Annotated in this window: 104 protein-coding genes, 5 tRNA genes and 8 pseudogenes (2 of these 117 only partly in view); 55 read left to right on the top strand and 62 right to left on the bottom strand. The window is 69.0% G+C overall.

What is annotated here, in order from left to right; genetic code table 11:
- A protein-coding gene (locus tag ABLG96_RS05010) for an enoyl-CoA hydratase/isomerase family protein (protein ID WP_353650297.1) crosses the window boundary here: on the bottom strand, positions 1-914 show its 5' portion. Its footprint begins 103 nt before the window's first position; only the first 914 of its 1,017 coding nucleotides appear in the window; the start codon lies at positions 912-914; the stop codon falls past the left edge of the window.
- 119 nt (positions 915-1,033) lie between these two features.
- Between ABLG96_RS05010 and ABLG96_RS05005 the strand changes: the two genes are divergently transcribed.
- Complete coding sequence (locus tag ABLG96_RS05005) at positions 1,034-1,492, top strand: SRPBCC family protein (protein ID WP_353650296.1); 459 nt, start codon at positions 1,034-1,036, stop codon at positions 1,490-1,492.
- Between the two features lie 83 nt (positions 1,493-1,575).
- On the opposite strand, the gene ABLG96_RS05000 is transcribed toward ABLG96_RS05005, so the two are convergent.
- The 3 genes from ABLG96_RS05000 to ABLG96_RS04990 all read right to left on the bottom strand — a co-directional run bounded on the left by ABLG96_RS05000 (position 1,576) and on the right by ABLG96_RS04990 (position 6,376).
- Positions 1,576-3,546 carry a hypothetical protein gene (locus ABLG96_RS05000; RefSeq protein ID WP_353650295.1) on the bottom strand — a complete coding sequence of 657 codons (1,971 nt, stop codon included), beginning with the start codon at positions 3,544-3,546 and terminating at the stop codon, positions 1,576-1,578.
- Positions 3,547-4,953: a sigma 54-interacting transcriptional regulator gene (locus tag ABLG96_RS04995; protein WP_353651384.1), complete on the bottom strand. Its 1,407-nt coding sequence runs from the start codon at positions 4,951-4,953 to the stop codon at positions 3,547-3,549.
- Positions 4,954-5,131: 178 nt separating this feature from the next.
- Positions 5,132-6,376, bottom strand: a complete 1,245-nt coding sequence (locus tag ABLG96_RS04990) for an ROK family protein (protein WP_353650294.1) — start codon at positions 6,374-6,376, stop codon at positions 5,132-5,134.
- A 206-nt stretch (positions 6,377-6,582) separates the two neighbouring features.
- Between ABLG96_RS04990 and ABLG96_RS04985 the strand changes: the two genes are divergently transcribed.
- The 5 genes from ABLG96_RS04985 to ABLG96_RS04965 all read left to right on the top strand — a co-directional run bounded on the left by ABLG96_RS04985 (position 6,583) and on the right by ABLG96_RS04965 (position 13,544).
- A complete protein-coding gene (locus ABLG96_RS04985; protein WP_353650293.1) occupies positions 6,583-7,878 on the top strand; it encodes a sugar ABC transporter substrate-binding protein in 1,296 nt (431 codons plus the stop codon).
- A gap of 2 nt (positions 7,879-7,880) precedes the next feature.
- A complete protein-coding gene (locus tag ABLG96_RS04980; RefSeq protein ID WP_353650292.1) occupies positions 7,881-8,831 on the top strand; it encodes a sugar ABC transporter permease in 951 nt (316 codons plus the stop codon).
- Between the two features lie 96 nt (positions 8,832-8,927).
- Complete coding sequence (locus tag ABLG96_RS04975) at positions 8,928-9,740, top strand: carbohydrate ABC transporter permease (protein WP_353651383.1); 813 nt, start codon at positions 8,928-8,930, stop codon at positions 9,738-9,740.
- Positions 9,737-12,010, top strand: coding sequence for a glycoside hydrolase family 3 N-terminal domain-containing protein (locus ABLG96_RS04970; RefSeq protein WP_353650291.1), 2,274 nt, complete (start codon positions 9,737-9,739; stop codon positions 12,008-12,010). The genes ABLG96_RS04975 and ABLG96_RS04970 overlap by 4 nt, the downstream gene beginning before the upstream one ends.
- Before the next feature lie 127 nt (positions 12,011-12,137).
- Entirely contained in the window at positions 12,138-13,544 is a 1,407-nt protein-coding gene (locus ABLG96_RS04965) for an aminotransferase class III-fold pyridoxal phosphate-dependent enzyme (protein ID WP_353650290.1), read from the top strand.
- A gap of 85 nt (positions 13,545-13,629) precedes the next feature.
- Here the strand turns inward: ABLG96_RS04965 and ABLG96_RS04960 are convergent, their stop codons facing one another.
- From ABLG96_RS04960 to ABLG96_RS04925, 8 genes are all read right to left on the bottom strand, one after another.
- Positions 13,630-13,836 carry a hypothetical protein gene (locus tag ABLG96_RS04960; protein WP_353650289.1) on the bottom strand — a complete coding sequence of 69 codons (207 nt, stop codon included), beginning with the start codon at positions 13,834-13,836 and terminating at the stop codon, positions 13,630-13,632.
- 249 nt (positions 13,837-14,085) lie between these two features.
- The gene (locus ABLG96_RS04955) at positions 14,086-15,933 is read right to left on the bottom strand and encodes a hypothetical protein (protein WP_353650288.1); all 1,848 of its coding nucleotides are present in this window, start codon (positions 15,931-15,933) and stop codon (positions 14,086-14,088) included.
- A gap of 430 nt (positions 15,934-16,363) precedes the next feature.
- Positions 16,364-17,701, bottom strand: coding sequence for a hypothetical protein (locus ABLG96_RS04950; protein WP_353650287.1), 1,338 nt, complete (start codon positions 17,699-17,701; stop codon positions 16,364-16,366).
- 438 nt (positions 17,702-18,139) lie between these two features.
- Positions 18,140-18,216, bottom strand: a tRNA-Phe gene (locus tag ABLG96_RS04945).
- Between the two features lie 48 nt (positions 18,217-18,264).
- Positions 18,265-18,338: transfer RNA gene (locus ABLG96_RS04940), tRNA-Asp, on the bottom strand.
- Between the two features lie 45 nt (positions 18,339-18,383).
- Positions 18,384-18,456: transfer RNA gene (locus ABLG96_RS04935), tRNA-Glu, on the bottom strand.
- A gap of 210 nt (positions 18,457-18,666) precedes the next feature.
- Positions 18,667-20,628, bottom strand: a complete 1,962-nt coding sequence (locus ABLG96_RS04930; RefSeq protein ID WP_353650286.1) for an MDR family MFS transporter — start codon at positions 20,626-20,628, stop codon at positions 18,667-18,669.
- 77 nt (positions 20,629-20,705) lie between these two features.
- Positions 20,706-21,311: a MarR family transcriptional regulator gene (locus tag ABLG96_RS04925; RefSeq protein ID WP_353650285.1), complete on the bottom strand. Its 606-nt coding sequence runs from the start codon at positions 21,309-21,311 to the stop codon at positions 20,706-20,708.
- An 85-nt stretch (positions 21,312-21,396) separates the two neighbouring features.
- Here ABLG96_RS04925 and ABLG96_RS04920 point away from each other — a divergent pair.
- A tRNA-Lys gene (locus tag ABLG96_RS04920) sits at positions 21,397-21,469 on the top strand.
- Positions 21,470-21,505: 36 nt separating this feature from the next.
- Here ABLG96_RS04920 and ribD read toward each other — a convergent pair.
- Entirely contained in the window at positions 21,506-22,591 is a 1,086-nt protein-coding gene (gene ribD, locus ABLG96_RS04915; protein WP_353650284.1) for a bifunctional diaminohydroxyphosphoribosylaminopyrimidine deaminase/5-amino-6-(5-phosphoribosylamino)uracil reductase RibD, read from the bottom strand.
- Between the two features lie 230 nt (positions 22,592-22,821).
- Here ribD and ABLG96_RS04910 point away from each other — a divergent pair, with 230 nt between their 5' ends.
- A complete protein-coding gene (locus tag ABLG96_RS04910; protein WP_353650283.1) occupies positions 22,822-23,382 on the top strand; it encodes a MarR family transcriptional regulator in 561 nt (186 codons plus the stop codon).
- Positions 23,383-23,408: 26 nt separating this feature from the next.
- Here ABLG96_RS04910 and ABLG96_RS04905 read toward each other — a convergent pair whose 3' ends face one another.
- The 4 genes from ABLG96_RS04905 to ABLG96_RS04890 form a co-directional block, all read right to left on the bottom strand.
- Positions 23,409-24,437: a glutathione S-transferase family protein gene (locus ABLG96_RS04905; protein WP_353650282.1), complete on the bottom strand. Its 1,029-nt coding sequence runs from the start codon at positions 24,435-24,437 to the stop codon at positions 23,409-23,411.
- Between the two features lie 160 nt (positions 24,438-24,597).
- A tRNA-Thr gene (locus ABLG96_RS04900) sits at positions 24,598-24,670 on the bottom strand.
- A 54-nt stretch (positions 24,671-24,724) separates the two neighbouring features.
- The gene (locus tag ABLG96_RS04895) at positions 24,725-25,297 is read right to left on the bottom strand and encodes a DinB family protein (protein WP_353650281.1); all 573 of its coding nucleotides are present in this window, start codon (positions 25,295-25,297) and stop codon (positions 24,725-24,727) included.
- A 62-nt stretch (positions 25,298-25,359) separates the two neighbouring features.
- Entirely contained in the window at positions 25,360-26,466 is a 1,107-nt protein-coding gene (locus ABLG96_RS04890) for an Ig-like domain-containing protein (protein WP_353650280.1), read from the bottom strand.
- Positions 26,467-26,488: 22 nt separating this feature from the next.
- Here ABLG96_RS04890 and ABLG96_RS04885 point away from each other — a divergent pair, with 22 nt between their 5' ends.
- The gene (locus tag ABLG96_RS04885) at positions 26,489-27,016 is read left to right on the top strand and encodes a hypothetical protein (protein ID WP_353650279.1); all 528 of its coding nucleotides are present in this window, start codon (positions 26,489-26,491) and stop codon (positions 27,014-27,016) included.
- 159 nt (positions 27,017-27,175) lie between these two features.
- Here ABLG96_RS04885 and ricT read toward each other — a convergent pair whose 3' ends face one another.
- The 5 genes from ricT to ABLG96_RS04860 all read right to left on the bottom strand — a co-directional run bounded on the left by ricT (position 27,176) and on the right by ABLG96_RS04860 (position 30,986).
- Entirely contained in the window at positions 27,176-27,991 is an 816-nt protein-coding gene (ricT, locus tag ABLG96_RS04880) for a regulatory iron-sulfur-containing complex subunit RicT (RefSeq protein WP_353650278.1), read from the bottom strand.
- A gap of 16 nt (positions 27,992-28,007) precedes the next feature.
- The gene (locus ABLG96_RS04875; RefSeq protein WP_353650277.1) at positions 28,008-29,219 is read right to left on the bottom strand and encodes a DNA polymerase III subunit delta'; all 1,212 of its coding nucleotides are present in this window, start codon (positions 29,217-29,219) and stop codon (positions 28,008-28,010) included.
- A 10-nt stretch (positions 29,220-29,229) separates the two neighbouring features.
- The gene (locus ABLG96_RS04870) at positions 29,230-29,466 is read right to left on the bottom strand and encodes a hypothetical protein (RefSeq protein ID WP_353650276.1); all 237 of its coding nucleotides are present in this window, start codon (positions 29,464-29,466) and stop codon (positions 29,230-29,232) included.
- A gap of 127 nt (positions 29,467-29,593) precedes the next feature.
- Entirely contained in the window at positions 29,594-30,313 is a 720-nt protein-coding gene (locus tag ABLG96_RS04865) for an HAD family hydrolase (RefSeq protein ID WP_353650275.1), read from the bottom strand.
- Positions 30,314-30,338: 25 nt separating this feature from the next.
- Positions 30,339-30,986 (bottom strand): class I SAM-dependent methyltransferase, encoded by a 648-nt coding sequence (locus ABLG96_RS04860; RefSeq protein WP_353650274.1) that lies wholly within the window; start codon positions 30,984-30,986, stop codon positions 30,339-30,341.
- Between the two features lie 166 nt (positions 30,987-31,152).
- Between ABLG96_RS04860 and ABLG96_RS04855 the strand changes: the two genes are divergently transcribed.
- The 7 genes and pseudogenes from ABLG96_RS04855 to ABLG96_RS04825 all read left to right on the top strand — a co-directional run.
- The gene (locus ABLG96_RS04855) at positions 31,153-34,977 is read left to right on the top strand and encodes an ABC transporter ATP-binding protein (RefSeq protein ID WP_353650273.1); all 3,825 of its coding nucleotides are present in this window, start codon (positions 31,153-31,155) and stop codon (positions 34,975-34,977) included.
- A gap of 169 nt (positions 34,978-35,146) precedes the next feature.
- A complete protein-coding gene (locus ABLG96_RS04850; RefSeq protein WP_353650272.1) occupies positions 35,147-36,724 on the top strand; it encodes an ABC transporter substrate-binding protein in 1,578 nt (525 codons plus the stop codon).
- Positions 36,725-36,803: 79 nt separating this feature from the next.
- Positions 36,804-37,874 carry an ABC transporter permease gene (locus ABLG96_RS04845; protein WP_353650271.1) on the top strand — a complete coding sequence of 357 codons (1,071 nt, stop codon included), beginning with the start codon at positions 36,804-36,806 and terminating at the stop codon, positions 37,872-37,874.
- On the top strand, positions 37,871-38,755 hold the full coding sequence (locus ABLG96_RS04840; RefSeq protein WP_353650270.1) for an ABC transporter permease: 885 nt from the start codon (positions 37,871-37,873) through the stop codon (positions 38,753-38,755). Before ABLG96_RS04845 ends, ABLG96_RS04840 begins: the two co-directional genes overlap by 4 nt.
- Positions 38,752-39,639: an ABC transporter ATP-binding protein gene (locus tag ABLG96_RS04835; protein ID WP_353650269.1), complete on the top strand. Its 888-nt coding sequence runs from the start codon at positions 38,752-38,754 to the stop codon at positions 39,637-39,639. Before ABLG96_RS04840 ends, ABLG96_RS04835 begins: the two co-directional genes overlap by 4 nt.
- Entirely contained in the window at positions 39,636-40,466 is an 831-nt protein-coding gene (locus ABLG96_RS04830) for an ATP-binding cassette domain-containing protein (protein WP_353650268.1), read from the top strand. The genes ABLG96_RS04835 and ABLG96_RS04830 overlap by 4 nt, the downstream gene beginning before the upstream one ends.
- 39 nt (positions 40,467-40,505) lie before the next feature.
- Positions 40,506-40,792: pseudogene (locus tag ABLG96_RS04825) on the top strand (LLM class flavin-dependent oxidoreductase); the annotation flags it as partial.
- Positions 40,793-40,831: 39 nt separating this feature from the next.
- On the opposite strand, the gene ABLG96_RS04820 reads toward ABLG96_RS04825, so the two are convergent.
- Positions 40,832-41,275, bottom strand: a complete 444-nt coding sequence (locus tag ABLG96_RS04820) for a TIGR03668 family PPOX class F420-dependent oxidoreductase (protein WP_353650267.1) — start codon at positions 41,273-41,275, stop codon at positions 40,832-40,834.
- A gap of 107 nt (positions 41,276-41,382) precedes the next feature.
- Between ABLG96_RS04820 and ABLG96_RS04815 the strand changes: the two genes are divergently transcribed.
- The gene (locus ABLG96_RS04815) at positions 41,383-42,414 is read left to right on the top strand and encodes a hypothetical protein (protein ID WP_353650266.1); all 1,032 of its coding nucleotides are present in this window, start codon (positions 41,383-41,385) and stop codon (positions 42,412-42,414) included.
- Between the two features lie 649 nt (positions 42,415-43,063).
- The gene (locus ABLG96_RS04810; protein WP_353650265.1) at positions 43,064-43,528 is read left to right on the top strand and encodes a GNAT family N-acetyltransferase; all 465 of its coding nucleotides are present in this window, start codon (positions 43,064-43,066) and stop codon (positions 43,526-43,528) included.
- A 23-nt stretch (positions 43,529-43,551) separates the two neighbouring features.
- Here the strand turns inward: ABLG96_RS04810 and ABLG96_RS04805 are convergent, their stop codons facing one another.
- The 7 genes from ABLG96_RS04805 to ABLG96_RS04775 form a co-directional block, all read right to left on the bottom strand.
- Complete coding sequence (locus ABLG96_RS04805; protein ID WP_353650264.1) at positions 43,552-44,076, bottom strand: GNAT family N-acetyltransferase; 525 nt, start codon at positions 44,074-44,076, stop codon at positions 43,552-43,554.
- Between the two features lie 10 nt (positions 44,077-44,086).
- On the bottom strand, positions 44,087-44,581 hold the full coding sequence (locus ABLG96_RS04800; protein WP_353650263.1) for a tRNA (cytidine(34)-2'-O)-methyltransferase: 495 nt from the start codon (positions 44,579-44,581) through the stop codon (positions 44,087-44,089).
- 202 nt (positions 44,582-44,783) lie between these two features.
- Positions 44,784-46,982 (bottom strand): MFS transporter, encoded by a 2,199-nt coding sequence (locus tag ABLG96_RS04795; RefSeq protein WP_353650262.1) that lies wholly within the window; start codon positions 46,980-46,982, stop codon positions 44,784-44,786.
- Positions 46,972-47,688 (bottom strand): hypothetical protein, encoded by a 717-nt coding sequence (locus ABLG96_RS04790; protein WP_353650261.1) that lies wholly within the window; start codon positions 47,686-47,688, stop codon positions 46,972-46,974. The genes ABLG96_RS04795 and ABLG96_RS04790 overlap by 11 nt, the downstream gene beginning before the upstream one ends.
- A 94-nt stretch (positions 47,689-47,782) precedes the next feature.
- Positions 47,783-50,605 carry a type I DNA topoisomerase gene (topA, locus tag ABLG96_RS04785; protein WP_353650260.1) on the bottom strand — a complete coding sequence of 941 codons (2,823 nt, stop codon included), beginning with the start codon at positions 50,603-50,605 and terminating at the stop codon, positions 47,783-47,785.
- A gap of 130 nt (positions 50,606-50,735) precedes the next feature.
- Positions 50,736-51,401 (bottom strand): hypothetical protein, encoded by a 666-nt coding sequence (locus ABLG96_RS04780; RefSeq protein ID WP_353650259.1) that lies wholly within the window; start codon positions 51,399-51,401, stop codon positions 50,736-50,738.
- A 27-nt stretch (positions 51,402-51,428) separates the two neighbouring features.
- Positions 51,429-51,881, bottom strand: a complete 453-nt coding sequence (locus tag ABLG96_RS04775) for a hypothetical protein (protein ID WP_353650258.1) — start codon at positions 51,879-51,881, stop codon at positions 51,429-51,431.
- Here ABLG96_RS04775 and ABLG96_RS04770 point away from each other — a divergent pair.
- Positions 51,859-52,281: a hypothetical protein gene (locus ABLG96_RS04770; RefSeq protein ID WP_353650257.1), complete on the top strand. Its 423-nt coding sequence runs from the start codon at positions 51,859-51,861 to the stop codon at positions 52,279-52,281. The two genes, ABLG96_RS04775 and ABLG96_RS04770, sit on opposite strands and share 23 nt — an antisense overlap.
- Before the next feature lie 196 nt (positions 52,282-52,477).
- Here the strand turns inward: ABLG96_RS04770 and ABLG96_RS04765 are convergent, their stop codons facing one another.
- The 4 genes from ABLG96_RS04765 to xylB form a co-directional block, all read right to left on the bottom strand.
- Positions 52,478-53,290 carry a hypothetical protein gene (locus ABLG96_RS04765; RefSeq protein ID WP_353650256.1) on the bottom strand — a complete coding sequence of 271 codons (813 nt, stop codon included), beginning with the start codon at positions 53,288-53,290 and terminating at the stop codon, positions 52,478-52,480.
- 211 nt (positions 53,291-53,501) lie between these two features.
- Positions 53,502-54,194: a hypothetical protein gene (locus tag ABLG96_RS04760; RefSeq protein ID WP_353650255.1), complete on the bottom strand. Its 693-nt coding sequence runs from the start codon at positions 54,192-54,194 to the stop codon at positions 53,502-53,504.
- Positions 54,195-54,319: 125 nt separating this feature from the next.
- Entirely contained in the window at positions 54,320-56,635 is a 2,316-nt protein-coding gene (locus tag ABLG96_RS04755; protein ID WP_353650254.1) for a sodium-translocating pyrophosphatase, read from the bottom strand.
- Between the two features lie 205 nt (positions 56,636-56,840).
- Positions 56,841-58,259: a xylulokinase gene (gene xylB, locus ABLG96_RS04750; RefSeq protein WP_353650253.1), complete on the bottom strand. Its 1,419-nt coding sequence runs from the start codon at positions 58,257-58,259 to the stop codon at positions 56,841-56,843.
- Positions 58,260-58,373: 114 nt separating this feature from the next.
- On the opposite strand from xylB, the gene ABLG96_RS04745 reads away from it, so the two are divergent.
- The 6 genes from ABLG96_RS04745 to ABLG96_RS04720 all read left to right on the top strand — a co-directional run bounded on the left by ABLG96_RS04745 (position 58,374) and on the right by ABLG96_RS04720 (position 64,705).
- A complete protein-coding gene (locus tag ABLG96_RS04745; RefSeq protein ID WP_353650252.1) occupies positions 58,374-60,746 on the top strand; it encodes a DEAD/DEAH box helicase in 2,373 nt (790 codons plus the stop codon).
- Positions 60,740-61,027 carry an antibiotic biosynthesis monooxygenase gene (locus ABLG96_RS04740; RefSeq protein WP_353650251.1) on the top strand — a complete coding sequence of 96 codons (288 nt, stop codon included), beginning with the start codon at positions 60,740-60,742 and terminating at the stop codon, positions 61,025-61,027. Before ABLG96_RS04745 ends, ABLG96_RS04740 begins: the two co-directional genes overlap by 7 nt.
- A gap of 351 nt (positions 61,028-61,378) precedes the next feature.
- The gene (locus ABLG96_RS04735; RefSeq protein WP_353650250.1) at positions 61,379-61,672 is read left to right on the top strand and encodes a metal-sensitive transcriptional regulator; all 294 of its coding nucleotides are present in this window, start codon (positions 61,379-61,381) and stop codon (positions 61,670-61,672) included.
- 107 nt (positions 61,673-61,779) lie between these two features.
- Entirely contained in the window at positions 61,780-61,983 is a 204-nt protein-coding gene (locus tag ABLG96_RS04730; RefSeq protein ID WP_353650249.1) for a heavy-metal-associated domain-containing protein, read from the top strand.
- 44 nt (positions 61,984-62,027) lie between these two features.
- Complete coding sequence (locus ABLG96_RS04725; protein WP_353650248.1) at positions 62,028-64,274, top strand: heavy metal translocating P-type ATPase; 2,247 nt, start codon at positions 62,028-62,030, stop codon at positions 64,272-64,274.
- Entirely contained in the window at positions 64,271-64,705 is a 435-nt protein-coding gene (locus ABLG96_RS04720) for a ribonuclease inhibitor (RefSeq protein WP_353650247.1), read from the top strand. The genes ABLG96_RS04725 and ABLG96_RS04720 overlap by 4 nt, the downstream gene beginning before the upstream one ends.
- Here ABLG96_RS04720 and ABLG96_RS04715 read toward each other — a convergent pair.
- Positions 64,702-65,304 carry a TetR/AcrR family transcriptional regulator gene (locus ABLG96_RS04715; protein WP_353650246.1) on the bottom strand — a complete coding sequence of 201 codons (603 nt, stop codon included), beginning with the start codon at positions 65,302-65,304 and terminating at the stop codon, positions 64,702-64,704. The two genes, ABLG96_RS04720 and ABLG96_RS04715, sit on opposite strands and share 4 nt — an antisense overlap.
- A gap of 96 nt (positions 65,305-65,400) precedes the next feature.
- Between ABLG96_RS04715 and ABLG96_RS04710 the strand changes: the two genes are divergently transcribed.
- Complete coding sequence (locus ABLG96_RS04710; RefSeq protein WP_353650245.1) at positions 65,401-65,847, top strand: DUF1772 domain-containing protein; 447 nt, start codon at positions 65,401-65,403, stop codon at positions 65,845-65,847.
- On the opposite strand, the gene ABLG96_RS04705 is transcribed toward ABLG96_RS04710, so the two are convergent.
- From ABLG96_RS04705 to ABLG96_RS04690, 4 genes are read right to left on the bottom strand one after another with little or no spacing between them, the layout of a single operon-like run.
- Positions 65,848-66,225: a pyridoxamine 5'-phosphate oxidase family protein gene (locus ABLG96_RS04705; protein WP_353650244.1), complete on the bottom strand. Its 378-nt coding sequence runs from the start codon at positions 66,223-66,225 to the stop codon at positions 65,848-65,850.
- Between the two features lie 25 nt (positions 66,226-66,250).
- Entirely contained in the window at positions 66,251-66,604 is a 354-nt protein-coding gene (locus ABLG96_RS04700) for an Rv3654c family TadE-like protein (protein WP_353650243.1), read from the bottom strand.
- Positions 66,601-66,924: a TadE family type IV pilus minor pilin gene (locus ABLG96_RS04695; protein WP_353650242.1), complete on the bottom strand. Its 324-nt coding sequence runs from the start codon at positions 66,922-66,924 to the stop codon at positions 66,601-66,603. The genes ABLG96_RS04700 and ABLG96_RS04695 overlap by 4 nt, the downstream gene beginning before the upstream one ends.
- A gap of 56 nt (positions 66,925-66,980) precedes the next feature.
- A complete protein-coding gene (locus ABLG96_RS04690) occupies positions 66,981-67,175 on the bottom strand; it encodes a DUF4244 domain-containing protein (RefSeq protein WP_353651382.1) in 195 nt (64 codons plus the stop codon).
- A gap of 685 nt (positions 67,176-67,860) precedes the next feature.
- Between ABLG96_RS04690 and ABLG96_RS04685 the strand changes: the two are divergent.
- Positions 67,861-68,067: pseudogene (locus ABLG96_RS04685) on the top strand (aldo/keto reductase); the annotation flags it as partial.
- Between the two features lie 7 nt (positions 68,068-68,074).
- Positions 68,075-68,299 (top strand): hypothetical protein, encoded by a 225-nt coding sequence (locus tag ABLG96_RS04680; protein ID WP_353651633.1) that lies wholly within the window; start codon positions 68,075-68,077, stop codon positions 68,297-68,299.
- A 79-nt stretch (positions 68,300-68,378) separates the two neighbouring features.
- Here ABLG96_RS04680 and ABLG96_RS04675 read toward each other — a convergent pair.
- The 4 genes and pseudogenes from ABLG96_RS04675 to ABLG96_RS04660 all read right to left on the bottom strand — a co-directional run.
- Positions 68,379-68,579 (bottom strand): annotated as a pseudogene (locus ABLG96_RS04675) (hypothetical protein); the annotation flags it as partial.
- 51 nt (positions 68,580-68,630) lie between these two features.
- Positions 68,631-69,882: pseudogene (locus ABLG96_RS04670) on the bottom strand (IS256 family transposase).
- 122 nt (positions 69,883-70,004) lie between these two features.
- A pseudogene (locus ABLG96_RS04665) lies at positions 70,005-70,589 on the bottom strand (hypothetical protein); the annotation flags it as partial.
- A gap of 2 nt (positions 70,590-70,591) precedes the next feature.
- Positions 70,592-71,074, bottom strand: coding sequence for a peroxiredoxin family protein (locus ABLG96_RS04660; protein ID WP_353651381.1), 483 nt, complete (start codon positions 71,072-71,074; stop codon positions 70,592-70,594).
- Between the two features lie 259 nt (positions 71,075-71,333).
- Between ABLG96_RS04660 and ABLG96_RS04655 the strand changes: the two genes are divergently transcribed.
- Positions 71,334-72,005 carry a TetR family transcriptional regulator gene (locus tag ABLG96_RS04655; protein ID WP_353650241.1) on the top strand — a complete coding sequence of 224 codons (672 nt, stop codon included), beginning with the start codon at positions 71,334-71,336 and terminating at the stop codon, positions 72,003-72,005.
- Positions 72,006-72,464: 459 nt separating this feature from the next.
- Here the strand turns inward: ABLG96_RS04655 and ABLG96_RS04650 are convergent, their stop codons facing one another.
- Complete coding sequence (locus tag ABLG96_RS04650; protein WP_353650240.1) at positions 72,465-73,493, bottom strand: alcohol dehydrogenase; 1,029 nt, start codon at positions 73,491-73,493, stop codon at positions 72,465-72,467.
- Between the two features lie 100 nt (positions 73,494-73,593).
- On the opposite strand from ABLG96_RS04650, the gene ABLG96_RS04645 reads away from it, so the two are divergent.
- The 5 genes and pseudogenes from ABLG96_RS04645 (at position 73,594) to ABLG96_RS04625 (ending at position 77,968) form a co-directional block, all read left to right on the top strand.
- Positions 73,594-74,439 carry a helix-turn-helix transcriptional regulator gene (locus tag ABLG96_RS04645; protein ID WP_353650239.1) on the top strand — a complete coding sequence of 282 codons (846 nt, stop codon included), beginning with the start codon at positions 73,594-73,596 and terminating at the stop codon, positions 74,437-74,439.
- A 205-nt stretch (positions 74,440-74,644) separates the two neighbouring features.
- Positions 74,645-75,837 (top strand): annotated as a pseudogene (locus ABLG96_RS04640) (IS3 family transposase).
- Between the two features lie 106 nt (positions 75,838-75,943).
- Positions 75,944-76,066: pseudogene (locus tag ABLG96_RS04635) on the top strand (MerR family transcriptional regulator); the annotation flags it as partial.
- Between the two features lie 154 nt (positions 76,067-76,220).
- Positions 76,221-76,715, top strand: a complete 495-nt coding sequence (locus tag ABLG96_RS04630; RefSeq protein WP_353650238.1) for a MarR family transcriptional regulator — start codon at positions 76,221-76,223, stop codon at positions 76,713-76,715.
- The gene (locus ABLG96_RS04625) at positions 76,712-77,968 is read left to right on the top strand and encodes an epoxide hydrolase family protein (RefSeq protein WP_353650237.1); all 1,257 of its coding nucleotides are present in this window, start codon (positions 76,712-76,714) and stop codon (positions 77,966-77,968) included. The genes ABLG96_RS04630 and ABLG96_RS04625 overlap by 4 nt, the downstream gene beginning before the upstream one ends.
- A gap of 124 nt (positions 77,969-78,092) precedes the next feature.
- Here ABLG96_RS04625 and ABLG96_RS04620 read toward each other — a convergent pair whose 3' ends face one another.
- Complete coding sequence (locus tag ABLG96_RS04620) at positions 78,093-78,926, bottom strand: LysR family transcriptional regulator (RefSeq protein WP_353650236.1); 834 nt, start codon at positions 78,924-78,926, stop codon at positions 78,093-78,095.
- A 70-nt stretch (positions 78,927-78,996) separates the two neighbouring features.
- On the opposite strand from ABLG96_RS04620, the gene ABLG96_RS04615 reads away from it, so the two are divergent.
- The gene (locus ABLG96_RS04615; RefSeq protein WP_353650235.1) at positions 78,997-80,304 is read left to right on the top strand and encodes an FAD-binding oxidoreductase; all 1,308 of its coding nucleotides are present in this window, start codon (positions 78,997-78,999) and stop codon (positions 80,302-80,304) included.
- 58 nt (positions 80,305-80,362) lie between these two features.
- Positions 80,363-81,216: pseudogene (locus ABLG96_RS04610) on the top strand (chromosome condensation regulator).
- A 132-nt stretch (positions 81,217-81,348) separates the two neighbouring features.
- On the opposite strand, the gene ABLG96_RS04605 reads toward ABLG96_RS04610, so the two are convergent.
- Both ABLG96_RS04605 and ABLG96_RS04600 read right to left on the bottom strand, forming a co-directional pair.
- Positions 81,349-81,681 carry a PaaI family thioesterase gene (locus ABLG96_RS04605; protein ID WP_353650234.1) on the bottom strand — a complete coding sequence of 111 codons (333 nt, stop codon included), beginning with the start codon at positions 81,679-81,681 and terminating at the stop codon, positions 81,349-81,351.
- Complete coding sequence (locus ABLG96_RS04600; protein ID WP_353650233.1) at positions 81,678-82,904, bottom strand: MFS transporter; 1,227 nt, start codon at positions 82,902-82,904, stop codon at positions 81,678-81,680. Before ABLG96_RS04600 ends, ABLG96_RS04605 begins: the two co-directional genes overlap by 4 nt.
- Positions 82,905-83,057: 153 nt before the next feature.
- Between ABLG96_RS04600 and ABLG96_RS04595 the strand changes: the two genes are divergently transcribed.
- The 6 genes from ABLG96_RS04595 to ABLG96_RS04570 all read left to right on the top strand — a co-directional run bounded on the left by ABLG96_RS04595 (position 83,058) and on the right by ABLG96_RS04570 (position 88,036).
- Positions 83,058-84,542, top strand: coding sequence for a CYTH and CHAD domain-containing protein (locus ABLG96_RS04595; RefSeq protein ID WP_353650232.1), 1,485 nt, complete (start codon positions 83,058-83,060; stop codon positions 84,540-84,542).
- Positions 84,543-84,700: 158 nt separating this feature from the next.
- Positions 84,701-85,264, top strand: a complete 564-nt coding sequence (locus ABLG96_RS04590) for a GNAT family N-acetyltransferase (RefSeq protein WP_353650231.1) — start codon at positions 84,701-84,703, stop codon at positions 85,262-85,264.
- A gap of 243 nt (positions 85,265-85,507) precedes the next feature.
- Complete coding sequence (locus ABLG96_RS04585) at positions 85,508-86,110, top strand: TetR/AcrR family transcriptional regulator (RefSeq protein ID WP_353650230.1); 603 nt, start codon at positions 85,508-85,510, stop codon at positions 86,108-86,110.
- A complete protein-coding gene (locus tag ABLG96_RS04580) occupies positions 86,110-86,523 on the top strand; it encodes a cupin domain-containing protein (protein WP_353650229.1) in 414 nt (137 codons plus the stop codon). Before ABLG96_RS04585 ends, ABLG96_RS04580 begins: the two co-directional genes overlap by 1 nt.
- Complete coding sequence (locus tag ABLG96_RS04575) at positions 86,520-87,104, top strand: DUF4865 family protein (protein WP_353650228.1); 585 nt, start codon at positions 86,520-86,522, stop codon at positions 87,102-87,104. Before ABLG96_RS04580 ends, ABLG96_RS04575 begins: the two co-directional genes overlap by 4 nt.
- 8 nt (positions 87,105-87,112) lie before the next feature.
- A complete protein-coding gene (locus ABLG96_RS04570) occupies positions 87,113-88,036 on the top strand; it encodes a phosphotriesterase (RefSeq protein ID WP_353650227.1) in 924 nt (307 codons plus the stop codon).
- 42 nt (positions 88,037-88,078) lie between these two features.
- Here the strand turns inward: ABLG96_RS04570 and ABLG96_RS04565 are convergent, their stop codons facing one another.
- From ABLG96_RS04565 to ABLG96_RS04545, 5 genes are all read right to left on the bottom strand, one after another.
- Positions 88,079-88,819 carry a type II secretion system F family protein gene (locus ABLG96_RS04565; RefSeq protein ID WP_353650226.1) on the bottom strand — a complete coding sequence of 247 codons (741 nt, stop codon included), beginning with the start codon at positions 88,817-88,819 and terminating at the stop codon, positions 88,079-88,081.
- Positions 88,816-89,622 (bottom strand): hypothetical protein, encoded by an 807-nt coding sequence (locus ABLG96_RS04560; RefSeq protein ID WP_353650225.1) that lies wholly within the window; start codon positions 89,620-89,622, stop codon positions 88,816-88,818. The genes ABLG96_RS04565 and ABLG96_RS04560 overlap by 4 nt, the downstream gene beginning before the upstream one ends.
- Positions 89,616-90,791 carry a TadA family conjugal transfer-associated ATPase gene (locus tag ABLG96_RS04555; protein WP_353650224.1) on the bottom strand — a complete coding sequence of 392 codons (1,176 nt, stop codon included), beginning with the start codon at positions 90,789-90,791 and terminating at the stop codon, positions 89,616-89,618. Before ABLG96_RS04555 ends, ABLG96_RS04560 begins: the two co-directional genes overlap by 7 nt.
- Positions 90,788-91,897: a septum site-determining protein Ssd gene (ssd, locus tag ABLG96_RS04550; protein ID WP_353650223.1), complete on the bottom strand. Its 1,110-nt coding sequence runs from the start codon at positions 91,895-91,897 to the stop codon at positions 90,788-90,790. Before ssd ends, ABLG96_RS04555 begins: the two co-directional genes overlap by 4 nt.
- 1,323 nt (positions 91,898-93,220) lie before the next feature.
- Positions 93,221-93,979, bottom strand: a complete 759-nt coding sequence (locus ABLG96_RS04545; protein ID WP_353650222.1) for an oxidoreductase — start codon at positions 93,977-93,979, stop codon at positions 93,221-93,223.
- A gap of 175 nt (positions 93,980-94,154) precedes the next feature.
- Between ABLG96_RS04545 and acs the strand changes: the two genes are divergently transcribed.
- Both acs and ABLG96_RS04535 read left to right on the top strand, forming a co-directional pair.
- Positions 94,155-96,134, top strand: a complete 1,980-nt coding sequence (acs, locus tag ABLG96_RS04540; RefSeq protein ID WP_353650221.1) for an acetate--CoA ligase — start codon at positions 94,155-94,157, stop codon at positions 96,132-96,134.
- A gap of 119 nt (positions 96,135-96,253) precedes the next feature.
- Positions 96,254-97,414 carry an LCP family protein gene (locus ABLG96_RS04535; protein ID WP_353650220.1) on the top strand — a complete coding sequence of 387 codons (1,161 nt, stop codon included), beginning with the start codon at positions 96,254-96,256 and terminating at the stop codon, positions 97,412-97,414.
- A 22-nt stretch (positions 97,415-97,436) separates the two neighbouring features.
- On the opposite strand, the gene ABLG96_RS04530 is transcribed toward ABLG96_RS04535, so the two are convergent.
- On the bottom strand, positions 97,437-98,510 hold the full coding sequence (locus ABLG96_RS04530) for a hypothetical protein (RefSeq protein WP_353650219.1): 1,074 nt from the start codon (positions 98,508-98,510) through the stop codon (positions 97,437-97,439).
- Positions 98,511-98,746: 236 nt separating this feature from the next.
- On the opposite strand from ABLG96_RS04530, the gene ABLG96_RS04525 reads away from it, so the two are divergent.
- Positions 98,747-99,199, top strand: coding sequence for a phage holin family protein (locus ABLG96_RS04525; RefSeq protein WP_353650218.1), 453 nt, complete (start codon positions 98,747-98,749; stop codon positions 99,197-99,199).
- Between the two features lie 2 nt (positions 99,200-99,201).
- Here the strand turns inward: ABLG96_RS04525 and ABLG96_RS04520 are convergent, their stop codons facing one another.
- Genes ABLG96_RS04520 through nth form a run of 4 tightly spaced genes read right to left on the bottom strand, consistent with a single transcriptional unit; the run spans position 99,202 to position 102,126 of the window.
- Positions 99,202-99,357 carry a hypothetical protein gene (locus ABLG96_RS04520; RefSeq protein ID WP_353650217.1) on the bottom strand — a complete coding sequence of 52 codons (156 nt, stop codon included), beginning with the start codon at positions 99,355-99,357 and terminating at the stop codon, positions 99,202-99,204.
- Between the two features lie 35 nt (positions 99,358-99,392).
- A complete protein-coding gene (locus ABLG96_RS04515; protein WP_353650216.1) occupies positions 99,393-100,580 on the bottom strand; it encodes a MarP family serine protease in 1,188 nt (395 codons plus the stop codon).
- Positions 100,577-101,338, bottom strand: coding sequence for a CoA pyrophosphatase (locus ABLG96_RS04510; RefSeq protein ID WP_353650215.1), 762 nt, complete (start codon positions 101,336-101,338; stop codon positions 100,577-100,579). Before ABLG96_RS04510 ends, ABLG96_RS04515 begins: the two co-directional genes overlap by 4 nt.
- Positions 101,335-102,126 carry an endonuclease III gene (gene nth / locus ABLG96_RS04505; RefSeq protein ID WP_353650214.1) on the bottom strand — a complete coding sequence of 264 codons (792 nt, stop codon included), beginning with the start codon at positions 102,124-102,126 and terminating at the stop codon, positions 101,335-101,337. Before nth ends, ABLG96_RS04510 begins: the two co-directional genes overlap by 4 nt.
- 45 nt (positions 102,127-102,171) lie before the next feature.
- Between nth and ABLG96_RS04500 the strand changes: the two genes are divergently transcribed.
- From ABLG96_RS04500 to ABLG96_RS04490, 3 genes are all read left to right on the top strand, one after another.
- Positions 102,172-102,414 carry a hypothetical protein gene (locus ABLG96_RS04500; protein ID WP_353650213.1) on the top strand — a complete coding sequence of 81 codons (243 nt, stop codon included), beginning with the start codon at positions 102,172-102,174 and terminating at the stop codon, positions 102,412-102,414.
- A gap of 145 nt (positions 102,415-102,559) precedes the next feature.
- Positions 102,560-103,234 carry a Crp/Fnr family transcriptional regulator gene (locus ABLG96_RS04495; RefSeq protein WP_353650212.1) on the top strand — a complete coding sequence of 225 codons (675 nt, stop codon included), beginning with the start codon at positions 102,560-102,562 and terminating at the stop codon, positions 103,232-103,234.
- 23 nt (positions 103,235-103,257) lie between these two features.
- Entirely contained in the window at positions 103,258-103,545 is a 288-nt protein-coding gene (locus ABLG96_RS04490) for a DUF1905 domain-containing protein (RefSeq protein ID WP_353650211.1), read from the top strand.
- Between the two features lie 8 nt (positions 103,546-103,553).
- Here ABLG96_RS04490 and ABLG96_RS04485 read toward each other — a convergent pair whose 3' ends face one another.
- From ABLG96_RS04485 to ABLG96_RS04475, 3 genes are read right to left on the bottom strand one after another with little or no spacing between them, the layout of a single operon-like run.
- Positions 103,554-104,975 (bottom strand): glucose-6-phosphate dehydrogenase, encoded by a 1,422-nt coding sequence (locus tag ABLG96_RS04485; RefSeq protein WP_353650210.1) that lies wholly within the window; start codon positions 104,973-104,975, stop codon positions 103,554-103,556.
- A gap of 18 nt (positions 104,976-104,993) precedes the next feature.
- The gene (locus ABLG96_RS04480) at positions 104,994-105,842 is read right to left on the bottom strand and encodes a putative RNA methyltransferase (protein WP_353650209.1); all 849 of its coding nucleotides are present in this window, start codon (positions 105,840-105,842) and stop codon (positions 104,994-104,996) included.
- Between the two features lie 23 nt (positions 105,843-105,865).
- Entirely contained in the window at positions 105,866-106,648 is a 783-nt protein-coding gene (locus ABLG96_RS04475) for an MBL fold metallo-hydrolase (protein ID WP_353650208.1), read from the bottom strand.
- A 142-nt stretch (positions 106,649-106,790) separates the two neighbouring features.
- On the opposite strand from ABLG96_RS04475, the gene ABLG96_RS04470 reads away from it, so the two are divergent.
- Positions 106,791-107,876 carry an aminotransferase class V-fold PLP-dependent enzyme gene (locus ABLG96_RS04470; RefSeq protein WP_353650207.1) on the top strand — a complete coding sequence of 362 codons (1,086 nt, stop codon included), beginning with the start codon at positions 106,791-106,793 and terminating at the stop codon, positions 107,874-107,876.
- A 4-nt stretch (positions 107,877-107,880) separates the two neighbouring features.
- On the opposite strand, the gene ABLG96_RS04465 is transcribed toward ABLG96_RS04470, so the two are convergent.
- A complete protein-coding gene (locus ABLG96_RS04465) occupies positions 107,881-108,639 on the bottom strand; it encodes an NUDIX domain-containing protein (RefSeq protein WP_353650206.1) in 759 nt (252 codons plus the stop codon).
- A 59-nt stretch (positions 108,640-108,698) separates the two neighbouring features.
- Between ABLG96_RS04465 and ABLG96_RS04460 the strand changes: the two genes are divergently transcribed.
- A complete protein-coding gene (locus ABLG96_RS04460) occupies positions 108,699-109,457 on the top strand; it encodes an MBL fold metallo-hydrolase (RefSeq protein ID WP_353650205.1) in 759 nt (252 codons plus the stop codon).
- Between the two features lie 9 nt (positions 109,458-109,466).
- On the opposite strand, the gene ABLG96_RS04455 is transcribed toward ABLG96_RS04460, so the two are convergent.
- Complete coding sequence (locus tag ABLG96_RS04455) at positions 109,467-110,636, bottom strand: erythromycin esterase family protein (protein WP_353650204.1); 1,170 nt, start codon at positions 110,634-110,636, stop codon at positions 109,467-109,469.
- Positions 110,637-110,774: 138 nt separating this feature from the next.
- On the opposite strand from ABLG96_RS04455, the gene ABLG96_RS04450 reads away from it, so the two are divergent.
- The 5 genes from ABLG96_RS04450 to ABLG96_RS04430 form a co-directional block, all read left to right on the top strand.
- The gene (locus ABLG96_RS04450) at positions 110,775-111,434 is read left to right on the top strand and encodes a MerR family transcriptional regulator (RefSeq protein ID WP_353650203.1); all 660 of its coding nucleotides are present in this window, start codon (positions 110,775-110,777) and stop codon (positions 111,432-111,434) included.
- A 74-nt stretch (positions 111,435-111,508) separates the two neighbouring features.
- Positions 111,509-111,676 carry a hypothetical protein gene (locus ABLG96_RS04445; RefSeq protein WP_353650202.1) on the top strand — a complete coding sequence of 56 codons (168 nt, stop codon included), beginning with the start codon at positions 111,509-111,511 and terminating at the stop codon, positions 111,674-111,676.
- On the top strand, positions 111,673-112,167 hold the full coding sequence (locus ABLG96_RS04440; RefSeq protein ID WP_353650201.1) for a RidA family protein: 495 nt from the start codon (positions 111,673-111,675) through the stop codon (positions 112,165-112,167). Before ABLG96_RS04445 ends, ABLG96_RS04440 begins: the two co-directional genes overlap by 4 nt.
- Before the next feature lie 14 nt (positions 112,168-112,181).
- Complete coding sequence (locus ABLG96_RS04435) at positions 112,182-112,430, top strand: hypothetical protein (RefSeq protein WP_353650200.1); 249 nt, start codon at positions 112,182-112,184, stop codon at positions 112,428-112,430.
- Between the two features lie 31 nt (positions 112,431-112,461).
- On the top strand, positions 112,462-112,586 hold the start of the coding sequence (locus tag ABLG96_RS04430; protein ID WP_353651380.1) for an ArsA-related P-loop ATPase. It continues 913 nt past the right edge of the window; the window shows 125 of its 1,038 coding nt (coding positions 1-125); it begins with the start codon at positions 112,462-112,464; its stop codon lies beyond the right edge, outside the window.

The raw sequence follows: 112,586 nt of genomic DNA, 5'->3' as shown, positions 1-112,586 counted from the left end.
TCGACGAGGTCGGGGACATTGACGAAATGTCCGGTGAGCACGAGGTCCTGGGCGAGCACCGCGGCGATGTCCATCGTCGCAGCGCGGCGCAGCGCAGCGAGGGTCACAGTGAGGCTGGTCGGCGACAGGGTCCCGATCAGCCTCGCGGCGGCGACGGCATCCGGGTGCGGGTGCGACGCCAGCCGGGCGACGATCTCCGTGACGTCATTCCCGGAGTAGCACTCGTCGATCCAGGCCGGCGTCGGTTGTGCCACAGGCGTTTCCGGCCATCCGAACGACTGCAGGGCAGCCGCTCCGCCGGCGGTCAGCGCTGCCACCAATTCAGGCGCTCGATCGCTGGGCAGGAAATGATCAGCGAAGCCTGCTGCGATCGCCGTCGGGCCGTCAATCCGCGCACCGGAGAGCGCCAGGTGGGTGCCGAACTCCCCCGGGCAGCGGGCCAGCCAGTACAGCGCCCCCACGTCCGGGAATAGCCCGATGCCGGCCTCGGGCATGGCGACCAGCGTGCGCTCGGTGACCACCCGGACGGAACCGTGCACGGAGATGCCGACCCCGCCGCCCATGGTGATGCCGTCCATCACGACGACGTAGGGCTTCGGGTACTGCGCGATCAGCAGGTTCATCGCGTACTCGTGCTCGAAGAAGTCACCCGGCCCGTCGCCGCTCTTCACCCCTGCATAGAGCTGCTTGATGTCGCCGCCTGCGCACAGGCCCCGATCTCCCGCGCCGGTGACCAGCACGGCCGTGATCGTGTCGTCCGCGGCCCAGGCGCGGAGCCGAGCGGCGAGCTGGTCGATCAGTTCGACGGACAGCGCGTTCAGCTGACGGGGGCGATTCAGGGTGGCGTGGCCGAGTCCGCCCTCGACGGAGACGAGCAGGATCTCGTCCGGCGCTCCGGTCTGCGGTGACGTCATGGTTCTCACCGTAGGTGACCGTCCGGCTGCGGTCCGCGCGGGTCCGTGGCACGCAACGGGCGGCCGATCCGCAGGGTGCTGGTGTGTCATCGTGGTCGGGATCGGGTACTGCAGGAGCTATGACAGATTCGATCACGGTGACCCGCACAGTGCCGGCTTCGGCAAGCACGATCTTCGACGTGCTCTCCAACCCTGACAAGCATCCGCAATTGGACGGATCCGGTTTCATCCGTTCGGCCGAAAAGCCCCAGCGCATCCAGCAGGTGGGTGACGTGTTCACGATGAACATGTCCGGCGACCACATGGGTGGCGACTACCAGACGGAGAACCACGTCTCCGGGTTCTCGCACAATCAGCTCATCGCGTGGAAGACAGCGCCGGCCGGCGTCGAGCCCCCCGGCTGGGAGTGGCTGTACGAGCTCACCCCGAACGGCCCCGACTCCACCGACGTGAGCCTGACGTACGACTGGGCCAAGGTGACCGACAAGGACCTGCTCGCGAAGCTGAAGTTCCCGTTGGTGCCCGAGAGCGCTCTCGAGGACTCGCTGGCCAACCTGTCGTCGGTCGCGACCAGCTGACCTGATCCGCAGTCGAAGCCCCGCCGGCGCATTTCGGTGCCGACGGGGCTTCGGCGTTCCCCCGGATGTCCGTGCCGAGGAGCTCAGCCCGTCGCTCGACGCCCCCGCCGGGCCCGCAGGTAGTCGCTGATCACGTACTCTCCGAGCCGCTCGGCGTCCGGGGCGAACACCCGACCCCCGCTACGCCTGGCCATCGCATCGACGAACCGTTCCAGACCGGGATCGTCGCCGAGCCGGAAGATGTTGAGCGAGGCGCCCTGCCGGGAGATCGCATCGACCTGGGCGACGCTCGCCCTGATGGTCGCCGCGCTGGGCGGCCAGGAGAACACCGGGAACCCGTCCTCCAGATGCGAGGTCGGTTCGCCGTCAGTGATGACGAGCACGACCGGTTCCGCTTCGGGATGCCGGCGCAGGTGACGTCCGGCCAACATCAACGCGTGCTGCAGGTTGGTGCCCTTCACCCATTCCGGCTCGACGGTCGCCAGCTCCATCGGGGTCATCGTGCGCGCCATCCGGTCGAAGCCGATGATCTCGAGCGCGTCCTGGCGGAACCGGGTTTGGATCAGGTGGGTGAGCGCCATGGCCGTCTGTTTCATCGGCAGCCAGCGGTCCTCCATCACCATCGAGAACGACAGGTCGACGCACAGCGCCACCGCAGCGCGGGTACGGCGCTCCGTCTCGGCGATGACGAAGTCCTCCGGCTCGAGCCCACCGGTCAGCTCGGAGGCACCGGAAGTCGCCAACCGCAGCGTCCGGTTGGTGACGGTCCGCACCGCATCGAACGGTTGCTCGTCACCGAAGGACCACGGCAGGAAGGCCCCTGTCCGTTCGTCGGCGGCCCCGCTGCGGCGGTCGTCGTGGCCGCCGAGTCCACCGGCCCGGAGGTCGGCGAAGATCCGCTTCAACGCACTCTGACCCAAGCGGCGCAACGCTTTCGGCGACATCTGCGGCCCTTCCGGACCGCGTTGCAGGTAGCCCTGCTGCTCCAGCTCACGCTCCAGATCGCGCAGCGCCCGCACGTCCTGCGCTGCCTCGGCGCCCAGGTGCCGCTCCAGCAGCTCGATGTCGACGTCATCCAGCGTCGCCCCCGGATGCTGTCCGGCGAGCTGCGCTTCCAGCTCCTCGAGGTCGGCCAGCTCACCGACGATCCCGGCGGCCTCGCCCATCCCGAGCGGCTCCTCCCCGCGCATCCGCACCCCGGGTCCGTTCATCATCCCGGGTCGCAGCGCGCGCAGGTTGTCCGAGAGCTGCGCCATCTCGGACGCGAGGTCGACGTCCTGGCCCATGGCCGCGTCGATCAGCTCCTCCAGTTCCCGGCGCTGCTGGGCGGACAGCGACCGCATCAACCGGTCCATCTCGGCCTGACGCCTGGCCAGCTGGTCGATCAGCTCGTCGACGTCGGCCGGGTTCTCCGGGAAGAAGTCGCCGTGCTTGCCCATGAACCGCTCGAACTGCTCAGCTGTGTCGGTCCCCCGCGCATGGTCGGCGAGCAGCGCATTGAGGTCGGCCATCATGTCGCGGACCGTGCGCATCGCCGCCGGGTCGTTTCCGCCGAGCGCCTGCTTGAGACCCTGGAACTGTTGCTCCAGCACCTGATCGCGCAGGTTCGCACTGATCTGCTCGTACAGCGCACGCGCCTGCGGGTCGCGCCACTGGTAGTCCTGCAGTTCGCGCAACGCCGCTGCGGTGGTGTCCGGCAAGGCATCCAAGGTCATCTCGGCGAGCCGGGCGCCGTCGTCGTCCGCCGCAGCCAACGTGTCCTTCTCCTGGGCGAGCGCCTGGTCGAGGGCGGCCCTCGCCTTGGTCAGCTCGCCCGATGGATCACCGCGTCGGCTCAACTCACGGCGGCGTTCGCGGATCTGCCGGTGCAGCTCGTCGATACCGGGTGTCTCACCGGAGCCCTTGCGCCGCAACTCCTCCAATGCATCCCGCAGGCTCTTGCCGGCCATCACCTGGTCGCCGAGCTCGTCCATCGCCTGGCGTACGTCGAACGGCGGCGCCAGCGGGTCGGGGCCCTCATGCCAGGCGCCGTAGTAGTAGTTGTCCCTGGCCATCTACGAGCCGTAGATCGTCATGCCGGCTGGACCGCCGGTGGTGTCCTTGGAGAGCCGCTTCCCGAGGTACAGGCCCTCGAGAACGAACTCGATCGCCGCCGCCACCTGTCCGGCGGTGACCGAGTCCTCGTCGATGCCCACCGCGGTGAGCACGGCCGCGAGACCGCGGATCGTGCCGACCTGGTCGAGCAGGCGCTGCGCGGGGACCAGCGCACCGGTCTCGACCACCGCATCGACGGTGGGCGCGTCGGGGCGCTCGTCCCGGCCCGGATCCGCCACCACCACAGCGAATCGATCGGTGAATCCGGACAGGTCGAGTCCGCGGACGAGCTGCCGGAACACCGCGACAGTGGCCCGCCGCAACAGGTGTTGGACGATCTCGGCCTCCCGCCCCTCTTCGCCCATTTCGAACTCCAGCTTGCCCAGCAGGGAGGAGAGCACCGGTTCGAGATCACCGATCCTGGCGACCGGCGCGTTCTCCCCGGTCAGCGCCCCGCGGCGCAGGGCCGCGGCGCTCACGGCTTCCGCGGCCGAGACGGAGAATCGCGCCGAGACGCCGGACCGCTGGTCGATGCTGGTGGAATCGCGCAGCTCGTGGGTGAGTGCGGCGATCACCCGGAGCACGTGCATGGGCACCTCGGCGACCAGCTCGGCTTCCTGCGCGACCAGAGCGACGTCGGCGTCGGCCGTCAACGGGTAGTGGGTACGGATCTCGGCGCCGAATCGATCCTTGAGCGGGGTGATGATCCGGCCGCGGTTCGTGTAGTCCTCCGGGTTCGCCGAGGCGATCACCAGCAGGTCGAGCGGCAGCCGCAGGTGGTAGCCGCGGATCTGGATGTCCCGCTCCTCCAACACGTTGAACAACCCCACCTGGATGCGCTCCGCCAGATCGGGCAGCTCGTTGATGCCGAACAGACCGCGGTTCGCCCTGGGCAGCAGCCCGTAGTGCACCGTGTCGGGATCCCCCAGGGTCCGTCCGGCCGCAAGCTTCGTGGGGTCGACGTCGCCGATGAGGTCGCCGATGCTGGTGTCGGGGGTGGCCAATTTCTCCGCGTAGCGCGCCGAGCGGTGCAGCCATTCGATGGGCAGCGCATCTCCGAGTTCGGCCGTCAGCCGCTGCGACGCCCTGGTGATCGGGTGCATGGGGTGTTCGTTCAACTCCGACCCGGTGATCACCGGTGTCCACTCGTCCAGCAGCCCGACGAGGGTCCGCATCAGCCGGGTCTTGCCCTGGCCTCGTTCACCGAGCAGGACGAAGTCGTGACCGGCCAACACCGCACGCTCGACCTCGGGGACGACGGTGTCGTCGAGGCCGACGATCCCTGGCAGGCTCGGCCGGCCCGATCGCAAGCGCTCCACCAGATTCGCCCTGAGCTCCTGTTTGACGGTGCGGTACTCCGCACCCATCTCTCGGAGCTCACCGAGTGTCGACACGGTGGGCGCCGCAGTGGCATCGGCGGAGGTAGCGGAAGTTTCGCGCGCGGATCCAGTCACCTTCTCCACAGTAGGCAGCACCGCGCCGAGGACAAGGGGCGGCGGCGAAGCGACCGGGAGTTTCAGCTTTGGGCGTGACCTGGAATACGGCTCAGCCGACCAGACCGTCCAGCAGATGGTTCTCCAGGTGATCCAGTCCCAGCCGCACCCCGCCGGTCACCACGGCATCGGCCCCCAACGAGGAGGCGACCACCAGCGGCGGGTTGTCGATCATCGCGGCCGGCAGCAGTTGCTGGATCGTGTCCACCAGAAGCCGGCCGGCATCGGCAACCCCGCCGGAGATGACGACCATCGCCGGATCCAGCAGCGTGGCGAGCACCCCGACCAGATGCGCAAGCCGCTCGCACACGGTGCGCACGATGCGCAGTGCGCTCTCGTCCCCGTCGGCCGCAGCTCGGAACACCGCGCGCGCGCTCATGTCGGGAGTGTCGACTGCTGCCGTGCCGTCGACAGCGGCTCGTTGGGCCGCCGCACCGAAGGTCGCTGTGCCGTCTGCGATCGCGGCCGCAGCGAGTTCCCTCGCATGGCGGGCGATCCCGAGCACCTCCGGCCCTATCGCCGGCATCAACGACACGAACCTGAGCTCCCCGGCGCTGCCGTGCTCGCCCCGGACCAACCGGCCGCCCATCAGGATCCCGGCGCCGAGCCGTTCGCCGGCGAGCACCACCACGACGTTGTCGAGAGACCTGGCCACACCCGACCATCGCTCACCGAGGGCGGCCAGGTTGGCGTCGTTCTCGATCAGCACCGGCCAGCCACGACCCGTCGCCCAGGCGGTGGCCAGCGCAACCCCTCGTTGTTCGGCGGGGTACTCGATCTGTTGGACCGCGGACAACGATGACGGCACCCCGACCACAGCCACCAGCACCTCCGCGGTCCGCATCCCGGCGCCGGTCAGCGCGCGGCCGACCAGTTCGTCCAGCAGCGCCGTGCGGTCCGCCGTCACCGGGTCAGGCAGGGTCCGCTCAGACACCCCCCGCAGAACCCCGCGGAGGTCCGTGACCCAGACGGTGATCGTGTGCACCCCCAGGTCGACTGCGACCACCGCACCGCTGTCCGCAGCGAAGGCATAGCGTCGCGGTGGCCGCCCACGCCCGCCCGACATACCGCGTGCTGCAACGGGTGTGCCGCCATCCACCTCGATGATCCGTCCGAGCCGCAACAGGTCCGCGCACACCTCGTGCACCGAGGTGCGGCTGAACCCGGTGGCCTCCATCAGTTGCGAGGCGGTCATCACCTCGCCCACCCGGAGCACCGCGAGCAACGCGTCGGCGCTCACCCGGCGCAGCTGGTGCGAGGTGACAGGGCGCGGCGGCGGCGATCCAACGCTGGACATGGTTGACAGTTTCCCCCACTCCTCGGGCCACGACGTCACGACGGAGGTCTCCGCCACGGCCGAGGGTTGACGTTCGGCGTGCCACGCGGGATGCTGATGCCGCACGGATTGATCCACGCCTCTTATTTATTGCTGATCGCACGCTACGGCACGGTCGGCATCGGCAGGGAACACCCGGGCACTCAACGTCGAGCCATGGAGGAACAATGTACCGAGTCATCCGAATGCGGAAGGTCGGCCGCGTCACCGCGGCCCTCACCGCCACTGCGGTGCTGCTGGCCGGGTGCGGCCGCACCGAGTCCTCCGTGGGCGGGAGTGCCGCCGCGCCGTCGACGATCGGCAGCGCACCGGCCACCGGCACGCTCACCATCTGGGCCCAGGCCGACGAGGCCGCCGGCCTGCCTGCGTTCGCCGAGGAGTTCATGAAGGCGAACCCGGGTCTGACCATCACCGTCAACCCACTCCCCTGGGACGCGGCGCACAGCAAGTACCAGACTGCCATCGCCGGCGGTTCGACGCCGGACATCGCCCAGATGGGGACCACCTGGATGAGCGATTTCCAGGACGCGTTCGCCCCGGTCCCGACCTCGATCGACACCTCTGCGTTCTTCGAGGGATCGGCGAAGACCAATGAGGTCGGTGGCACCATGCTCGGCGTCCCCTGGTACGTCGACACCCGGGTCTTCTACTACCGCAAGGATCTGGCGGAGAAGGCCGGCTGGAAGGAGTTCCCGAAGACCTGGGACGAGTTCAAGAAGTTCGGCAAGGACCTGCAGACCAAGGCCGGAGCGAAGTGGGGGATCGGTCTTCCCGCCACCGGGACCGATTCCTTCCAGAGCATGCTGATGTTCCCGTGGTCGGCCGGAGCGAAGCTCACGAACGACGACAACTCGAAGTGGACCCTCGACTCACAGCAGTGGATCGATGCGCTCACCTACTACCAGTCCTTCTTCAAGGACGGGATCTCGAACCCGAACCCGGACACCGGCGCCGGCGCCGCCGAGGCGGCGTTCGTCGACGGCAGCACGCCGGTGCTGGTCGCTGGACCCAGCGGCATCGGCTCGATCAGCAAGGCAGGTGGGGGCGCCGACTACCAGAGCAAGTTCGCCGTCGGTCGGGTGCCGTCGAACTCCTCGTCCACCAGCTTCGTCGGTGGTTCGAACCTGGTGGTGTTCAAGAACAGCAAGAACGCCGACGCCGCGTGGAAGTTCATCCAGTGGATGTCCACCCCGGAGGTCCAGGTCCGGTGGCAGAAGGCGGTCGGTGACCTGCCCGCGGTGAAGAGCGCCTGGCAGGACAAGGCTTTCGCCGACGATGAGTTCCTGAAGGTCTTCGGCGCCCAGCTGGAGGACACTGCCGCTCCGCCGACCGTCACCACCTGGACCCAGGTCAGCGCGGCTGCCGACAAGGTGCTGGAGCGGATCGTCCGCTCCGACGCCGATCCTGCAACGTCGCTGAAATCGCTGCAGTCCCAGGCGGATTCGATCGGCACCGGTTCCTGATCATGGCCACCGAGGTGAATCTCTCCGCGGCTCGGCCGGCTTCCACCGGTCGGCCGGGCCGCGGATCACCCCAGGCGACGCGGGCCCGCCGTCAGGGGCTGACGGCCTGGCTGTTCGCGCTGCCCTTCGTGGTGATCTTCGGCGTCTTCATGCTGGTGCCCATCATCTCCTCGTTGGGCATGTCGTTCACCGATTTCACCTCGCGCGACATCCAGTCACCGTTCGCCGTCGGATTCGTCGGGTTCGACCAGTACGCCGACCTGTTCAGTAATGACCAGTTCCTCAAGTCGCTGTCGGTCACCGGCTACTTCGTCGTCGTCGGCATTCCGCTGACGATGGTCGTGGCGATGACGTTGGCGGTCGCCCTCGACAGCGGGATCGATCGATTCCGGTCCTTCTTCCGGGTCGGCTTCTACCTGCCGGTGGTCACCGGCATCGTCGCGATCGCAGTCGTCTGGCGATTCATTCTGCAGGACAACGGGATTCTCAATGCCGTTCTGGGATGGTTCGGCATCGACGGCCCGAACTGGCTGAACTCGACCACCTGGGCGATGCCCGCGATGATCCTGATGGCGGTGTGGCGCAACACCGGGACGCTGATGATCATCTTCCTGGCCGGGCTGCAGGCGATCCCGACGGAGGTCAAGGAAGCGGCGGCGATCGACGGGGCCGGCGCCTGGAAGCGGTTCACCAGGATCACCCTGCCGTTGATGCGGCCCACCCTGCTGCTCGGCGCAGTTCTGCTCTCGGTCGGGTACCTGCAGTTCTTCGAGGAACCCTTCGTGATGACCAACGGTGGCCCACTGGACTCGACGTTGTCGGTGAGCTACTTCGTCTACAACCAGTTCGGGTTCGGCAAGTACGGCACCGCGTCCGCCGCCAGCTACGTGCTGTTCGTCATCATCGCGTTGCTGTCCCTCGTCCAGTTCCGCGCACTGCGCAGCAAGGACTGATCCGCCATGACCGTTACGCTCGACAGGACCCGGAACCGCGACGAGGACGCCACCGACGAACCCGCCATCACCATCGGTCGGGCGCTGCGTACGCCGATGGGGTGGCAGCTGGTGATCTACCTGCTGCTGGTCATCGGTGTGGTGGTCGCGCTGCTGCCGTTCGTGATCATGCTGTTCTCCTCGCTGAAGACCCAGGGCGAGATCCTCCGCGACCCCAGGAGCCTGATCCCGCAGGAGTTCACCGGTGAGAACTACTCCAGATGGTTCTCCGACATCGGCATCGGCCAGTTCTTCACCAACAGCATCGTCGTCGCTGTCGCGACCGTCGCCGGCAACATCGTCTTCTGCTCGATGGTCGGATATGCGCTGGCCAAGATGGAGTTCCGGGGGAAGAAGGTCCTGTTCGCCCTCGTGATGGTGACCCTGATGACGCCAGGAACCGTCACCTTCGTGCCGCTGTTCGTCCTGGTCTCGAAGCTCGGGCTGGTCAACACCTACCCGGCCCTGATCCTGCCGTTCCTGGTGACGCCCACCGGCGTGTTCCTGATGCGGCAGTTCATGATGGGTATCCCCGAGGCCCTGCTGGAGGCCGCCAGGATCGACGGGGCCGGCGAGTGGCGGATCTTCTTCCGCGTCGTCCTTCCCCTGTGTGGCCCGCCGATCGCCACCCTCTCGATCCTGACGTTCCTCGGTTCTTGGAACAACTTCCTGTGGCCCCTGGTCGCCGCGCAGAGCGAGGACAAGTACACCCTGCCGATCGCCCTCACGCTGTACTCGAAGGGGCAGGACGCCACGAACTACGGTCTGCTGCTGGCCGGGTCCGTGTTGGTGATCGCTCCTATCGTCGTGTTGTTCCTGGCGCTGCAACGCTTCTTCGTCCAGAGCGTCGTGTCCTCCGGGATCAAGTGACCGGCAACGACGCGAGGGGCGCCACTGACATCATCGATGCACCGTTCCGGGACCCGGCGCTGGACGTGGAGGCGCGGATCGAGGATCTGCTGGCACGGATGACCCTCGAGGAGAAGCTCGGCCAGATGCTGCAGCTGGATGCCCGGCAGGATCTGGACGACATCATCACCGTCAAGCTGGCGGGTTCGATCCTGCACGCCTCGCCGGAGCGGATCCTGCGCGCACTGGAGCTCAACGATCGCACCCGGCTGCGGATCCCGCTGCTGGTGGCAGAGGACTGCATCCACGGCCACTCCTTCCGACCGGGGGCGACGATCTTCGGAGTCCAGCTGGCGATGGCGGCCAGCTTCGATCCGGTGCTGGTGCAGCGCGTCGCCAGGGTGACCGCCGTAGAGGTATCGGCGACCGGGATCCACTGGACGTTCTCACCCGTGCTGTGCGTCGCCCGTGACGTCCGGTGGGGTCGGGTGAACGAGACGTTCGGCGAGGACCCGGTGCTGATCGCAGAGTTGGGCGCGGCGATGATCCGTGGCTACCAGGGCGATGGGCTCGCGGACCCGACCGCGATCCTGGCCTGCGCCAAGCACTTCGCCGGTTACTCGGAGACCCAGGGTGGCCGGGATGCCAGCGAGGCGGACATCAGTCGGCGCAAGCTTCGCTCGTGGTTCCTGCCGCCGTTCGAGCGCGCCGTGCAGGAGGGCTGCCGGACGTTCATGCTCGGCTACCAGGCGATCGACGGCGTCCCGATCACCGCCAACCACTGGCTGCTGGACGGGGTGCTGCGCGGCGAGTGGGGCTTCACCGGAACCCTGGTCACCGACTGGGACAACGTCGGCCGGATGGTGTGGGAGCAGCGGGTGCGCCCGGACATCGCCGAGGCCGCGGCGAGCGCCGTGTTGGCCGGGAACGACCTCACCATGGCCACCCCGACGTTCGCCGACGGTGCAGCGGAGGCCATCGAGCGCGGACTGATCCACGAGCACCACATCGACACCGCGGTGCGCAATTTGTTGCGGGTCAAGTTCGAACTCGGCCTGTTCGAACGACCACGCCTTCCCTCACCGGAACGTCAGCGCGCCGTGATCGGCTCCCCCGCGCATGCCGAGTTCAACCTGGAGGTGGCGCGCCGCTGCCTGATCCTGTTGCAGAACAACGGTTCCCTACCCCTCGACATTGCGGCGCCGGGCTACACCATCGCCGTCATCGGGCCCAATGCCGACGAGGCACAGGGACAGCTCGGCGACTGGGCAGGCAGCTCCGGCCAGATCGACTGGATGCCGGCCGGGCACCATCGCCACCAGATCGAGACGGTGCTCGACGGACTGCGTGCGCTGGTACCGCCGTCCTGGACGGTGCTCCACGAGCGGGGCGCCGACATCGTCGAGGAGTCCGCACCCGATGCGGGTGTGCTCCCCGACGGTCAGCCCGCTCCGCCGGTGGCCGTCCCTGCGAGCACGGACCCGGACCAGCTCGCCGCCGCAGTCGCCGCGGCCACCGCGGCGGATCATGCGCTGGTCGTCGTCGGCGACTGCCTGCAGCTCACCGGGGAGGGCCGTTCGACGGCCACCTGCGAGCTCATCGGCGGGCAGATCGCACTGCTGGACGCAGTCGTCGCTACGGGCACCCCGACCACCGTGGTGGTGCTCAGCGGCAAACCTCAGGTGCTCCCGCCGTCGGCGCTCGCCGCCGACGCCTTGATCCAGGCGTTCAGCCCCGGCATGCGCGGCGGCCGCGCGATCGCCGAGCTGGTACTCGGCCGGATCGAACCGACCGGACGACTGCCGATCTCGATCCCCCGACACATCGGGCAGCAGCCGACCTTCTACAACACCGTGCGCGGTCAGCACGGCGATCGCTACGCCGACCTGACCCAGGAACCACAGTTCGTCTTCGGCGACGGGCTGTCGTACTCAACCGTCGAGTACCGCGCGCTGACGCTCGGCACGTCCCAGGTCGCCGCCGACGGAGAGATCACTGCCGAGCTCGTCCTGGAGAACACCGGCGACCGCCCGGCGACCGAGACCGTCCAGGTGTACGTCCGCGATCTGGTGACCTCGGTGACCTGGGCGGACAAGGAGCTCAAGGCGTTCCGTCAGGTCACCCTGGAACCCGGCGAGAGCCGAACGGTCTCCGTGCAGGTGTCCGTCGCACAGTGCTCGATCGTCGATGCCCGAGGGCATCGGGTGGTCGAGCCGGGCACGTTCGAACTGCTGGTGGGCTCATCCGCCCGCGACCGCGACCTGCTGGCGGCCGAGTTCACCGTGCTCTGACCTGTTCTCCCCGGAACTGCGCTGCGACTCAATGACACCCGGCACTGCGCGGCGGCGCGGCGGTTCCTAGTCTGGTTCTCGACACGGGTGCCGTCCGGGACCCGCAGAGGCAAGCCTGGGAGCGGACATGAGCGACGTGCACACGGATCCGACGGCCGCCGGCGCTGCACATCCCGGCCGGGACGGTCTGACCCGGATGATCCCGCACTTCACCACCACCACCGGCTGGCGGGACGAGACGTTGCCGATCCTGAAGTCCGGCAAGGGCGTCTGGGTGGAGGACGTCGACGGGAAGAAGTATCTGGACGGGCTTTCCGGTCTGTTCTGCTCGAACCTCGGGCACGGCCGCGCCGACCTGGTCGCGGCAGCCTCCGAACAGATGCAGCGGCTCGCGTTCTTCCCGACCTGGGGAGCTGCCCATGAACCCGGCCTGCAGCTCGCCGCGGAGATCACCTCCCGCGCCCCCGGCGATCTCGACAGCGCCTTCTTCGTCAACTCCGGGTCGGAGGCGGTGGAGTCCGCGATCAAGTTGGCCAGGACCTATCACCTGGCCACCGGTGAGACCGCCCGCCACAAGATCATCTCGCGTGACTTCTCCTACCACGGCACCACTCTCGGGGCCTTGTCGGTGACCGCGGTGCCGCGCTTCCGGGAACCGTTCCTGCCGATGTTGAACGATGCGGTGCGCAACATCCCGAACACGCTGCGGGCCAGCGCGGCACCGGGCGGCGGGCCCGGCGACCTGTCCAGCCTCGACCTGCTGGAGGACCTGATTCTTGCGGAGGGGCCGGAAACGGTCGCGCTGGTGATCGCGGAGCCAGTACAGAACGGCGGCGGGGCGATCGTTCCGCCCGAGGGCTACTGGCCCCGGCTGCGGGAGATCTGTGATCGCTACGGAATCCTGCTCTGCGCCGACGAGGTGATCACCGCCTTCGGCCGGCTGGGTCACTGGTTCGGCTCCGAGAAGTTCGGCGTGGTGCCGGATCTGCTCACCTTCGCCAAGGGAGTGACGTCCGCCTACGTGCCGATGGGCGGTGTACTGGCCAGCTCGAGGGTGACGCAGACCATCGCCGATTCCTCGCTCGGCTGGTTCGCGCACGGCTCCACCTTCGGGGCGCATCCGGTGGCCAGCGCGGTGTCGCTCGCGACCATCGACGCCATGGAGAAGGAGCACGTGCTCGACAACGTGCGCAGCTCGGCTCCGACCCTGCTCACCGGGTTGCAGGCGATTGCGGCCGCGTCACCGGTCATCAGGGAGGTCCGGGGCACCGGCTTCTTCCACGCCCTCGAGCTGGTCGCGGACTCCGGCACCGACACCGACCTGTCGGCCGACCAACGGGCCGGTCTGCTCGGCGGGGTGATCATGCGGTCGCTGCGATCCGCCGGCCTGCTGCTCCGCCCGGACGATCGCGGGCCGGCCAGCATCGTCGTCTCCCCGCCGCTCGTCACCGATGTGAGCGAGCTGGGGATCCTGCTCGATCGGCTGGAGACGGTGGTGACCGACGTCGCACACTGGGTCGCTGCCCATCCCTGATGCCGGAACGGGCGGGGACCCCGGGTGCGCATCGGCCCCCTGTCGGGAGGAGAGCTACCTCCCGGCGTCCGATGAAGAGAGAATTTCAGGGCAGCAGCAGATCCTGCAGCACCGCGGCATCGGCGCGATGTCCCCCGGCTTCGGCGCGCTTGGCCATGTCGAGCAGCTCGGAACGCTCAGCAGGGGTGTTGTAGGTGGCGACGTCGTGGGCGATGGCGCGACGTCGACGGCGCGCGGCGCGCAGTGCGCGGGAGCGCTCGGTGGACAGGGAGAGCGTGGACGGACGGTTCATGGCATACCTCGATGGCTTCGACGGGCGATCGGGCAGCGCTGGCCTCACGGTGACTGACGGGATCTGAGAGTTCTTGATCGATCCAGACAGCTCAAGGCTACCGACTGGTACGGCCTCTCGCGAGGTTTCTCGGTGTCAGACGGCCCACACGACGCAGGTCACACCTGCGGTCAGCCGTAGGGTCCGACGGCGAGACGGCGGTTCGCCGGGTCCCACGGGTGACCGTGGTGTTCGGGGCTGCGGGTCGGCTCAGATCTGGCCGGGTGTCACGCTGATCGGGGTGCTGCTCCTGGCGGTACCGATCTCGGCAGGGCTTCCCGGGGTGCTGCCGTTGGAGAGCACATTGCCGCTGATGGTCGCGTTGACCGCGCCGGCTGTCACCAGGTAGCACTTCCACGATCGCTGGTGTCCGCCGAAGACGTTGTTGCGGATGATCATCGAGTTGGCGTTGCCACCCTTGTCGGTGAACTTGCTGGAACACTCCCCGTTGTCGATGAAATTGTTCTCCACCAACAGGTTCAGCACCGATCCCCATTCGGGCGCGGCCATCACTCCGAGGCTGTTGGAGTCGGTCATGACGTTTCCGCGGATGGTGATGTCGTCGCCCCGCAACACCTGCACGCTGTCGTTGTGGGTGCCGCCGGACTTCTGCGACTGCCAGTGATCCGGGTAGTAGACGTTCTTGCCCAGCACCGAGTTCTCGATCGTGACATTGGAACCGGTGATGTTGATGGAGTCGACCTGCCCGGAGATCTTCACCCCACGTGCGGTGAAGTTCGACCCACCGATGCCGGACGCGTTCCACTCCGACGCTGTGGACTCGGCGATGATCGTGTCCTCGATCACCAGGTTGGCATAGCCGGCCCTGGCGTCGACCAGCGGCCAGTAACGGCGGGCTGCCGCATTGGTACCGCCGGTGACGACCGAGTTCCGGATGGTGACGTTCGGCGCCCGCACGATGATCGAACCGTGCACCTCGACGGCGTCGATCACCTGACCGGCCTTGTCTGCGATCAGGTCTCCCTCGATCACCGTCGGCTCGGGGGTGGCAGGAGGAGCCGGTGGTGGGGAATCCACCGGCGGGGAATCGACCGGCGGGGACGACGGGAGGACCGGCGGGGACGGGACCGAAGTGGTGGGCTGGAGCTCCGTCGTGATCGGAACCGGGGTCGTGGGCGCACCCTCTGTGGCCGGCACCGTCTGCGTGGTCGGCACCGTCTGCGTGCTCGGCACCGTCTGCGTGCTCGGCACCGTCGGCGTGCTCGGCACCGTCTGCGTGCTCGGCACCGTCTGCGTGGTCGGCACCGTCTGCGTGCTCGGCACCGTCGGCGTACTCGGTAGCGCGGGATTCGACGGCGGAACCGGCGTCGTCGGAACCGGCGTCGTCGGCGCGGACTTCGTCGGAACCGGCGTCGTCGGCGCGGACTTCGTCGGTGCCGTCGTCGGCGCCGGCGCGGGCGTCGTGGCCGCAACCGGTTTCGCGATCGCCGCCGCGTAGAAGACGACTGCCTGTCGCCGCCAACCGGCCGCCTCCAACGCGGCTCGCTTGGCGGCCGTCGCCGCGATCCTGCTGAGCGCCCCCTTCGTGAACCGGTAGACCGGGACGCACGACGGTCCGCCGACGACGGATGCATAGAAGTCAAGCCGCTGCTTGACGTACCCGGCCGCGACGGCCGCATTCAAGACGGTCCCGGCCGGGGCCCAGCGGAAGTCGTACGTCCTCGGGTTGTACAGCCGGTAGATCGCTGTGGTCCCGCGCTGCTGGATGGCTGCCACCCGGGCCACCGCGCCGTCCTGTGCCGTATAGCCGTATTTCGCAGCCGACCTGGCGTTTTCGGCAGCGCTGGTGGTCAACAGACTGGTGCCGGTCGGCTTCGAGCTCTGGTAGACGTTCGTGCTCAGGTACAGACAGCCCGGAGCCGGTGCCGCGATCGCGAGGGCGCCGCTACCGATCAGCAGCGCCGAGGCTCCCAGAGCGCCGACGGCCACAGCTGTCAGCAGACGGACGCCGCGGGAGCGCCGAGAGGCGGTCGAGACCACAAGTACCTCCGAGGAACGATTGACGGGGAGCGCAGAGAACGTCGGAACCAGAGACATCCAGAGCCCGGGCACCTCGGTGAACCGGACCTGCAGAGCTCCATCGATTACCGAAGGTGTTTGCCAGGTAATCAGACGTAGCGCGGACTCAACAAGTCGCAAATGGTGCACGTCATTCGTCCGCCAATTCGTTTGTCACTCCTGGTGCGGGGAGTACCGGAGTGTCGTCTTCGCTACGACCACTCATTCGCCCGAAGGCATGACAAGGAGCATCGACTACCTCCCCGGCGTGTCCGCTCCTGCCGATACCGCCCGACCAGGCCTGCGAGCGACACGGAGGACTGAAACCTCGGCACCACCCGACCCCTGCTCGCGACTTGCACAGCACCAGGGCACCGAACAACCCGGCGTCTGCAGAGTTCTGCAGACACCGGGTCGCGGTCGGGCTGTGCGGGACGCGCTCGGGCAGCTCAGCCGGTCCTGTGACCCGTCACAGCTGGCCGAGCGTCACCCCGACCGGAGTACTGCTGCGGGAGCCGGCGATGCCGCTGGGCGCAGCAGGCGTCGAACCATTGGAGAGCACATTGCCGCTGACCGCAGCGTTCACCCCACCGGCGGTGACGATGTAGCACTTCCAGGACCGCTGGTGGCCCCCGAAGACGTTGTTGCGGACGGTCATCGAGTTGGCGTTGCCGCCCTTGCTGGTGAACTTGCTGGAGCACTCACCGTTGTCGATGAAGTTGTTCTCCACCAACAGATTCCTGACACTCCCCCACTCGGGGGCAGCCATCACACCGAGACTGTTGGATCCGGTCATCACGTTGCTGCGGATGGTGATGTTGTCGCCCCGCAACACCTGGACGCTGTCGTTGTGGGTACCACCGGACTGCTGGGACTGCCAGTGGTTGGCGTAGTAGACGTTCTTGCCCAGCACCGAGCTCTCGATATTCACGTTGGAGCCGGTGATGTTGATCGAGTCGACCTGGCCGGAGATGTTCACCCGGCGTGCGGTGAAGTTCGAGCCGCCGATACCGGACGCATTCCACTCCGACGGGGTGGCTTCGGCGATCACGGTGTCCTCGATCAGCAGGTTCGCCGCCCCGGCCCTTGCGTCCACCAACGGCCGGTACAACCGGGCCGCCGCGTTCGTCCCACCACGGACGACCGAGTTCTTGATGGTCACGTTCGCAGCCCTGACGACGATGGACCCACGGACATCCATCCGGCTGACCACCTGACCGGGTGTGCTCACGACCAGGTCACCCCTGACCACGGTCAGAGTCACGACCGGCACCGGCGTCGGCGCCGTCGCAGTGCCCGGTCGCGCTACCGAGAACAGTGCCTCCCTGCGCACCCAGCCGGCAGCCTGCAGCGGCGCTTCCCGGGAGCCTTGCTGCACCAGCTGGGAGACCTTGCCCCTGGAGTAGCGATAGACCCGGATACACCCCGTGCCACCGGCCGGCAGCGCGTAGAACTCGCGACGCTGGAAGCGGAATCCTGCCAGGGTGGCTGCTCGTGCGTTCGAGCTGCCGTAGGCGGCCCACCGGAAGCTCTGCGTGCGTCCGTTGTACATCCGGATGATCGGGACCGTTCCCGACTTCTGCTGGGTGGATGCCTTCATGGTGACTCCCCGCGCGGAGGTGAAACCCTTCTGCGCGGAGGAGAGGTACTCACTCGAGCTGGCAGTGATGAGACTGGAACCGGTCGGCGTGTTCGCCTGGTAGATGTTGGAGGTCAGCACCGTGCAGCCGGCCGACACCGCCGCAGCCGCACCCGCCGCCGGGACGGCGGCCAGCAGTGATGCCGCACCCAACACCCCGGCGACCATCGTTGCCGACCACCGCGTACGAGACCTGCCAGCGCGAACGACTGCCTGATTCATCATTGCCTCCACCGCGGGATTACTACTAGTGACCGGTAGGTAACCAGACGCGATCCCGTATTGACCAGCGCTGGGCAGGCAATCGGGACGGCTGCGTCACTCTTTTGGTCACTACCCGTGAGCCGCCAAGCGGGACGAGATCTTCGATCCGTGGTGTTCTGCTGCCAGGGGCGTGACAGGGCGGCACATGGGTTGCCCCCAGTCCCGGCTCTACCGTCCTCGCGCGGATTCCCCGATCCGGCGCACCCGGAGGAGGGAACTTCGAAATGGGGAGCCTGCGGCGGTGTGGTCGTGCCTTCGACCGAAGGTTCACTGGTAAGAACCACGCCGACAACGTCAAGAGCCACCCACCTTCAATTCCGGCGAGTGGCTCTTGACAACAGCTGGTGGCCAGGGCCGGGATCGAACCGGCGACCTTTCACTTTTCAGGCGAACGCTCGTACCGACTGAGCTACCTGGCCAGAGCAGCCGGGACCGGCTCGTGAGAATCGAACCGGCCCCGGTACCTGCGACCCTGACGGGACTTGAACCCGCGACCTCCGCCGTGACAGGGCGGCGCGCTAACCAACTGCGCCACAGGGCCTTGCGCTGACCAACCGTACCGGATGAAACCGGGCCGACCGACCAGTACCCCCAACGGGATTCGAACCCGTGCTACCGCCGTGAAAGGGCGGGGTCCTGGGCCGCTAGACGATGGGGGCCGGACCAGCAGTCCGCCTCCAACGGCATGCCGTTGGGAGCCTGATCATCATAGGGCACCGTCGGAGCGGGTTCCAAAACGCGAGCTCTGGGGCTCCCTGCGCTCCTGGAGGAGCCACCTGGCCGCCCATCCGCGTCGACGGACGGGCGAACCGGCCCCGCCCCGAGGGGGCAGGACCGGCTCCGGCCCAGCAGTGCTGGCGACGTCTGGTTCAGCTGTCGGCGCGGTGCTTCGGCGGCTCCTCGGGATGCACGACGGCGCCGAGATCCTCCGGCAGTGGATGAGCCGCGTCCACCGATCCGTGGCGGGGACCGTCGGTCCCGTCGCCGACCGCACCGGTGGGTGCTGTGCCGGCAGCCGCTGCGGTGGACGTTTCGCCGGCGGCTGCAGCGGTGGGCGCGCCCGACGCGGATGCCACACCGACCAGCTCGTCGTCCTTCGACATCACGAGGGCGTCGTCTGCGTTCCCGCCCGCAGAACCCGCCGCTACGGCGGCAGCCTCGGCCTCTGCCTGCTGACGCTCCTGGAGCGCGGACATGGTGCGCAGCGGAACTTCCTTCATGAACAGGATCAGGATCCAGGCCAGCAGGGCCACCACGGCCGCTGCCAGGAAGACCGGACGCATCGAGTCGACGAAACCGAGCTGGTACGGCTGAGCCAGCACGGGGTCGACCCGCTGCAGGAACGAGGTGTCGGCGGACATCTGCTGCCCGAAGCCGGTGACCACCGCACGGATGGCGGCCGGATCCTGCGAGCCGGCCTGCTGCGCGGCGGCAGCGAGGAAGTCCTGGCTCTGGAATGCCGTCGTCACCCGCGTACTGATGTTGTCGCCCAGCTTGCTGAACAGCAGCGAGAGGAACACCGCGACGCCGATTGTGCCGCCGGTCTGGCGGAAGAAGGTCGCCGTCGAGGTGGCGACACCGATGTCGGTGGGCGGCACCGCGTTCTGTGCCGCCAATGTCAGGGTCTGCATGCTGGTGCCGATCCCGAATCCGATCAGGAACATCAGAACCCACAGCACGATGCTCGGGGAATCGGTCTGCAACACGAGCGCGAAGAGCGCGGCCGCGATGATCAGCAACGGCAGGCCGAGCACCGGGAAGATCTTGTACTTGCCGGTTTTCGCGGTCAGTTGACCCGAGATGATCGACGCGCTCATGATGCCGATCGTCATGGCCAGCATCTGCAGTCCGGACTGGGTCGGTGTGGCGCCCCGGACGATCTGCAGGAACAGCGGGATCGTCAGGATCGCGCCGAACATGGCCATGCCGACGAGGATCCCGGAGCCCTGGACCAGTGAGAACGTCTTGTCCTTGAACAGCCGCATCGGGATCAGCGCGTCGTTGCCCATCGCGAACTCGATCCGGATGAAGGCTGCCAGCCCGACGACGGTCAGCACGTAGCAGACGATCGACGCGGTCGACGACCAGCCCCACTCACGGCCCTGCTCGGCGACCAGCAGCATCGGCACCAGACCGACGATCAGCGCGACAGCACCCCACCAGTCGATGCGGTGCTCACGCGGGGTGTGCGGGATGTGCAAGACCTTGAACACGATGGCCAACGCCACTACCCCGATCGGCACGTTGATCAGGAAGACCCAGCGCCAGCCGGTGATGCCCAGGATGGAGGGGGCGCCCGCGAACAGGCCACCGACCAGCGGCCCGATCACGGAGGAGGTACCGAACACGGCTAGGAAGTAGCCCTGGTACTTGGCCCGCTCACGAGGCGCGAGGATGTCGCCGATGATGGCCAGTGCCAACGAGAACAGACCGCCGGCGCCGAGCCCCTGGAAGGCCCGGAACGCCGCTAGCGACTCCATCGACCAGGCGAACGTGCAGGCGACCGAGCCGATCACGAACAGGGTGATGGCCAACAGGAAGAACGGGCGACGGCCGTAGATGTCGGACAACTTGCCGTAGAGCGGCGTCGCAATGGTGCTGGTGATCAGGTAGGCGGTGGTGACCCAGGCCTGCAGGCTGATGCCGTTGAGATCGTCGGCGATGGTGCGGATGGCGGTCGAGACGACCGTCTGGTCGAGCGCGGCGAGGAACATGCCCGCCATCAATCCGCCCAGGATGGTCAAGATCTGTTTGTGGGTCAGCCCCCCGGCTGAGTCCGTCTGGGTGGCCGGTGCCGGCCGGCCGCCGCTCGCGGCTGTGGTGGTGGTCATGGTGTCCCCGGGTTCTTCGGTAGGAGGTCTGTGTCGGGATGGGCGTGGGACGCGGTCGGAGATGGCGTCCGAAGTTTTCATGGAGCGGTGGCGACCTCGGCAAGGGTGGCGATGAGGTCGTCGCCCCGGGCCGCGAAGTTGTCGATGTAGCGCCGCAACAGCTCGACGAACACGGCCCGCTCCTGCGACGTCCAGTCCTTCACGACCGTCTCGAACAAGCCGTCGACGGCTGCCCGGAGCTTGCCGAGCCGTTGGACCCCGGCAGCCGTGAGGACGACGTGGATCGCCCGGCCGTCCTGCGGATCTGCCTCTCGCCTTGCCAACCCGGTGCGCACCAGCAGCGCCACCTGGCGGGAGACCGTCGAGGGGTCGGCATGCAGGATCGCTGCCAGTTCACCGCTGCGCTGCGGCCCGTGCTTCCGCATGGCGAACATCAACTGGATCGGCAGCGACTCCTCGTGCCCACCCTGGAACAGCTGCTGCTTGGTGCGAACGAGCTGACGCATCAGCGTCATCATCACGCCAGGGATGTCCTCGGGTTCGGGTACCCCGCTGGTGCTGCTCGTCGCGGCGTCCGCGATCCTCGGACCGGTCATCTTGTTGCCCTCACTAACTAGTTGTGCCGTGCAAGTATCGCTCGTCCGTCCAGTAGTTGCATCGCTCAACAGAGTGATGTTGGTCATCAGAAGGGTGGTCGTGCCGACCATCCCGGCACGTTCCTGGGCGGCGGGTGCGCCACCACAGATGAAGTAGGCTTCTGCGGCGTCAGGGCCTCTAGCTCAATCGGTAGAGCATCGGACTTTTAATCCGCTGGTTCCGGGTTCGAGCCCCGGGGGGCCCACCTCCTCAGCATCGGAGCACCGACCGCTCCGGCAGGTCAGTGCGCGACGGTGAAGCTCAGCCGGACGTCGGGACCGAATCGGGTGACGTCCCGCAGCTCGAGACGATGAGCCTCGGCCAGGGTCGCCACCGATCCCCCCTCCACCGCGGCTGGTCCGGCGCCCAGCACGATCGGGGCCAGATAGCTGACCACGTCGTCCACCAGCCGGGCATCCAACGCAGCCGCGGCCAACCTCGGTCCACCTTCGAGCAGTACGTGGCGACGTCCGCGGGTGAACAGATCCGCCATCAGCGCGGCCAGGTCGACCCGGCCGCCTGGGCCGGGATAGTTCGTCGCGGTGGCAACGAGCGCGTCCCCGGGCCCGGCCAAAAGTTGTGCACCGGAAGGGGTTCGGCCCGTACTGTCGACCACCACCCGGAGCGGCTGCCGCGCCGACTCCAGCCCGCCCGGGTCTCGGACGGTGAGTCGCGGATCGTCGGCGAGCACGGTGCCGATCCCGACCATCATCGTGTCGACCTCCGCGCGCAGCCGGTGGACGTCCGCTCTGGACGCCTCCGAGGTGATCCATCTGCTGGTGCCATCAACGGCGGCCACTCGACCGTCCACCGTCATCCCCGTCTTCAGCGTGACGAACGGTCGCCGGTTCGCCATCGACGTCAGCCAGACCCGGTTCACCTCGGCGGCGACCGCGCCGATCGCCAGCTCGGACACGTCGATCACCTGGATCCCGGCGGCGATCAGCCGTTCCACCCCGCCGGCAGCGGGTTCGAAGGGATCTCGCGCTCCGACCACGACCCGCTCTATCCCGGCCGCGATCAGCGCCTCGGTGCACGGCCCCGTCCGGCCGGTGTGGTTGCACGGCTCCAGGGTGATGACCGCGGTCCCTCCGTGCGCCCGCACGCCGGCGTCAGCGAGCGCGTTCACCTCCGCATGCGGGCCCCCCGCCCGCTCGTGCCAGCCCTCCCCCACCACGGAGCCGTCCGTGCCGAGCACCACGCATCCCACCACCGGATTGGGCAGCGTACGGCCGATCCCGTTCGCGGCCAGCTCCGCCGCCCGCTCCAGCGCCGATCGCTCCGCGTCCAGCACAGGCAGTGAGCCGGATCCCGGGACGACGGTCATGACGCCGATACTGCCCGATCCCACTGTGCTGTCCGCCACGGCACTCCGCGCCATGGAGGGCGTCGGTCACCCAGAGGGCTGGTCGCCCGTCGTGTCGCCCCGCGGTCGCGTTCGGCGCCCTATCCTGTGCGCACAGCATCCGGAGTAGCCGCCGCGCTGGAGGCCGCCGGGCGAGGGTGGTCCGACCCGCCCAGCAGCGTCGCTGCCATCACATCGCGAGGACACACCAGGTGGACGACGTCACCACGGCCCAGCAGCCCGAGCGGCCCCCAGCTCCGGCGGTCATCGACGTTCCCGGACCCTGGCTGACGGATCGTCAGCAGCATGTCTGGCGCTCGTTCCTGATGATGACGCGGATGGTGGACGACCAGATCGAACGGGACATGCAGCGCAGTGGCGACATGCCCTTCGCCTACTACCTGATCCTCGCGATGCTCAGTGAGGCACCGGACCGGCGGCTGCGGATGAACAAGTTGTCCGAGGTGGTCGGGTTCTCCCAGTCGCGGCTCTCGCACGCGGTCACCCGGCTGGAGGATCTGGGTTGGGTGCGGCGCGAACAGTCCAGCGCCGACAAGCGGGGGCAGTACGCCTCACTCACCCCCGCTGGGCTCGCCACCCTCGAGCGGGTCGCACCGTCGCACGCCGAGATCGTGCGGTCGATCGTCTTCGATCCGCTGTCACCGCGGCAACTCGACGCACTCGAGGACATCGTGCGGACGCTGATCGGTGCCGGACCGCCCGAGGAACGCGACCGGCATGCGCGCAACATCCATCCCGACCTGATCGACTGAGTGGCTGCCCGGACGGCCGGGTCAGCTCACTCGGCGCCGTGGCCGGCCGGCACCTGCTCGTTCACCGGGACAGGGCCTGGCGGCGTTCCCTCACCGAAAGGCCTGCCGCCCAGAGCTTCCCGGCCGTGCGGGGAGAGCCAATCGTGCAACTCAGGGCCCTTCGGGACGATCTGCGTCGGATTGATCTCGCTGTGCACGAAGTAGTAGTGCTGCTTGATCTGGACGAAGTCCGTGGTGTCACCGAAGCCCGGGGTCTGGAACAGGTCGCGGGCGTAGGCCCACAACACCGGCAGCTCGGTGAGCTTGCTGCGGTTGCACTTGAAGTGGCCGTGGTACACCGGATCGAACCGGGCGAGGGTGGTGAAGAGACGGACATCGGCCTCGGTGATGGTGTCCCCCACCAGGAACCGCTGGTTCTCCAGCCGCTCGGTCAGCCAGTCCAGCGCGGTGAACAGCCGATCGTAGGCCGACTCGTACGCCTCCTGGGAACCGGCGAAACCGCAGCGGTAGACACCGTTGTTGACCTCGGTGAAGACCCGCTTGTTGACGGTGTCGATCTCCTCCCGCAGGTGCTCGGGATACAGCTGCGGGGCACCCTCGCGGTGGAACTCGGTCCACTCGGTGGAGAAGTCCAGGGTGATCTGCGGGTAGTTGTTGGTGACCACCTCGCCGGTGCGCTCGTCGACGATCGCGGGCACGGTGATACCGCGCGGATAGTCCGGGAACCGCTGGAAGTAGGCCTGCTGCAGGCGCTCGATGCCCAGCACCGGGTCCTTGCCGCCCGGGTCGAGGTCGAAGGTCCACGAGTTCTTGTCGTGGGTCGGGCCGCAGAGACCCATCGAGATGACCCCTTCCAACCCGAGCAGGCGCCGGACGATGATGGTCCGGTTCGCCCAGGGACACGCGCGGGCCGCGATGAGCCGGTACCGGCCGGGCTCGACCGGATGGCCGCTCGCCCCGTCACGGGTGATCCTGTCCTCGATGTAGTTCGTGTCGCGGGTGAACTCCTTCCCGCCGGTGACGTACGAGCCTGCTTCCCCGCCCTTTGATGTCATGTCATCCACTGTGCCACTTCGGGAGGCTGTTCAACTCCTGTCCGACGGCACGTCACCCGGCTGCCCCGAATGTCCCGGCGAGGGCTCTGATCCACTCCCCGACCCGGTAGCAGAATGGCCCACGTCCTGTATGACAAGGTCGTGGGCCATTCCGGTGCCGAGCCGCCTTGGGGAATCGAACCCCAGACCTTCTCATTACGAGTGAGATGCTCTACCGACTGAGCTAAGGCGGCAACGCTGCAGAAGTCTACCGGCTGCAACCAACGCCCCTGCACACCCTCAGCGGCTCAGCGGTGGGCATACAGATCCCGCAGCAGGGCGATCTCGGCGAGGTGGTGGATGGCCTCGCGGTTGATGTGCGCCACCAGCTCTCCCATCGAGTGCTCGGCCCACGGACCCTCGGCGGGCCCCACCCGTCGGTGCAGATCATCCACCGTCAGGCCACGTACCCCGCCGCTCCAGGCCGCGTACGTGGCATCCAGCTGGGCGAGTGCCTCGTCAGCTGTTCCGGCGTAGGGCCACGCGTCGTAGTCTGCGATCCCCCAACTGAAGGTGGCATCGAAGTGTGACGCTGCACGAGCCCCGAGCACGCCGACGATGACGTGTGCGAGCCGCCAGCCGATGGTCGTCACCGGAGCAGGATCGGGGGCCGGATGACCGAAGTCGATGGTCCAGTCACCGCTGCCCTTCTGCTCCGGGGAGGACCGCCGCCGGACACCCCAGCAGTCGACCACCGGTTCCCGGTGCAGCTCCTCGTCGGTCAGGCCGTCGAGTCGCGGGCGGGCCCGGTTCTCGAAGTGCCAGCTGAGCTGCTCGGACAGCACGGTGACCGGATCGAACTCGGTGGTGGTGTTCAGCATGGCGTGACGCTGTCACACGCCTCCGACAGTGCCGCTCCACGACGCAAGTGGGTCCGCGGAGCTCAGAGCGCTGAGTGGGACTTCCACTCCGACCAGCTCAGGGCCCAACCGTAGTAGTCCCCGTCGGACGCGCTCAGCTTGACGCTCGTCCCGGTCACCACGACCGGATCCCCGTAGATCGCCTTGCCGAAATAGGCCTTGGCGTTCTTCGCATTGAGGTTGATGCAGCCATGACTGACGTTCTGCTTCCCCTGCACGTCGACCGAGGCGAGGTTCTGGTGGATGAACTCGCCGTTGTTGCTGATCCGGACGGCCCACTTCTCCGGGAGGTCCTTGTAGCCGTACGCCGGGTTGCTCATCTTCGTGTCGGCCTTCTTGTCGGTGACGATGTGGATGCCCGAGCGGGTCACCAGGTTGGGATCGCCGACATCGTCGCCGCGACCCATCGACATCGGGTACCGGGCCACGACCTTGCCGGATTCCTTCACGGTGAGGATCTTCGAGTCCGGGTCGGCGTAGGTGACCCGGTTGCGACCGATGGTGAAGTTCCTGGTCACCACGTCGCGCGGGCCGTACATCCCGTCCGCGAACGGCACTCCCAGCAGGTCCACCGTGACAGTCACCTCGATACCGGCCGGCCAGAAGTCCTTGGGACGGAAGTCGAGCGAGGCGTAGTCATCGCCGTCGTGGGTGAACCACGCCCAGGCCCCCTCCACCTTCGGCGTGGTGGTGATCTTCACGTGTCGCTGGATCTCAGCCCGCTGCTCGTCACTCGCGTAGTAACCGAACCGGACGATCACCGGCGAGGCGACACCGACCTTCGCATCCTCGTCCGGGGTGATGCCGGTACTGACGGTGTCCGATACCGAGAACACCGTCCAGGTGCCGGCGATCCTGGCCGGCTCGGTGCCCGCCGCGCCGGTAGCGACCCCGGTTGCGGTGTAGACGCCGCTGTACCGCAGCCGCTGGTTCGAGGTCCAGCTGGTGCGGTCCTCGGTGAACGAGCCTGCAATGGCGCTGCCGTCCGCGGCGCGGACCTCGAGCGTGGTGATCGTGCCCCCGGCGGCCGTGACTCTCAGCGGCTGCAGCGGGCCGACGGTCTCCGACCCGAACGCCGGGTCGGCCGTCACCGACGCAGGCTTGACGGCCGGCCTCAGGGATGTGGTCACCGGAGTCGTAGTCACCGGAGTCGTGGTTACCGGAGTCGTCGTCCCCGAAGTCGTGGTCACCGGAGTCGTAGTCACCGGAGTCGTGGTTACCGGAGTCGTCGTCCCCGAAGTCGTGGTCACCGGAGTCGTCGTCACCGGAGTCGTCCCCGGAGTCGTCGTCCCCGGAGTGACGGAGCTCGGGCCTGAGGTAGCGGTGTCAGGTGTCGTGGAGGCGGAGATCGTCGGGGCCGACGACCTTGCCGATGACGACCTGGCAGATCCGTTCGGATCGAGGACGGTGATCGGTGCCGCTGTCGTGCTGCTACCGGTGGTGGTGGAGGCGACAGACGATCTGGTGGAGGGAACGGCGGCAGCGCTCCGTCCGACGGAGTCGGTCGCGATCGGGGACGTGCTGCAGGCCGAGGCCAGTAGCGCTGCTCCGATCATCATCGCGGCGACCGCCGCCCCCCTGGTGCTGCCCATCGGAATTCCTCACTGGTTGATTCGAAACCGCTTCGGCGTACGCGTCCGTCGGTGCAGGATCGAACTGCTCCGATCCTCACCCCATTGATACGCGTCAGGCGGACGAAGGTTGCGCAGCTTCGGACACGAGTCGGCAACGATGCTTCGAAAAGATGACCGACGTTCCACCCGAACCGGACAGCAGAACCGGTCGATCGCGGACGGTCACCGGCGGTTGGTCCGATCGGGCAGTGCAGCGGCCCCTGCGTCAGCGGCTGTCGAACGCCTTGCGGGAGGCGCACACCGAAGCCTTGCTGCAGACCTGCGACGAGCCGTCGGCATACAGCTTGACGACCAGACCGTCCCGCGGCACCGAGTGCGCCGTCACGACCCCGTCGCCGTCCGGGGTGGTCACCTTCGACCCGACCGGCGGCGCATCGCGCTTGAACTCCTGGTACAGCGGGTGCTCGTACTTCAGGCAGCACATCAGCCTGCCGCAGGCACCGGAGATGCGCAGCGGATTGGTCGGCAGATCCTGGTCACGGACCATGGCCAGGGTCACCGGTTCGTAATCCTTGAGGAACGTCGAGCAGCAGGTGTCCCGGCCGCAGGAGCCGATGGCGCCGGTCACCCGCACCGCATCACGGGCGGGGAGCTGACGCAACTCGACCCGGCTGCCGAGGGTGGCCGACAGATCACGCAGCAGGGAGCGGAAGTCGACCGTGTCCGGCGAGGTGTAGAAGATGACGATCTTGTTGTCCGCGGGTCGCGGATCGGCGGCCAACACCTTCATGTCGAGGTCGTGCTCCCGCACGAGTTTGCGGGTCGCGACGATGGTGCGGGCCTTGATCCGGCGGATCCGCTCCGTCTCCACCAGGTCATCGTCGGTGGCCATCCCGACCAGCCGCGGGAAACCCTCGGTGTCGTCCGAGACGTACTCGGCCGCCCACATCACCTGCGCCGCGACCGACCCCTGCTCGGTGGGCACCAAAACGTGGTCGCCGACCTCGAGCTGGAGCTCACCGGGGTCCGCGTAGTGCAACTGGCCCTTCGGCGAGAAGGCGACCGCGCAGAGCATTCCCATCCCGGCAGCCTAGCCATCAGCGGCCCTGACCCACACCGGACAAGATCGTCATCAGCGCTTCGAGGGCGATCTGGGGCTTGACGTTCATCTCGATCGCCTCCCGGCAGGCGAGCACCGCTTCCAGCCTGCGAAGGCCGCCGTCGGCGCCGATCTCGGCCGCCGCCGCCGCACTCTGCTCGGAGCGGTCGGGGTGCGACAGCGGAACCCGCGCCCCTTCGGCCGTCACCACGACGTCCCGGTAGTACCCGGACAGTTCGATCAGGGCCTGGTCGACGATGTCCCGTTGGGTGCGGGTCTGCCGGGTCTTCTGCCGATTCTCCAGCTCCTTGACGATGCCGGTCGTGCCCCGGGCCGCGGCGGCTGCGCCCTTGCCGGTACCGCCGGCGCCGAGCGCGGTCTTCAACTCCTCGATCTCGCCGGCATTCCGACCGGCGAGCTGCTCTCCTGCATCGGACTTCGCGTCCTTGTCGAGCTGCTCGGCGGCGCCGTAGGCCTGCCCGAGGCGCCGGATCGACGCGAGCCCGAGCACCCATTCGCGACGGGACCTGGCCCCCTCGTCGCGGGCGAGCCTACGGGCCCGACCGATGTGCCCGCCGCAGACCGAGGCCGCCCAGCGCGCGGTCTCCGGCTCGATCCCGTCACGCCGGACGAGCACCTCGGCGATCGCCGTCACCGAGGGGGCCCGCAGTCCGAGCACCCGGCAGCGCGAGCGGATCGTCACCGACACGTCGTCCGGGTGGGTGGACGGGGCGCACAGCAGGAACACTGTGTGCGAGGGCGGTTCCTCGACCATCTTGAGCAACGCGTTCGCCGCACCCTCGGTGAGCCGATCGGCGTCCTCGATGATGACGATCTGTCGGCGCGCCGTCGACGGTTGCCGGGACGCGTCCTGCACGACCTTCCGCATCAGCTTGACCGAGATCGACAGCCCCTCGGGGATGACGGTCCGCACGTCGGCATGGGTGCCCGCCAGCACCGTGCGGCAGTGGAGGCACTGGCCGCAGCCCCGCAACGTGCACTGCAGTGCGGCGGCGAACGCCCGCGCCGCGGTCGACCGGCCAGAGCCGGGCGGGCCGGTGATCAACCAGGCATGCGTCATCGCGGAGGTCGGCACGCCAGGGTCGTCATGGGTGGCCGCAACCGCAGCCATCAGATCGTCGACTGCCCCCGGCTGGCCGACGACGTCGAGCCAGACCCCGGCCGGCACGTCGACGGTGGGTGCGCTCATGGCAATGAACCTACCGAGCGGGACCGACAGCGTAGAGCGCGAGCAGCCCGCACCGGCGACACCGATCGGCCCTGACCTCCAGATGCACCCGGCCCCGCCACTTGAGCCCCTTGAGCAGACCGAACTCGGGGACGCCCGGCATCCACCGCCCGACGATCATGCCGCCCGGCTGGCTGTCCGGGAGGTATCCGGCATCAAACCCGTCGGTCGAACCGCAACTCGGGCAGGCGGGAACAGATGGGTTCATGGCGCCAAGGTAGGGCAGGGCCGGCGGTCACCGTGAGCGTTCGACGGGATGCGATGAATCCGGGGCCGGGCGAGCTGCCGCACCCCGTCGTCGTTCTCCGGCCTACCGGGGCCGCGAACAGGGCAGGTCAGCCGAGCAGAGCCACCACTTCGCCCAGCGTGGCCACCACCTGCACCCGCTCGTCCAGATTGTCCGGCACGCTCTGGTGGCTGTCGGAGCGGACCAGCCACGCCGCTTGCATGCCGAGCTGCACGGCGGGCGTGATGTCGCGGCCGAGGTGGTCGCCCACCGAGAGGATCTCCGCCGCGGGAACACCGAGGTCGGTCCTGGCATGGTCGAACAGTCGCCGGTCCGGCTTGCCGATGCCGTAGGTACCGGTGGTCAGGACGGAGACGAAGCGGGAACCGAGACCGGAGATGCGGACCTTCATGTCCGCGAGCAGCTGGGAGGAGTTCGTCACCAGCGACATCGGCAGTCCGGCGTCGTCGGCCGCGTCCAGCAGCTCGAGCGTGTCGTCGAACAGGGCCTGCGACTTCTCGAACGCCGACCAGTAGTCGGTCTCGAAGGTGGAGAACCGATCACCCACGTCTGCCAGCTCGTGGTGGCCCCTGGTCTCCTCGAACCGGAGCCTGCGCATCTCCATGAACTCGATCTCGCCGCGGGCGTACCGCTCGTAGAACTGCTGCGGGTCGAAGCAGTAGCGCTCGCCGAATCCCCGCCACCGTCGGGGATCCGCATCCGGCCAGAGGTCCTTCGCCACCAGCGTTCCGGCCTCGACCATCGCCGCACGGGTGTCGATCAGGGTGTCATCGAGGTCGAGGATCAGCGCCGAGATGCGTTGCGACACTGCACCCTTCGCGGTCGATGGGCGCTCAGATCGCACGGTAGATCCCGAGGTATGCCGGGTGCCACGGCAGCACCCGCCACACCGGCGCCCCGACGAACGGCGCGAAGGTACCGAACTCCTGGACGAACCCGCACTCCTCGACCAGTGCGGACGCAGCGCGTCCGCTCGGCCGGTAGATGTGCGTCGGGTCCTGGTCGTAGGAACCGGCATACATCCTGGCCTGCACCGCATTCCCGATGGTGGGCAGGTGCATGACGAACAGCCCTCCCGTCCGCAACCGAGCACGCACCGCTGCCACACCGGCCCACGGGTCCTCGAGGTGCTCGACGATGTTGATCGCGGTGATCACGTCGAACTCACCGGCGAACGCGCCGTCATCCGGCAGACCCTCGATCAGGCTGGCCACCCGCACCTGCGCGTCGGGAAGACGTTCCGCGCAGGCCCGGACCGCATAGTCGGAGATGTCCACCCCGAACGACGCGAACTCCGGCCTCATCGCCTCCAGGAACAAGCCCAGTCCGCAGCCGACGTCGAGCAACCGCCCGCCCGGAACGCGGCGCAGCACCTGCCGACGGATGAACCGGTCGCGGACGGTGTCGACGACCCCCTTGGCGCCCTCCCCGGACCGGGACATCGCGTAGTAGTCCTCGGCGTACTCGCCACCTTCCGGCACCTGCCGACCTCCTTCTCATTCCTGATCACGTGTGCCGACCCCGCGGCGCCGCTTCTCGCGCGCGCCGGGAGCAGGTGCCCACCGGGTGCGGCAAGCTTCCGCTCCGGGTCACGCTACCCAGATCGCAGACGACCCGCCGTCGGTGGCCGGGTCTACCCTCCCCAGAGTGACTGTGACCCGACCCGACGACCATCTCCAAGAGCAGGCGACGGGCCCCGAACGGTCACCGGAGCACCCGGCGCGGGCGCCGGGTGGGCCGGGCTGGATCCGCCGGCTGCTGCGCTACTGCCGTCGCTATCCGTTCGTCACCGGGATGACGGTCGTCGGTTCGGGTTCGCTCGCGATCAACGCGCTCACCCCGCTGCTCACCAGGGCGGTGGTCGACGACGTCACCCAGGGGCGCCCCTCGGCGTCGCACTGGGCGATCCTCGGCCTGGTCGCGGTGGCCGTCGCGCTGTTCGGCACCACGTTCCTGCGTCGCTGGGCGGCGGGCAAGCTCAGCCTCGACGTGCAGCACGACCTCCGGCAGGACGTCTTCACTGCGATCCAGCGGCTGGACGGCCCTGGCCAGGACAGCCTCCGCACCGGCCAGGTGGTCTCCAGGGCCAACTCCGACCTGCAGCTCGTCCAGGGACTGATGTCCATCGCACCGATGGCATTCGGCCAGATCGCCCTGGCCGTCGTGTCGTTCGTCATCATGATCGTGCTATCGCCGCTGCTGACGCTCACCGCGGTGCTGGTCGTGCCGGCCGGGATCGTGCTGTTGCGCACCTTCCGCGACCAACTGCTGCCGGCCAACTGGATCGCCCAACAGGCGGCCGCCGACGTCGCCGACGTGGTCGAGGAGAACGTCACCGGGGTGCGGGTGGTCAAGGGTTTCGGCCAGGAGGACCGCGAGGTCGCCAAACTGAGCGCCGCGGCCCGCACGCTGTACCGCTTCCGGCTGCGCGCCGCGCGGATCACCGCACGCACCAACCTGTTGGTGAGCGTCACCACGTTCGGTCAGGTGCTGGTGCTGCTGCTCGGGGGCTGGCTGACCATCAACGGACGGATCAGCCTGGGCACGTTCGTGGCCTTCACCCTCTACGTCGCCTCGCTCGTCGGGCCGACCCGCTTCATCGTGATGCTGTTCTCGATCGGCCAGCAGGCCGGCGCTGCGGTGGACCGCGTGCTGCAGATCGTCGACCTCGACGCCTCGATCGTCGATCCCGCCGAACCGCTCCCGGTACCGCCCGGCCCGCTGGACGTCCGGTTCGATGACCTGTCGTTCGGCTATTCGGCCGAAGCCGTCGTGCTGCAACGGTTCTCCCTGCACGTCCAGGCTGGTTCGACGGTAGCGGTGATCGGCCCGTCCGGTTCCGGCAAGTCCACGCTGTCGTTGTTGTTGCCCCGGTTCTACGAACCATCGGAGGGCAGCGTGCGGATCGGCGGGCGCGACCTCCGCGACCTGCGCCTCGCTGAGCTGCGAGCAACCGTCGGGGTGGTGTTCGAGGAGGCGTTCCTGTTCTCGGCGAGCATCAGCGACAACATCCGCTACGGCCGTCCGGACGCCACCGACGCGGAGGTGCGCGAGGCTGCGGTGGCCGCCGAGGCGGACGGGTTCATCGCCGCCCTGCCGGAGGGGTTCGACACCGTGATCGGCGAGCGCGGGCTCACCCTCTCCGGCGGTCAACGTCAGCGTCTGGCGTTGGCGCGGGCGATGATCACTGATCCGCGGGTGCTGATCCTGGACGACGCCACCAGCGCCGTGGATCCGTCGACCGAGGCAGCCATCCTGCAGACGCTGCACCGCGTGACGGCCGACCGGACGACGATCCTGATCGCCCACCGGCGCTCGACGCTCGGGTTGGCCGACACGGTAGCCGTCATGGACCGCGGCCGGCTGGTCGACCACGGCACCCAGGAGGAACTCGCGCTGCGCTGCGCGCTGTTCCGCCGGCTGCTGGGCTCGGACCTGCACGAGGCGCCGGAGAGCCTGCTGCCGGGGCCGGACGGCATCACGCAGGCCCTCTGGCCGGACGAGCCGGGGCGCTCGGAAGACGACCCGGCCGAACTCGTGCTGGACGCGACCGCCCGAGAGCCGGTGGCCGGTAAATCGGGTGGACGTACCGGGGGACGCGGTGGCGCAGTGGGCGAGATGGCGTCCGCGCCGCTGACTCCCGATCTGGCCGCCAAGATCCGGGCGCTGCCCCCGGCGCTCGACGAACCCGAATCGCCTGCGGCGACCGGAACTCTGCCCGGCCGTGCTGCCGGGTCCGCGGCCGATCCCGAGCAGAGCACCTTCTCGCTGCGCTCTGCGTTGGCACCGGTGAAGGGACTGATGCTGACTGCTGTGGTGCTGGTCGCGCTCGGCGCCGCCACCGGGGCGGCGCTGCCGGCGCTGCTGCGCGCCGGGATCGACCACGGCGTCAGGCCGGCCGCGATGTCGACGGTGCTGCTGCTGACCTGCATCGCCGCCGTCGTCGTGCTGCTGGACTACCTGATCCAACGCGGGCAGGCGATCATCACCGCCCGCGCCGGCGAATCGGTGCTGTTCCACCTGCGCACCAGGACCTTCCGGCATCTGCAGCGGCTGGGTCTCGACTACTACGAGCGCGAGATGGCCGGCCGGATCATGACCCGGATGACGACCGATGTCGATGCCCTGTCGTCGTTCCTGCAGACCGGCCTGGTGCAGGCGCTGGTGTCGATCGCGACGTTCGCGGCGATCGCGATCGCGCTGCTGGTGATGAATGCCGGGCTGGCGCTGGTCGCCTTCGCGGCCCTGCCGGTGCTGGTCGTCGCGACGTTCTTCTTCCGCCGCTACAGCGCCGCCCAGTACACCAAGGCCCGGGAACAATCCGCGGAGGTCAACGCCGACCTCCAGGAGAACGTCGCGGGACTGCGCGTCGCCCAGGCGCTGGGTCGGCAGGGTCGCAACTCCCGCCGCTTCTCGGAGAAGTCGGATGCCTACCGCCGCACGCGGATGCGAGCCCAGGTGGCCATCGCGCTGTACTTCCCGTTCGTCGCGTTCCTCGCCGACCTCGCCTCCGCCGGCACGTTGCTGGTCGGATCGACGCAGGTCGCGGCCGGCACCCTCACCGCGGGCACCCTGTTGGCATTCGTGTTGTACCTCAACAACTTCTTCACCCCCATCCAGCAGCTGTCACAGGTCTTCGACGGCTACCAGCAGGCCGCGGTCTCCCTCCGCAGGATCGACGAGCTGCTCAACACACCGACGTCGGTGCCGCCGGCGCGCAATCCTGTTGTCCTCGCGGACGTCTCCGGCGAGGTCGACCTGCGCGGGGTCTCCTTCCGGTACGCACCGGACACCCCGTGGGCGCTGCAGGATCTCGAGTTCCGCTTCGTCCCCGGTGAGACAGTGGCCGTCGTGGGCGCCACCGGCGCAGGCAAGTCGACCCTCGTCAAGCTGATCGCCCGGTACTACGACGTCACCGAAGGTGCGGTGCTGATCGACGGGACCGACCTGCGCACGCTCGAGCTGCAGTCCTACCGTCGGCACCTGGCCGTCGTCCCGCAGGAGCCCCATCTGTTCTCCGGGACGATCCGCGACAACATCGCCTACGGCCGCCCGGAGGCCACCGACGCGGAGGTGGAGGCAGCGGCCAGATCCGTCGGCGCGCTGGAGGTGATCGGCACCCTGCCCGGCGGCTTCCACCACCGGATCGCCGAGCGGGGGCGCAACCTGGCCGCCGGTCAACGGCAGCTCGTCTCGCTGGCGCGAGCGCACCTGGTCGACCCGGCCATCCTGCTGCTGGACGAGGCAACAGCGGCCCTGGACCCGGCAGCGGAGCTGGCAGTGCTGCAGGGCAGCGACGAGCTCGCCACCGGACGCACCACGATCGTCGTCGCGCACCGGCTGGCCACTGCGGAACGCGCCGATCGCATCATCGTGATGGAGCACGGCCGGGTGGTCGAGATCGGTGCCCACGCCGAGCTGCTCGGCCGGGAAGGCGCCTACGCGGCGCTCTACGGCGAGCGGGAACGCTGACCGGCGCACGGCCCCGGTCACGTAACGGGCTGGTAAATCTCCGGCTCGGTTGCGCGTAGTTGCTCGCTGCGGTCCTAAGCTGCCCATTTGTACACGTCGGGGTACACCTCCGCGCGACGCCTCCCCTGCTGGACAGGCGTCGGACTGCGGATCTTCGAACAGGAGTGACATGAAGCGAGTTCGTTCCCTGGTGGCGGTCTCCATCGCTGCCGCCCTGCTGGTGAGTGCCTGCGGCAGCGATTCCGCTGACTCGGGCACGTCCGGCGGGGCCTCCGACGACGCGAAGACGCTGGTCGTCAACGATGCGTTCGACCTGAAGACCTCCGACCCCGCGCGGGCGTTCGAGCTCACCGGATCGGTCGTCGACCACGCCGTCTACGAGACCGCGCTCAACTACGACGGCGCCGACGTCAAGAAGATCGTCCCCGGCATCGCCTCATACAAGCTCTCGGCGGACAACAAGGTGCTGACCTTGACGCTGGAGGGCACCCACACATTCTCCGACGGCACCCCCGTCACCGCAGACGACATCGTCTTCTCCTACCAGCGGGTGCAGGGCATCGCCGGCAACCCGTCGTTCCTGCTCGACGGCGTGACCGCTGCGAAGGTCGACGACAAGACCGTCACGCTGACCAGCAAGACCGCCAATCCGCAGCTGCCGTTCATCCTGCCGAACCCGTCGCTGGGGATCGTGAACTCCAAGGCGGTCAAGGCGAACGGCGGGACGATGGACGCCAAGGACGCCGCCGAGAACTACCTCAACACCACCTCGGCCGGCTCCGGTCCGTACATGATCGACACCTACGACGTGCAGTCCCAGGTGATCTTCAAGACCAACCCCAACTACCCGGGCACCAAGCCCGCCTACGGCCGCGTCGTGATGTCGAACGTCCCGGGCGCCACCCAGAAGGTCAACATCCAGGCCGGGACCGCACAGGTCGCGTTCTCGCTCTCCCCCGACGACATCGCCTCGCTCGACACCAGCAAGACCAAGGTGATCGCCAGTGCCAGCACCACCACGATCTTCATGTGGTTCAACATGGACGCTGCCTTCGGCAAGACCGCAGCTGACGCCAAGTTCGTCCAGGCCATGCGGCATGCGATCAACTACGCCGACCTGCTCAAGCTGGCCGGTACCGGATCCGCGCAGCCCGGTGGTCTGGTCCCACTGAGCTTCCTGGGTGCGCTCGACAAGGACGACAACAATGCCTACGACGTCGACAAGGCCAAGTCGCTGCTCGCCGAATCAAAGTACAAGGGCGAGGAGATCTCCATCCTGTACTCCTCCGACGTGGCCGTCGGCGGTGTCAAGATCGGCGACGTCGCGCAGGCCATCGAGCAGCAGGCAGCCGCGATCGGCGTCAAGCTGAAGCTCAACCCGCAGCCGAGCTCGACCTCGCTGGACTCCTTCCGCAGCGGTAAGACCCAGGCCGGCGTCGCGTACTGGGGTGCTGACTACCCGGACCCCGCCGACTACCTCGTCTTCGCTCCGGGCCAGAGCCTGGGCAAGCGGGCGGCCTGGGCGGAGTCGATGGCGCCGGATTCGACGAAGCTCGCCACCGCAGCGGCCGAGGCCAGCGGCGACGACGCCCGCGCCGCGGCCTACGTCGCCCTGCAGAAGCAACTCAACGTCGAGGGTCCGTTCATTCCGCTGTTCCAGCCCGCGGACAACACCGTGGTCTCCTCGTCGCTGAGCAACGTCGTCGTCAACCCCATCTGGGGCTTGGACTTCGCGTCGATCTCCTGACGTGCCTGAACAGCGCATGCCCCCCGCCGGATCCGTGACCGCGGACCCGGCGGGGTCGGCTCCCGAGACCACCGCGTCGATGGCTGCGACGTCGCCGCAGGACGACCGGCCGCGCGGTCTGCGCGCTCGGCACCCCCTGCTCCTCTACGTCGTCGTACGACTGGGCGTCAGCCTGCTACTGATCCTGGGCGTCACCCTGATCACGTTCATCCTGACCAACCTGGTGCCGTCGAACCCGGCCGCCTCGGCGTTGGGCGAGCGGGCCTCGTCGGACCCCGCTGCCGTCGCCGCGTTCAACACGAAGTACGGCCTGGACAAGCCGCTCCCCCAGCAGTACGTCATCTACCTGTCACGGTTGGCGCAACTGGACTTCGGGGACTCGACGCAGACCCACAACCCGGTCGCGAAAGATCTGGGGTCGGCCTTCCCGGCGACTGCGGAACTCGCCCTGACCGCGTTGATCACCGCCTCGGTGCTGGGCGTCGGCCTCGGCCTGTGGGCGGCGCTGCGACAGCGGAAGTTCGTCGACCAGGCGGTGCGGGTGGTCAGCATCATCGGCATCTCCACCCCGACGTTCTGGCTCGCGCTGATCGTCTACTACCTGCTGTTCTACAAACTCGGCTGGTTCCCGGGTTCCGGCCGCCTGGACCCGCAGTTCACTCCGCCGAAGGACCACACCGGCTTTTACACGATCGATGCACTGATCGCCGGGCGCCCCAAGGTGTTCTGGAACGCCGTCGGGCACCTGATCCTGCCGGCCTCGGTGCTGGTGCTCTACACGGTCGGCTTGTTGGCGCGGTTCGCCAGGACAGCCGTGCTCGACGTGCTCGGCAACGACTACATCACCGCCGCCAGGGCGAAGGGGCTCAGCGCCCGCCGGGTCACCTTCGGCTACATCCTGCGGGGTGCGCTGCTGCCGATCCTCACCGTCGTCGGGTTGACGTTCGGCTCGCTGCTCTCCGGCGCGGTGCTCACCGAGACCGTGTTCGCCTGGAACGGGTTGGGGCAGTATGCCTTCAAGGCAGCCACGACGCTCGACCTGCAGGCCATCATGGGAGTCGGCATCGTCGTCGGCGTCACCTACATCGCCATCAACTTCGTCGTCGACCTGCTGTACGGCGTCATCGATCCGAGGGTGCGCAACCGATGACCGAACCCCTGCAGCCCGAGTTCGTGGCGAAGCGTCGACTGATCCGCTGGCCGATGGCGTGGCGGCAACCGCTGACCGTGATCGGACTGCTGATCGTCGCGATCTGGTTGGTGGTGGCCATCTTCGGTGCACTGCTGGAACCACAGGATCCGCTGGCGCAGACCGCGCCGCGCCTGGAGGCACCTTCGGGAGCGCACCTGTTCGGTACGGACTCGCTCGGCCGCGACGTGCTGTCGCGGGTGATCGCCGGGGCCAGGGTGACGTTGCCGCTGTCGATCCTGCTCGTGGTGTTGTCGATGCTGATCGGCACCGTCCTGGGCGCGTTGGCGGGCTACTTCGGCAAGGCGGTCGACGAGATCATCATGCGGATCGCCGATCTGGTGTTCGCCTTCCCGACGATCATCCTGGCGATGGTGGTGACCGCCGCGCTCGGGCCCGGCCTGGAGAATGCGGTACTGGCCATCCTGTTGGTGAGCTGGCCGCAGTACGCCCGCGTCACCAGATCGTTGGTGCTCGGCGCACGCAACAGCGAGTACGTGATCGCCAACCGCTTGCTGGGGGTGGGCGTCATCCGCTCGCTCACCCGCGACATCCTGCCGAACATCGCGGCGCCGATCCTGGTGCTCGCCACGCTGGACTTCGGCAACGCGGTGCTGCTGCTGTCGGGGCTGTCGTTCCTGGGTCTCGGCAGCGTGCCCCCGACCCCCGAGTGGGGAGCCATGGTCTCCGACGGCGTCGACAACTTCTCCTCTTGGTGGATCGCGACGTTCCCGGGGCTGGCGATCCTGACCATCGTGATGGCGTTCAACTTCCTGGGTGACTCACTGCGGGACGCCCTCGACCCGCGCTCGCGCCGGGCCACCACGGGACGTGCGATATGAGCGAATCCCAGCAGTTCCCCGGCGCCCCGATCGATCTCGACAAGGGAGTCGTGACGGTAACCCCGGCCACGGCCACCAGCTCCACCGCTGCTCCGGCCCCCGCCACCGACGGGATCCGCATCTCGGGCCTGCGACTGAAGATCGGCACCGCGCAGATCCTCGACGGGGTGGACCTGGTCGCACCTTCCGGTCAGGTGACCGGAGTGGCCGGCGAATCGGGCTCCGGCAAGACCATGACGGGGATGACGATCCTCGGCCTGCAACCGGCTGCAGCCCAGGTGTCCGGCAGCATCCGCTACGACGACCGCGAGCTGGTCGGTCTGCGGGAGCGGGAGTTGAACAAGCTGCGCGGCAAGCACATCGCCGCGATCTTCCAGGATCCGACGGCCAGCCTGCATCCGATGCTCTCCATCGGCACCCAGTTGACCGACCACGTCCGCCATCACCTGAAACTGTCCAGGCGCGAGGCCCGCGATCGGGCGACCGAGCTGCTCGAGAAGGTCAGGGTCCCGGAGCCACGGGCCGCCCTCGGCAAGTACCCGCACCAGTTCTCCGGCGGCCAGCTCCAGCGGGTGGCGATCGCGTCGGCCCTGGCCTGCGACCCGCGAATGCTGATCGCGGACGAGCCGACCACCGCGCTGGACGTGACGGTGCAGGCCGGGATCCTGCGGCTGCTGCGCGGCCTGTGCGACGATCTCGGGATCGGCATCATCCTGGTGACGCACGACCTGGCGGTGATGTCGTCCCTCGCCGACACCATCGCCGTGATGCGCCACGGCAAGGTCGTCGAGTCCGGCTCGCGCTACGACGTCATCCGCACCCCGCAGCACCCGTACACTCGCTCGCTGATCGACTCCCTGCCCGACCACCAGGAGGTGCGATGACGGCCGCCGCGGAGCCCGCTGAGGGAACGGACACCGCCGACCTGCTGACAGTGGCCGGAGCTGTCGTCAGTTACCGGCGTCCCGGCGCGTCCCCGTTGCGCGCCGTCGACGGGGTGGAGCTGAGACTGGCTCCCGGTGAGACCGTCGGGCTGGTCGGTGAATCCGGCTGCGGGAAGTCGACGCTGGCCAGGGCGATCTGCGGCCTCGAGCCGCTCACCGCCGGCGAGATCCACTTCCGCGGCGCACCGGTGCCGCCGCTCGGCCTGCGCCGCAGACCGGCTGCGCTGCAACGTATCCAGATGGTGTTCCAGAACCCGTACGCGTCGCTCAATCCCCGCCGGACGATCCGCGCGCAGATCGAGTTGGCCAGGCAGATCCACCCGAGTACCGCACCGGATGTCGGCGAGCTGCTGGCGATGGTGGAGCTGCCGGCCGACGTGGCGACCCGCTACCCGCACGAGTTCTCCGGCGGCCAACGCCAACGGATCGCGATCGCCCGCGCGGTGGCTGCCGGGCCGGACGTGCTGATCGGCGACGAGCCGATCGCCTCGCTCGATGCGTCGCTGCAGGCCAAGATCGCCACCCTGATGAAGGACGTCGCCGCCCGTGCCGGCGCGTCGCTGCTGTTCATCTCCCATGATCTCGCGGTGGTCCGGTTGATCGCCGACCGGGTGGTGGTGATGCGGGCCGGCACGGTGGTCGAACAGGGCCCGACACAGCAGATCTGGTCTGATCCCCAGGCGCCTTACACTCGCCGGCTGCTGGCCGCGATCCCGAAGGCCGACGGACTCGGAACGCTGCCCGAGGTTCTCGAGTTGGAGGACTGATGCGGGCCGCCGCCGGCTGTGCATTTTCCTCGGCGCCCGCACAAGCCGATCCAGAGGCAGCATCCGCCGATCTTCTTCAGCGGTCTGAAGGACCCGAAGCGTTCGGCGCGCCGGATCGCCAAGTAGGGCCTGTCCGGCTGGATCGGGATCCAGGATTCGCCCGCGGACATCGCCCGTTGGAAGGGCGAGATCGTCCGGGAGCTGAACGAGATGGACAAGACGCTGCCGCTGCTGTGTCGCCGTTCCGTGACGTGCCGATGTCCGTGACGCTCGACGACCTGACGCAGCTCACCGAGGACGTCATCCCCAAGGTCAACGCAGTCTGAGATCGGTTGCAGCGACGAACCTCTCGGAGGCTTCGCTCCTCAGCCGGGACCGGCGGCGTCACCAGGCGCCGCCGGATCCACGGCCGCCCAGCCGGACCAACGACTGACATCGATGGCGACCACCGGCCCACTCGGGCGGCGGTCGACGTAGTAGGGGTAGCGGGTGGCCAACGCATCCACCGCCTCGTCGTCATGCTCGGAGATCGAGGCGACGCCGTCTGCCCTGGCCCACCACAGCCGCGACCAGTCGTCGTCGTAGACGTCCACCAACACGCAGACCTGCTGGTGCGCCGCAACATTCTCCAGGCGCCGCAGGTCCTGCGTGCTCTTGGGCTTGTCGTCCACGACGAACACGACCCTGTCACCGAGCACCGCGAAGGTGATCGGCACCAGGTGCGGGACGCCGGCCGCGGACACGCTGGCGAACCGGGCCACGCGCTCATGGGCGAACCGGGTCCGGGCCTCCTCGGCGAGCAGACGCATCAGCGTGTCCCGTCGCACGAGCAGCTGAAGTCGTTGTGGGTCATCGGGTCTCCCAGGATGAATAGCAGTACCGAACTCCACAGTGCCACGCCCGGAGGGAGAACTCGGTGACAACGCCCGAAGAGGCCGAAGTGCTGTGGCGTCGGAGCGCCGAAGAACCGTGGCGGGTGTCGACTCTCCGTACCCTCGAGGCCATGGGACCGAGGGCTACCACCCGACCACTGGCTGCAGCGGCACTGACGATCTGCCTCGCCATCTTCGTGGCGGGATGCAGCTCCGGCGGAGCTGACACTGCGGCGGGCACCGCGACCCAGCAGTTGGCTGATGCGCTCACCACACCGGACGCCGAGGTCCTGCGCGTGCTGGTCGAGGACGACACCAGCTCACCCCGTACCGACCTGTTGGTGGCAGAGGTGGTGGCCGCGAACGCGTTGGCAGGCAAGCGGGTCGAGATCACCGCCGACCTCTCCCGGACCGACGGCTCCGGCACCTTCACGATCACCAGCCCTGAGGTGCCGGGGCTGCGACTGCCGGTGACGAACCGGTTGACCGAAATCCGGGCGCCCGGGGCGCTGCGGGCTGTCGACATCCGAGCAGACCGGGACCTGTCGGAACTGCTCGTCAACGGGCATCGGGTGCGCGTGGATCCGGTTGTGCCGGCAGGCAAGCAGGTTGCCTTCCGGGTGCCGCCCGGCGAGTGGTCGCTCGGGCTCCCGCAACACCCGTTCCTGCGGAGTGCACCGAAGACCGTGCAGGCGCTCGACTTCCCCGAGCCGGAGGGCGTCCTGCTCTCTTCGATCATCAATGCTGATGGAGAAGCTGAGGCGAAGCGGCAGGCCGATGCAGTGGTCGCCGCGTGCGAGCGGCCGACGGTGGACCCGAAGTCCGGCTGCGGCGGCGCACTCGAGCTCTGCGTCGGCGCCAGGACGACTCGTACTGTCACGTTCTCCGCTCCCCCGGAGTGGACGGTCGACCACACAGCCATCGCTGCTCAGAGCACGCTGCGCCGCACCGTGACCACCGTCTGCACAGATCGCAGCTCGGGCGCCGTCGTCGACCGGATGAGCGCCTCTGGTACGGCGAAGTTCGACGGGGACGTCACCTTCACCGCTGACGGGTTGACCGTCGAGCTCGGCTGAGTGCAGCTCGGGAACCCGGCCTGCGCGATCGCGCACTTCAGGAAGGCGGTCAGGGCCCGCTGCCGCCTTCAGTGATCCGCCAGGTGTCGTCCGACTGGCGTTCGAGCTGGAAGAACCGGACGACCTTCCCGGGCTGAACGGTCCCGTCCGAAGACCCAGCGGTCGTCAGCGTGGCTGCCACGACATCGGATTTCGCAGACGTCGATGGAGCCTCGTGCGCGCTGACGGCGAAGGCGGAGATGGTGTCCTCGCAAGATCTCCTCGCTGTCCGTCGTCGCGCGGAGACCCCCAGTAGGTGGCAGCAGCATCCACGCAGTTGCCCGCGCGAGCATCGGTCAGATAGCCGGTCACCACTGTCAGCGGGGTGCGTAGGTCGGAGAACCCGAGTCCGGAGAGATCGTCGCCGACCCGCGCGAGCCCGTCGTGGTCGCGGAACGGCGACAGGTGGGGGTGGACATGACTGATCAAAGTCCAGACGTCATCCTGGGTACCCGCCCGTTGCTGACCCGACGTGACGAGGCAGCGATGGCGGTGGGGTCCCGCTGAGCCGATGCTCTGGCCGCCGAACGAGAGCGAATGGCGAAGTCGGACAGGCGCCGGTCGAGCCCGTGAGCGAACAACGACCCTGTCCTCGTGGGACGATCACCCGATGGCCGACGTCGAGCTGCTGTACGCACGCGACCCACGGGCCGTCCGCACCCTCCTGCAGTCGCTGCCCGATTGGTTCGGCGACCCTGCCGCCATCGAGAGCTACACCGAAGCGGCGGCGGACGAGAGGTACCGGAGCCTGCTCGCCACCAGAGCCGGCCGCACCGTCGCGATCGCCCTGGTGGCCCGGCACTTTCCAGAGTCCGCGGAGCTGCACCTGATCGCCGTTGCGCCCACCGAGCGCGGCTCAGGGATCGGGCGAGCGCTGATCGACCGACTGGCCGCGGATCTCCGTGCTGACGGCTGTCGCCTGCTGTCCGTCCACACCGTCGGGCCGTCGTTCCCGCACGACGGATATGCGACCACCCGGGCGTTCTACCACCGCACCGGATTCATTCCTCTGGAAGAGCATCACGGGCTCGACTGGGACGGACCGACGCTGATCCTGGCGCGCATTCTGGCCTGAGCATGTGTCGTCGGCCGAGATGTTCAGACGGTCGAGCCCGGGAACGTCCGCACCACCACCAGCGAGTCGCCGTAGGCGGCGTCCGGCTCGACCTGACCGGTCTCGACGAAGCCCAGCTTCTGCAGGACGCGACGGGACGCGAGGTTCCATTCCCGCACGCCCGCCCACAGCCGCCCGAAGCCCCGCTCCTGCGCCCAGGCGACGAGGGCGCCGGCCGCCTCGGTGGCATAGCCGGCTCCGTGAGCCCGACCGAGCAACTCGTACGCGATCTCGGGTTCGTGCGCCGATCCTCGGCCCACGAAGAGCAGCCCGCAGTAACCGATCACGTCGCCCTCCTGCTTTCGCACGATCGTCAGGAATTCGCGCCCGGGGTCGTCGCTATCGGCGTCGATCTGGGCCGCGATGTCCTCCAGGACCGGCCGGCCGTCAGGCCCGATCCGCCGATGCGGCGGCACCCTCGGGTCACGTTCGGTCCACAACTCGTGGAGGACGGCAGCATCATCTGCAGCGATCTGGCGTCGCAGGAACAGTCGATCGGTCTCGATCACCGCCAGCACCTCACCCCTCGCCGATCCCCGGAACATCCCCGTCGGACGCCCCTGCGAACCCATGCTGACGCCAGGCCTCGTAGGCCACGATCGCGGCGGCGTTGGACAGGTTCAGCGACCGCCGACCGGCAAGCATCGGGATGCGGACCGTGCCGGCGAGTCGGTCGTCCTGCAGCACCGCGGCCGGCAGGCCGGTCGGCTCGGTGCCGAACAGCAGCACATCGCCCGGGAGATAGGCGATCTCGGCGTGGTTGGCCGCCGCGTGTGCGGTGAAGGCGAACACCCGAGCGGGCATCCACGCAGCCCAGGCGACTTCGAGGTCGGCGTGCACGGTGACCGAGGCGAGGTCGTGGTAGTCGAGTCCGGCCCTGCGCAGCTTCGCGTCGTCCAGGTCGAATCCCAGCGGGCCGATCAGGTGCAGTTCGCAGCCGGTGGCTGCCGCGGTGCGGATAGCACCGCCGGTGTTGCCCGGGATCTTGGGTTCGTGGAACGCGAGTCGGAACACGCACCCATCGTGGCACGCGCTCCGTGCCCACGATGACGACCGTCAGGACAGCGAACGTGTCCGGCAGACGACCGCCAGGACCGCGAAGCTGGCCGGTAAGCGACCGTCAGGACAGCGAACGTGTCCGGCAGACGACCGTCAGGACCGCGAAGCTGGCCGGTAAGCGACCGTCAGGACCGCGAAGCTGGCCGGTAAGCGACCGTCAGGACCGCGAAGGGGTGGCGGCTTCATCGGTCCGGGTCGCGTCCGCGAGATCGAGGGTGGGGTCGGTCAGCACCCGCGGATCACGGGATCGCAGGACGGAAGCGATGCGCTCCAACAACTCCAGCGACAGCTCCTCGGCGTGAGCGGCCAGCGCGGACACCCTCACGTAGCGTTCGGGGGCGGACGCCACCCGCTCGCGGTAGGCGGCCTCCGCCTCTGCCAGATCGTCCGGATCGGTGATCCGCGGACCGTCCTCGTAGTCCTTCGCCAACTCGAGTGCGATCCCGGTGGTGCCGAGCCCCGGATCCGCTGGCTCCAGATCGTCGGCGGCGCCGACAGCATCGGCGGGCAGTGGCTCTGCCGCAGCACCCGCCTCGACCATGATCGTGAGGTCCGGCCAGCTGCCGTCCGACACCCACTGCGCCAGCCGCACCAGGCGGAACTCGTCGAGCCCGCCCAGCGCGCCGAACCGGACCACCAGCGAGTCCAGGTAGTCGCGGAAGATCACCACAGCGCCATCTGCGAGCCGCGGATCGATCTCGGTCCGCAGGCGCTCCGCCAGGTCCGCTCCGGCCCGCAGAGCAACGGGCAGCGAGGTGTAGTCGGCCGCCGGCGTCGGCTCCCCGTGCAGGTCGACGACGTCCCACCCCTGCCCGCCCAGCAGCCCGGCGACCGCGTCGGCAACCCTTCGCGTCTCGACCCGGTCGCTGCCCTCGACGGCGATCAACACCCCGCTGCGGGTGGCCTGCCGGTTGATCAGCCGACGCCGCTGCATCATCCGGCGCAGCACGCCGCTCTTGGTGCCGCCGACCTGCCGACCTGCGATGATCGCAACGATCACGGCCACCGCCCCACCGAGCGCCAGCACCAGACCTGCGCCGCTGATCGAGAGGGTGAACTGGCCGATGGTCAGCTGGTGGCCGCCGAACGCACCGGCCAACACCGGACCGATCGCGATGGAGCCCAGCAGGGTCAACCGCACCGACGACATGACGAAGGCGAACACCCGGCCGCGCAACTGGTCGGAGACCTCGTGGCCGATCATCGTGAAGCCGGTGATCCAGGCGATGCCGGCAGCTGATCCCATCGCCGATGCCGTCACCACGGCTCCGACGAAGTCCTGGATGACGCTCATCACCAGGAGCATGACCCCGGCGAGGCCGATGCAGACGATGAACACCACTCGCCGCGGAACGGCCGGCAACACCTTCGGGCCGACCAGCATCCCGAGCGCCAGCCCGGTGAACACTGCGCCGAACAGGATGCCGTAGCCGGCGTTGCCGGCACCGAGCGCACCGACGTAGGACTGCGCGACCCCGGCCACGAGTCCGCCGCCGGCGAAGGCGCCCAGGATGCCGAGGTACAGCGCGCGCATCACCCGGCTGTTCTTGACGAACGAGATGCCCTCGCGGATGAGGGTGAAGACGCTGCGGGTGGTGGAGCGCTCACCGACGAAGGCCGGGATCATCCGGCGGGAGAAGTACAGGATCATCGACGTCAGCAGGAAGGTGGCCGCGTTGAAGAACAGCGCGACCTGCACGGCGGCCACCGACGAGCTGCCCGCCATCAGGCCGGTCGATGAGGCCACCTGCGAGCTCGACCCGAAGAACTGCGAGATGGTCGACAACAGCGCGAAGAGCACCGACGCCACCGGGACCATGCCGTAGATGGAGACGTAGTTGAGCTGGTTCGCGGTGGCGAGCCGGTCACGCGGGACGATGTTGACCCACATCGCCTGCTTCGCCGGCGTCGAGAACAGCCCGACGGCCTCGACGAGGAACTGGGCGATCAGCAGTACCGGCAGATTCGCGGTCAGGGCGATCACCGCATAGAGCACCGCGGCGGCCAGGTCGCAGATGATCGCCAGCTTGCGCCGGTCGAAGCGATCGACGATCGCGCCGGCGATCGGCCCGAGGATCAGGTCGGGCAACAACCGGGTGACGAGAACTCCGGAGACCGCGGCACCTTGCGCGATGCCGGAGGAGTCGCGCGTCAGGTAGGCGGCCAGGGCGGTGGTGGCCAGCAGGCCCAGCCAGTCGCCCAGGCTGGAGATGGTGATGCCGGCCCAGAGCCGACGGAACACCGGGATCCGGAACAGCTCCCCCAGCGCGCTCTGTGAGTGGGCTCTGTTCAGCGCCTGCGGTGAGGTGGCCTCCGAAGCCGGCGCCCCGTGGGACCCGTTCGCGTCAGCGGCCATCGAAGATGCTCTTGATCAGGTTGATCAGACCTTCACCGGCCTGACCGAAGATGACGAACACGAACACGATGAAGACCAGGCAGCCGACGGCACTGCCGCTCTTCTTCCGGGCCGAGGTGCTGCCCGACCCGCCGCGTCGGGTGGCCGCCTGCGTCGACCACTGCTGCATCGCTTGTTGCAACCGCTGGGCCTGCGGGTTCGTCGACTTCCATGGCGAGGCCGGCCCGGTCTGCGGCGGCGTGAAGCCCTGTGCCGGTGAACCGGGAGTCTGCGGCCTGGTCCACTGGGCAGCGGTCGGTGGCGGCAACCGGGAGAAATCCGTCGGCCGGACGGGGGTCGGTGGCCGGACGAAGGCCCCGCCGGTGACGGACGGGATCGAGTACCCGCCGGCGATGGCGCGGCGTTCGGTGCGCTGTCGACCCTCGGCCGTGTTGCGATCCTGACGCTCACGTTCGGTGGCCTGCCGGGCAAGCTCGCGCTCGGCCTCCAGCTGCCGTTCTGCCTCCAGCAGCGCCTCCTCGCCGATGGCAACCCTGGGCAGGACGAACCCGGTGTCGAATCGTGGCACGGTCACCGCTGGGGTGCTGACCATCGGTCCGGCGGCGGTCGGGTCAGGGAAGATCGGGTCGGGGCGCACCGGGATGATCGGATCGGCGGTCCCGTCCGATCCGGTCAGCGCATCCCGGATCGTCGCGTCATCGGCCACGCCACTCACCGCCCCTGCACGTCATACCGCTGATCGTAGGCATGTCGGGCGACCGCCGACCCCCGAACGGGTGACCTGCGGGCCTCCCGGCAGCTCAGCTACCGGATTTCTTCGCGGCAGAGGCCTTGGCCTTGACCGTGCGGGTGGTGGTCGCGGCCGGCTTCTTCACGGCGACCTTCTTGGCCGCCGGCTTCTTGGCCGCCGGCTTCTTGGCCGCCGGCTTCTTCGCGGCCGCACGCTTGGGTGCGGGAGCCCTGGTCCGTCGCTCGGCCAGGAGTTCCGCGCCGCGTTCGATGGTCAGCGTCGTCACCTCGTCACCCTTGCGCAGCGAGGCGTTGGTCTCGCCGTCGGTGACGTACGGCCCGAACCGGCCGTCCTTGATCACCATCGGCTTCTCCGTCGCCGGGTCGACACCCAGTTCGCGCAACGGCGGCGCAGCGGCCGCGCCCCGACCCCGGGCCTTGGGCTGCGCGTAGATGGCCAGGGACTCATCGAGGGTGACGGTGAAAAGCTGCTCCTCGTCGACCAGGGATCGCGAATCCGTGCCCTTCTTCAGGTAGGGACCGTAGCGACCGTTCTGGGCGGTGATCTCGTCGCCGGACTCCGGGTCCTTGCCGACCACGCGTGGCAGCGACAGCAGCCGCAACGCACCCTCGAGCGTCATGCTCTCCAGCGTCATCGACTTGAACAACGAGGCCGTCCGCGGCTTCACAGCGTTCTTGCCGGTCTTCGGGGTGTCCTCCGGCAACACCTCGGTGACGTACGGGCCGTAGCGCCCGTCCTTGGCGATGATCGGGTTCTTCGACTCCGGGTCGGTGCCCAGCTCGATGTCGCCGCTCTCTGCCTTCACGAACAGCTCGTCGACGGTCGCGGTGGTCACCTCGTCGGGTGCCAGCTCCTCGGGCAGGTTCGCCCGCTCGAGCTGGTCCGCACCGGCCTCGTCGGTGATCGTGCGTTCCAGGTAAGGGCCGAACTTGCCCACCCGGACGAACACCTGACGACCGTCGGAGTCCTTCACCAGCGGCAGCGAGTTGACCTCGCGGGCGTCGATGTCCTCGAGGTTCTCACCGACCATCTTCTTCAGACCACCGGCCTGGCCGACGCCGCCCTCCGGGCCGATGTCGCCCCCGAAGTAGAACGACTTCAGCCAGGGCACCCGGCCGATCCGGCCTTCGGCGATGCCGTCGAGCTCGTCCTCCATCGCGGCGGTGAAGTTGTAGTCGACCAGTCGGCCGAAGTGCTGCTCCATGAGTCCGACGACGGCGAAGGCGATCCAACTCGGCACCATGGCCTGACCCTTGCGCCAGACGTAGCCGCGGTCGGCGATGGTGCGGATGATCGAGGCGTAGGTGGACGGTCGACCGATGCCCAGCTCCTCGAGCGCCTTGATCAGGCTCGGCTCGGTGTAACGGGCAGGCGGCGACGTGCTGTGCGAACCGGGCAGCAGGTCGCTGACGGCCAACTGCTGACCCTCGGTGAGGTTCGGCAGCCGCTTCTCTGCGTCGTCGGCCTCGCCCCCGGCCTCGGCGTCGACGGTCTCGACGTACGCCCGCAGGAACCCGGGAAAGGTGATGGTGCGACCGGACGCGGCGAACACGCACGCGGTCCCGGACCCGGTGGTCGCGGTGATCCGGACCTGCAGGTTCTGGCCGCGGGCATCCACCATCTGGGAGGCGATGGTGCGCTGCCAGATGAGTTCGTACAGCCGGTACTCATCGCCGGAGATCTCCCGGCTGACCTCGCCGGGGGTGCGGAAGTGCTCACCGGAGGGACGGATGGCCTCGTGCGCTTCCTGGGCGTTCTTGACCTTCTTGGTGTACTGCCGCGGCGCGTCGGGGACGTATTCCGGGCCGTAGAGCTCCCGTGCCTGGGCACGGGCTGCGGTCTGTGCCGTCTGCGAGAGCGTGGTGGAGTCGGTTCGCATGTAGGTGATGTAGCCGCCCTCGTAGAGCCGCTGCGCCGCACGCATGGTGCGCTCGGTACCGAAGCCGAGCTTGCGACCGGCCTCCTGCTGCAGCGTCGAGGTCATGAACGGCGGGTAGGGCTTGCGGGTGTACGGCTTGTCCTCGACCGAGGTCACCGAGGACGTCCGACCGTCCAGCTCGGCCGCCAGGGTGCGCGCGCCGTCCTCGTCGAGCAGCAGCACGTCAGCCTTGACCGCGCCGGCCGAGAGCCGACCGGTGGTCTCGACGAAGTCCCGACCGCTGGCCAACCGACGGCCGTCCACCGTGGACAACGACGCGGCGAAACCGCTCTTGGCCTCCTCGGGGGTGAAGTGCCCGTCGAGGCCCCAGTAGGTGCCGGAGACGAACGCCATCCTGGCCCGCTCCCGCTCGACCACGATCCGGGTCGCCACCGACTGCACCCGACCGGCCGACAGCCGCGGCATCACCTTGCGCCACAGCACCGGCGACACCTCGTAGCCGTACAGGCGGTCGAGGATGCGACGGGTCTCCTGGGCGTCGACCAGGTTCGTGTCGAGCTCGCGCGGGTTGGCGGCGGCGGCCTGGATCGCGGCCTTGGTGATCTCGTGGAACACCATCCGCTTGACCGGGACCTTGGGTTTGAGCGTCTCGAGCAGGTGCCAGGCGATGGCCTCGCCCTCGCGGTCCTCGTCTGTCGCGAGGTACAGCTCGGTGGCATTCGCCAACAGCGACTTGAGCTTGGCGACCTGGGCCTTCTTGTCGGCCGAGACGACGTACAGCGGTTCGAAGTCGTGGTCGGTGTCGACCCCGAGGCGGGCCCACGGCTCACCCTTGTACTTGGCAGGTACGTCGGCCGCTCCACGCGGCAGATCACGGATGTGGCCGATCGACGACTCGACGACGTACCCGTCGCCGAGGTAGCCCGCGATCGTCTTCGCCTTGTTGGGCGATTCGACGACCACGAGTCGGTTCGGCGTCTTGGCTGCAGCCATTTCTCTCTCGCGTTCCTGGTTTCTGGAGGTGGTGCTGTGGCGCATGATGCCACACCGGCGGACAGTGCCCGTGGGACCGCCTGCTCGAGGACCGCGGCCCGGATGCGACCAGGTCGTCGGCCGCCGGCGGTCACCTGCCCGACGGGAACGCGTCCTCCGGCGCTCCCGGGGGCGGATCCCCCAGCATTTCGGCGAGCCGCGCGAGCCTTCTCCGCCCGACGATACGCACCGCCGGGCCGCCGGCCCGACCGCCCAGCAACACGCCGGTCAAACCGACAGCGGACAGCGCCGAGGCGAAACGGGTGTGCAACTGCTCCGCACGGGGATCCAGTCCGAGCAGGTAGCCGGCCGCATCGCAGCGTCCGGACGCCAGGGCCCAGCAGCGCAGGAATCCGCCGGGAGCTGTGGGAAGGGCAGCTGCCTGCTTGACCGCTCCCCTGGTCCACGCAGCGGCCAGGGGCACCAACGCCGCGCACCGCTCACTGCGCACCAGGTACATCGGCCCGATCGGCCGGTGCTCCCCGGTCGACTCCTCGGCGGTCGGGTCGGGCGCAGCGCCGACCTCGTCGATCAGCGAGCTGAACTCGTGGGGATCCGCTTCGCGCACGCGCGCGTCGACGTCACGGATCGCGAACTCACGGGCCAGCGCGTCCGCGCGCCAGCGCTGTGGCACGAGCACTGACAGCCGGGCACCGCCGGAACCGAGCGTGATCTGTCCCGGGCCGGCGAGCAGCCCGCCCAGGTCGGCAATCGTCGGCTCGGCGACCCCGATCGAGAACAACGACAACTGGTCCACGGGCGAACCGTAGCGGCTGGAAGCCGATCAGCCGTTCAGCACCGACGCACAGGCGGCGATCTTCTTCATCTGACCGACGACAGCGGGCGCACCGATGATCTCCGCCACGTCGTCCAACGGCGCGCCGGCTGCGTCGGTCGCCTCGCGCGCAGCCTGGAACTGATCATCCAACTCTGCCTGGCTGGTGGCGCCGGCGACGAGCTTGGCGCCCTGGCGCGCGGCGGCCGCCACCTTCGGATAGGTGGCGATGGTGGCGGAAGCGAGCGCCGCCCCTTCGGGGATGTTCGGGATGCCCGCTGCCTTCATGCCGTCCGTCGCTCCGTCCAGGCGTTCGGCCTGCTGGGTGAACAGGTCGACCGTGCGGGCGCGCTTGGTGGCCAGATCACCGGTGAGGCCCTCGTACTGGTCGCGGGGCTTGTCCTGCAGTCCGGAGCACAGCGCTGCGAAGTAGCGGACGGTGTCGGGATCGAAGGATCCCACCGAGGCCGATCCGCTCGGCACCGGTGCGCTGGGGGTGGAACTCGGCGGGCGGGTGGTCAGGGGTACCGACGTCGTACCGGTGATCAGGGCTGACGACGAACCACTGGTCGAACCGGGGGTCGAGCCGGGCGTCGAGCCGGAGGTTGAGCCAGGCGTCGAGCCGGAGGTCGAGCCGGGCGTCGAGCCGGGCGTCGAGCCGGAGGTCGAGCCGGGCGTCGAGCCGGAGGTCGAGGATCCTGACGCGCTGCCGGTGCTGGACGCAGCCGCCGAGGAACTCGTCGTCGAGGTCGGGACGGTCGGCGTCCCGGTGCCCGGCTGGGCATCGGCACCACTGCAGGCGCTCAGCAGCAAGGCGGCGGCGAGGGCGGCGATCGACGCCAGGCGGGGGCGGTTCGGGTGAGCGGAATGCATCGGGGACTCCAGACGTGGCGGACGACAAGTGGTACTGACGCGAGTGATGGATGGAGCAGTACCGCAGTTCACCGTACCCACGAAGCAGCATCGGCCGGTGTCCCCTCTCGGGGACACCGGCCGATGTGTGGGTCGCAGCGGATCTCGTAGCGAGAGATCAGTGCGGGGAGATCAGTGCTGGGAGATCAGCTACCCGCGCTGAACAGCGACTTGCAGGACGGAATCTCCTTGATGGCCGCCAACGTGCCGGCATCGACCTTGAACCTGCTGAGCTCCTGCAGGCCCTTCATGTCCTTGCCCAGGTCCTGCAGCTGCGCCAGGGCCTTCGGATCGTTGGGGTCGGCCTTGGCCAGCGTTGCACCGAGCTTGCTGAACTTCGGACCGAACTCGTTCATCGCCTTGGTGACGGAGGTCGCAAGGGTATCGCCGCCGTTGAAGGTCGGAACGGGGACGCCGTCGAGGTCCTTTGCGGTCTTGGTGAACGCGCTACCCATCGAGGTGAAGGTCTTCGACAGCGTCTGCAGCAGCTTCTTGGGATCGCTGCCGGATCCCTGCATGGTCCCGGAGAGGTTCTTGACATCCGTCAGAGCCGGGGACACCCCACTGCAGTAGGTGTCGAACCAGGTCACGCTGGCCTCGTCGAGGTCACCGCCGCTGCCGACCGTGGTGGTCGCGGAGGTGTCGGCGGTGCTGGAGTCGTCGGTGGCGGGCTCGCTGCTGCTGGTGTCCTCGGAGCTGCTGGTGTCCTCGGAGCTGCTGGTGTCCTCGGAGCTGCTGGTGTCCTCGGAGCTGCTGGTGTCCTCGGAGCTGCTGGGCTCCTGGCTGGTGGAATCCGCCGATGTGCTGTCCTGCGTGCTGGAGGCCGCCGAGGTGGTGATGTTCGCCGGCTGTGAGGCGGAGGGGGAGGCTGCGGTACCGGCGGTGTCCGAGCCACATCCTGCGAGGAGCAGGGCGGCGCCCGCGGCGAATGCGCTCAGGGCGGTGGTCGTGCGCTTCATCGGTGTGTTCCTTCCTGACGGTCGAGGTGTACCGACCGTGGGGTGTGGTGGGCCGGGTCCGGCCACACAGTTCTGACGCTAACAACGATGGGCACCGTACGTGGATGGTTCCCCCGAACCTGGAATCCGGCCAACCGCAATTCCCCGGAACTTTCTGCCGAAACCCGGAGAGCGGTCACGAGCCCATCACGATGTGCTCCCGGCAACGGCATCAGCCGCCCAGTGCCTGGCAGGCCGGCGCGGCCGATGGTGCGGCCTGCGCCTCGGCCGGCAGACTTCCCAGGTCGATCAGAGGTTGGGCGGCGTCCTGCAGGGTGCGGGCGAAATCGGTCAGCGTGTTGCGGGACGCGGGATCGTCAGGGTCGAGATCAGGCAGTGTCTTGGCGAAGGCGGTGAGCTTGGGACCGACCGTCGCCAGAGTGCGCGTGACCTTCGCCGCATAGGCCTTGCCGCCGGCGAACGTGGGCCCCGGGAGTGCGGAGAGCTTCTTGGCGACCTGGGTCACCGAGGTGCCTGCTGCTGCGAACTTCGGAGCCAGCTTCTGCAGGGAACCTATCGGATCGGACCGGTCCACCTCGGACGAGATGCTGCCGAGGTCCTTGACGGGCCCGAGACCGGAGCACAGCGTGTCGAACCACGCGACGCTCTGCTCGTCGGCGCCGCCGGCCTCGGTGCCCTGCGCTGTCGTCGAACCGCTCCCGACGGTGGTCGGCGAGCTGTCCTGCGACGAGGTCGCGGACGCGTCGGCAGACTCCTGCTGCGACGGAGCCATCGCGGCGGACGACGTTGTGGCACTCGTCTGCGCCGCGGTCGGGGTCACTGCGCCGGTCGTGTCGGACCCGCAGCCGGTCAGGATCAGCAAGGCCGCCGTGACAACACCGGTCACCGCTGAAGTAGTGCGCATCGTCGTTCTCCTCCCCCGGACGGTCGCACTCGACGCGACCGCAGAGGAAAGATTACCCACCGGCTCGAGCCGCCACCGGGCCGGTCCGCAGTCGCGGACCGGCCCGGTGGCGGGTGAGAGTTCCGTCAGGCCCTGGCTCCCGCCGCCGGCGCCTCGGTGTTGATGACGCTGGCGCGCTTCTTGGAGATGACCACCGACACCACGATGATGATCACCGCGACCAGGGCGATCGCGATCCGGATACCGGTGCTGGCATCGACGCCGACCGACAGACCGACGACGGCCGGGGCGACCAGCAGCGAGACCAGGTTCATCACCTTGAGCAGCGGGTTGATGGCCGGGCCGGCGGTGTCCTTGAACGGGTCGCCGATGGTGTCACCGATGACGGTGGCGTCGTGGGCCGACGAGCCCTTGCCGCCGTACATGCCGTCCTCGACGAGCTTCTTGCTGTTGTCCCAGGCGCCACCGGAGTTGGCCAGGAAGACGGCCATCAGGGTGCCGGTGGCGATCGCGCCGCCGAGGAAGCCGGCCAGCGGACCGACGCCGAGGCCGAAGCCGACGGCGATCGGCGCGAACACCGCGAGCAGACCAGGGGTGGCCAGCTCACGCAGCGAATCGCGGGTGACGATGTCGACGACCTTGCCGTACTCCGGCTTGGCGGTGCCCTCCATGATCCCGGGGATGTCGCGGAACTGGCGGCGCACCTCCTGCACGACGGCGCCGGCAGCGCGGGAGACCGCGTTGATGGCCAGCCCGGAGAACAGGAACACCACTGCCGAGCCGAGGACCACGCCGACGAGCGTGTTCGGGCTCATGATGTTGGTCGAGAAGGCGAGGATGCCATCGGCGGCGACGTCTCCCGCCTTGACCAGTGCCTGGGCGATCGCGTCGCGGTAGGACCCGAACAGCGCGGTGGCCGCCAGAACGGCGGTGGCGATCGCGATGCCCTTGGTGATGGCCTTGGTGGTGTTGCCGACGGCGTCGAGATCGGTGAGGGTGCGGGCTCCCTCCTCGGAGACGTCGCCGGACATCTCGGCCACGCCCTGGGCGTTGTCGGAGATGGGCCCGAAGGTGTCCATCGCGACGATGACGCCGACGGTCGTGAGTAGTCCGCAACCGGCCAGCGCGATCGCGAACAGCGCGACGCCGATGCTCCCGGAGAGCAGGAACGCGCCGTAGACGGCGGCGCCGATGACCAGCGCGGTGTAGACCGCGGACTCCAGACCGAGCGAGATACCGGACAGCACCACGGTCGCCGGACCGGTCACCGAGGTGGCGGCCACGTCCTGGGTCGGCTTGGACTTGGTGTCGGTGTAGTAGCCCGTCAACCACAGGATGACGGCCGCCAGGACGATGCCGATGATCACCGCGGAGATGGCGATCAGCGCAGGGTTGCCGCTGCCCGTCATACCGAGTGCAGCGAAGTTGGTCGGCAGATAGGTGAAGGCCGCGATCGCGCAGAGCACGGCGGAGATGCCGGCGGAGATGTAGAAGCTGCGGTTGATCGTCGTCAGGCCGGACTCGCCGCGCCGCGGCTTGGTGATGTAGACGCCGATGATCGCGGTGAGCACGCCGATCGCCGGGACGATCAGCGGGAAGATCAGGCCCTTGGTGCCGAACGCGGCCGAGCCCAGGATGAGGCTGGCGACCAGGGTCACGGCGTAGGACTCGAACAGGTCGGCGGCCATCCCTGCGCAGTCGCCGACGTTGTCACCGACGTTGTCGGCGATGGTGGCGGCGTTGCGGGGGTCGTCCTCCGGGATGCCCTGCTCGACCTTGCCGACGAGGTCGGCGCCGACGTCGGCGGCCTTGGTGAAGATGCCGCCGCCGACCCGCATGAACATCGCGAGCATGGCTGCACCGAAGCCGAAGCCCTCCAACACCTTCGGGGCGTCGCCGACATAGACCAGCACGACGAATGCCGCGCCGAGCAGGCCGAGTCCGGTGGTGGTCAGACCGACGGTGCCGCCGGTGCGGAACGCGATCCGCATGGCCTTGTCGCGACCCTCGGTGCCGCCCTCGTTGGCGGCCGCGGCGACGCGGACGTTGGCCCGGGTGGCCAGCCACATGCCGGTGTACCCGACGAAGGCCGAGAAGCCGGCGCCCAACAGGAAGAAGATACTGCGGCCGATCCGCTCGCCGGTGGAGTCTGCGGGCAGCACGAACAACAGGGCGAAGACGATGACGACGAAGACGACGAGGGTCTTGAACTGCCGGGTCAGGTACGCGGCGGCACCCTCCTGGACGGCCTCGGAGATCTCCTGCATCTTCGGGGTGCCCTGCCCCGCTGTCAGCACCTCGGCTCGCAGGACGAAGGCGATGGCCAACGCCACCAGAGCGACGATGCCGACGATGATCACCAGGACCTTGTCGCCACCCCCCAATTGGACGTCTGCGTTCGCTGCGAGCTGGGTCGCGGCCTGCAGGCTGGGCCTGATCATGGGCACTCCTACCGTTTCATCTGGGAGGCCGGGCCGCCGAGCGGCGGTGACCGGCGCGCGCCGATGCCAGGAGGGGCGACCGGCGCTGGTCTTGACAGGGATCCACGCCGGACACCCGACGTGCTGGCGCTCACCCTAAGCCACGACCCGGACGCACCATGCCCCGGGCGTGGGGCGAGTCACACCCGCGTCGAGCGTTCGCCGGTCAAGCGCCCCACAGACTGCCGCGGACCTGCGCATATTTTTTCCGGGCTGCGGCGGACGCGTCGCGGGCCGCCGAGCCACCGCTCTCGGGGGTCGCGTCCAGGCCCACTTCCCAGCTGGGCGGGCCGGCAGCACCGCCCGAGGCCCAGGCCGCCTGGCGGGCTGCCCCGAGCGCGACGTACTCCCCCGGGTGCGGGCACTGCACCGGTACACCGAACAGATCGGGCGCAACGGCCCGGACCGCTGCCGACGCGGCTGCGCCGCCGATCAGCAGCACCCGTTGCACCTGGTACCCGGTGGCCGCCAGTGCATCGACGCCGTCCGCGAGGCCGCACAACATCCCTTCGACGGCCGCCCGCGCGAGATTCTGCGGCGTCATCGACGCCCGGGTCAGGCCGTGCAGCGAGCCCGACGAGTCCGGCAGGTTGGGAGTACGTTCACCGTCCAGGTACGGCAGCAGGGTCACCCCACCGGCCCCCGGCGCGGCGCCCAGTGCCAGCGCATCGAGCCCCGCGAGGTCGACACCGAGCAACGCTGCAGTGGTGGTCAGCACCCGGGCGGCGTTGAGGGTGCAGACCAGCGGCAGATACCGCCCGCAGGCGTCGGCGAAGCCCGCGACGACGCCGGTCGGATCGGCCGTCGGAACCTCGGCGGAGGCGAAGACCGTGCCACTGGTGCCCAGCGACACGACGACGTCGCCGGCCCGCAGCCCGAGACCGAGCGCGGCCGCCATGTTGTCGCCGGTACCGGCGGCGAGCGCCAGGCCCGCGCGGGTACGGCCGACGATCGCCGCCGGGGCGGCCACCCGTGGCAGCGACGGCCGGTGGCCGAGGGCGCGGGTGATCAGGTCGTCGTCGTAGGTGCCATCGGCCGGCGAGAAGTAGCCGGTGCCGGAGGCGTCGCCGCGGTCGGTGGTCGGTTCGGTGCCCGGCTCTGCGAGCCGGTGGGTCAGCCAGTCGTGCGGCAGCAGCACGGACGCGGTCCGGGCGGCGTTCTCCGGCTCCCGCCGGGCCAGCCAGCGCAGCTTCGTCACGGTGAAGCTGGCGCTCGGCACGCTGCCCGCCCGGTCGGCCCACTGCTGCGGGCCGAGTTCGGCCACCAGGTCGGCGGCGTCCGGAGCGGACTGCAGGTCGTTCCACAGCAGAGCAGGGCGGATCACCTCGCCGGCCTCGTCGAGTACCACCATGCCGTGCTGCTGGCCGCCGATCGACAGTGCGGCGGCCGTAGCGACGAGCTCGGGCGGCAGTTCCCGCAGGGCACGATCCAGCGCGTCCTCCCAGTGCCGTGGGTCGACCTCGCTGCCGTCCGGATGCGCGACCTTGCTCGCCGCGAGCACAGCGCCGGTCTCCGCGTCGCACACCACCGCCTTGCACGACTGGGTGGAGGAATCGATCCCGATGACTGTCTGCGCGGGCGTCATGTGTTCATCATTCCCGCATCTCCCCGCGGGTGACGTACGTCCCCCGCACACCGCGCGGCGCGGCGCGGCGCGGCGTGCGTCGCGACCGTCGGAGCCCGGCGGGACAATCGAGGAATGCATCACGCACCGGACGACCGCGACCTGCTCGGCGTGCTGCTGCGCGCCGTCCCGGCGTGGCAGGAGCCGGTGACCCATGTCGAGCATCTCGCTGCGCGGGCCGGCACCACCGCGCCGTGGCCGCGGTGGGTGCCGACCGAGCTGCGCGAGGCGCTCGGGCGTCGCGGGGTGCAGGAGCCCTGGCTGCACCAGGTGCAGGCCGCCGATGCCGGGCACAACGGCCGACCGACGGTGATCGCGACGGGAACCGCCTCCGGCAAGTCGCTGGCATTCCAGCTGCCGGTGTTGTCGGACCTGCTCACCGACGACAAGGCGTGTGCCCTCTACCTCTCACCCACCAAGGCACTGGCCGCCGATCAGCTGGCGGCCCTCGAAGAACTGCGCCTGCCCGGCGTCCGTCCCGCGGCGTACGACGGCGACACACCCCTCGACGAGCGCGATTGGGTACGTGACCACGCACGCTTCGTCCTCACCAACCCGGACATGCTGCACTGGGGAGTGCTGCCGATGCACCAACGGTGGGCCCGGCTGTTGCGGCGACTCAGGTACGTGGTGATCGACGAGTGCCACAGCTACCGCGGCGTCTTCGGATCCCATGTGGCGCAGGTGATCCGGCGACTGCGCCGGGTGGCCGCGCTGTACCGCAGCGATCCGGTGTTCATCCTGGCTTCGGCCACCGTCGCCGACCCCGCCGAGGCGGCGTCCCGGCTGACGGGGTTCGACGCCAGGGAAGTTGTCACCATCTCGGCGGACTCGGCACCCAGAGCAGCCAGACGCTTCGTGCTCTGGGAACCGCCGCTGGTCCGCGACGAGGACACGGCGTCCACCGGCGACCATCAGGACGGCGCCCCGGTCCGCAGGTCCGCGCCGAAGGAGGTCGCGCGAATGCTGGCCGACCTGGTCGCCGAGCGGGTGCGGACGCTGGCGTTCGTCCGCTCCCGCCGGGCAGCGGAACAGGTCGCGCTGTCGGCGCGGCGACGGTTGGAGCGCACGGATCCGGACGTCGCCGATCGGGTGGCCGCCTACCGGGGTGGTTATCTCGCCGAAGACCGTCGGCTGCTGGAGAAGGCCCTGGACTCCGGGGATCTGCTCGGGGTGGCCTCGACCACGGCGCTGGAGCTGGGGATCGACATCGCCGGGCTGGATGCGACGCTCATCGCGGGCTTCCCGGGCACCCTCGCCTCGCTGTGGCAGCAGGCCGGGCGGGCCGGACGCGGTGGCGAGGATGCCGCCGAGGCGCTGGTGGTGTTCGTCGCGCGGGACGATCCGCTGGACACCTACCTGGTGCACCACCCTGCTGCGGTGTTCGGGCGACCGGTGGAGGCAGCGGTCACCGATCCGCAGAATCCGTACGTGCTGGGCCCGCACCTGCGCTGCGCGGCGGCCGAGGCGCGGCTGACCGACGACGACCTCGCCCTGTTCGGCGACCCCGACCATGTCCGTTCCGTGCTGGCAGATCTGGTGCACGCCAAGCTGTTGCGTCATCGGGCGCAGGGCTGGTACCACGTCCTGCCGCACCACCCGGCGATCGACGTCGACCTGCGCGGCTCCGGCGCCGGCCAGGTCGCCATCGTCGAGGAAGCCACCGGGCGGATGCTCGGCACCGTCGATGCGGCACAGGCACCCTCGGCAGTACACCCCGGTGCCGTGCATCTGCATCAGGGCAACAGCTTTGTGGTCGACGAACTCGACCTGGAGCAGGGGGTCGCGCTGGTCCACTCCGAGAACCCCGACTGGATCACCATCTCCCGGTCGCTGTCGTCGGTGACCATCCTGGGATCCCCCACGCTCCAACGAATCCGGCCGGGCGTGCGGATGTTCACGGCCGCGGTCCAGGTCACCGAGCAGGTGATCGCCTACCAGCGCCAACGGCACAGTGGCGAGCTGATGGACCTGATCCCCCTCGAAATGCCGGAGCACACGCTGGACACCCGCGCGGTGATCTACACCCTGGATCCGGAGCTGTTGCTGGACAACGGGATCACCGAGGATGCACTGCCCGGCGCGCTGCACGCCGCCGAGCACGCCGCGATCGGACTGCTGCCGCTGTTCGCCGGCTGCGACCGCTGGGACATCGGCGGGCTGTCGACCAACCTGCACCCGGACACCGGCCTGCCGACCGTCATCGTCTACGACGGGCAACCGGGTGTCGCGGGCTTTGCCGACCGCGGGGCGGCGGTGTTCCGGCCCTGGCTGGAGGCGACCCGCGAGGCCATCACCTCGTGCGAGTGCCGCTCCGGCTGCCCTTCCTGCATCCAGTCGCCCAAGTGCGGCAACGGGAACCACCCACTCTTCAAGGACGGGGCCGTCACCGTGCTCGATCTGGTCCTCGGTACTCGAGAAGAAGAAGAAGGAGCATCACCATGGTGATCGTTGCTGGACATCTGATCGTTGACGCTGCACAGCGGGAGACCTACCTAGCCGGTTGCGTCTCCGCGGTCGAGCAGGGCCGCGCTGCTGCGGGCAACCTCGACTTCGCGCTGTCGCCGGACATCGTGGATCCGCGCCGGATCAACATCTTCGAGCGCTGGGAATCGCAGGCGGCAGTGGCAGCGTTCCGGGGTGCCGGAGTGGACGACGAGCAGGGCGCCGAGATCCTGGGTGCATCGGTGAGCGAGTTCGACACCGACACCGAGCGCGCGCTCTCCTGAGGCGACAGCTCTCCGGCGCGTGCTGACTGGGCCCCGCCACATGCTGGATGGCCCGGTGCGTGCTGCCCGGTCGCCGCGCATGCTGACCGGGCCCCCGGCGCATGCTGGATTGCGCCGCGCATGCTGGACTGCGCCGCGCATGCTGGATTGCGCCGCGCATGCTGGATCGACGGATTCGGTCCGATTCGGGACCGAAAGTGACCATCGAGAATGCGCCGCAACTCGAGCCGGCGACAACTGCTCGAGTGCGCCACGGCTGCGGGGGCGTCCGCAGAGCCGCACCCGGCCAACCGGCACGACTGGCGCTTGATACCCTACGGGGGTATGGTTGCCAGTGACCGAGGAGGCCAGATGACCCACCCCCAGCACGGCTACACCCCCCGCAAGGACGATCTGCGCAGGCGACTGCGCCGGATCGAGGGCCAGGTGAAGGGCATCGACAAGATGGTCGCCGACGACAAGTACTGCATCGACATCCTCACCCAGGTGTCGGCAGTCACCAAAGCGCTGCAGGCCGTCGCTCTCGGCCTGCTGGACGATCACCTCGAGCACTGCGTGCTGGACGCGGCAATGGCCGGCGGCCCCGAGGCCGAGGCCAAGCTGCACGAGGCGTCGCAGGCAATCGCCCGGCTCGTACGCTCCTGACCCGGTCCAGACAACCGGCCACCACTCCGACCGCTGCCGATCACTCCGCCGCCCACCCACCCAGTACTCCACCCCCACCACCCCACCTCAGGAAGAAGGAACCACCGATGAGCACTGCCACCTACACCGTGACCGGAATGACCTGCGCGCACTGCATCGCCTCTGTGACCGAGGAACTGAACGAGTTGGACGGCGTGAACGAGGTTGCGGTCGACCTGGCCTCGGGCGCCGTCACCGTCACCAGCGACGCGCCGCTCACCGACGACGCCGTCAAGACCGCCGTCGAAGAGGCCGGCTACCAGCTCGCCTGAGCCTCTCCCCACCTCCAGCAGCACCCGATCCCGAAGGCAGCGCCATGAGCAGCATCACCGATCCGCGCACGGATCCCAGCTCCCGCAGCATCGAACTCGAGATCACCGGGATGACGTGCGCCTCGTGCGCCAACCGGATCGAGCGCAAGCTCAACAAGATGCCGGGAGTCGAGGCCAGCGTGAACTACGCGACCGAGAAGGCGAAGGTCAGCGCCGCGTCCGACGTCTCGACCGACGCGTTGCTCGCGACGGTCGCCGCGGCCGGCTACGCCGCGGCCCTGCCGGCCCCTCCGGACGCGCCTGCTCCGGCGGCCACCGACGATCCGACACGAGCGTTGCGCCACCGATTGCTCGTCTCGGCCGTCCTGGCCATCCCCGTGATCCTGCTCGCGATGGTGCCTGCCTGGCAGTTCACCAACTGGCAGTGGTTGTCGCTGACGCTGGCCGCACCGGTCGTCGTCTGGGGTGGTTGGCAGTTCCACCGCGCCGCCTGGACCAACCTCCGACACGGCGCCACCACGATGGACACCCTGGTGTCGGTCGGCACCCTCACCGCGCTGCTCTGGTCGGTGTACGCGCTGTTCTTCGGCACCGCGGGCGAGCACGGCATGCGGCACGCCTTCGAGTTGACGATCTCCCGCACGGACGGCGCCGGCAACATCTATTTGGAGGCGGCCGCCGGAGTCACCACCTTCCTGCTCGCCGGGCGGTACTTCGAGGCCACCTCGAAGCGGAAGGCGGGGAGCGCACTCCGGGCGTTGTTGGAGCTCGGCGCCAAGGACGTCGCGGTGCTCCGGGACGGGGTCGAGGGCAGGATCCCCATCGACCGCCTGGCAGTCGGCGACGAGTTCGTGGTGCGCCCCGGTGAGAAGATCGCCACCGACGGCGAGATCCAAGAGGGCTCTTCCGCCATCGACGCCTCGATGGTGACGGGCGAGTCGGTGCCGGTGGAGGTCGCACCGGGAGATGCAGTGATCGGGGCGACCACCAACGTCGGGGGACGGCTCGTGGTACGCGCGGTCCGTGTCGGCAGCGACACCCAGCTCGCGCAGATGGCTCGGCTGGTGGAGGACGCGCAGAACGGCAAGGCAGCGGTCCAGCGACTGGCCGACCGGATCTCGGGGATCTTCGTCCCGATCGTCATCGCACTGTCGGTGCTGACCCTGGCCGGTTGGGTGATCGCCGGGGCCGGCTGGACGGCCGCGTTCACCGCAGCCGTTGCGGTGCTGATCATCGCCTGCCCGTGCGCCCTCGGACTCGCGACGCCGACCGCGCTGCTGGTCGGCACGGGCCGCGGAGCCCAGCTGGGCATCATCATCAAGGGCCCGGAAGTGTTGGAGCAGACCAGAAAGATCGACACGGTGGTGCTGGACAAGACCGGCACCGTCACCTCCGGGCAGATGTCCGTCCGTGACGTCATCCCGCTGTCTGGCTCCGACCCGGCAGAGCTGCTCGCCCTGGCGGCAGCCCTGGAGGACGCCTCCGAGCATCCGATCGGCCGCGCGATCGCCGACGCAGGGCGGGCCGTGTCGGAGCTGCCGGCCGTTGCGGACTTCGCCAACAGCGAGGGTCTCGGAGTACGCGGAACGGTCGACGGGCGGACGGTGGTCGTCGGACGGCCGGCGCTGCTCGAACAGCACCAGCTGCGGGTGGACACGGACGCGCGAGCCGCCCTGGACCGGGCTGCTGCGACCGGCGGTACTGCCGTCGCGGTCGGGTGGGACGGCGCCGCCCGCGGGCTGATCGTGGTGTCGGACGAGGTGAAACCGACCTCCCGCGAAGCCGTGGCGCAGCTGCGCTCGTTGGGTCTGACGCCGATCCTGCTCACCGGTGACCACCGTGCGGTCGCTGCAGCGGTCGCTGCCCAGGTGGGGATCGCCGAGGCCGACGTGATCGCCGAGGTCCTGCCGCAGGACAAGGTGGACGTGGTGCGGCGACTGCAGAAGGAGGGCCGAGTGGTGGCGATGGTCGGCGACGGCGTGAACGATGCCGCCGCGCTCGCCACCGCCGACCTGGGTCTGGCGATGGGAACCGGCACCGACGCCGCGATCCAGGCCGCCGACCTCACCTTGGTGCGCGGCGATCTGCGGAGCGCTGGTGACGCGATCCGGCTGTCGCGCAGCACCTTGTCGACCATCAAGGGCAACCTGTTCTGGGCGTTCGGATACAACGTCGCCGCACTGCCGTTGGCGGCCGGCGGCCTGCTGAACCCGATGATCGCCGGGGCAGCGATGGCGTTGTCATCGGTCTTCGTGGTGGCGAACAGCCTGCGACTGCGGCGGTTCCGGTGACCGATCGGCTCGCAGCCGGGTTGCTGCCTGCCGCCGAAGCCCAGCTGGTGCTGACGCTGCAGGGGAACAACATCCGGGACATCACCTCGTTCTACGACGAGATCAACCGGGTGTTCATGGTGGGGGTCGACTGGCGACTGGGTGAGAGCCTCGATGCGCTGAACGACCTGCTGTACGGCGGATACGGGGTGTTGCTCGACTGTGCGTCGGCGCAGGTGATCTGGCTCGACCACCGGATCGCTCGCGAGGCGTTGGGGACCGAGGCCACCCGGCAATGGTTGCAGCACAAGCTCGATCGGCCGGAAGCCTTCGCCACTGCCGGCATCACCACGCAGCTCAGCACCCTCGAAGCCGGCACCGGAAGAACCTACTTCGACCTGGTGCTGGACGTGTTCGCCGACCACCCGGCGATCACCCTGGCACTGCGCTAGCGCGACCGGCTGCGGAACAGCTCGAGGACACCCTCGATCCGGCCCGTCCGATCCTGCGTCCGCACGCGACCACCCCGCTCGAGCATCGCCATCCCGTGCAGCGTGCTCCACAGGAGCTCTGCCGACAGTCCGTCCGCGGGACGCGGCGCTGCCGCATCGCCGCCGACGGCCAGCACCAGGACGTCGAACCCGGCGCGCAACTCGTGCGGGGATTCCGGGGCGGCGAACAACAACTCGGTGGGCAGGCTGAACATCGCGTCGTAGGTGGCCGGGGACTGCGTGGCGAAGGCCAGGTACCCCTCGACCACCCGGCGCAGCAGGTCGACGTGAACGCCGTGCTGCTCGACGGCGCCGTCCCCGCTCATCAAGGCTGCCATCTCGACGAATCCGACCTGCGCCACCGCTGCCATGATCTCGGCCTTCCCCTGTGGGAAGTGGCCGTAGAGCACCGGCTGGCTGTAGCCGATGGCGTCCGCGAGTCGGCGCGTGGTGACCCCGTCCCATCCCGACGCCTCGGCCATCTCCCGGGCTGCCGACACGATCCGGCCGTGCCGTCGGGTCAGCTGCTGCTGACGCGTCTCGGCTGCGGGCTTCACCACCCGGTCAACCTAGCATTGCTATATCTAGCGCTGCTAGATAGTGTCGACAGTGACGCGGCCGATGGAGCCGAGCCCTGACCGAAGGAGTGGATGGACGTGGACACGCTGATCTCCGTGGTGACCGTGGTGATCGTCGGAATACTGGTGGGAGCGGAGTTCGCCGTCGCGGTGTTCGTGAACCCGATCTTCGACCGACTGCCGCACAACGGTGGCCTGGCCGCGAGGACCGACGGAGCACGCCTGCTCGGCCGCGTGATGCCGTTCTGGTACATCGCGTCCGTGGTGCTGGCTGTCGTCACTGCGCTGGCCGTCGCCGGCTCGGGCCGGTGGTTCTGGGTGGCCGGCGCCGGCCTGTTGCTGGTCAGCGTCCTGATGTCGGTCACCCTGCTGGTTCCGATCAACAACCGGGTCAGGCGGTGGTCCGGGAGCGATTTCCCGGCGGACTGGCGGGAGCAGGTCGGCCGCTGGGACCGTCTGCACTTCGTGCGCGTGGCGGTGATCACGGCCGGCTTCGTGCTGATGGCGATCGCGGCCACGCGCTGATCAGCCCGGACCGCCCAGCAGCCAACGATCGACCTGGATCTCCAGCAGCACTCGGGGGCCGTAGTGCGTCGGATCTGCAGCGTCCCAGCCGCGGTACTTGGCGGCGAACGCAGCGATGATGTCCGGGTGCTGGTCACAGGCCCGCTCGGCGGACCGGCCTGAGGCGACCTGCGGCCGTTGCCCAGATCCGTCCACAGCGAGCGAAAGCCGCGGGTCACGAGCCAGGTTGCGAACCTTCTGCGCCGCAACCGAAGTGGCCACCCAGATCGACTCTCCGTCCGCGACGAACCAGACGGGTGTGGTGTGCGGTGAACCATCCGCGGACAGGGTGGTCAACCACGCGGACTCATCTGGTCCGAGATTCTTCGGCGTGGACATCCTCGCAGCCTAGGTCGCCGAAGTGTCACCCCTGCTCGCGCACCACCGTCGCCCTCGCCCTCCCACCCGCCGTGCCGGCGAACACCCCGATCCGGACGTCGACCTCCGTCGTCACCAGCACATCCCAGCCCTGCACCTCACAGGAGACCACTCGCGCTCCGTTCGCCACGGCCACCGAACCCGCACGCCCACAGGCATTTCCCGGGTCCAGCAGTACCAACCCAGCGCCGGCCAGCGCTGCCAGATCGGCGGCCGAGCCCGCGCGGTGTCGTGCGATCACGGCGCCCGCGAGCTGTAGCACCACCACGACCACTGCCAGCAGAGCAGCCAGGAAGATCGCCGCCACCACCGTCGCCGAACCACGGTCACGTTCGCTCATCCCGTGCCCACGCCGAACTCGAGCGCAGCGACCGCCGTCGCCGACAGCTCGACGCCCGGCAACAGTCCCCCCACCGGCGCAGCACGGATCGTCACGGTGACCATCCCACTCCCCTCCGAGACCGCCATCGACGCACCCGCAGGCCCCACCTGCGCCAACGCGGACGCGGCGCCGGCACTGTCGCCCCGAGCGAGCAACCGCGCCACCTCCCGTGCCGCATCGACACAGCGCACCTGCGCCACGGCGCACCCCACGCCCGCCAGCACCAGCGACGCCACCAGGATGACGGCGACCAGCGACAGCGCCGCTTCCACCGTCACCGAGCCACGATCACCGTCCCCGTCCGCCGCCTCCGACACCCCTCACACCGGGCCGCTCATACCGAGCCGAGGGCCCGCGTCACCAGGTTGGTCAGACCTGTCACGATCGAGTCCCCGGTGACGATCTTGTAGAGCACGGCAGCCAGCGCCGCGGCGACGACGGTGCCCACCGCGTACTCGACGGTCGTCATTCCCGCGTCGTCGCGCAAGCCCCGGCGGATGCGTTCCTGCACCGCCACCGAGAACTGCATCGCCCTGCGCAGGTACCGCCGTCTCATGCTCCGGATCCGTTGTGCCACCGCTCATCCCTCCGAACAGCCGTCCGACCTGTGTCGGACGATCGAAGTTCGAGCCTGTGCCTTGCGGGCAGAGAGTGCATCCGGCTCGATCATGGGTGTGGACAACTGGAGGTGTGTGGACAACTATCGGGCTCGACGTGTGGCCCGTGATGCTTCGCGCGAGAGACTCAGCGCTTCCGTCCGGCGAGGTGCGCACGCCGCGCCCCCAGACTGCAGCCGAGACGCCATTCTCGAGCGAACAGGCTGCACGCCGACGATGATCGATTCACAGAGCGTGCAGATGCCTGTCCGGATGCTCAGACCTGACCTCGATGATGCGGTCGAGTGCGTGCTGGGCACATCGGCGGCGCGGTAGACGATGAGTCGCAGATCAGAATCCCCGATCGGGGCGAGCACCTCGAAGGTGACGCTCAACCGCCCACCCGCGGGGTGGTTCAGCGCTCTGGTCCCGCTCGCCCGGACCGTCACTTCACGGGAACTACCAGCCGTCCCAGGATGTGTTCGTCCTTCCTGCCGCTCCCTGCCGGCAGCAGGCTCGGTGCAGGCAGCAACCGGCTGCCGGAGGAAAGGATGTGCCGTGACGACGGGTTTGGATTCCTATCGTCTGTTGGGCCGTTCAGGTCTGCGGGTGTCGCCGATGTCGTTGGGCGCCATGACGTTCGGGGATGCGTGGGGATGGGGTGCCGACGAGAGGACCGGACGACGCATCTTCGATGTCTACCTCGATGCCGGCGGCAACATGGTCGACACGGCGAACGCGTACACCGATGGGCAGTCCGAGGTGTACCTCGGCCGGTTCCTGACGGGGCGGCGGGATCGGGTGGTGGTGTCCACCAAGTACTCCGCAACCGGTGATCCTGCGCGACCCGCAGCGGGTGGTGATTGCAGGTGGTATCGCCGACGCCGGCGAACTGCTCGCCGCCACCACCCGGTCGCTCCTGCCGCACGCGATGATCGACAACCCGCCGGAGATCGTCGCGTCCTGGTTGGGCCAGGAAGTGGTCGTCTTCGGCGGGATCAGGCTCGCCCTCGACCATCGCGAGGCGCACCTGCTGGATGGTATGGCGCTCGGCTGAGGGCTGGCTTCGCCGAGAGCCAGCCACCTCAGAGGACAACCCGCGTGCCCGCACCTTCCGCAGCGTCCTGTCCTTCTGGTTACTTCTTCTGACGGCGGCTCCCGCCGTGCCAGTCTTCCTCGATCACGGCGGCTGTCCCATGTTTGTTCGGGTCGAAGCCGAAGCTGCGGAGTTGCGGTTGTTCCCGCAAGCTGCGCTTGAGTTCGGCGAAGCCGGGGAAACTGGCCAGCCCGACGACGTGATCCCAGAGCTGCACGGCGTCGCTGTCGCTGGGAAGTCGGCGGTCAAGCCCCTGGTGGTGGTGTAGCGGTGCGTGATTCTTCGTTGGTGTTCAGGCGGTGAGTGCGGGCAGGTCGGTCTCCTGGTGGTTGTCGGGTTCGGTGGCGGTGATGAGGTGGAGGCGGGACTTGGCGAGGATGTCGAGGCCGAGGTAGCGGCGTCCTTCGGCCCATTCGTCGGTCTGTTCGGCTAGGACGGCGCCGACGAGGCGAACGATGGCTTCGCGGTTGGGGAAGATCCCGACACTGTCGGTGCGGCGGCGGATCTCCCGGTTCAGTCGCTCGTTCGGGTTGTTCGACCAGATCTGCTGCCACAGCCCTTCGGGGAAGCCGGTGAAGGCCAGGATCTCGTGTTGCGCCGCGGTGAGGTGTTCACTCACTGCGGGCAGCCGGTCGGTGACGTAGTCGATGAGCCGGTCGAACTGCGCGGTGACAGCCTGTGCGTCGGGTTGGTCATAGACGCTGTGCAGCATCGCTTTCACGGCCGGCCACATGCTTTTCGGGGTCACGGACATCAGGTTCGCGGCGTAGTGGGTGCGGCAACGTTGCCACGCCGCGCCGGGCAGGTTCGCGGCGATCGCGTCCTTCAACCCCGAATGGGCGTCGGAGGTCACGAGTTTCACGCCGGTGAGTTTGCGGGCGACGAGGTCGGCGAAGAACGTGTTCCATGCCGGCCCTGTTTCGCTGGTCGCGACCCGCAGCCCCAACACTTCGCGGCGGCCGTCGTTGTTCACGCCGGTCGCGATCAGCACGACCGCGTTCACCACCCGGCCGCCCTCACGGACCTTCATCGTCAACGCATCGGCGGCGACGAACGTGAACGGACCGGAATCGGCCAACGAGCGGTGCCGGAACTGCTCCACGTGCTCATCGAGGTCGGCGGCCATCCTGGACACCTGCGACTTCGACAAGGAGTTGATGCCTAACGTCTTGACGAGTTTGTCCATCCGGCGGGTCGACACCCCGGCGAGGTAGCAGTCCGCGACGACCGTGATCAGCGCCGATTCGGCTCGTTTGCGGCGCTCCAGCAACCATTCCGGGAAGTACGTGCCGGTCCGCAGCTTCGGCACGGCGACATCGATCGTGCCGACCCGGGTGTCCAGCTCCCGGGTGCGGTAACCGTTGCGTTGCGCGGTCCGCCCCGGGGTGGGCCGGCCGTACTCGCCGCCCACGATCGCGTCGGCGTCCGCGGACAGCAACGCGTTGATCGTGGCCTGCAACAGGCTCCGCATCAGGTCCGGGCTCGCTTCCGCGAGGGCCTCGCCAAGCAGACCAGCAGGGGTCGACAATGTGTGGTGCGGTCATCGTGATGCTCCATTCGAGAGTGCTGTGAGAGGTTCACTCGAAGGATCACGCGGTGACCGCACCCATGTCCAGACCCGGACCAGGGCCAGCCGCCGCGCTACACCACTATGCGGGACTCAACTAAGTCGGCTGATGACCGGCCCGAAAAATGCTGTGCCGTGAGGTGGCTGGAAGTGAATGATCGGGGTGCCGACATCTTTGCCGGTCAGGCTCAACGCATGGTCGGTTTCAGCCCGTATCTCGGTGTCCCAGCTGGTGTCCTCCAGGGCGTCGGCAAGCTGAGCAGACAATCCGAGGCCGGCCAGCAGTGGTGCGACAAATGCGCGGCTGCCCCGCTGGGCGGCGGTGAGGGTGGCCGCGGCCGTCGAGTCGAACACCTCGCTGCTGATCGCCTCGTACAGCGGGCCGACCACCTCCGGGCCGTGCTCAGCGCGCGCTCGCGCGGCGACCCGCAACAGCCGCAGTCCCGCGGTGTGGCCGGCCTCGTACTCGGGCGGGAACTGGGTGGCGTAGTCCAGGTGGGCGTTGAGCATCCGGAGCGAGATGAACCTCCACCCGATCCGGTACTCACGCTGGGCGGCGACGGTGCGGACCCATTTGCTGGTCATCCACGCGAACGGACACACCGGATCGAAAAAGAACTCGATGTCGGCCGGCAATCCCGTGGCGTCGGGCTCGACAGAGCTGGCCCCAGTGACGGTGGTCATGTTCAGGTCGCCGTGTGTTCGCGAATGTAGCGGATCATCCCGACGACATCCTCCGGGACGAGCCGCCCGATCGCGCCGCTGGAATACACGCTCAGCACAACGTTGCCGGTGGGGTCCAGGATGAATCCGGTGGACTGCATGAAATGCCCGTCGGGGTCGACGAACGCGCCGGTCGCCTCGGCGATCGCCGCAGCATCAGCGCTGTGCCCCACGGGGTAGGTCAACTTGTGCTTGTCGATCGTGGCGGCGGTGGTGGTTTCGTCGTCGATCGACAGCGCCACCACCCGGACCCCCAATTCGGTGAGTTCGGCCTGCGCACGTTGGAACGCCCGCAGTTGAGCGTTGCAGTATGGGCACCACGACCCGCGATAGAACAGCACCACCCCGAACCCGCCGGCCAGATCGCCGGGCAAATCCAGGCGCTGGCCGTCGGCGAGACCGGCGGTGAGACTCGGGAAACTCTGGCCAGGGCTGAGCAATGACATTAAACACTCCGATTCAGGGTGGAACATGGATGGGGTGTGGGAGTTCTGGTCGAGCAACCGGATATTTCTAGGCGGGCATCCCCGCGTCCCAGATCTGCCTGGTGTCCTCGCCGAGCAGGTTCGCGATCAACATCGCTGCGGGACTCTCTCGGTGGCCCAATCATCCAGCAACTCGGGGGCAGAAGCTTTTTTGGGTCGCGCGTCCCACTATGCCGCATAAAACTGGGATGTCAAACCCACTCTTGATATCGTGTCGCGCATGGTGCCCACCCAGCTCCCGCCGGCCGCGTTCACTGCCAAGGGAACCCGCACCCGCGGCCGGATCGTGGCTGCGGCTGCCCAGCTGATCCACGACCACGGCGTCGCCAGCACCACCATCGAGCAGGTGCGGGCCGCCGCCGAGGTCAGCGGATCCCAGCTCTACCATTACTTCGCCGACAAGGACGCCCTGGTAGAGGCGGTCATCGACAACCAGGCCGACGCCATCGTGCGAAGCCACGAGGATCTAGACCTGGGCACCATCGAAGGCCTGCGTACATGGCGCAATCTGGTCCTTGCCCAGAGCCGTAGCGCCGACGGTAGAGGCGGATGTCCGCTCGGGTCACTTGTCGGTCAGCTCGCCGAATCCGAGACCACTGCCCGCGACCACCTGGCCATCGGCTTCCAGCGATGGATCGACGCCGTGTCCACCCACCTCCGAACAGCGCAGGCCGCCGGCCGGCTCCCCGCAGGCATCGAACCCGCCGACCTCGCAGTCACCCTGCTCGCTGCCCTACAAGGCGGACTGGTCCTCGCACAGGCTCGACGCGACACGGTCCCGCTTGAAACTGCACTGAACACCATGCTGACCTTGATTGCTCCGGACCAGGAACCTCTTGAGCCAAGCACTTCATCGCCCGGCCCACCGCCCCGGAACCGGCAGGATGATTGACTGCGCCGGGCAGCTGGGTGGGCATTTCAGCCGCCCGTACAAGCCTTCCAGGGTCAGCCTCCACCGGCCATGTTCATCGACGGTGCAGGCAGCGGTGCGGACCGCGTCTTTCGCCGGGAGCATCGCAGATGACCATGGTTGGCGGCCCAGATACACGCCGGCACCGGTGGCGGAGCACCCCCACCGACGAGACATCGCGCGTGGACGGTCATAGCAGCCCACGCGGTGTCGCCCGAAGTCCCAGACCAGGCAACCCGGGTCCGGAGCCATCCCGCCTCTCGGCGAGGTCTCAGGAAGCCATCCCCTTTACGGCGGTGTGCGGGCGACGGCGCACGTGGTGAGCAATTGGTTCATTCCACCCTGCTGATCGCCGGATTCTCCGTGGCCTGACCGCGCTCAGCAGGCTCGACCGCAGGTGGCGGTTCAGTAACCGAGCCGTCGAGCCATCTGTCGGGGCGGTCAGCTCATCGTGAGCACAACCCGGAACCGCGCGTCGCCGCTCATCATCCGGGCGTACGCGGCGTCAGCCTGCTCGAGTGGGTAGGTCTCGATGAGAGGTCGAACGTCCTGCAGATCGGCGAAGCGCAAGGTGTCCTCGGAGTCTTTCGAGGTGCCGGAGGCGTGCCCGATCACTCCGGTGCTGCCGGGGATCAGCGCGAACGGCGGGATCTGCATGGGTTCGGTTGAGGCGCCGACAACGATCATCTGCCCGCGCGGTCGGAGCCCGCCGATGGCGGCGCTCATCGCATCGGGCGCGGTCACAGTGGCCAGGATCGTCTGCGCGCCGCCCAGCTGGTGCAGGGCTTCGGCCACGTCGACCGATGTTGAGTCGAGGTAGTGGTGGGCGCCCAGCGCGAGCGCCTGCTCCCGCTTGTCGGTGCCCCGGGCGATCGCGACGGTCTCGAAGCCCATGCGGCGGGCCATCTGCACCCCGAGGTGTCCGAGCCCACCGACCCCGAGAACCGCGACAAGATCACCGGCGCGAGCCCCGCTCTCGCGCAACGCGTTGAACGTGGTGACACCGGCACACAGCAGCGGAGCCGCGTCGGTCGAGGCCAGGTCCTCGGGGATCGAGGCGAGGGCGTCTGCAGGGACGACGACGTGGTCGGCGTAGCCGCCGTCGTACGCGATGCCGGGCACTTGACCGTTCTCGCAGCTGATCTGGTCACCACGCCGGCATGGGTCGCAGTGCCCGCAGGCACCGCCGAACCAACCGACCCCGACCCGTTGACCGACCGTCCACGTTTGCACACCCGCTCCCACCGCGTCGATCGTGCCCGCGATCTCATGCCCGGGCACTCGTGGGTAGTCGATCGGCATTCCGCCGTCCACGGTGAAGGCATCGGAGTGGCAGACGCCGCAGGCCTCAACGCGCACCAGGACCTCACCCCGTCCGGGCGTGGGGACCTCGCGAGAGACCAACTCGAGCGGTTCGCCGGGTGTACGGACCTTCATGGATCGGGAACGGGACGTAGCTGCTGGGGTCATGGTGGTATTCAACCGCGGGCTGGCCGACCGTGGGAAGGCTCGATCCGTCCCCGGGTCTGTCAAACCCACCCGCGTCAAGACCTACCTGCACACTGGGGTCATGGCGGCGAAGGAGGACCTGCGTGAGTTTCTTCGCTCCCGGCGCGCGCGGATCGAACCAGCAGACGTCGGGTTGGCGCCGGGAGACAGGCCGCGACGGGTGCCAGGGTTGCGACGCGAAGAGCTGGCGCGGCTGGCCGGGGTCAGCGTCGACTACTACGTGCGTCTGGAGCAGGGGCGCGACCTGAACGTCTCGCACGGGGTGCTGGACGCCATTGCCAGGGTCCTGCAGCTCAGCGACGATGAGCACGTCCACCTCGTCGATCTCGCCCAACCGACGGCGCGTCGGCGGCGTGCGCCCGTCACCAAGTCGCAGCGGGTGCGACCTGGCGTCCGAATGCTCGTCGACGCCTTCCCGACGCCGGCGTTCGTGCTCGGCCGGCGCCTTGACTTCCTGGCCACCAATGCCATGGCCCGGGCACTGCTGTTCGACGTCGACGCCGCCTCGCCGCACGAGCGCAACCATGCCCGCTGGGTGTTCCTTGACCCCGCAGCCCGCGAGCGATACGCGGACTGGGAAGCGATCGCCCGCGACAACGTCGCCACCCTGCGCATGGATGCCGGACGCCACCCCGACGACCCGGAGCTCGCGGCACTGGTCGGAGAGCTCGCGCTCGCGAGCCCACAGTTCGCGAGCTGGTGGGCTGACCACGACGTGCTGCGCCGACGGCACGGCACCAAGCTCTACCGGCACCCGGTGGTCGGCGAGCTCACTGTCGCGTACGAGGCCCTGACGCTGCCCGACGACACCGACCAGACTCTTTTCCTGTACACCGTCGAGCCGGGAAGCCCGTCGCAGCAGGCCATGTCGCTGCTGGGCAGCTGGACAGCACACCCGGCTCGCTGATCTTGCTGGAGATCCGGTCCAGCTCGAAGACTCAATCAACCGACTCGACCGGCATCGGACACGGCCCTCCAGTGCGCGCGAGGTGCGTCAGTGCACTGAACCGCCCCGGCTTGTCTGGAGGCTCTGACTGTTTGGGAAGGTTGGAGTCAGGCCAGGAGTCACGACGAGGCGGTACCCGCAGGAGTTGCGGGAGCGGGCGGTGCGGATGGTCGCGGAGTCCCGCGGCGAGGGTGAGTGGCGAGTGGGCGGCGATGGCGCGGGTCGCGGCGTTGCTGGGGGTCGGGACCCCGGAGACGCTGCGGACGTGGGTACGCCGCTCTGAGGTCGATGTGGGGTGAGCGCGCCGGTATGACGTCGGAGGAGTCGGCGGAGGTGCGTCAGCTGAAGCGGGAGAACGCTGAGTTGAAGCGGGCGAATGCGATCCTGAAAGCGGCTTCCAGTTTCTTCGCGGCCGAGCTCGACCGGCCTTCCCGGTGATCGCTGAGTTCATCCGTCCCCATGCCGGTCGGCGTGATGGGGATGGGCTGCGCTGGGGTGTCGAGCCGATCTGTCAGGTGCTCGCCGAGCACGGCATGCAGATCGCCCCGTCGTCGTACTACGAGTACATGGCCCGCCGGCCGTGGCCGCGGATCTTGCGGGATGCGTTGTTGTTCTGGCGGGATCCGCCGGGTTCATCGTGAGAACTATGCGGTGTAGGGGGCGCGGAGGGTGTGGACCGGGAGGGCATCGCGGTGCACGGTGGAGCGGCTGATGCGGGAGGCGGGCCTGTCCGCGGGGTCCGGGGAAGGTCAAGCACACGACGATCCCCGACCCGGCGGCACACCGGCAGGAGGATCTGGTGCAGCGCCGGTTCACCCCGGCTGTGCCGGATCGGCTGTGGGTTGCCGACATCGCCTACGTGTCGACGTGGTCGGGGTGGGTGTACGTGGCGTTCGTGACCGACGCTCATCCCCGGCGGATCCTGGGCTGGCGTGCCGGGACCTGCATGTCGACGCAGCTGGTGCTGGATGCGTTGGAGCAGGCGGTGTGGACCCAGCACCATGCGGGTCGGGATGTGGGATCGGTTGTGGCACATAGCGATCACGGGTCCCAGTACACGTCCATTCGCTACTCGGAGCGGTTGGCGGAGGCGGGCATCGCTGGGTGGGGGTTCCGTCGGCGACTCCTACGACAACGCCCTGGCTGAGACGATGGAGGGCTTGTACAAGACCGAGTAGATCAAGCCCCGCGGGCCGCGGCGCGGCTCGGACGCCGTCGTGATCGCGACCGCCGAGTGGGTCGACTGGGTTCAACCACCGAAGGCTGCACGGCTACAACTTCGACCTTCCACCGGTCGAGATGGAGGAGCTTCACTACGCTGCGCTTGGGACCCAACAGCCCGCTGAGGTTCCCGTTTGAGGAAGCCTCCGGACTAGCCGGGGCGGTTCAGTCCGCTGCTGCTCGCAGCCGTGCCGAATTGCGTGTGGGTGAGTCTCCCTAGACCAAACGGACTACCAGCACGCCCACCCCGCGACTCGTCGCCGAACTCACCGCAGAACGCGACCGCATCGACCGGATGATCGCCGAACTCCGTAACTCCCGCGCAGTGCTCGACGACGTCATCTCGACCGCCACCGGTGAGTCCTGACCCCCGATCGCCGGATCCGAACGGCGGATGGTGGTGCGCGACAACACAATCACGGTTCGGGACCCAGCCGCGTCCCGCCGACGACACCGCCATCCCGGTCGACGGCCTTCCATGCGCCGCGAGCATTTGGATCGATCTTTGATACAGTTTTCGGATGGACGCTGACCACGCGGTCGAGAGGCTGACCCGTTCGATCGAGGACTTCAACTCCGTGTTCATCCGACTCCCGGGAACGGATCGGCTGAGCTTCTCCGCCCTGTCCGTGCTGCACACCCTGTCGCGGCGGGGACCGTGTCGGTTGAGCGAACTGGTCCGGACGGAGCAGATCAAGCAGCCGGCGCTCACCGCCGCGGTCTCGAAGCTGGAACGCGACCGCCTGCTCGTCCGCGGCCCGGACCCCTCCGATGGCCGAGCAGTTCTGTTGTCCCTCACCGACATCGGCCGCCAGCTCGTGGTGGGACGCCACACCGAGCGGGCGGATCGGCTCCGTGCACTGATCGATCAGCTGCCCGCCGGCCGACGCAAGCGGTTGTTGGGCATCGCCGGCGTGCTGGACGACATCGTTTCCCTCGCCGACCAGCAGCGCCCCACCGACCGGCAGGACCCCGACCACCGGCAGGACCTCGACGACGAAAGGACCCGACCGTGACGTCCGCCATCGATGCGCTCACACCGACGCCCATCGCGATCCCCGAGAGCACCCTGCAGGATCTGCGATTCCGGCTACGTGCCACGAACTGGCCGGACGATGACGGCAACGAGGACGGCAGCTACGGTGTGCCGCAGGCACTTCTGCGCGATCTGGTGCAGTACTGGGCGCAGGAGTACGACTGGCGGGCCGCCGAGCGGGCCATGAACGCGTACGAGCACTACACCGTCGAGGTGTCCGGAGTCCGCGTGCACTTCATGCGCAAACCCGGTGTCGGGCCATCGCCGACCCCGCTGATCCTGAGCCACGGGTGGCCGTGGACGTTCTGGCACTGGTCCAAGGTCATCGACCAGCTTGCTGACCCAGCCGCCTTCGGCGGCGATCCGGCGGACGCCTTCGACGTCATCGTGCCGTCGCTGCCGGGCTTCGGGTACTCGACCCCCACCCGACCGGACATGAACTTCTGGAAGATCGCGGACGTGTGGCACGAGCTGATGACGAAAACCCTAGGCCATCAACGGTATGCCGCGGCGGGATGCGATGTCGGAGCCCTGGTCACCGGCCAGCTCGGGCACAAGTACGCCGACGAGCTGTACGGCATCCACATCGGATCCGCGCTCACGCTCGACTTCTTCAATGGCGACCGCGCGTGGGATTTCACCGGGGGACGGCCCATCCCGCCCGGCCTGCCGGACGAACAACGCAGCAGGCTCATCGACCTCGAGCACCGCTTCGCCGTGCACCTCGCCGCGCAGATGCTCGCCCCCAGCACCCTCGCCCCGGGCCTGGCCGACTCCCCCGCCGGCATGCTTGCCTGGATCCTCGAGCGCTGGATGAAGTGGTCCGACAACGACGGCGACATCTTCACCGTCTTCACCCGAGACGAGCTGCTCACCCACGCGACCATCTACTGGACCGGCGCTGCGATCGGCAGCTCGATCCGCACCTACGCCAACAACAATCGCTACCCGTGGACACCCACCCACGAGCGAACACCGGCGATCGAAGCACGGACGGGGATCACCTTCGTCGACTACGAGAACCCACCCGGCATCAGCACCTCCGCCGAACGCATCCGGTCCTTCCTGAACAGCGACCGCGCGGGCTGGTACCACCACGTCAACATCACCGGCCACCCACGCGGCGGCCATTTCATCCCGTGGGAGATCCCGGACCAGTGGACCGACGACCTCCGCCGAACCTTCCGTCCCCTCCTCGGGGCCGCACCGGACCAGCCGGAACATCACCGATGAGAGCCGGAGCCGAACAGCCCGCGCACCTCTGATTTCCTCTCTGCGCGGCAGCTTCCTGGCGGACGACGTGCCAGCGCTGACCTGATCTGGCTCCACCCGGCACTCTTCTCGTGGCTCGTGGGTCTCACCCCACAGCGCGGACCAGAGCGTCGATGCCGGCTGTCCGCTCGCCGCGACGCCAGCAGATGGCCCATCGGATCGACGGCGATCCGGGCGTGAACGGCACCATGGTGACGGTGGGTCTGGCGAAGTACTCAGCTGCGTGCTTCGCGACCGGGCTGATCCCTTCCCCTGCAGCGACTGCGGCCAGCAGCTCCTGCCACGTCGAAGGCGTCTGCCCGGAGCCGTCCCAGTACGGCGCTGCCCGACGACCTGCCCGCAGGACCACATGGCCGACCATGTCCTCGAGCGTCACGATGTGCTGGGCAGCGAGAGGGTGCGTCCTGGCGACCGCGAGGACGACGTCCTCGGTGTGGATCACCGGGCCCGGTTCGATGTCCGGTTCTTCGATCGGCGCGTTGGTGACCGCAACATCCACCTCCCGGCGCCGCAGCAGATCCAGCGGATCGGCGAAGCCCGCCTCCCGGAACACGATTCGGGTCGAGGGCTGGTGAGAGGTGAACCGTCCGAACACATCTGCGGCGAGATCGGCGAGCGCGGGCGCTTCCAACGAAACGGTGAGGGTGGTTGCGACACTCTGGCCTGCAGCTCGGGCCGCGGACACTGCTTGCTCGATGCGGTCCCAGCCTGCACGGACTTCGTCGGCGAGGACCGCCCCCGTCGCTGTCAGCTGGACCCGCCGGCTGGTGCGCACGAACAGCAGGACACCCAGCTGCCGTTCCAGCTTCGCAATGGTCTGGCTCACTCGAGCCTGCGACACCAGCAGACGCTGCGCCGTCCGGCCGAAGTGCAGCTCGTCCGCCAACGTCAGGAAGATCTCGATGTCCCGCCTGTCCATAAGCCTCAGATTATCGTCCGATGCCGGATCCGACGTTGTTCCGGCGCCCAGCGCGATGAACGCTCAGTGCATGAACTCGCTGATCACCGACACCCACCCCGACTACGACGCAGAGCGCGCCGGTTACAACCTTTCCGTCGAGCATCGACCCGCGTGCATCATGGCCGCCGGCTCCGTCGACGACGTCGTCAGTGCAGTTCGGTACGCCAATGCCCACCACCTCGCAGTGGCTGTGATCGCCACCGGGCACGGTCCGGCGCGCCCCGCCGACGGCGCACTGTTGGTCAACACGACCCGGATGGACCGCATCGACATCGACCCGGTCGCCCGCACCGCCCGGGTGGAGGCCGGAGTCCGCGGCGGAGCGCTCGTGCACGCTGCTGCGGAACATGGCCTTGCGCCACTGAACGGTTCGTCTCCCGAGGTCGGGGTCGTCTCCTACCACCTGGGCGGCGGGGTCGGCATGATGGGACGAAGCCTCGGCTGGGCCGTCGACCACGTCCGCGCTCTGGACATCGTCACCAGCGACGGCGAACTGCGACACGTCACACCCACCCAGCACCCGGATCTGTTCTGGGCTCTCCGCGGCGCCGGCAGGGCGATGTTCGGGATCGTCACGGCCATCGAGATCGATCTGCATCCCATCACCCGGCTGCACGCAGGAGGGATGCACTTCGTCGGGTCAGGGATCGCTGGGGCCATGCACACCTATGCCGAGTGGACCCGCAACGTCCCCGAATCCATGGGTTCCTCGGCCTTGCTGATCCACCTCCCCGACCTACCCGCAGTTCCCGAACCCCTCCGCGGACGCTTCAGCGCACACCTACGCTTCGCCTCCACCGACTCCGCCCCTGCCACCGAGCCGCTGCTCAGACCGTTCCGAGTTCATCATCCAGTGATTGACACGGTCGCCGACATCCCCTACAGCGCAGTCGCTTCCATCCACAACGAACCGACAACACCCGTGCACTTCCACGGCCGCAACAGCATGCTGCGAGATCTCGACCCCGCTGCGGTCGACATCCTGCTGAAGCACACCGAGCAAGGTCGTTTCATGGCCGAACTGCGTCACCTGGGCGGCGCTCTGGGCAGACCTGGCCCGATCCCTGCCGCACAGGCCCGCCGCGACGACAGGTTCGTCCTCTACACCGGCGGCGTCAGCGAGCCGGCGGACATCAGGCCCGTCCTCGAGGATCTCCAGAGCTCGATGCAGCCGTGGGCCACCGGAGCGGCGTGCGTGAACTTCCTGTCCGGAGTCGACGTGCCCGCCGCGACGGTCGCCGCCAGCTACCTGCCGGACGACGTCATGCGGATCTCTCGGCTCCGGCAGCAGGTCGACCCCAGCCACATGTTCCGGTTCCACCACGGCGTCTGGTGAACGAGCATGCCCCAGCGTGAGGTGTCGAACCCCCACCGCACGTGACAGGCTCGTCGCCGTGACGCACGCTCCCCCGCTCGCCGCCGGGCGCCGGCATTCCGTCGGACGCCGCGCCGACGGCGACGTTGTCGTCGCCGGCAACATCGCTGCGGGCGAAGGGGATGTCGGACGGTGGCGGGACGTCATTGCTGTTGCGGCAGGCAATGTCCACTCCGCACGCAACACCGGTCGATCGCACACCGTGGGTCTGCGCGCTGACGGGATCGTGGTGGCCGCCGGTTGGAACGGGGACGGCAGTGCGAGGTGAGCGAGTGGCGTGGGATCACGGCTGTCGCCGCGGGATGGCGTAGGACGCTCGGGATCCGGACGGACGGCACCGTGCTCGCAGTCGGGCGCACCGTCGAAGGTCAGTGCGATGTCGCTGGATGGCGCACCGTCGTCGCGGTCGGGTGCGGCGACTGGCACTCCGTCGGCGCCCTGGCCGACGGCACCGCGGTCGCGGTGGGCAACAACCGTGCCGGTCAGTGCGCCGTCGGACAGTGGCGAGACCTGATTGCCGTCAGCGCCGGCTACCTGCACACGGTCGGCCTGCGTGCCGACGGCTCGGTTGTCGCGGCGGGTGCTCGGGTTGCGGGTGAGTGCGCCGTAGACACCTGGCGACACGTCACTGCGGTCGCCGCCGGCAGCCATCACACCGTGGGGATGCTCGCCGACGGACGGGTTGTCGCAGTTGGCGACAACACGTGCGGGCAGCGCGATGTGGCTGGATGGCAGGGCATCGTCGCCATCGCCGCAGGCGCGAACCACACCCTCGGCCTGCGTGCGGACGGCACCGTCGTGGCTGCCGGAGCCGATCTGGACGGTCAGTGCAACGTCACCGGCTGGAGGGGGATCCGCCACTCGACACCCTGACCCACACTCTGCATCCGCGGCGGGTCAGTGCGCCCTGTCCATCTTGTTCACCGTCGCCAGAAGCTCCTGCAATCAACGAGCCTGTGAACGCGCCGGTCGCCGGTTCACGTTGATGCACCTGACTCGGCAGGCTCATGTGCCGGCGGGGTTCGGCGGTCGAGGAGCACGCACGGCGAGTCGCTGGCCGACGTGAGCGGCGCCGGAGAAATTGATGTTGAGCTCGATGGTGGCGAACCCGATCTTTCCCGGTGGGAGGGCTGCCAGGCATCCGTACCCGCAGGCGGTGTCTGCCAGCCCGACGATCGCCGCGGTGTGCAGCTTCCCGGTCGACGCGAGGTGTTCCTCGCGGACCATCATGGTGCCCTCGATGTCCGGGAGCTGGAATGCTGCGGAGCGGATCTCGTGCAGGTCGATCCCGAGCAAGCCGTGGAGTCCCGGGAGCGGCAGTGGTACCTCGGTCCTCACGCTGTGGCCGCATCGTCGGTGGCGCGGGTCGCTGCTGGTCGGGCCGGGACCAGGGCGAGCGTGCAGGCCAGCCCGATGGCGACTGCCGCTGTGATCGCGGTGGCCGTCCAGCCGAAGCCCTCGGTTGCGACCGGGCCGAATGCCGTGCCGAGGCCGCCGCCGACGAAGTACACCACCATGTAGGCGCTGTTGTAGCGCGCCGGGGACGCCGGATCGATGGTCAGGACTGTGCTCTGGTTGGCGACCTGCGCGGCGAACAGGCCGGCGTCGAAGATCGCCAGACAGACCAGCGTCATCGGGGTGTTGTCGAGGGTGGAGCCGATCACGGCCGCCACGAGCCCGGCCGTCACCAGACCGGCCACGATGACCCAGCGGGCGCCGATCCTATCGGTCAGGCTTCCCGCGAGCGGGGTGACCAGAATGCCCGAGAGTCCGGCCAGGGAGTACAGCCCGATCTGTTCCGCCGAGTAGGAGAACGGCGGTCCCGACAGGGCGACCGCGAGCCCGGCCCAGATCGCGCAGAAGGCGAAGAACCACAGCGCGCCGCGGAGCGCGGCCATCCGGAGGGTCGCGTTGCGGATGATCAGCCCTGGCAGCGAACGCAAGGTCGAGAGGTAGCCGCGTTCGACGGTCCCGCGGGCACTGGGAATCACCACCCAACAGGCCACGGCGATCAGTGCGCCGGCGCCCGCGAACACCAGCACCATCGGCCGCCACCCGATGCGGTCCGACAGCCATCCACCGACGATGCGGCCGGCGAGGATCCCCGCGGAGATTCCGGCAGTCACCACGCCCAGCGTCGTCGCGCGCCGGCGCGGCGGCGCCCAGCGACCGGCGACTGAACTCAGACCTGCACCGACCGCTGAACAGGCGCCGACCACACCGACCACCACACCCAGGACAGCGGCGCTCCCGGCGGCCGCACTCACTGCGAGGGCAGCGGCCAGCGCCGTGAATTGTGCGGCGAGAACGCGATTCGCTGCGAACCGGTCGACCAGCGGGACGAGCAGACACAGCCCGAGCAGGTAGCCGACCGATCCGCAGGCGAGCGCAACGCCGACAGCCGCCACGGAAGATCCCAGCGAGTGGGCGACATCGGCGACGGCAGGTTGCAGCGGATAGATCGTCGAGGTGCCCAGGGCAGCCGCGAGCGACATGAACAGCACGACAGGACCACGGATCTGGGCAGGGGCAGGCGTCTTGGCGACGAAGTCAGTGTTCACGCCTCGAACGGTAGGAAGCGACGCCTCGGACAGCTGGCGGGAATCCGACATCACCATCGCGGCCGACCGGCCCGGGTTCTGCCGATGGGGCTCCGCGTTGCTCCCTGGAATCGGTGCCGTGTCACGGGTGCTCCGGAAGGGCACTGTAGTGGGATGACTGCGCAGCCGGTTGGCCAACCCAGTAGGTACGACGTCCCGGAGGACTGGTCGCTGCCCGACCCAGCCGCAGTGATGGGACCTGGACATGTCGCCGTGGTCCTCCGTGTGGAGAAATCGGTTGCGGAGTACTTCGACACTGCTGCAGGGGATCTGCTGGGATTCGGTGCGACGCTGCTGCTGCGAAGTGGACCGTCCGACGCGGGCTGGGAGCTCACCCTGCCGAACGGAATCGACCCGGCGCTGCACCGGGCGCCGCTCGGGTCGGAGACCGCGGTGCCCGACGAGCTCGCCGCACTGGTGAGCGGGATCGCCCGCGGCGGCGCGCTCCTCACGTCGGCCACCGTCCGTTCCGAACGGGCCACACACCGGTGGACCGACGAGACGGGAGCGGTGATCGTCGAGATCACCGACGAAACGCTGCACGCGTCGGCATCCACCCCCGGGGCAGCGCAGTTGAACTCCTGGCGCGAGCTCACCGTCGAGCCGGGGCCCGCTGGTCGACCGAAGCTGGTGCGCCGTCTCGTCAAGGCCCTCACCGCCGGCGGAGCAACTCCTGCCTCCATCGAGAGCAGAGCGACCAGGGTGCTGGGTGGACCGTCTCCGCAGCCGCCTAGAAAAGCCAAGTCCGGCAAGAAGAGTCCTGTTGATGCGGTGGACGCGATCGCCTTCCTTGCCGCGCAGGATGCCGCGCTCATCGCCGAGGATGTCCGCTTGCGGACGGGCCACGAGGATGTCCACACCGTTCGGGTGGCGACCAGGCGCGCCAGGTCCACCCTGAAGATCTTCGCCGGGCTGTTCGACCCGGCGACCGCCACCGGGTTCAGCGGCGAGCTGGCCTGGTACGCCGCGCTGCTGGGTGAGGTCCGCGACCGACAGGTGCAACGCGACCGGTTCGCCACCGCCCTGGCCGAGCTCCCCGACGAACTGGTCCTCGGACCGATTGCGGCGACGATCGAACAACACCTGCTGGGCGAACAACTCCGGGCCGCCGCCACCCTGCGCGAGGCGATGGCCGGCGACCGCTATCACGAGCTGCTGCGGACCTCGTCGGAGTTCGTCCGACACCCCCCTCTCGCACCCAGCACCCGCAGACGTGCCGGTGCGCGCGTCACCTCGTCCTCCGTCGAGCGCGCCGGACGCAAGGCCCGCCGCCGGCTCGATCTGGCCCTAGACACCGGCGACGACGAGCTGCTGCACGAGGCCCGCAAGGCAACCAAACGCGCCCGCTATGCAGCTGAGCTCGGCGCGGGACAGAGCGGCAGACATCGCGCAGCCGTGAAGGCGTTCAAGGAACTCCAGGAGATCCTCGGCGAGTACCAGGACAGTGCGGTGGCAGCCGCACTGCTGCGGCAGCTCGGGGCAGCGACCCACGCCGACCCGACACAGAACGGATTCACCTTCGGGATCCTGCACGAGCAGGAAGCCCGGCGTGCGGCGCACGCCCGCGCCGCAGCGGAGCGTTGGCGCCGTCACCACTGACCGCTGTCACACCGGCCCCGGCGCCAGGATCAGCGGCACCCCGACCCTCACATCCAGGTGATGGTCGACGGTGGTCCGCGCCGCCACCTGTCGACGGGTGCGCATCGGCGAACTGGCCCGACTCACTGCTGACTGCACACGCCTGGGAGACTGTGCGCATGCCGAAGTTGGTGACAGCGGTGACGTCCGCGGGGGCGCTCGGCGGGCGCGAACAGCCGGTCCTGGACGGCGTCGGGCTCCTGCTGCGGCCGTGGGAGCCTTCCGATGTGGCCGTTCTGGTTGACGCATACAGCGATCCCGAGATCCAGCGGTGGCACGCCAGGACGATGACGGCGAGCGAGGCGCAGGACTGGGTGGCCACCCGATCCGTCAGGTGGACAACGGAGATCGGCGCAGAATGGGCGGTCACTCGTGACCAGGTGGTCGTCGGGCGGATCGGATTACGGACCCTCGATCTGTCCGAGGGTTCCGGTGAGGTCGCCTACTGGGTCCTGCCGGGAGCAAGAGGCCGGGGAGTGGCGTCCCGGGCACTGGCAGCGCTGACCGACTGGGCGTTCGCGGAGGTCGGACTACACCGGGCGGTGCTCAAACATTCGACCAGGAACCCGGCCTCGTGTGCAGTGGCGGAGCGGGTGGGTTACCAACTCGAGGGAACTGCGCGCAGCGAGGTGCTCCATCAGGACGGCTGGCACGACATGCACTGGCACGCCCGGTTGGCATGATTTCTGCTGTGCGGCAAGAACTCAGCCGGTTGCGTCGGCCAGACCATGGACCCAGTCGCGCATTCCGGTCGGCGCGTCCGGGTCCGCCGACCGTCACCGGAACTGCTTCTCGCCCGGCAGCACCACGACCCGATCGGTAGCTCACCCGCCGCCAGTTCTTCGTGCCCCGCCACCCCGGCAGGTCAGCAGTCCATCCTCGGACCAGTGACTTGACTGCATGTCTGTAACAACTACTATGTACGGATGACCCGGAGTCCCGAGAGTGACGCCCGTACCCGGCTGGTCGACGCGACCACCGAGCTGTTGTGGGAGCGGGGGTATGCCGCCACCTCACCCCGCGCGATCATGGACCGCGCCGAGGTCGGTCAGGGATCGCTGTACCACCACTTCGCGGGCAAGGAAGCGCTCGCCGCAGCAGCGTTCGAGCATCGGGCGGCCGAGACCTTTGCCGCAGCGGATGCCCTGCTGTCCGCTGATCGACCTGCGCCGCAACGTATTCGCGACTACCTGCTGAGGCAGCGTGACGTCCTGCGCGGTTGTCCGGTCGGCAGAATGGCCCAGGACGCGGACGTACTCACCAGCGCTCCGCTGCAGGAGATCCTGCGGACGACGTTCACCCGACTCCGCGGACTGATGCGATCGGTCGTCGCCGAAGGGATCCGCACCGGCGATTTCCCGGCCGATCTCGACCCACAGGAACTCGCCGACACCGTCCTTGCTGTGGTCCAGGGCGGCTATGTGTTGGCCCGCGCCCAGGGCTCAGCCGTTCCCTTTCACCGGGCCGTGACCGGCGCCGTCGCCCTCATCGATCACGCCGCCACACCCACCACAGGATCGAGCACCTGATGCACACCGTTGATCTCGCGCCCCGCCCGCTCACCGGAGCCAGATTCTCCGGCACCGTCTCCGGCGCCGACCACGTACCCGGCTCGGACCCGCGACTGCACGTCTTCATGGTCGAGTTCGCCGCCGGCGGCCGGACTGCTTGGCACAGCCACGCGCACGGCCAACTACTCATCTGTACCTCCGGGCAGGGCGCGGTAGGCACCCGCGACGGACGCCTCTTGGCGCTGCATCCCGGTGGCGCGGTCTGGACGGAGCCGGGTGAGGAGCACTGGCACGGAGCTGATCCAGACGGACCGATGACTCACGTGGCCGTCCAGACCCGGGATCTCGACGACGCCGGCGTGCTCTGGGGCGAACCGGTGAGCGACGCCCGGGATGCTGCCATCGGCCCGGACACCCGGATCCCGGAATGACGACCGCCACCGCGGCCTGGCTGCTGCAGTATCCGATAGTCCTGCCGCTGGACTACGACATGGAGGTGATCCGGCACCGGGTCCGCACCCGCGGTGCGGCGCTCGACGGCCGTAGCGGTCTGGATTTCAAGGCGTACGCGATCCGGGTGGCCGGTGAACGCGGCTCGTCGGTCAACGAGTACGCACCGTTCTACTCCTGGCGTGCGGCGGACGCCGCAGCACTGTTCCTGGCCGGCGGCGCCGGTTTCCAGGGCGTCGTCGCCGACTTCGGCCGACCTACGGTGCACACCTGGCTGCCGCTGACATCGGCCGTAGGATCGCTTCCGACAGCCGAGGTCGTCGCGGCCCGCCGGTGGACCTTTCCGCTGCCGCCACACAGCGACCCGACCGCCGCGGCACAGCAGACGGTCGAGTTCGTAGCATCGCTGCAGGGCGAGCCCGGGATCCACCGGGCGTCCGCGGGGATCGATCCCCGCAGCTGGGAGATCGTCCTCTATGCCACGACGGATGGTTCGGCCGTGGCGCAGGGCGCGCCGGGCTACCTCACCGAGTACGACGTGCTGCACGTGAGCGAAGGATGAGCCCGGCGATGGGGGCATCGAACGACGGCGCTGTTGCCCGCACCGTCCTGGGGGACGTGCCCGCCCGCACCCTCGGCGTCACGAACGCGCACGACCACCTCATGTTCGCCTCGCCGCTGCTGCCGGGTCAGGAGCTCGACGATCCGGTGGCCGCCCGTCGCGAACTCGACCGCTTCGCCGCTGCCGGTGGTCGCACGGTGGTCCAGTGGACGCCCGCGGGGCTCGGTCGCGGTCTGGCGGTGCTGCCGGAACTGAGCCGGAGCAGCGGGGTGACCGTCATCGCCGCGACCGGCCGGCACCGGGCCGAGCACCATCCGCCTGCCGGCCGGGTCAACGACCGGGTCGACGACGAGCTGCTGCTCGAGCGGTTCCTGGCCGATCTGAGTGCACCGGTCCCGTGCGGGATCATCAAGGTGGGCACCGGGTTCCACCACATCGACGACTGGGAACGACAGTCGTTGACGGCAGCCGCCGAGGCCTCCCGGACGACCGGATGCTCCGTCGCCGTTCACCTCGAACTCGGCACCGCCGGGCTCGACGTGGTGAATGAGTTGACCAGCAACGGAGTGCCCCCCGGCTCGGTGATCCTGGGTCACGTCGGCCGGAATCCGGATCCGGCCTACCAGGCGGATCTTGCCGCGACCGGCGTCCTGCTGTGCTTCGACGGCCCGTCACGGGCGAACCATGCCACCGATTGGCGGCTGGTCGAGAGCATGCGAGCCCTGGCTGCGGCGGGTCATCTGGGTCAACTGCTGCTCGGCGGCGACACCACCACGGCTGCCGCTCGATCGGTCGATTCCGGACCGGGGATGCCCGCGCTCCTCACCCGGACCGCCGGCGCCATCGGAGAGGCCCTGGGACCCTCAGCGGTGCAGGCGATCCTGGTGGAGAACCCGATGTCCGCGTTTGCCTGGCAGCGCCCGCAGGCGTGATCCCCGGCGCCGACCCGGCCGGGCGGAGTCGAGCGTGATCGGTCACCACAGGTGCAGCGATCCGAGCAGCCCGATCACCACCGGGGCCAGCCCCAGACAGAGGAACGCCGGCAGGAAGCAGATGCCCAACGGAGCGGTCATCAGCACCCCCGCCCGACCCGATCGGGCGGTCTCGAGTCGAGCGCACTCCTGCCGCAACGCCTCGGCCCGATCGCGGAAGGCGGCAGCCAGGGCCACACCGCCGCGAGCGGTACGGACAGCGGCGGCCGCGAGCGGTGCCAGCTCCGGGCACTGTGCTGCCGGCGCCCAGGCACTCTCGGATCCGGCGCCGACCGTCAGCAGTGCCGACACCGCGGTCAGCGCTTCCACCGCAGGATCATCGCCCGCGTCGGCGCGCCCGGAGTGCAGCGGATCCCCCCGTGCCCGCAGGACGACCGCGACCGCCGTCGCCGGTACCAGCCCCGCCGCCAGGCAGGAGGCGATCATCTCCAGGGTCAGGGCGAGCTGATGGCGTCGTCGCAGCCGCAGTCGGACGTCAGGACGACGACTCATTCTGCGCTGCAGAAGATGTGCTCCGACAGCGAGCGGAGCCGCTGCCGGCCACCAGTCCGGGGCGATCAGGATCGTTGCCAGAACTGCGCCGACCACGATCCGGCTCGCCGCCCACCATCCTTGTGCCGCAACGACTCTCGCAGAGCCCGCCGCCCGCACGGTCGACTCCGGCCACACCGCGACGCCCGCAGCAAGGACCACGAGTGCCGGGGCCATCATGCTCCCGGTCATCCGGCGACGATCCGCGCCGACCACAGCAGACCGGCGGTGACCAGCGCTGTTCCGACCACCAGCAACGCCGACCCGGCGGCGCCACCACCGAGCAGGACCGCGACCGGATCAGCGCCGATCCCGGTCCCCAGCAGTACGCCGAACAGCGGCAGCGCTCCCAGCACGAATCCGGAGAAGCGCGGTCCTGCCGTCTGCGCGATCCGCACCTCCTCGGCTGCCACCGCGCGCGCCACATCCCCCGCGATCACCTCGACCAGGTCTGCCGGCGGGACCCCGTGGCGGTCGGAGATCCGCAACGCCGACACCAGGTTGCCGAGCGAATCCCACCCCGCTGCGCAGTCGTCTGCCGATCGTCCGTCTGCTCTGAATGCCTGCGACATCGCGGCTCTCAGCTTCCGACCGAGTGCGTCGCCTGCGGTGACCGCCGCGATCTCGAGTGCCTCCTGACCGGCTGTCCCCGCGCGCAGCTCGCGCCCGAGCACCCCCAGCACCACCCCCAGCTCGGCGCGCTCGGAGCGCTCGCGTCGTTGCCGCAGAGCCGTTGCCGACAGCAGCAGGAGGGTGCCCATGACGAGAGCGAGAGCCACCCCGATCGGCCAACCGAACCCGATTCCGGCCACCGCCGCACCCGCCGCACATCCGCCGACGGACCAGGCGGCCGCGGGGTTCCGCCGAGCTGTCGGACGCTGCGCCCCCGATCCCGGCCAGCGCGCACCAGCAGGTAGCGCCACGACCGGCCAGACCGCCACCGCGAGCGCCAGCAGCAACACGACGACAGACACCCCGAGCCGGTCGGTCAGCATGCACGTGCACCAGAGGCGCCGTCGGTGAGGACCGCCTCCAGCATCGTGTGGCCGGGCTCGACCGCGCGGCCGCCGACGACCGCGGGCAGGCACACCACCCGGCCGTCGTCCTGTCGTCGGACGATGCCGATCTCGCTGACCCGGCGTCCGCCCGCGTCCCTGGTCAGGTGCACCACCACCCGGAACGCCCCGATCAGCTGCGCGTGCACGGCATCCCGCGGCATCCCGCCGATGGCGGCGAGCGCCTCGATCCGCGCCGGGACCTCTGCCACCCGGTTCGCGTGGACCGTTCCAGCCCCTCCGTCGTGACCGGTGTTGAGGGCACCCAACAAGTCGATTACCTCGGCCCCCCGCACCTCGCCGATCACGATCCGGTCCGGCCGCATCCGCAGCGCTTGCCGGACCAGCTCACGCAGCTCGATTCCCCCTGCACCTTCGACGTTGGCCGGGCGGGCGACCAACCGGATCAGGTGCGGATGGGGTGGACGCAGTTCCTCGGCGTCCTCGACGGTCACGATCCGTTCGCCTGGATCCACGAGTGCCAGCAATGCGGCGAGCAGAGTTGTCTTGCCGCAGCCCGTCCCGCCCGAGACCAGGAAGGCGACCCGTGCGGCCACCAGCCGCCGGAGCACGGTCTCGGTGATCCCGGGCAGCGCACCACGTCCGGCCAATGCGTCCAGGTCGTGGGTCGCCGGTCGCAGCACCCGCAACGAGAGACAGGTTCCGCCCACCGACAACGCCGGCAGCACCGCGTGCAGCCGGGTTCCATCGACGAGCCGGGCGTCCACGAAAGGATGCGCGTCGTCCAACCGTCGCCCGGCAGCCGTTGCGAGTCGGCGGGCCAGGCGCTGGACGGATTCGTCGTCGGGGAAGGACAGACCGGTCGGTTCCCAGCCGTTTCCCCGATCGACCCGGACGTCCTGGCAGCCGTTGACGACGATGTCCGTCACGTCCGCCTCCTCCAGCAGGGGCGCGAGCGGTCCTGCCCCGACGAACTCCCCCTCCAGGAGCTGCAGCCACCGCACCAGCTCCTGATCGCTGACGACGCGCCCGCCCTCGGCGCGCACCGCGCGAGCCAGCGCCTGCGGACTGGGCTCCAGCCGATCCTCGGCGAGCCGGTGCTGTACCCGCTCCACCAGGCCAGGGGGCAATCCATCGGTGACCGTCATCCTCGGAGCCCGTCGGCCTCGGCGAGCACGGCTCGACAGACGCGTCCGAACGGCGACCGCGGGTCGGCCCCCGGCGTCCGTCCGGCTTCCAGATCGCGGGTGATGCGGGACTGCGGGCGCAACGTGCCGATCAACGGCAACCCCAGCACCGATGCCAGGTCGTCGCCGCCGAGACCGCCAGGGGACGGACCGCGGACGACGAGTCCGATCGGACCTCCGGCACCTCGCAGTTTCTCCGTCTGACGTTGGGCGGCACAACATCCCCGGACATCGGCGGGCGTCAGCAGGACGACGAGATCGGCGAGTTCGAGCACGCGATCACCCGCATCCGAAGGGATCCTCGGGACGTCGACGACCACCGTGTCGCCACCGGATCGCAACGAGCTCACGACGACGTCGGCGACCTCGACCGGAACGTCGTGCAGGCGGTCCCGATCGAAGGTGAGGACCGGGACGCGACCGTGCGCGCGGGCGCCGGCGGGCAGTGCGCGGTGCAGCGCATCGGGGGCCAGCCGCCCGCTCGGCGCTGCAAGATCAGGCCAGCGCACTCCCGATGCCCCCTCCAACCCCATCACCACATCGAGGCCGGCGCCCCACCGATCACAGTCGACGAGCACCGTGGAGCGCGCTTCCCGGCCGGACGCGACCGCGAGAGCCGCGGCGAACACCGAGGCACCCGCACCGCCACAGGCCCCGACGACGGCGATCACCCTGCCCGTTCCGATCGAGGTGACGCCGCTCCCCAGGCGCTCCGTCAGTGCCGCGTCCAGGTCGTCGCGGGTGACGGTGGCCTCGGCGCCGAGCCGGACACACCACCCCAGTGCCGCAGCGGTCGGCTCGGTCGGACACACGACGGTGACGCCTTCCCTGCGCGGGAACTGCTGCATGACAACATCTTGCGCCTGCGCCAGGTCCAGCACGACGTGTCCTGCCGATCGCCAGAGCGTCCTGCTGGGCGGCTCCGTCACGACGACGATCCCGGTACCGGTCGCGGCGCAGATCCGCCGCAGCGCAGCAATCGTCTCGGCATCGGCGCCGATCAGCAGTACTTCGGTGCCGCCGGGATCCCGTCGTGTGCCGGGGTCGCTGGTACTGCTGACCGCCATCCGTCGGACCATCTCGTGCCTCCCCTGCCACGCGCCGGGGGGAGCCGACGGCGTGGTCTGTGTGCGAACCATCAGCAGACGTCATCGCAGGGACCGACGGCGAGGGTGACCACGCTCGTGTGGACAGGGCGGGGCTCTGTGGACAACTTGGGGGGGCTCGCGTTGGGAGCCTGCCGACCGAGTAAAGGGGCGGCCCCCGCCAGGGGGGGTAGGCGGGGGCCGCGGGGTTCAGTTCCGGGGGGTTGAACTGAACCGGGTCGCCGGTTCCGGGGGGGGTGGAACCGACTGACATCACTGTAGCCGCGTACCCCACGGCCGTCATCACCTGATTGTCAGGCTCACCGGCCTGCCGGACACATTTCCGCTCTCCGATGCGCTCCGTCACCGCGGAATTCACCCGTTGGGGAATTCCGCATCATCCCGTGCACCGGATGCCATCGAAGTGCGGAGGCACCCCAGCATGCTGAGCTCGATCCCTCGAGCCGCCTCCACTCCATCGCCGCGCACCCGTGATCCACCGCGCCGACGGGCTGCGCCGCGGCCGTCGCGACGGCACCATCTGTCCGCTCCCAGCACCCCCCGTCCGCCCGATCCGACCACCCTGCGCCGAACTGTTGCCAACGTCCCGCAGCGGGAGTATGACTGTGATCAGGAAGCCCCGGATCGGCCAGCGGCGGTGTGGAAGAGAAACCCCGGCCCGCCCCGTGACGGAGTTGCCTCGAGCGATCCCGGTACCCACTCACCGCCTACGCCGCGGAAGGTGTGCCACCGTCGGCCTGTCGGGAAAAACCTGACGACCAGCAGTGACGGTGTGAATTCGGTGCAGCCTGATCACCGACGATCTCTCGGAGGACGACGTCCGGCCCCGCTCGGGCCGGGCGTCGTCCACCCCTCTCCCAGCCTTGGCCGAGTTGCTCCGGTCGCGCGTCCGCCCTCCACGGAACCCGCTGGCACTCCCGAGATCCCCGGGGTGCCGTCCGGCCACCCGCTGACCCGAACTCAGGCCTGAGATTCCGTGGGCAATCGCCCGGTTGTTCGACGCACTCGGGGCCAATCCCCGACCGGAGCACGAGAGACCAGACCTGCTGAGTGGCACGTGCTCGGGAGGCCGATCGCGCGGCCTGCCCGTTGTCCCTCAGCCGACTCCTCACCGCAATCGATGCACCACGGAGCGACAACTCTGGCTGGATACAAATTCACCCGTTCGGCACGCAACCTTTTGTCTTCCCGCGCTTCGCTGCCCGATCGACGGACTCGGCAGGTCTCCCACCGCAGCACTGCCCGACCTCTGGTCCGCTCGACGACAGCCAGACCTGGCGAGCGTCACCCCGGAGCATCGGCGAGTACGTCGGCGATCGATCGACCCTCGCGTGCGCCGTCGGTCAACCAGGCGCTGTGATCGACCAACCAGGTCCGGACCACGGCGTCCACCGCGTCCCGATCGCCGGATTCGCACGCCGCCGACAGTCGCTCGCCGGCCGCGCGATACCGCGCGCCGGCACGCCAGAAGGCCACCTCCGGCACCCCGAGACCGTGCGGATCCAGGCCGCCTGCGATCCCTGCGACGCGGGTGACGACCCTCGCCAGCACCCCGTTCCCCGCCTCGAATGCCTGCGCGGACAACAACTCCAGGTGGATCATCGCGACCAGCACGGGGCCAGGCCGCCGTCCGGCGAGGGACCGTCCGGCCAGTGCGGCGAGCCGGTCGGCCGCCCGCACGGGCCGACCGAGGGTCTCTGTCGGTTGCAGGCCGCCGGCGATGACGGAGTGGAGCCGGGCAAGAGCCTGCAGCGGGGACCGCTCCCAGACCGGAACCGCAGCTGCCACCTCGGCGGTGGCCCGCAGCGCTCCGGCCAGGATCGGATCTCGCACCTCCGCCTCGGGGAACTCGTCGGCCGGAACCCCTTCGATGGCGGCTGAAGCGCGCGCCGCTCGGATCGACCCGGCCGCGGCCGAGCGTGCCCATCCCCGGCGATTGGCGGGATGACGATGCAGATCTGCCAGCGACTCACGGGCCTCTGCGGTCGCCCGGATCACCTCCGGATCGCCCTCGACGGCTGCGAGCACGTCGTCCCAGTCCACCCCAGCACGGTATCCCGCAGTTCAGCCCCGTCGGACCCGTGGCGCCGGGCCCGTTCAGGGAGCGGGCCCGTAGCCCTGGCGCACACCCACGGAACGCCCCAGCGTGGCGGGCGTCGCACCGGACGGCTACCGTCGAACTTCCCCAGCCCATCGACGTGTGCCTCAGGAGCGGGAAATGGCCGACGACAGCCGGACCTTGGACAACTTGTCGACCGAGACGCGGACCTTCCCCCCTCCCGCCGCCCTCGCCGCCTCCGCGAACGTCACGGCCGAGGCCTACGACCGGGCAGCGGCGGATCCGGAGGCGTACTGGGCCGAGCAGGCCGACCGACTCGACTGGGAGACTCCGTTCGACCGCGTCCTGGACTGGTCGGATGCCCCACACGCGAAGTGGTTCGTCGGCGGCAAGCTCAACGTCGCCGTCAACTGCGTGGACCGGCACGTCCAGGCCGGCAACGGCGATCGGGTCGCGATCCACTGGGAGGGCGAGCCGGGCGACAGCCGCTCGATCACCTATGCCCAACTCAAGGACGAGGTGTGCCGGGCCGCGAACGGTCTCACCTCACTGGGCCTGGAGGCCGGCGACCGGGTGGCCGTCTACCTGCCGATGATCCCCGAGGCCATCTTCTCCCTGCTGGCCTGCGCCAGGCTCGGGCTGACCCATTCCGTCGTCTTCGGCGGGTTCTCCGCTGAGGCGCTGCGTTCGCGCATCGCTGATGCTGGCTGCAAGGCGGTGATCACCGCCGACGGGCAGTTCCGGCGCGGCGGGGCGCTGCCGCTGAAGGCCGCGGTCGACGAGGCCGTCGCCGCCGCCGACACGACGGTCGAACACGTGATCGTGGTGCAGCGCACCGGGATCGACGTGGAGTTCACCGACAAGGACGTCTGGTGGCACGACCTGGTCGCAGACATGTCGACCGATCACGAGGCGCAGGCGTTCGATGCCGAGCACCCGCTCTTCATCCTCTACACCTCCGGCACCACCGGGAAGCCCAAGGGCATCCTGCACACCTCCGGCGGCTACCTGACCCAGACCGCCTTCACCCACCACGCTGTCTTCGACCTCAAGCCGGAGACGGACGTCTACTGGTGCACGGCGGACATCGGCTGGGTCACCGGGCACAGCTACATCGTCTACGGACCGCTGGCCAACGGCGCCACCCAGGTCGTCTACGAAGGCACCCCGAACTCCCCGCACCAGGGCCGGCACTGGGAGATCATCGACAAGTACGGCGTGTCCATCTATTACACGGCGCCGACCACGATCCGCACGTTCATGAAGTGGGGCGCCGAAATCCCCGCCGGGTACTCGCTGGAGTCGCTGCGGGTGTTGGGCAGTGTCGGGGAGCCCATCAACCCGGAGGCCTGGATCTGGTACCGGGAGAACATCGGCCACGGCAACTGTCCGATCGTCGACACCTGGTGGCAGACGGAGACCGGCGGCATGATGATCGCGCCCCTCCCCGGGGTCACCGACTGCAAGCCGGGCAGCGCGATGCGACCGTTGCCGGGGATCAGCGCCACCATCGTCAACGACGACGGCGTGCCGGTCGGCAACGGGCAGGGCGGGTACCTGGTCGTCGACAAGCCGTGGCCGTCGATGCTGCGGACGATCTTCGGTGACGACGAGCGGTACGTGGACACCTACTGGTCCCGGTTCGCGAGCCAGGGCTACTACTTCGCAGGTGACGGCGCCAAGTACGACGACGACGGAGCGATCTGGCTGCTCGGTCGCGTCGACGACGTCATGAACATCTCCGGTCACCGGATCTCCACCACCGAGGTCGAGTCCGCGCTGGTCTCGCATCCGTCCGTTGCCGAGGCCGCCGTGGTCGGAGCGACCGATGCCACCACCGGTCAGGGCATCGTGGCCTTCGTCATCCTGCGCGGCGACGCGGCAGAGGCAGCAGCGGGCGCCGCGGAGCACATCCAGGCGCTCCGCAACCATGTGGCCAAGGAGATCGGGCCGATCGCCAAACCGCGGCAGATCATGGTGGTTGCCGAACTCCCGAAGACCCGGTCCGGCAAGATCATGCGCCGCCTGCTGCGGGACGTTGCGGAGAACCGCGAGGTCGGGGACGTCACCACCCTGGCCGACTCCTCCGTCATGGATCTGATCTCGAAAGGACTGTCGTCCACGTCCTCGTCCGAGTGAAACATCGGCCCTGACGGGCCCATCCGCCACTGTCTGCCGCCATCACGGCCGCCAGTCCTTACGCTGTGCAATGAAGGGTGTCCCGTTCAGGGGATGCGAGTAGCGGAGGAGTTCGGTCAGTGGGCAGCACACAGGGCAGAAGCGCCGGCGGTCGCGGACTGCTGCTGACCGGACGGGCAGTCGTGATCGTGGTGACGATCGCCGTGCTGGCCGGTCTGGGCACGGCATTCGTCATCCATCAGCGGGCTGGTTCGGCAATCGCTGCGAACTCGATCGACGATGCCCTGTTCGCCGACGACCCCAACCTGAGGTCGACGACTGCCGCACCCGGTTCGCCGGGCAGCGATGCACCGGCGGGTCCCGGTACCTCTGCCGGCGGCACCCACACCGGCTCCCCCGCCTCGAGCGGCTCCCCCGCTCCGAGCGTCTCACCCGAGGATGCGGCCGCCAAACCGGCGGAGAACATCCTCATCCTGGGTCTGGACACCCGCGGCGGCGCCGATGGTGGCGTCGGACCCGGAACGTCGCAGTCGGACGTGATGATGCTGGTCCACGTGTACGCCGGACATCGACAGATCTCCGTGCTCTCGATCCCCCGCGACACCTACGTCACCGCTCCGAGCTGCCTGCTGTGGAACAACGCCACGGGCAAGGTCTCCGACACCCTGTTCACCAGCCAGTACTCGTCCTGGAAGATCACCAACGCGTATTCCGTCGGCGGGCCGCAGTGCACGGTGAAGGCGATCCAGGAGCTGACCGGTCTCCGGGTCGATCGTCTGGTCGCCATCCAGTTCAACGGGTTCAAGGCGATCGTCGACGCGTTGGGGGGCGTCACGATGACCTTCGCCTCGCCCGTGATCGACGCCAACCAGGGCGCGGTGATCCCGAAGGCCGGTGTCCAGACCATCGACGGCGAGCAGGCACTCAAGCTGGTCCGCTCCCGCATCGTGCAGGGAGACAGTCGCGGCGACCTCGGGCGGATCGACCGTCAGCGGCTGTTGGTGCTGGCGATGCTCAAGAAGATGACCAGCACCGGGTTGCTCGCCGATCCGGGGCGGCTCGACTCGGTGATGCAGACCTTCGCCCAGAACTCCACATCGGCCAACCTCGATGTCGACCAGTTGCTGTCGCTGGCCACCAGCCTGTCAGGTGGCGCGAAGATCGACTTCGTGACGTTGCCGACCAAGCAGGACCCGAAGTCCGAGGGGCTGGACATGGTCGCCTCGAAGGCCGATCCGCTGCTGGACGCCCTGGCCCAGGATCGGGTACCCAGCAACTGAGGTTCGTGGCGGAGGTCCGGGCTCAGCGCCCCTGCAGCATCCGCAGTGCCTGCGCCTTCTCCCGCTCGAACCGCTCGGCGATGTTGTGCTGGGTGCTCGCCGGGCTGCTGCGGAAGTACACACTGCCGTCGCCGCGACCACGCTCGTCGTAGACGGCCGTGATGATCTGCGCATCCGTCATCGAAGCCACGTCCTTGCCGGCCAGCGCCCGGGAGACGATGACGTCGGTGTTCATCCGGTGCTGCACCGTGGTGGAGAACAGTGTCTCCGCCAGCACCGGGGACCGGCCCTCCAGGGACAGGCCGGGGACTCTGGCACAGGTCTCCTTCATCGCCGGATCGAAGTGTGTCTGCTTGATGAAGTCGAACTGCGCCTTGGCGAATCCGTCGGGATCGCTCGTCGCGAGACCCTTCCAGGCGGTGGCGAAGTCCTTGCCGCCCGGCGTCATCCCCGCCAGCGGCGCCGCGTAGGGCGAGTCGTGCTTGCCGAGCCAGGTGACGAACTCCTTGGCCGTCCCGGTCCCGGTGGCGATCTGGTACTTGCCGTACGAGATCCCGCCGACGGGGTCGCCCTTGCCGGTCGAGATGGTCTGTGAGCTGCCGCCGGATTCGTGCTGGGCGGACAGATCACCGAGCTGGCCGGCGGCGCCCGTCGGCGTGCCGGACGCCGGCTGCTGAGTACCCGCCTGGGTACCGACGCCAGTGGCGCCCGCCCCAGGGGCCCCCGCTCCTGCGGCCCCGGCGCCGCCCGTCGCCGCACCGACACCGCCACCAGCAGCGGCGGCGACCGCTGCCCCGGCCGCGGCGTCGGCGATCCCCCCGCCCGCCGAGCTGACCGCGTCCTGGGCGTCCGCCTGCGACCTGACGCTCTGGGCGGCCGTCGTGAGAGCCGCGCTGATCTTCTCGATCATCGGACCGTACGTCGACAGCCAGGCCTGCAGGAACGACGCCTGATCACTCCCCAGCCACTCCAGCGCGTGGACGGCCTTGGTCGCCCGCACCTTGACGGCGGTGATCTGATCGGCGCCGCCGGTCATCTGGGTGCTCAGCACGCGCATCCGCTCGGTCGTCCCGCCGAGGAAACCTGGAGTCGTCATTCCGCCAGCGTCGACGCGTCGGGCGCCGGCGACAACACCGGGAGCACCGGAACGTTCCGTCCTGCCGGAGATCGTCGGGGGCAGGCGGCCCGGCCGATGGGTTGACGACCGGCGTCACGGGGCATCCGGGCACAGTGCGGCGGAGACGTTTCGTCGGACATGGCACGATGAAGCACAGCCGAACTCGGGTGCCGGATTTTCCGTGCGCCACCGCTGGATGAAGAGAAGGAGGGACCGTGAGCACTCCCGAGCTCAGGAAGACCGGATCCGTCGAGATCCCGTTGGTCGCCGAGCAGGATGTGGACCGCTCCGCATCGTTGGGCATCCTGGTCAAGGATGCGACGACGCAGGTCTCCACCCTGGTGCGCGCCGAGATCGAACTGGCGAAGACCGAGATCACCCAGTCTGTGAAGCAAGGCCTGGTCGGCGCGGTGTTCTTCATCATCGCCGGCGTGATCGGGCTGTTCTCGTTGTTCTTCTTCTGGTTCATGATCGGCGAGATCCTGGACATCTGGCTACCCCGCTCGGCTGCCTTCGCCATCGTCTTCGTCCTGATGCTGGTGATGGTCGGGCTGCTGGCCCTCCTGGGCATCAAGAAAGTCAAGAAGATCAAGAAGCCCGAGCACACCATCGCGTCGCTCGGCGAGACGAAGAAGAGCCTCTCGGCCGCGGTGAAGTCGAAGAGCTGAGCTCAGACGCGGGCTGCACTGCGCTGCCGGCGTCGATGCTGGTGCAGCAGCGCACCACCACCGCCGCCGCAGGCCACTGCTATCGCGGACAACACCACCAGGGCACTCACCATCTTCTTGTCGCACTCCTCGCGCAGTAGGCCATGCAGCATTCGCATCCGTGGGTTGACACCCACGATACCTGCGGCTCCGCTCAACCCTGCGGGATGCAGGCTCCGGTGGAGGCCCGCGAGGAGTCGGTGCGACCCACCGACAACACGTCCGCCACCTCCGCGCCGGTGAGCGCGTAGCCCACATCGGCGATGTCGGGCGCGGTGCCGAACACGACGCCGATCACCGATCCGTCGGACGCCAGCAGCGGGCCACCTGAGTTACCCGGCCGGACCACTCCGCGCAGTGTGTAGACCTCGCGGCGCACGGTGTCGGAGTCGTAGATGTCGGGCCCGCGCAGGACGAAGCTGGTGGCGACCCTGGCCGGGACGACCGTGAACGGGCCGTTGAGCGGGAAACCCGCGACGATCGCGTCTGTGCCGGACGGCTGGTCCTGCGCATCGAAGGTGAGCGCCTTCTCCTTCAGTGCCGGCACCGACAGCACGGCGAGGTCGGTCTCCGGGTCGTACAACACGACCGTGGCCGGCAGCGTCTCCGACTCGGTCTGGACCGTGGTGGTGGCGGATCCGGCCACGACGTGGGCGTTCGTCATCACCTTTCCGGGGGCGATCACGAATCCGGTGCCCTCCATCCCGCGACTGCACTGCGGAGCATCGGCCGTCACCTTGACGATCGACGGGCGCGCCGAGAGCACGGCGGCGCTGCGGGCGAGTGCCGGATCCGGCGCGGCCACCTCGGAGTCGGGCGTCCGTCCCAACGGTTCCAGGATCGTGGGCAGGCCGCTCTCGCCCAGTGCCCGGCCGAGCACCGCGGAGATCTGTTCGGCTCCACTCGGCATGCCGTCGTCGATCACCTTCAGCAGCGTCGATGAGCGCACCGCGGATGAGAGCCACGGGATCGGGGCGGCGGCCAGCGGCAGCGCCACCAACCAGGTGACAAGGATGACGGCCAGGGTGTGGCCGACCAGACCCAGCGAGCGGTCGACGACCACCGCAGGTTGCCAGGTGACCTTGCGCGAGAGTGCCCGGCCGACGGTGGATCCGCCGAGCTCGCCCAGACCGACACCGACGATGACGCAGGCGATGCCGAGCGCGACCCGGGCGCCGGTGTCGCTGAGCTGGCCCATCACCAGCGGGGCCAGCCGCAGCGCCAGGATCGCGCCGCCGACCGCACCGATCAGCGAGAGGCCGGCGACGATCAGTCCCTGGCGCATGCCGGACAGCGCGGCCCAGAGGATGAGCACCACGATGATGGCGTCGATGAAGGTCATCGCGGCACCTGGTCCGGCGTCCGCCCGTCGACCCGGGGGTCGTCGGTGCCGACCGGCCCGGCGTGCAGGCTCCGGCCGGCGTCGTCGGCCGGCAGCGCGAGGTCGGGGCCCGGCCCCCACGGTCGGGCCCAGCCGCCGAGTTCCAGCACCGCATCGACCAGCAGCCCGGTGAAGCCCCAGACGACCATCCCGGACACGGCGAAGGCGGGACCCGCGAACCCGCTGCTGAGCCGGACCCGGCCACGGTTCGCCGGGTCGGCGAGCGCAGCGATCGGGATCCGATGGACCGCGGCGGTTTCCCCCTGATCGACCGCACGGACCGGGCTGGGGGTGCTCCAGTACCCGAGCACCGGTCGGACGAGGTGGCCGGAGAAGTCCAGCGAGAGCTGCCGGAGCAGCGCCACCGGGGTGACGCCGGCCGGATCGAGGCCGGTCTCCTCCTGGGCCTCGCGGAGCGCGGTCTCGACGTCCGTCTCCCCCGGCTCCTGACGGCCGCCGGGGAAGGCAGGTTGTCCGGCGTGGTTGCGCAGCGTGCCGGCCCGGCGCAACAGCAGCAGATCAGGGCCCGCGCCCTGCACTGAACCGGCCCCGAGCAGGATCAACACCGCGCTCTGTCGGCCGGTGGCCGAGACGGGGTGTCGCCCCAACCATCCGGGCAGCGGGCGGCTCGTGACCTCGTCGATCAACGGCGTCAGCCAGACCGGAGCCCGCTCGGCGCCCGGCAGTCGCTCGCCGGCCATGACCTGCTGTGCAGTCATGCGTCCTGCATCCCCACGAGTTGCAGCAGGTGGCCCCGTTCGGCACCCGTCACCAGTTCCGAGGCCAGCTGTGGATCGGTCGGTCCGGTGCCGAACGACGGGCACAGGGGGGCCAGCAGGCACGCCCCGCAGGCGGGCTTCTTGGCATGACAGACCCGGCGACCGTGATAGATCGCCCGGTTGGAGAAGGGGGTCCAGTCGGCTGCCGGTAGCAGCGCGCCGATCTCGGCCTCGACCTTGACCGGGTCCTCGGCGGTCGTCAGGCCCCACCGTCTGGCCAGCCGGCCGACGTGGGTGTCGACCGTGACGCCCGGCTTGCCGAACGCGTGCCCGAGGATGACGTTGGCGGTCTTCCGCCCGAACCCCGGCAGTGTGACGAGCTCCGGGAGGGTGCCGGGGACCTCGCCGTCGAAGCGCTCCAGGAGCGCAGCCCCCAGGTTGATCACCGAGGTGGCCTTGTTGCGGTAGAAGCCGGTCGAGCGGATCAGCTCCTCCAGCTCCGCCCGGTCGGCGGCGGCGTAGGCGGCCGCATCGGAGTACCGCGCGAACAGCGCGGGGGTGACGAGATTGACTCGCACGTCGGTGGTCTGGGCCGACAGGACCGTGGCGACCGCGAGCTGGAGCGGCGTGCGGAAGTCGAGTTCGCACGGGGCCTCCGGGAACTCCCGTGCCAGCTCGCCCGACAGCTTCCGCGCCCTGCGTGTGCGGGCCAGCGGGGTGGCCGGCACACTCGCCCGCGCCCTGCGCTTCGCCGTTCCTGCCGCATCCGCAGCCGTTCCCTTGACCATGCTGCGAGCGTGCCACAGCAAGCTGAAGATCGACGGGGGTGCACAATGGACCACGTCATGCTCGTCTTCCTGGTTCTCCTCATCCCCGTCCTGTTGATGGTCTTCGCCCTGCTCATGGAGCGGGTGGAGGATCGACTGCGCAACAGTGCGGTGAACGAGGACGAGATCGAGGAGTTCCTCGACACCGCACGACCCGACGAGGTCGACACGTTCATCCGCGAGGGCTGGACCCGGGCGCTCCTGCGATTCCGCCTGCGGCGCCGTCCGATGCGCGACCGCCAGCGCTGAGCTGCGGCCCGGGAACAGGTCTCCGGCGAGCCGCTCCGACGCCAGGGGCGTCGCCTGGGTCACACCCCCTAGACTGTGATCCGATCCACGCCGAACTCGGCGGCGGTCCACGCCGAACTCGGCGGCACGGAAACAGGAGGAACAGGTGGAGGAGAACCTCGCGAAGGCGGGCATCTTCCAGGGTGTCGACTCGGATGCCGCCCTGGCGCTCGGTTCGCAGCTGGAAACGGTCGACTACCCCCGCGGCAGCGCGATCTTCAGCGAAGGTGAGCTCGGGGACCGGCTCTACATCATCCTCACGGGCAAGGTGAAGCTCGGTCGTCATTCCCCCGACGGTCGGGAGAACCTGCTGGCCGTGATGGGCCCGTCGGACATGTTCGGTGAGCTCAGCGTTTTCGACCCGGGTCCCCGTACGTCCACCGCGACGGCCGTGACCGATGTCCGCCTCGCCACGATGGATCGCACCAACATGCGCGAGTGGATCGCCCGTCGACCGGAGATCGCCGAGCAGCTGCTGCGAGTGCTGGCCCGCAGGCTCCGCCGGACCAACAACAACCTCGCCGACCTCATCTTCACCGACGTTCCCGGCCGGGTGGCCAAGCAGCTGCTGCAGTTGGCGCGACAGTTCGGCCAGCAGGAGAGCGGACAGCTGCGCGTCACCCACGACCTCACCCAGGAGGAGCTCGCCCAGTTGGTCGGCGCCTCTCGCGAGACAGTCAACAAGGCGCTTGCCGACTTCGGACACCGCGGCTGGCTGCGGTTGGAAGGCAAGTCGGTGGTCATCCTCGACGCCGAGCGGTTGTCCCGCCGGGCTCGCTGACCCGCACTCCGACCCGACCGCTCGTGCAGGCGTCCTTCTCCGCCGAGATCTGGTACTGGCGTGGGCCGTCGCCGTGGTTCTTCGTCTCCGTTCCGCCTGACGTGTGCGTGCACATCCACGAGCTGTCGTCCGAGGTCAGCTATGGCTGGGGGATGATCCCGGCCGCCGTGCGGATCGGCAGCACCGATTACCCGACGGCGCTGTGGCCGAAGGACGGTGGCTACATCGTGCCGATCAAGACGATCGTGCGGAGAGCGGAAAAGGTCGACGAGGGTGATGAGATCACCGTGCGGCTGACGATCGGCGAGTAGCCGTCGGGTCAGCTGCCGAGCGCCCGCTTCCACTTCGTGGGCCCGGTGCCGCCGGCCCGATAGCCGTCCAGCGGCACCTTGTCGGCTCTCCAGGCGTCCAGCACCGGCTGCACGATCCGCCAGCAGTCGACGGCGGTGTCGCCGCGCACCGACAGGCTGGGATCACCATCGAACACCCCTGCCAGCACCTCGCCGTAGGCCGACAGCGAACCGGGGCCGAAGTCGACCGTCATCTCCACCGGGTCGATCTCCGTCGGATCACCGGGTCCGTTGACGTTGATCTGCAGGCTCATCGCCTCCGGGGTGAAGCCGATGCGCAGCTGTTCCGGGGCCGCCGTTCCGTGGAAACCGTGCGGCACCAGGGGCGCCTGCTTGAAGGTGATGATTGCCTCCTTCCGCAGGTCTCCCAACGCTTTTCCGCTCCGCAACACGATCGGCACTCCGGCCCAACGCCAGGTGCGGACCTCGAGTGCGACCTCGGCGAGCGTCTCGGTGCTCAGAGCCGGATCGACGCCGTCCTCGGCGGTGTACCCGGGCACCTTGCGGGAGCCGATGGTGCCGGCGGTGTAGCGCGCCCGACGGGAGGACGCGACCGGATCGTCGTGCCAGATCCGGGTGGCCCGCAGGATCTCGGCCTTGCGGTCGCGCAAGTCGATCGCTTCGAGGGTGGCCGGCGGACCCATGGTGAGCACGGCCATCACCTGCAGCAGGTGGGACTGGATCATGTCGATCAGGGCGCCGGCCTTGTCGTAGTAGCCGGCTCGACCCTCCAGCGCGAGATTCTCGTCGAAGACGATGTCGATGCGCTCCACGTGCTCACTGGTGAGCACGGGTTCGAACAGTCGGTTGGCGAACCGGAAGCCGAGCAGGTTGAGCACGGTCGACTTGCCGAGGAAGTGATCGACCCGGTGCACGTTGTGTTCGGGGACGAGCCGGGCGAGGAGCTCGTTGAGCTCCTCGGCGGAGTGGGCATCGGTACCGAACGGTTTCTCCAGCACCAGTCGCACGTGCCGCGGAAGATCGATGGCCGTCAGCGCCGTGCAGGCCTTGACCGTCACCGCGGGCGGCAGCGCGAAGAAGATCGAGACCTGGCCGGATGCGGAGTCCAGCAGCTCGCGCAGGTCCTCCGCTGCCGTCACATCGGCCTGCACGTACCGGGTGGCGGCCAGCAGCGCCTTCACCCGTTCGGTCCGACAGGCCTCGGCACCGAAGGAGATCTTGACCCGCCGCTGCCACTGCGCCTGGGTCCAGTTCTCGATGCCGACGCCGATCAGTGTCAGGTCGACGCCACGGGATCCGGCCAGCAGGCCGCCGAGGCCCGGCAGCAGCAGCCGTCCGGTGAGATCCCCGCTGGCGCCCAGGATGATCAGGGTCTGGCGTGGGCGGGACTTCGCGGACTTCCGGGAGCGGCCGGCGGATCGAGCAGTCATGGACCCCAGCCTGCCAGGTCAGCGGCCGACGAGCTGCGTCACGGTCACATCGAGGTGCACGGCCACCGGTCCGCCGAGTCCGGTGGCAGCCGCGGCGATCTGCTCGGGGGTCCGGTGTCTGGCGGCCGGACCCATCCCCACCAGATCTCGCAGATCCGTGCTGTCCAGGGACATCTCAGCACGCACCCGATCGACCGTGCTCACCCGGAGCAGACCGTCGAACTGGGCGCGGACTGCCTCGTCCTTCCCGTCGTCGACGGCCAACATGCCGAGCGGCCCCCGCACCTCACCCAGATGGCCCGGATTCGGCGTGACGACGACGACCCCACCGCTCCCGCGCACGATGCGAGCGATCTCGGCCGCGACGCGCGGCGCGAACACCACCAGTGTCACGTCCACCATTCCGCTCGCCACCGGCAGCGGGGCCCAGGCATCGGCCAGCACGGCAGCGACCCGCGGGTCGGCGGCTGCGGCCCGGCGAGAGGCATACCGGGACGAGTCCAGCGCGATCCCCCGCCCGGTGGGTGGCAGCCCGGCGCTGAGGTAATAGGCAGTTCCGGCGCCGATCTCGCAGACCACCGGATCGGGCGTCCCGCCGATGAGCGATCCCGTTGCTTCGGCGACCGACCGCGCGATCGGGGCGTAGTGCCCGCGATCCAGGAAGTCCGCTCTGGCGGCCACCATGGCAGCACTGTCGCCGGTGCCGGTCCGGGATGCGCCCCCGAGCAACGGCAGGTAGCCCTGTCGTGCCGCATCGAAGCGATGTCCCGCAGCACAACCGATCTCGCGCTCACCGAGCTGCAGCAGCGACTCCTGGCCGGCCGAGCACTGCGGGCAGCGCAACAGCGGCAGGACCGTACGCAGCATCGGCGGGAGCGCCGTCCGGTGCATCAGGTTCGGCCCTGCCGATCCAGATACGCGCACTGGGCCGCCACCGATTTCTCGGCAGCGAAACGCACCTGCGCGGGGGTGCCCGAGTAGACCCGGTCGACGATGGCCTGGACCAGGGCATCGCCCTGCACCCCGGGGCCCAGTGCGCGCCGGACTGCGACCACCTGCTCCAGCCGCTCGAGTCGGTGGTTGCGGTAGCGGCGTGCGACCTCGTCGAGGGCCGGGAGTTGCGGGCCGTGCCCGGGCAGCACCCTGAGTGCGCCGTAGGACTCGAGCACGTTGAGCGACTCGAAGTACTCCTCCAGGTCGCCGTCGGGATGGGCGATCACCGTGGTGCCCGCGCCCAGGATCGTGTCGCCGGTGAGCATCGAGCCGCCCGGCCCGTCGTCCGGCAGATGGAAGCAGACTGAGTCGTCGGTGTGGCCCGGGGTCGGGACGACGTCGATGGACACCCCGGCGCACTCGATGCTGCCGGGCAGCAGTACGGCTCCGCCGCCGCGGCAGAACGCCGGATCGAGTGCTCGCACCGGGGCATCGGTCGCCTCGTGCAGGCGACCGATGGCGTCGGTGTGGTCGGGATGCCGGTGCGTGACGAGGATCAGCGCCACCGGCGCGATCGACACCAGCGACGCCACGTGCTCCGGATCGTCCGGTCCAGGATCCACCACGACGGACGAGGTCCAGTCTGCGGAGATCAGGTATGTGTTGGTGCCCTGCAGCGTCATCGGACCGGCGTTGGGGGCGAGCACCAGTCGGGTGAGCTCGGTGGAGTCGGCGATCATCGAATGGTCGTCCTCCTCCGGCTCGGGCGCTGCATCGCGGCTGGGGTTCTACGGTAGTGCCATGTCGTCAAGGATCGAACACAGTGCCATGTCGTCAAGGATCGAACACAGTGCCATGTCGTCAGGGATCGAACACAGTGCCATGTCGTCAGGGATCGAACCGAGCGGCCCGGAGTCGACCATCGCCGCGGCGCAGCAGTGGTTCCGTCCGTCCGGTGTCTATCTCAACACCGCCAGCTGCGGCCTGCCGCCCGATCCCTCCGTCGAGGCCCTGCTGGAAGCCCTCCGCGCGTTCCGGGCCGGGGAGAGCGACGTACCCGGCTTCGACGTTCCGGTCGCTCAGGCGCGCCAACAGTACGCACGGCTCGTGGGCGTCGACCCCGGCCGGGTGGCAGTGGGCCCGCAGGTCTCGGTGTTCCTCGGGATGGTCGCAGCGTCACTGCCGGACGACGCCGAGATCATCGTTGCCGCAGGTGATTTCACCTCGGTCACATTCCCGTTCGCCGCGCAGCGTCGCTTCCGACTGCGCGAGGTGCCACTCGAATCGATCGCCGACGCCGTCGGCCCGTCAACGACCGCGGTGGCGGTCTCGGCTGTGCAGTCGGCAGACGGTCGGATCGCCGATCTGGACGGCATCGTCACCGCCTGCCGGACGCACGACGCGCTCAGCATCCTGGATCTCACCCAGGCCGCCGGCTGGTTGGACGTGCGGGCAGCCGACTTCGACGTCACCGTGTGCAGCGGCTACAAGTGGCTGCTCGCACCGCGCGGCACCGCCTTCCTGACCATCGGCCGCCCCGAGCTGCTCGACTCCTTCGTCCCGGTGCACGCAGGGTGGTATGCCGGCGCGGATCGTTGGGACTCGATCTACGGTCTACCGCTGCGGCTCGCCGATGATGCCCGCCGGTTCGACGTCTCCCCGGCGTGGCACTCCTGGGTCGGCGCCGCCCCGGCGCTGCGACTGCTGGCCGACCTGGGCGCACCCCAGTTGGCGCGCCACGCCGTTCGGCTCGCCGATTCCTTCCGCGCTGCGCTCGGTCTCCCGCCGGCAGGATCGGCGATCACCAGCATCACGCTGCTCCCGGGAGCGGGTGAACGCATTGCTGCAGCAGGGATCTCAGCGGCCATGCGCGCCGGAAGGCTGCGACTGTCGTTCCACCTCCACAACACCCAGCACGACGTCGATGCGGCTGCGGACGCGCTGCGTGGATTGGTCGTCCTCGACTGAACGTTCAAGGTGTGCGGACGCCGATCGCCTCGACCTCGCGGTCACCGACCCGGATGCGCAGCGGTTCGCCGGCGGCGCTGATGATCTCCGGCGAGACCGTGTGCACCCGGCGCTCCAGGACCAATGCATCCTCGACACTCGGGACCTCTGCGAGCTCTTCCAACATCGCGACGGTGGGCGGCAGCAGTGCCAGTTCCCCCCGGTGGCCGGCGGCCAGTGCCTCCGCGGGCGGGTACCAGCTACCTGCGTGGGCCTCCGTCGTCAGCAACCGAGGGTGCTGACCCTCCGGTGACGCGGCGAGCAGGAAGAACGTGTCGTAGCGGCGGGTCTGACCGGGGGGGGTCACCCAGCGGGCCCAGGGCCGCAGCAGGTCCGCCCGCAGTGCACGGTCATCCAGCAGCTGCGCGAAGGAGAGCCGATGTGCAGCAACGTCTTCGAGGTGCTCGACATCCTTCGGACGCACCTGCGCCAACAACACTCCGGTCTCCTCGAACAGCTCGCGAGCCGCGGCCACCACGACGCTCCGCGCGAGCGTCTCATCGGCGTCCAGGTGATCGGCCCACCACGCGTCGTCCGGACCCGTCAGGGTGATCACCGCGCTGTCGCCGGGGTCGACTCCCCCACCGGGGAACGCTGTCGCGCCGCCCGCGAACGCCATCCCCGGGACCCGTCCGAGCAGGAACACCTCCAGCCCCTCGGCGCCGTCGCGCACCAGGATGACGGTGGCCGCGGTACGGATCGGCACTGCTGGGGTGTCGCTCATGTCGCGAACCTACGGCAGCGGTCGCCCGAGATCGTAGGCTCTGCCGACAGGAGGCCCTCATGACGCGACGGAGCTGGACGGAGGTGGCCGACGGCGTCCTGGTCGCGCACAGCCGGCTGTACGCCACCACGACGACGATCGTCCAGGACGAGGACGGTGCGGCGCTGCTGGTCGACCCGAGTTGGACGCCGCAGGAACTCGCCGATACCGCAGCCGATCTCGCGGAACTGGGGGTTCGGGTGACGGCAGGATTCGCCACCCACGCGCACCACGACCACGTGCTCTGGCATCCCGATCTCGGCGACGTCCCGCGATACGCCTCCGGCGACACGGTGACTCTCGCGACGCGCGAGCGGCAGACGAACCTGGACGCGCTGGGACCGGCGTTCGGGCCAGATCTGCTGGCGTTGGTCGGTCGGCTCTCGGTGCGAGACACCGGTTTCCGCCCCGGCCTGGAGCTGATCACCCACGCTGCCCACTCCGCCGGACACACCGCGCTCTGGTGGCCGGAACGCGGTGTGCTGCTCGCCGGAGACATGCTCAGCGACCGGGAGATCCCGCTCGCCGGCGAGACCGGACTCGTGGCCTACCGTGCGGGCCTGGACCTGCTGCTGCCGGCGGTACGGCGAGCGAGCGTGTTGGTCCCCGGGCACGGTTCTCCGACCCCCGATCCGATGGCGAGGTGGGATGCGGACGATGCATACCTGACCGCACTGCTGCACGGACGTGGCTCGGGCGATCCGCGGATGCAGCATCCCGAAACCGGATCGGACAACCGCAGCACGCACCGATCGCAGCTCTCCCTGCTCGACGGCTGACCCGTTCCCTCAGATCCAGGACCTGTCCGCTGTGCCCTCCCGGATGTGCAGCACCGCAGCGGCATCGGTCAGCAGGTGGGCGTCCAGCGGGACGTATCCCTGCTGGGGGCTGACGTCGTTGCGTCGCTCCGCGGCCGGCATCGCAGAGACCTCCACGATCCCCCAAGGATCGACCCAGGTGTCGAGCATTGCCTCGTAGCTGCCGGCCGCGGGTCCGCCCAGCCCGAGACCGTCGCTGCGGCCGATACTGCCGGCGACGAAGATCTGCTCCTCGAGAGACAGCTGCGCGACGATCGCCCCGGCCGGCGTCCACCCGAGCTCCATCCCAGACATCGCGAGCGTCGCCGGAACCCGTTGCAGATGACTGTTGTGGGCGAAGACCAGGGTCGGACCCCGTGGTGCCTCCAGCGATCGGATGTCCAGGATGTTCCTGGCCATCAACGCATCCCGGGTGGCCAGCAGACCGGAGATCCGGACGGCGGCCTCTGCACCGCGTGCGCACTGCCGGTGATAGCGGAGCAACCCGAGCCCGGCGTCCAGGACGATCCGCGTGCGGTGCCACTGCGCCGACGACGTGGCCGTGAGAAGTTCCGGCGCCCTGGCGATCAACTCGTTCGCTGCGTCGTCGGCCCAGCACCGCAACTCCCGGGCAGCGGCACTGTCACCGGGCGAGGAGGCCGCGTCCGTCACCGCTTCGGTGCGGCTCCACTGCTCGTCGGGCCCGGCGACCTCGGCCAGGTCGACGGTGTGACCGAGGTACTCGGCGGCCTGCTGCAGGTACGCCAACGGGCTGGGGGCACTCAGGTTCTCGACGGCGGCATCGATGCCGTGGAAGCTCACCCGGTCGGACTCGTCGGCATCCTCGTTGTGGTGCCGGAGCCAGCGCACCAGCGCCCGGTTGGCCTCCATCCGCCCGAACCCGTGGCTGAAGCCCCGCTCCAGGGTCTCCTCGAAGTCGTCGCACTTGCCGCTCAGGTAGTCGTCGACGACGAGCGCGGCGACCCGGTCCGTCTCCAGTGCCACGGAGCGGAAGCCGTGGGCCACCAACTCGGGAAGCAGCGCATTGCGACGCAGTGCCAGGGCCGAATCGAGGTGGGTGCACTCACCCAGTGCCAGCAGCTGGGCCCGGGAGGCGACGGCGGCCAGGCTGGTGGTGGACACGAGTGCGGAAGTGGTCATGCTCCTGAATCGTATCGTTGAAGGACCAGTTGGTACTTCTTCTCCGAGCTCACGCTCAAAAGGACCCGTAACCCTCAAGGGAAGGCCGCCATCAGAACCATCGATCTCGCCCGGGAGCACGGGCTGTCGACCCAGGCGGTGCGCAACTACGAGGACCGGGGCGCCCTCCCCGCTGCCGTGCGGACCCCCAGCGGGTACCGCAGCTACACCTCCCGGCACGCGGCGGCGCTGCGGGCATACCTGGCACTCATCGCGGGGCACGGCCACCCTCGCGCACTGCGGGTGATGGTCGCGGTCAACTCGGGTGATCTGCCGACGGCCCTGGCGGCGATCGACGCCGGCCACGTCCAACTGAGCCGCGACCGGGAAACCCTGGCGGTGGTCCGTACGGCGATCCGGCAGCTGATCGGCGATGGGCGCTGCGTCGACCCGCAGCGCCCGAACCCCTCCACCGTGCCGGTCACGTCGATCGGCGCACTCGCTGCGCGCCTGCGCATCTCACCCGCGACGTTGCGGGCTTGGGAGGCCGGCGGCATCCTGCGCCCCGATCGCGATCCGGTCTCCGGCCGCCGGCTCTACCGACCCACGGACGTCCGGGACGCAGAACTGGCCCACCTGCTGCGCCGTGGCCACCAGCCGCTCGCAGGCATCGCGGTCGTCATCGAGCGCATCCGTGGCGCCGGGGGCACCCAGGAACTCGCATCGACCCTCGACGGCTGGCAGCAGCGCCTGACGCAGCGTGGTTCGGCCATGCTCCGGGCGGCCGAGCAGCTGGTCCACTACCTGGACGGGAGCTGATCGCGCGGGCGCAGCTCCGCCCGCTGACCAACACCCTCCTCGCGACCCGGCGGCGGCAGCCTAGAGTTGCCGTCATGAGCACACCCAGGCGCGCGTTCGAGTACGTCACGGTTCCGCTGATCACCCATGCCACCAAGCAGATCCTGGACACCTGGGGGGAGGACGGGTGGGAGCTCGTCACCGTCATCCCCGGTCCGAACCCGGAGCAGCTGGTGGCCTACCTCAAGCGGGTGAAAGAATGAGCACCCCGTCCCAGCGGCTCGCCGAGCTGGGTATCACGCTTCCCGCCGTCGCTGCAGCGGCCGGGTCGTACGTTCCCACCGCCCGCTCCGGGAACCACATCTACACCGCCGGCCAGCTGCCGTTCGTCGACGGAACGCTGGCCGCGACCGGCAAGGTCGGCGCCGAGGTGTCGCCGGAGGAGGCCAAGGAGTGCGCCCGGATCGCCGGGCTCAACCTGCTGGCCGCAATCGATGCCGCTGTCGGCCTCGACCAGGTCGTCCGGATCGTGAAGATCGTCGGTTTCGTCGCCTCCGCCGAAGGTTTCACCGGCCAGCCCGGTGTCATCAACGGTGTCTCCGACCTGCTGGTCGAGGTCTTCGGCGACGCCGGCCGTCACGCCAGGTCGGCGGTCGGTGTCGCCGAGCTGCCGTTGGGCGCCCCGGTCGAGGTGGAAGCCATCGTCGAGGTCGCAGCGGAGGCTCCCGACCAGGCCACTCCCCAGCACACCTGACCTACGCTGTCCGGGTGGAGTGGTGGCGGTGGGTGTCGGCCGGTGTCGTCGTGGTGCTGCTGGTCATCCTGCAGCTGCTGTGGTTCGACACGCTGCGCGATCGACCCGGGTGGTCGATGCGCCGAGCCGGTGCGCGCTCCGCGCTCACCCTCGTCGCGATCCCGATCGCGATCGTCCTGGTGGTGTTCTCTCCGTGGTGGGTGGCTGCCGTGCTGATCGCCGTCCCTGCGGTCGCGGTGATCGCCATGGGGTTGGCCAGCTGATGACGACGAGCGCTCGATGAGTCAGACCTCCATGGTCCGGCCGTCCGGTTGGTCGACGGCCTCCGGCCGCGCGCGGCTGCACGTCGTGACGGGCAAGGGCGGTACCGGCAAGACCACCGTCGCTGCGGCGCTGGCCCTGTCGCTGGCGGCCGAGGG

This window comes from Nakamurella sp. A5-74 (assembly GCF_040438885.1).
Taxonomy (GTDB): Bacteria; Actinomycetota; Actinomycetes; order Mycobacteriales; family Nakamurellaceae; genus Nakamurella.
The sequence above is the reverse complement of the archived record's forward strand: the minus strand, read 5'-3'. Positions and strand labels throughout refer to the sequence as shown.

Excerpts from the sequence above, each read along its gene's own strand:
- ABLG96_RS05005 (WP_353650296.1), top strand. The coding sequence starts at position 1,034 with ATGACAGATTCGATCACGGTGACCCGCACAGTGCCGGCTTCGGCAAGC.
- ABLG96_RS05000 (WP_353650295.1), bottom strand. The coding sequence starts at position 3,546 with ATGGCCAGGGACAACTACTACTACGGCGCCTGGCATGAGGGCCCCGAC.
- ABLG96_RS04995 (WP_353651384.1), bottom strand. The coding sequence starts at position 4,953 with ATGGGTGCGGAGTACCGCACCGTCAAACAGGAGCTCAGGGCGAATCTG.
- ABLG96_RS04990 (WP_353650294.1), bottom strand. The coding sequence starts at position 6,376 with ATGTCCAGCGTTGGATCGCCGCCGCCGCGCCCTGTCACCTCGCACCAG.
- ABLG96_RS04985 (WP_353650293.1), top strand. The coding sequence starts at position 6,583 with ATGTACCGAGTCATCCGAATGCGGAAGGTCGGCCGCGTCACCGCGGCC.
- ABLG96_RS04980 (WP_353650292.1), top strand. The coding sequence starts at position 7,881 with ATGGCCACCGAGGTGAATCTCTCCGCGGCTCGGCCGGCTTCCACCGGT.
- ABLG96_RS04975 (WP_353651383.1), top strand. The coding sequence starts at position 8,928 with ATGGGGTGGCAGCTGGTGATCTACCTGCTGCTGGTCATCGGTGTGGTG.
- ABLG96_RS04965 (WP_353650290.1), top strand. The coding sequence starts at position 12,138 with ATGAGCGACGTGCACACGGATCCGACGGCCGCCGGCGCTGCACATCCC.
- ABLG96_RS04960 (WP_353650289.1), bottom strand. The coding sequence starts at position 13,836 with ATGAACCGTCCGTCCACGCTCTCCCTGTCCACCGAGCGCTCCCGCGCA.
- ABLG96_RS04955 (WP_353650288.1), bottom strand. The coding sequence starts at position 15,933 with ATGTCTCTGGTTCCGACGTTCTCTGCGCTCCCCGTCAATCGTTCCTCG.
- ABLG96_RS04950 (WP_353650287.1), bottom strand. The coding sequence starts at position 17,701 with ATGGTCGCCGGGGTGTTGGGTGCGGCATCACTGCTGGCCGCCGTCCCG.
- ABLG96_RS04930 (WP_353650286.1), bottom strand. The coding sequence starts at position 20,628 with ATGACCACCACCACAGCCGCGAGCGGCGGCCGGCCGGCACCGGCCACC.
- ABLG96_RS04925 (WP_353650285.1), bottom strand. The coding sequence starts at position 21,311 with ATGACCAACATCACTCTGTTGAGCGATGCAACTACTGGACGGACGAGC.
- ribD (WP_353650284.1), bottom strand. The coding sequence starts at position 22,591 with ATGACCGTCGTCCCGGGATCCGGCTCACTGCCTGTGCTGGACGCGGAG.
- ABLG96_RS04905 (WP_353650282.1), bottom strand. The coding sequence starts at position 24,437 with ATGACATCAAAGGGCGGGGAAGCAGGCTCGTACGTCACCGGCGGGAAG.
- ABLG96_RS04895 (WP_353650281.1), bottom strand. The coding sequence starts at position 25,297 with ATGCTGAACACCACCACCGAGTTCGATCCGGTCACCGTGCTGTCCGAG.
- ricT (WP_353650278.1), bottom strand. The coding sequence starts at position 27,991 with ATGGGAATGCTCTGCGCGGTCGCCTTCTCGCCGAAGGGCCAGTTGCAC.
- ABLG96_RS04875 (WP_353650277.1), bottom strand. The coding sequence starts at position 29,219 with ATGAGCGCACCCACCGTCGACGTGCCGGCCGGGGTCTGGCTCGACGTC.
- ABLG96_RS04870 (WP_353650276.1), bottom strand. The coding sequence starts at position 29,466 with ATGAACCCATCTGTTCCCGCCTGCCCGAGTTGCGGTTCGACCGACGGG.
- ABLG96_RS04850 (WP_353650272.1), top strand. The coding sequence starts at position 35,147 with ATGAAGCGAGTTCGTTCCCTGGTGGCGGTCTCCATCGCTGCCGCCCTG.
- ABLG96_RS04845 (WP_353650271.1), top strand. The coding sequence starts at position 36,804 with ATGGCTGCGACGTCGCCGCAGGACGACCGGCCGCGCGGTCTGCGCGCT.
- ABLG96_RS04840 (WP_353650270.1), top strand. The coding sequence starts at position 37,871 with ATGACCGAACCCCTGCAGCCCGAGTTCGTGGCGAAGCGTCGACTGATC.
- ABLG96_RS04835 (WP_353650269.1), top strand. The coding sequence starts at position 38,752 with ATGAGCGAATCCCAGCAGTTCCCCGGCGCCCCGATCGATCTCGACAAG.
- ABLG96_RS04830 (WP_353650268.1), top strand. The coding sequence starts at position 39,636 with ATGACGGCCGCCGCGGAGCCCGCTGAGGGAACGGACACCGCCGACCTG.
- ABLG96_RS04820 (WP_353650267.1), bottom strand. The coding sequence starts at position 41,275 with ATGCGTCTGCTCGCCGAGGAGGCCCGGACCCGGTTCGCCCATGAGCGC.
- ABLG96_RS04810 (WP_353650265.1), top strand. The coding sequence starts at position 43,064 with ATGGCCGACGTCGAGCTGCTGTACGCACGCGACCCACGGGCCGTCCGC.
- ABLG96_RS04795 (WP_353650262.1), bottom strand. The coding sequence starts at position 46,982 with ATGGCCGCTGACGCGAACGGGTCCCACGGGGCGCCGGCTTCGGAGGCC.
- topA (WP_353650260.1), bottom strand. The coding sequence starts at position 50,605 with ATGGCTGCAGCCAAGACGCCGAACCGACTCGTGGTCGTCGAATCGCCC.
- ABLG96_RS04765 (WP_353650256.1), bottom strand. The coding sequence starts at position 53,290 with ATGAAGCGCACGACCACCGCCCTGAGCGCATTCGCCGCGGGCGCCGCC.
- ABLG96_RS04760 (WP_353650255.1), bottom strand. The coding sequence starts at position 54,194 with ATGCGCACTACTTCAGCGGTGACCGGTGTTGTCACGGCGGCCTTGCTG.
- ABLG96_RS04755 (WP_353650254.1), bottom strand. The coding sequence starts at position 56,635 with ATGATCAGGCCCAGCCTGCAGGCCGCGACCCAGCTCGCAGCGAACGCA.
- xylB (WP_353650253.1), bottom strand. The coding sequence starts at position 58,259 with ATGACGCCCGCGCAGACAGTCATCGGGATCGATTCCTCCACCCAGTCG.
- ABLG96_RS04745 (WP_353650252.1), top strand. The coding sequence starts at position 58,374 with ATGCATCACGCACCGGACGACCGCGACCTGCTCGGCGTGCTGCTGCGC.
- ABLG96_RS04740 (WP_353650251.1), top strand. The coding sequence starts at position 60,740 with ATGGTGATCGTTGCTGGACATCTGATCGTTGACGCTGCACAGCGGGAG.
- ABLG96_RS04735 (WP_353650250.1), top strand. The coding sequence starts at position 61,379 with ATGACCCACCCCCAGCACGGCTACACCCCCCGCAAGGACGATCTGCGC.
- ABLG96_RS04730 (WP_353650249.1), top strand. The coding sequence starts at position 61,780 with ATGAGCACTGCCACCTACACCGTGACCGGAATGACCTGCGCGCACTGC.
- ABLG96_RS04725 (WP_353650248.1), top strand. The coding sequence starts at position 62,028 with ATGAGCAGCATCACCGATCCGCGCACGGATCCCAGCTCCCGCAGCATC.
- ABLG96_RS04705 (WP_353650244.1), bottom strand. The coding sequence starts at position 66,225 with ATGTCCACGCCGAAGAATCTCGGACCAGATGAGTCCGCGTGGTTGACC.
- ABLG96_RS04700 (WP_353650243.1), bottom strand. The coding sequence starts at position 66,604 with ATGAGCGAACGTGACCGTGGTTCGGCGACGGTGGTGGCGGCGATCTTC.
- ABLG96_RS04690 (WP_353651382.1), bottom strand. The coding sequence starts at position 67,175 with ATGCAGTTCTCGGTGGCGGTGCAGGAACGCATCCGCCGGGGCTTGCGC.
- ABLG96_RS04660 (WP_353651381.1), bottom strand. The coding sequence starts at position 71,074 with ATGTCATTGCTCAGCCCTGGCCAGAGTTTCCCGAGTCTCACCGCCGGT.
- ABLG96_RS04655 (WP_353650241.1), top strand. The coding sequence starts at position 71,334 with ATGGTGCCCACCCAGCTCCCGCCGGCCGCGTTCACTGCCAAGGGAACC.
- ABLG96_RS04650 (WP_353650240.1), bottom strand. The coding sequence starts at position 73,493 with ATGACCCCAGCAGCTACGTCCCGTTCCCGATCCATGAAGGTCCGTACA.
- ABLG96_RS04645 (WP_353650239.1), top strand. The coding sequence starts at position 73,594 with ATGGCGGCGAAGGAGGACCTGCGTGAGTTTCTTCGCTCCCGGCGCGCG.
- ABLG96_RS04630 (WP_353650238.1), top strand. The coding sequence starts at position 76,221 with ATGGACGCTGACCACGCGGTCGAGAGGCTGACCCGTTCGATCGAGGAC.
- ABLG96_RS04620 (WP_353650236.1), bottom strand. The coding sequence starts at position 78,926 with ATGGACAGGCGGGACATCGAGATCTTCCTGACGTTGGCGGACGAGCTG.
- ABLG96_RS04615 (WP_353650235.1), top strand. The coding sequence starts at position 78,997 with ATGAACTCGCTGATCACCGACACCCACCCCGACTACGACGCAGAGCGC.
- ABLG96_RS04595 (WP_353650232.1), top strand. The coding sequence starts at position 83,058 with ATGACTGCGCAGCCGGTTGGCCAACCCAGTAGGTACGACGTCCCGGAG.
- ABLG96_RS04590 (WP_353650231.1), top strand. The coding sequence starts at position 84,701 with ATGCCGAAGTTGGTGACAGCGGTGACGTCCGCGGGGGCGCTCGGCGGG.
- ABLG96_RS04585 (WP_353650230.1), top strand. The coding sequence starts at position 85,508 with ATGACCCGGAGTCCCGAGAGTGACGCCCGTACCCGGCTGGTCGACGCG.
- ABLG96_RS04580 (WP_353650229.1), top strand. The coding sequence starts at position 86,110 with ATGCACACCGTTGATCTCGCGCCCCGCCCGCTCACCGGAGCCAGATTC.
- ABLG96_RS04575 (WP_353650228.1), top strand. The coding sequence starts at position 86,520 with ATGACGACCGCCACCGCGGCCTGGCTGCTGCAGTATCCGATAGTCCTG.
- ABLG96_RS04570 (WP_353650227.1), top strand. The coding sequence starts at position 87,113 with ATGGGGGCATCGAACGACGGCGCTGTTGCCCGCACCGTCCTGGGGGAC.
- ABLG96_RS04565 (WP_353650226.1), bottom strand. The coding sequence starts at position 88,819 with ATGACCGGGAGCATGATGGCCCCGGCACTCGTGGTCCTTGCTGCGGGC.
- ABLG96_RS04560 (WP_353650225.1), bottom strand. The coding sequence starts at position 89,622 with ATGCTGACCGACCGGCTCGGGGTGTCTGTCGTCGTGTTGCTGCTGGCG.
- ABLG96_RS04555 (WP_353650224.1), bottom strand. The coding sequence starts at position 90,791 with ATGACGGTCACCGATGGATTGCCCCCTGGCCTGGTGGAGCGGGTACAG.
- ssd (WP_353650223.1), bottom strand. The coding sequence starts at position 91,897 with ATGGCGGTCAGCAGTACCAGCGACCCCGGCACACGACGGGATCCCGGC.
- acs (WP_353650221.1), top strand. The coding sequence starts at position 94,155 with ATGGCCGACGACAGCCGGACCTTGGACAACTTGTCGACCGAGACGCGG.
- ABLG96_RS04530 (WP_353650219.1), bottom strand. The coding sequence starts at position 98,510 with ATGACGACTCCAGGTTTCCTCGGCGGGACGACCGAGCGGATGCGCGTG.
- ABLG96_RS04520 (WP_353650217.1), bottom strand. The coding sequence starts at position 99,357 with ATGCGAATGCTGCATGGCCTACTGCGCGAGGAGTGCGACAAGAAGATG.
- ABLG96_RS04515 (WP_353650216.1), bottom strand. The coding sequence starts at position 100,580 with ATGACCTTCATCGACGCCATCATCGTGGTGCTCATCCTCTGGGCCGCG.
- ABLG96_RS04510 (WP_353650215.1), bottom strand. The coding sequence starts at position 101,338 with ATGACTGCACAGCAGGTCATGGCCGGCGAGCGACTGCCGGGCGCCGAG.
- nth (WP_353650214.1), bottom strand. The coding sequence starts at position 102,126 with ATGGTCAAGGGAACGGCTGCGGATGCGGCAGGAACGGCGAAGCGCAGG.
- ABLG96_RS04500 (WP_353650213.1), top strand. The coding sequence starts at position 102,172 with ATGGACCACGTCATGCTCGTCTTCCTGGTTCTCCTCATCCCCGTCCTG.
- ABLG96_RS04485 (WP_353650210.1), bottom strand. The coding sequence starts at position 104,975 with ATGACTGCTCGATCCGCCGGCCGCTCCCGGAAGTCCGCGAAGTCCCGC.
- ABLG96_RS04480 (WP_353650209.1), bottom strand. The coding sequence starts at position 105,842 with ATGCTGCGTACGGTCCTGCCGCTGTTGCGCTGCCCGCAGTGCTCGGCC.
- ABLG96_RS04475 (WP_353650208.1), bottom strand. The coding sequence starts at position 106,648 with ATGATCGCCGACTCCACCGAGCTCACCCGACTGGTGCTCGCCCCCAAC.
- ABLG96_RS04470 (WP_353650207.1), top strand. The coding sequence starts at position 106,791 with ATGTCGTCAGGGATCGAACCGAGCGGCCCGGAGTCGACCATCGCCGCG.
- ABLG96_RS04465 (WP_353650206.1), bottom strand. The coding sequence starts at position 108,639 with ATGAGCGACACCCCAGCAGTGCCGATCCGTACCGCGGCCACCGTCATC.
- ABLG96_RS04460 (WP_353650205.1), top strand. The coding sequence starts at position 108,699 with ATGACGCGACGGAGCTGGACGGAGGTGGCCGACGGCGTCCTGGTCGCG.
- ABLG96_RS04455 (WP_353650204.1), bottom strand. The coding sequence starts at position 110,636 with ATGACCACTTCCGCACTCGTGTCCACCACCAGCCTGGCCGCCGTCGCC.
- ABLG96_RS04445 (WP_353650202.1), top strand. The coding sequence starts at position 111,509 with ATGAGCACACCCAGGCGCGCGTTCGAGTACGTCACGGTTCCGCTGATC.
- ABLG96_RS04440 (WP_353650201.1), top strand. The coding sequence starts at position 111,673 with ATGAGCACCCCGTCCCAGCGGCTCGCCGAGCTGGGTATCACGCTTCCC.